We start from the raw sequence: 115,343 nt of genomic DNA, 5'->3' as shown, positions 1-115,343 counted from the left end.
GGTTTCGAGATGGATGCGCTCGTGCTCGATTCCCATCAGAACGATCCAGAACGGATCGTCCCAGCCGATGGGCAAAGTGATCGATTTTGACCGAATTATCCGGTCGACCGCAGCACGCACCTGTCGGCGATAAGCGCGCACGTCGGCAACGCTTGGCCAGTTGTAGCGTACGTCATTGAGGTCGTCCCAGCTCATTTCATCGACGCCGATGGCGAACATTGATTCAAAACCGGGATTGATGCGCGCCTCGATCAATCCGGCCAGCAGCAGCTTGTTGATGAAGAAGGTGGCGGTATGACCGAAGTAGAAAATCAGCGGATGACGCAGCGAAATCGGCTTGACGAAATACGCTTCATCACAGCTCAGTGTCTCGAAAAGCTGCTCGTAGCGATCGAAGGTAGCGTGGAAGTACTCGAGAATCTGCTGACGCTTTTGCTCGACGTCTTGGCCGGCCAACAAGGGCGTTCCGGGAAAATTGAGTGGTTTCATGCGGGCACCGCTGGGGAAAACTTCCCGATAAATGGGCTGAACTTCAATGATGGTCTTCCTGTGTTACCGCCGCAAGGCGAATTCAATGGGGCACGATAGCCTGCCAGTGTAATGGTGAATCGACCACGATTTCGTCGACTGATTCAACCGATTGCTCCCAGTCGCCAGCACGGGGCGCTTGATCAGTCGATCAACTGCGCGCAGACTGATTATTGTCCTTGGACAACAGAAGGAAGCCGATCATGAACAACGCGCAACTCAAGAACGCCATTGTTTCCCCTTTGCCGTTTTTCGGGGTCACCGAACAAGGCGACGTGCTGGCCCGCTATATCCCTTACGGCCCGGTGTTTCGCTGGAGCTGGAACCAGATGATTCCGATGCCGGTACAGGGCAGCGACCTCGTCTGGCTGCTGCACGCGGCCGATGAAGAAGCCCACTCCATTACCGACACCGAGAAAACCGGGCAGATCAAGGGAAAATAAGCAACGCGCTAGCCCGCCCGATCGACGATAGACCGCATACGCTGTACCAGCCAGCGGCCAATCGCCTGAACCTCTTCGAGACAAACCGAATGCGGCATCGGGTATTCATGCCAGTCGATGACATAGCCACGCTCGGCCAGCAGCTTTCTGGCCGCCAACCCGAGGGCGGGTGACACGACATCATCACCCGTGCCATGGGCGGCAAAAATCGGCGTGTCGCGATTGGCTGCAGCGCTCTCTTCAGTCAGCAGTGCCGGGCTGGGAATGTAGGTAGACAAGGCAATGACGCCCGCCAACTTTTCCGGATGGGTCAGCGCTGTCGTGTAGGCCACCGCCCCACCCTGCGAGAATCCGGCGATGAAGATGCGGTCAACCGGAATGCCGCGGCTTTTTTCAAATTCGATCAAGCCGCGGATGGCTTCCCGCGAAGCAATGATCCCCGCTTCGTCGATTCGACGGGCATTGCTGTCCAGCGAAATGATGTCGTACCACGCACGCATGACATAGCCGCCGTTGCAGGTGACCGGCATGTGCGGCGCATGGGGAAAGATGAAGCGCACGGCTGGCGCAGCGGGCAGACCCAGTTCAGGCACGACGGGGACGAAATCCGAGCCGTCGGCACCCAGGCCATGCAGCCAGATCACGGCAAATTCAGGATTCGCGGCAGTTTCGATTTCAATGGGTGGCAGATGGTCGTCCAAGGCAGTCTCCTCATGTCAGTTGGCCGGCAGTATGCGGAATCCAAGCGCCACTGACTACCCGACCCGAGGAATTTTTGCGACACCATCATTTTCCGCCGCCGCATCCGGACAGGCCCGGACTTCCGGAAACATGTTTTAATTTCCCCATGAACGCTGCCCCCCCTGCCTCCGCGACACAACAGGTCATCAAGATTCGCCGCGACTACAACACCTGGGTCGCCAACGAGACGCTGGAGGACTACGCACTGCGCTTCACACCACGCAGCTTTCGCAAGTGGTCGGAAATGCGCGTCGCCAACACCGCATTTGGCGCGGCCTCGTTTCTCGTGCTGGAGGCCGTGGGTGCCACCATGATGGTCGAAGCCGGTTTCCTGAACGCCTTCTGGGCGATTCTTGCCACCGGCCTGATCATCTTCCTGCTCGGCCTGCCGATCAGCGTCATGGCCGCCCGTCACGGCCTGGACATGGACCTGCTGACGCGGGGCGCCGGCTTTGGCTACATCGGCTCGACGATCACGTCGCTGATCTACGCCAGCTTCACCTTCATCTTCTTTGCCCTCGAAGCCGCGATCATGGCCTACGCACTGGAGCTGGCTTTCAAGATTCCGCCGGCCTGGGGCTATCTGATCTGCGCGCTGGTGGTCATCCCGCTGGTCACCCACGGCGTCACCGCAATCAGCAAGCTGCAGGCATGGACGCAACCACTGTGGATCTTTCTGCTCGTGCTGCCCTACGCCTTCCTGTTCATTGAAGATCCGCAGGCATTGGCCGGGCTGTGGCAGTACGGCGGTGAAATGGGGGGCGACGCCAATTTCAATCCGCATCTGTTCGGCGCCGCGCTGACCGTCGGCATCGCGCTGGTGACTCAGATGGCTGAACAAGCCGACTACCTGCGCTTCATGCCGGAAAAGACGCCGGCCACCGCCCGGCGCTGGTGGTTTGCCGTCATTGTCGGCGGTCCGGGCTGGATTGTTCCCGGCATCCTCAAGATGCTCGGTGGTGCCCTGCTCGCCTGGCTGGTCCTGCGCAATGGCATCCCAGCTGCCAAGGCAGTCGACCCCAACCAGATGTATCTGATCGGCTTTTCGCATGTCTTCGACAACACGACGCTGGCGATCGGCGCCACGGCACTGTTTGTCGTCATCTCCCAGCTCAAGATCAATGTCACCAACGCGTACGCCGGTTCGCTGGCCTGGTCGAATTTCTTTTCGCGCCTCACCCACAGCCATCCCGGACGCGTCGTCTGGGTGATTTTCAACACCCTGATCGCCTTGCTGCTGATGGAACTCAACGTGTTTCAGGCGCTCGGCCAGGTACTTGGCCTGTATTCGAACATCGCGATTTCGTGGATGGCCGCCGTCGTCGCCGATCTTGTCATCAACAAGCCGCTCGGCCTTTCGCCGGCAGGCATCGAGTTCAAGCGCAGCCATTTGTACGACATCAATCCGGTCGGGGTCGGTGCCATGGTCATGGCCTCCGCGCTGTCGATCGGCACCTTCGCCGGCCTGTTCGGCAATGCCCTGCAACCGTACGCGCCATTCGTTGCGCTGGTGGCCGCCTTTGCCATCTCGCCGCTGATCGCCTGGGCCACCGGCGGTCGTTACTATCTTGCGCGACCGGCTGAACCCGCTGCGAACAAGGCTGCGGGTGATCCCGCGGTCAACCGGAAAAAATGCTCGATTTGCGAACATCCGTACGAGGCCGAAGACATGGCCTACTGCCCGGCTTATCAAGGTCCGATCTGTTCGCTGTGCTGTTCGCTCGACGCCCGCTGTCATGACCTTTGCAAGCCCGATGCTCACCTCGGCGCGCAGTGGAATGCCGTGCTGCGGCGTATCCTGCCCAAGGCCGCGCTGCCTTACCTCGACACTGGCCTCGGCCACTATCTGCTGCTGATGACCGGCATCGTGCCGGTACTGGCCCTGATTCTCGGCGTGCTTTACACGCATGAACTGCTCGCCCTCAGCGCCGCAGAACCCACCGTGATCGCCCGCTTGCAGGACAGTTTCATCAAGACCTTTGCCGCCCTGCTCATGCTCTCAGGCGTCATCGCCTGGTGGATGGTGCTGACCCAGGAAAGCCGGCGCGTCGCGCAGGAAGAATCGAACCGCCAGACCCAGCTGCTGATGCAGGAAATCGAATCGCACCAGCGCACCGATGCCGCCCTGCAGCAGGCCAAGGTCGTCGCCGAACAAGCCAATCAGGCCAAGAGCCGCTACATCACGGCGATCAGCCACGAACTGCGCACGCCACTCAACAGCATTCTCGGCTATGCCCAGATTCTTGCCGCCGACGAAGATATCCCGCCCAATCGCAAGCAGGCGGTCAGTGTCATCCGCAAGTCGGGCGATCACCTGCTCTCGGTGATCGAAGGCACGCTCGACATTGCCCGCATCGAAGGCGGCAAGCTGACGCTGGATATCAAGGCAATGGACCTGCCGGAGTTGCTGCAGCAAATTGTCGGCATGTTTGAGCTGCAAGCACGCAACAAGGGGCTTTCCTTCAAATACCAGCCGGTGGGCGAGGTGCCGCCCGTTGTCCGCGCCGACGAAAAGCGCCTGCGCCAGATCCTGATCAACGTCATCGGCAATGCCGTCAAATTTACCGTGCGCGGCGGTGTCACTTTCAGCGTCGAATGCCGGCATGACATGGCCAGCTTCGACATCCGCGACAGCGGCCCCGGCATCCCGGCGGCCGACATGGAGCGCATCTTCGAACCCTTCACCCGTGGCAGCACGGTGCAGGCTGGCGGCAGCGGCGTCGGCCTGACTATTGCCCGCATGCTGACCGACCTGATGGGGGGCGAAATGCAGGTGTCCAGCACGCCCGGCGAAGGCACGCTGTTCCGTATCCGGCTCTTTCTGCCGTCGGTGCATTCCATTCAGGCGGCCCGGGAATTGCCTAAACTCAACCGTATCGGCTATGTCGGCGTCCGGCGGCGCATCCTGGTTGTCGATAACGAAAAAGTCGATCGCGACCTGCTGCAGAACGTCCTTGAACCGCTCGGCTTCATCGTCGAGCAGGCCGCCAGCGGTTACGAATGCCTTGCGTCGGTGCCGCACTTTGCCCCGCACTTGATCTTCATGGATCTGGGCATGCCCGGCATTGACGGCTGGGAAACCATCCGCCGCCTGCGTCAGCAGCAGCTGACCGAGGCGCCTATTGCGATCCTCTCGGCCAACGCCTACGACCGGGGCCTGGACAACGATGTCGGCATCGCGCCCGAGGATTTCATCGTCAAACCACTCAAGGTCAACGCCCTGCTCGACTGGCTGGGCAAAAAACTGGGGCTCGACTGGGTCACCTCCGAGGCTACCGCCACGCTGCCAGCGGAACCACCCGCCGAACCGCCAGCCCTGCAACCGCCTGGCGCCAGCGATCTGGCTACGCTCGACGAGCTGATCACACTGGGTTATCTGCGCGGCATTCTCAACAAGCTGGCCGAGATCGAGCGTATCGATGCCAGTCATGGCGAATTCGTCCGCGTGCTGCGCGAACTTGCGCGACAATTCCAGTTCGATGCCATGAAGGAAATTCTCAGGAAAATGCGCGATGCCGCCCGTTGACCGTAGCATCTCGGACATTGTCCTGATCGTGGACGATGTGCCGGAAAACCTCTCCCTGCTTCACGATGCTCTCGATGAAGCGGGCTATACCGTGCTCGTCGCCACGCATGGCGAAGCCGCGCTGCAACGCGCCCGGCAAAGCCTGCCCGATGTCATCCTGCTCGACGCACTGATGCCCGGCGTCGACGGCTTCGAAGTCGCCCGCCGCCTCAAGGCCGACTTTTCAACCCAGCACATTCCCATCCTGTTCATGACCGGGCTGACCGAGACCGAACACGTCGTCGCAGCCTTTGCAGCGGGTGGCTCCGACTATGTAACCAAGCCCATCCGTCCGGCCGAGGTACTGGCGCGCATTGCAGCCCACATGCAGAACGCGCGGCAAATGAAGCAGGCGCGCAGCGCGCTTGATGCTTTCGGTCAGGCCACCGTTGCCGTGCGTGCAGCCGACGGCCGCATTGTCTGGCAAACGCCTCTGGCGCGCGGCCTGCTCAACGCCTATTTCGCCAATCCGGAAACAGTCGCCCCCGACGAACTGCTCGCCTGGATCACCGCGGCCCACCACGCCCGTGCCGATGGCCGCGAGCCGGCGCCACTGCTCATCGCCGAAGGCAATAAACGCCTGCTGGCCTCCTTCCATGACCAGACCGGCGACGATGAATGGATGGTCGTCCTGCGGGAAGAAAACGACGCTTCCGCGGTCGAATCGCTGATCGCCGCCTTCCGCCTGACCCAGCGCGAAGCCGAAGTGCTCTACTGGGTGGTCCAGGGCAAGACCAGCAACGACATCGGCGAAATCCTCGGCAACAGCCCGCGAACCGTCAACAAGCATCTGGAGCACGTCTTTGAAAAGCTCGGCGTCGAAACCCGCACGGCGGCGGCCAATCTGGCGATGAGCAAGATGCGGGGCAGCTAAGTCAAACGCATGCCCGGCTTCGGGATGAGTTGATTTTCCAGGGTCGTTAGCACTGCACCGCAACATTAAGCAAATTGCCGCTCAGGTCATAGCTGCCTCGCGTTGGCCAACGCACCGCAATTACGCCTGAATAACGGCACTGCACTGGCAAGGTGCAGAAAATCCGGCGCAACCCTCAGTCGAAAAATCATTCATCCGTTAAATCAATAATTTATAAATTGCCGCACTGCGGCATGCGTCTTGCTACTTGTATTTCATTGATCAGCATATCGGGATATCGTAATTATGCGTGCCATTATTTCGAGCCATGATGATTTGCCCAAGGAAAGTACGCGTCGTTTATTCGGCCGTGCCGAACGCGTTTTTTATGGGGGGTATTGGGTAAAGACCTATGCCGTCCCAGCCGATTCTTTACAGGCCAAAAAACCCCTGATCGAGGCGCTGACCCGGCGACTCTTCAACCATACCGAACACGGACTGAACATCCCCGGCGCCCGCCTCAACGAAGCGCGGGCAGCCTATGACGCCGAAACCGACCCAGCCCGTCGACGCGTCAAGGGCGGCATGCTGGCCGGCGCCCTGTTCAACCGGGCGGCGGATATCTTTCGTCGACTGGTCGAACTGCAGGCTGAGGGAATCGAAGTTCTCGAAGATTTCCCCTTGGTTCAGGAATGCGGTCGCTGCCTGCTGGAAGCCATGGAGCTCGGCCGCACAGTCCTGCATCGCAGCGGCGAAGAAGGGCTGGATGAACTCTGGGGCGAGCCGTTTCGTGCCTTTTCGATTCCTCTCGAAGATTTCTACGAGAACCGCTACATCAAGATCAGCCAGTGCATGCGCGATATCGACCGAATTGCCGACTGCCTGAGCAAGAATTTCTCCCGCATCCCCGCCTTTGCCGGCGTTGAAAAAGCGGTGCTTGAATTCGCCACGGCCGCCCGCATCAAGACCGAGACCCTGCGCACCGATGCCGATATCTTCAGCGTCTGGACACGGTTCGTGACCGCCGGTGAACGACTGGCCGATTTTACGCCGACGACTCAGCTCAACGAGATCAACAGTCCGCACAAGGCCACGCGCCATGTGCTACCCGATGGCGTCGAATTGCTGCGTCGCGGCCGCAACCTCGTCTTCCACATCGCCCGCGCCCGCACGCCCATGCCAAAGAGCACTCAGGAATACATCGAGCGAGTGGAATGCTATGTCAACAACGGCTGCGCACCGACCCTGCCGCCAATGCTTCCTGGTTGATACGATAACCGGTGCATTCCGAACAGATGCAGCTTCACGGCTTCCCCCCCCGTCAGCGATGATCTTGCGCTCAACGCCAAGCAACACTATTCGGCCTTTTTCGCATGAGTTGAGCGCCCCTTCAAGCCTGATCGAGTGATTCCCGCGGTCAACCGGAAAAAAACGGCTAAAACAGAAGAAATCATGGCCCGAGCCTGACGGCCATGCGCGATCAAACTCATCGCGACAAGTACGTCTGGAAAACCGGAGATCACGCCAAGCCCCGAAAGCCACGCACAAAAATCTCAATAGCATTGTATTGAAATGACAATGCGCCGGCACAGGCTATTCCGCCTGCCGGAAAATGAAGATGATTGCTGGACAGCCCACACCGGCAGAGCGACACTAGCGATGTAGGGGGGGCTTCGTGATCAAAGATAACGACAATGTCGAGCAGGTGGGAATGGACCTTCGCGTATCCACAGCGGACGGAGACGCGTCGCTGATATTGATCGTCGACGACACACCACTCAATCTCACGATCCTGTCAGAAATGATTACCAGCGCAGGCGCCCGGGCACGGACCGCCGGGAGCGGGGCCACTGCGCTTGAATACGCCCGGCTAGAACCCCAACCCGACCTGATCCTGCTGGATATCATGATGCCGGAGATGGATGGCCATACCGTCCTTGCCAGACTGCGTGCCAACCCCGCAACGCGCGATATTCCGGTTATTTTCGTGACCTCGCTCAGCGAGGGCGACGACGAGGGCCGCGGACTCGAAGAAGGTGCGGCAGACTACGTCACCAAACCCATCAATTTCCAGGTGCTGTTCGCTCGAATGCGCGCGCAGCTGGAGCTGCGGCAAGCCAGAATGCTCCTCGCCAACCAAAAGCATTGGCTGGAACAAGAGCTCACCCGGCGAATGACCGAGACCATGCGGCTGGAGAGTCGGCTCAAATTAATGTTCGACAATACGGGCTTCGGGATTTGGGAACATGACCACGCCAACGACCGAAATCACTGGAACGATGGTTTGCGCCAACTACTCGGCTACCCGGAAGAGCCGCAACGAATATCCGGCTGTCTGGACCTCGTGCACCCTGAAGACCGACCCTCCGTTGAACGCCAACTAACGCGGCCGGGCGATGAGGCGGATCGCATGAGCGTCAAGGAATTTCGCGTTCGCCATGGTGATGGTCATTGGTGCTGGGTCGAGTCCCGTAGCCGAACCATTGAATTCGACGAACAAGGCAACCCGCGTCTGGTCATGGGCACCATGGTCGACATCACCTCGCGCAAGGATGCCGAGGCCGAACGTCAGCTCGCGAACACGGTATTTACCGGAATAACCGACGGCATCTGCATTACCGATGCAAAACGTAGCATCCTGCGTATCAACAAGGCCTTTACGCACATCACCGGCTATACCGAAGCCGATGTACTCGGCAACAATCCAAGCCTGCTGAAGTCCGGCGTGCATAGCGCCGCGTTTTACAACGACATTTGGGAAAAGGTGGATCGCCACGACAACTGGCAAGGTGAAATCACCAATCGACGCAAGGATGGGTCACTGACCAGCGAGTGGCTTTCCATCTCCGGGATCAAAAGCCCCAACGGCGCGATCAGCCATTATGTCGGGGTATTCAGCGACCTGTCGGAACGCAAGGCAGCAGCCGAACGCATTCAGTACCTGTCGAGCTACGACACGCTCACCGCATTACCCAATCGCAATCTTTTCGGCGACCGACTGGAACAGGCGCTGTTGACTGCCCGTCGTTTCGACCGTGGCACCGCGGTGATTCTGCTTGATCTCGACCGCTTCAGTTTCGTCAACGAGACGCTAGGCCCACCGGCAGGCGACGAAGTACTGCTCGAAGTTGCCCGCCGAATGAAACTGCAGGTCCGTGAAGGCGATACCGTCGGACGAAGAGCCGGCAATGAATTCGGCTTCGTGATGGCCAACCTCGGGCACGAACACGATGCGCTGGCACTGGCTCAACGCATGCTTGATGCCATTGCAGTCCCCTTCAACGTTGCGGGCCAGACATTGGTCATCACTGCCAGTATCGGCATCAGTGTCTCCCCTAAAAATGGCGATGCCGGCGAAGCGATGCTGAAATGCGCAGATACAGCCCTGCACCGCGCCAAGCAGGCGGGACGCAATATTTTCCGTTTCTATTCGCCGGAAATGGATGCCGACGCCTCACGCCGACTGGGCCTCGAAACGGCCTTGCGTGATGCGCTCAAAAATCAGGAATTGACGGTCAATTACCAGCCGCAGATCAGCCTCGACAGTGGCAACATGATCGGCATGGAAGCCCTGTTGCGCTGGAGGAATCCGCTATTCGGCCAGGTCTCGCCCCTCGAATTCATTCCGATTGCGGAAGAAACCGGGCTGATCATCGAGATAGGCGAATGGGTCCTGCGTACCGCCTGTGAGCAAACCCGGCGCTGGCTGGACCTTGGGCTGGTTCCTTTGCGGGTCGCGGTCAACCTGTCCACTCGACAGTTTCGCCAGGCCAACCTGCTCGATATCATTGCCGATACGCTAAGCAGTACTGGACTGCCGGCAGGTGCCTTGGAACTGGAAATCACCGAGAGCGCCTTTATCGACGACATCGATACTGCGGTGCTCCTTTGCCGCAAACTGAAGAATCTGGGCGTCAAGCTGTCTCTGGATGATTTCGGCACCGGCTATTCATCGCTTGCCTATATCTCGCGCTTTCCGTTCGACAAACTCAAGATTGACCAGAGCTTTGTTCGTGACATCATTGAAAACCCGGTCAATGCGGCCATTGCCACCGCGGCCATCGTCATGGCCCGCAGTCTCAATCTTTCCGTACTTGCCGAGGGGGTCGAAACCGAGGCACAAGCAAACTTCCTGCGTAGCCGCCGATGTGACGCAATGCAGGGCTATCTTTTCAGCCGCGCGCTCTCAGCGGAAAATTTTGCCCCCTTGCTGCTCGGCAACAAACAGTTGCCGCTCCCCGAAAGCCATGCAGAAAGCCCGAATACGCTACTGTTGGTGGATGACGAACCCAACATCCTTAAATCGCTGTCCCGTCTTTTGCGCCGCGAGGGCTACAACATACTGACCGCGACTTCACCCGCTGACGCTTTCGATCTGATGGCCAAGCACAGCGTTCAGGTAGTGATTTCCGACCAGCGTATGCCAGACATGTCGGGCACGGAATTCCTGTCGCGGGTACGGCAACTCTATCCCCATACGGTTCGTCTGGTGCTGACCGGCTACACGGATCTGGAATCGGTCACTGCAGCAATCAACCGCGGCGCGATATACAAGTTTCTGACCAAGCCCTGGGATGATGATCAGTTGCGCGAGCAGATTCGCGAGGCTTTCCGGATGGCAAAGCAGGCGCATGAAACCGGCAACACCTCATGACACCGGGCAATCACGCTTTTTTGCGTTATTTCGTCCCGATGGCATTGCTCATTGGGCTGGTCACAACATTCAGCAGAGTTCATTTTCCCGAACTTTTTTGGGGATGGCCCCTGGCATTTGCCACCAGCCTCCTTCTGCTGAGTGGTGCTTTCGCCAGCAGCCTTGCCCGGCGCGTCAAGAGCGCCAGCGACAACGACGCTCACTTCCGGCAAGCCTTGCTAGCCAGCGAGGAACGCCTTCGCTCGCTCGGTGACAATTTGCCAGGCGCCTATATCTACCAATGCACTAAAGGTGTCGGCGGCCAGTTGAAATTCGACTATATCAGCTCCGGCGTAGCCCAAATCCACGGCTACCGCCCTGAGGAAATCATCAAGGACCCTGGTCTCCTCTTCCAGCAGGTCGATCCGGCCCAATTGCCCGATTTGCTGGCAAGCATTGCCGAAAGCGAACGCACCCTGGGTGAATTTTCCATCGATCTGCGTATCAGCACATCGGACAATCAACATCACTGGTTGCAACTACGTTCCAGACCAAGACGAACGTCCGATGGGGGTGCTATCTGGGACGGCGTGGCCATCGACATCACGACACGGCGAGAAGCTGTGGCCATGCTGGATCTGCAAACCCGACGTTCCGAGGCGCTGCTCGAGTTTCCCGAGAAATGTGCCGGGCTGGATGAAGCGGGATTCATGCAATATGCCATTGCCCGCATCGAAGCGCTCACTGACAGCAGGATCGGCTTCATTCATTTCGTCAATGACGACGGCGAAAGCATTGAACTGGTCACCTGGTCGCCAAACACGCTGGCTCACTATTGTCATGCCGCCTTTGACCGGCATTACGCAATCGCCCAGGCCGGGTTATGGGCAGAGGCCGCCCGCCAGAAAGCGCCAGTTGTCATCAACGACTATGCGAATGCGGATCACAAACACGGTTTGCCAGAGGGGCACTCAACACTTATACGCCTGATCAGTGCGCCGGTTATCGACAATGATCGGGTACGCATGATGGCTGGCGTCGGCAATAAAGACACCCCCTACACCGAGACAGACGTTGAAACGGTATTGCTTCTTGCATCGGCAACCTGGCGCCTCGTTTGTCAGCGTCGTGCGGAGAAGGCATTGATGATCGCCATGCAGGTGGTCAATGCCAGCCCGGTCATTTGCTTCCGCTGGCGCGCCGCAGCGGGATGGCCAGTCGTTTTTGTATCCGAAAACGTGGCCACCTGGGGCTACAGCGTCGAAGATCTGATGGATGGCAAGCCCCCCTTTGCCGAGATGATTCATCCCGACGACTGTGCGCGCATCGTCGACGAAGTCGTGCGCTATACCGCCGAAGGACGTCGCGACTACGTTCAGGAATATCGCCTGCTCACCGCTGACCGTCAGGTTATATGGGTGTCTGATCGAACCAACGTAGTGCGCAATGAACAGGGTGAGGTTGAATTCTATGACGGGATTCTCACCGACATTACAGAGCGCCGCCAACGCGCACTCGAGCTTACCGAGACGCTGACCGCCCAAAGACAATTGAACAAGCGACTGGAAGAAGCCCACAATCAATTGCTGCAATCCGAAAAAATGGCGTCGATTGGCCAACTGGCGGCCGGTATTGCCCACGAACTGAACAACCCAATCGGCTTTGTTCATTCAAACCTAGGCACGCTTGAGGCTTATGTGCGGGACTTGATGGAAATCATTGACGCCTATGACGACGCGCAGTCATCTGCTGACGAGCCAGAGGTGCGTCAGACGCGAATCACCCAACTCAAGGAAACACGCGATTTCGCCTACATTCGTCAAGACATAGGGCAACTGCTGAATGAATCCCGTGACGGCCTATCCCGGGTGCGCAAGATCGTTCAGGACCTGAAGAATTTCTCGCATGTCAGCGGACATCAATGGGACTGGGCGGATCTGCATCAGGGCCTCGATTCGACGCTGAATATTGTCTGGAACGAGTTGAAATACAAGTGCCAGGTGGTCAAGGAGTTTGGTGACATTCCCAAGGTCTATTGCCTGATTTCCCAGCTAAACCAGGTGTTCATGAATCTTCTGGTCAACGCCGGCCATGCCATCGAAACCAAAGGCATCATCACCATTCGCACCATCCGCCTTGGTCGTGATGAAATCGCCATCGAGATTTCAGATACCGGCAAAGGCATTGCCCCGGAACATCTGACTCGAATTTTCGAGCCGTTCTTCACGACCAAGCCGGTTGGCAAAGGCACCGGGCTAGGTCTGTCACTTGCCTATGGCATCATCAACACCCACCACGGGCGCATCGATGTCAGTAGCCAACTTGGCATCGGCACCTCATTTCGCGTCATCATTCCCATCCAGCCATTGGCCGCAGAATCGGCCACCACTTTCCCGGAGACTTCGCAATGAGCGAAATGCCCGAACCCGCCACCCTGCTCTTCGTCGATGACGAGCCGGGCATTCTTTCTGCCCTGCGCCGCCTCTTCCGGCCGCATGGCTATCGCATTCTCGTCGCCGAAAGTGGTGCTGCCGGGCTGGCCCAGCTCGAACAGGAACCTGTCGATCTGATCATTTCCGACATGCGCATGCCTGAAATGGACGGCGCTGCCTTTCTCAAGAAGGTCTGCCAGCGCTGGCCATCGACCATGCGCATCCTGCTCACCGGCTACGCGGATGTCACCTCGACGGTCGCGGCCATCAATGAAGGTGAAATTTACCGTTACATCGCCAAACCCTGGGATGACCAGGAGATCATCAATACAGTCCGCGAAGCGCTGGACCGGCAGCGTCTGGAAGCTGAAAATCGCCGTCTCACAGCGCTGACTCAAGCCCAGAACGAAGAACTCAAAATTCTGAATACCGGCCTTGAGCGAAAGGTTGCCGAGCGAACTGCCGAGCTGCAGCAGGCGCTGACCTTTGTCGAGCAGACGCATGGCGAGCTGAAAAAATCTTTCCTGGCCACCGTTCAGGTCTTTGCCGGTCTGGTTGAATTGCGCAGCGGACCTGGCGGCAACCAGCTCGCCGGGCATGGTCGACGGGTCGCTGAACTGGCGAGAACAATAGCCCAACGCCTGGGCCTGAGCGATGGCGAAACACAAAACATCATGCTGGCCGGCCTGCTGCATGACATCGGCAAGCTTGGCCTGCCTGACGAATTGCTGACCAAACCATTCAATACCCTGCGTCCCGAGCAGCGGGCGCAAGTCATGAAACATCCACAGATTGGCCAGAATATCCTGATGGGCATTGCGCGATTCCGCGAGGCTGCCATTCTGGTGCGCCACCATCACGAGTATTTCGATGGCAGTGGCTATCCGGATCACCTTGCCGGCATCAGCATTCCGCAGGGGGCGCGCATCCTGGCAGTCGCCAATGACTACGATGCCTTGCAAATCGGCACGCTCGTCCAGCGTCCGCTGCATCAGGATGAGGCACTTGCCTTTCTGAACGACAACCGCGGCAAGCGTTACGACCCTGCTGCGGTCGACGCCATTTTCAGGCTGATTTCGGAAAGTCAGAAAAGCGTACCGGTCGAGCTGCCCTTGCGCACCATGCATTTAAAACCGGGGATGGTATTGAACCGCGACCTGATGCATCGCGATGGCTATCTGCTGCTGTCCACGGGCAGTACCTTGACCGCTGACATCATCGCCCAGTTGCTCCGGATGGAGCATGTGGAACAGCAGAGCCTGACGCTCTATATTCGCCAGGAGGAAAAATGAGCCGCGTCATGATCGTCGATGATGAGGAAGCCATCCTCAAAGCCTTGCAACGGGTTTTGCGCCTTGCCCCCTGTATCTGCGGGAACAAGACCTTCCCGCTGGAAGTGCACGCCTTCAGTTCGCCGCAAGCGGCACTCGATGCCGCCCGTCAAGACAGCTATGACCTGTTCATCAGCGACTACCGCATGCCGGTCATGGACGGTATCGAGTTTCTCAAGGCCGCCAAGTCCATGCAGCCGGATGCAGCTCGCCTGATTCTTTCCGGCTACGCCGATCTGAACGCACTGGTACGGGCCGTCAATGAAGTCGGCATCGACCGCTTCATCGGCAAACCGTGGAATGACTATGAATTGATGTCAGCCATCGGCCAGGCATTGGCCCACCGCGATTTGCTCATCGAAAATCGTCAGCTCGCCAACCTCGTTCGCATGGAAATGGGCGACACCACTCCCGAATCTATTGAGGCTGAACGGCTCGAATCCATCGAACCGGGCATCACCAATGTGAATTGGGGGCCGGATGGTTCAGTCATACTCGACCCCGAATTCCAGGCCAAGGACTAACGCCGGTATGGCTGAGCGCGAGAACAACAGCCTGACCTTCAAGCTGGTCTATTACGGGCCGGCGCAGAGCGGCAAGACGACCAATCTGCTGCGCCTGCACGACCTGCTCGCCCCCGAACTGAAGGGCGAGATCATGACCATGGAGACAAAGGACGATCGAACCCTGTTCTTCGATCTGCTGCCACTCGGCTTTCGTGCTCCCTCCGGCCTGTTGATCAAGTTCCGGCTGTTCACCGTACCCGGCCAGATCGCCCATGACGGCACCCGCAAAGCCGTACTCTCAAGGGCCGACGGGGTCGTATTCGTTGCCGATGCCGAGCGTACGCAGGAAACCAACAACGCCGAATCCTTCCAGAGCCTGACCGAAAACTGCGGACGCGTCGGACTCGATTTCGAAAACCTGCCGCTGGTGGTCCAGTTCAACAAATGCGATTTGCCAGGCGCGGTGCCGGAATCAGAAATTCGCGAACGCTGGTCCGCCGCACCCTGGCCACTGATCTTTTCGGTCGCCTTGACCGGGCAAGGGGTGGATGCCACGTTCGAGACACTGCTACGCAGCGTCTATCGCCTTCAAACTGAAGCACTGGAATTGTCCACGCAACATGCGCTGGACGAGAATGCCTTCGTCGCCGGCGCGTTGGGCCGGACATGAGCGATTTTTCGTTCGATCGAGAATGGTCACTCAACGAACTGCTTGATGACGCCATGCTCGCCCAGATCGGAGCGGCCCTCACCAAACAATTGGGCGGCGATGCCGCAATTCTCGGACCTGATGGCAAGGCACTGTGGGGGATTCCTGGCAACGCGACGCGACGCGAAGCACTGACTCTTGAGCTGGAACCACTGGGCTACATTACCAGTGCATCGTCAACGTTGGCTGCGCTGCAGGGTGCCGCAGGCCAGCTGGTCATCCTGTTGCGCGCCCAGCTCCGCTTCAAGATGGCGTCGACCTTGCACCTTGAAGCAGTGGCCGAGGATTTCGAGTCGCTCAAACGCGAACACGCCCGCCTGCTTGAGTCGGAAGCCCGCTACAAGGCACTCGCCGGCGAACTGGAAGCACGGGTCAAGTCGCAGGTAGCCCAGCTCGAAGAGCGGCAGCAAATGCTGTATGCCGCCGAAAAGCTGGCAGCGATCGGCCAACTGGCGGCCGGCATGGCACATGAAATCAACAACCCGCTGGGTTTCGTTCGCAGCAACCTTTCGACGTTCAGCGCCTATCTGCAGAAGTTCTCCAATCTCCGGTCGCGTTTCGCTGATGTTGAAGTCGCCTGGCGAGAACTGGATCTCGATTTTGTGCTGGAGGACAGCCTTGATCTCCTGGGTGACAGCGCGGTCGGTATCGACCGGATTGCCCGTATCGTCAGCGATCTGAAGAGCTTTTCGAATGTGGATCGCGCGACGGAGGAGTTTGCCAATCTCAACGACTCGCTCAAGCACGCCATCAGCATGGTCGAGCGCCAGCTCCCTGCCGACGTCACTCTTAAACTTGATCTCGGTAATCTGGATAGTTTTGTCTGCCTCCCCGGGCACCTGAACCAGTTGTTTTACAACCTCATACGTAATGCGATTCAAGCCATTCAGGACAGCGGACGGCCGGGTGAAGTCCGGATCAGCAGCCATCGGGCCGATCACGGTATTGATGTACAGATTGCCGACAACGGCGTCGGGATGAGCCCCGAACAGCGTGAACGCGCCTTCGAGCCCTTCTTCACGACCCGCCCGGTGGGCGGTGGTGCCGGGCTGGGCCTGTCGACTGCGCGCAACGTCGTCGTGGCCCATAGTGGCCACATGGAACTCGAAAGCGAAGCCGGTCGCGGCACGACCATTCATCTATTCTTCCCGACCACGACATGACCGACTATTCATCGTTATTCACCGGCAAGACCAGCACGCCGCAGGCCCCCGCCAGCCATCTGACGCCACCGAAATACCGGCTGTTACTGGTCGACGACGAAATTGGCATCGTCAAGGCGCTCGCCCGGGTATTTCGTCAGGAAAATTACGAGGTCGTCACCGCACCCAGTGGGGACGAAGCCTTGCAGCGCCTCGCCGAAGGTGGTTTTCAACTAGTCATCAGTGATTTCATGATGCCCGGCATGAACGGTGCACAATTCCTGCGCGAGGTGAAGGCGCGCTGGCCGGAAACCATCCGCATCATGCTGACCGGCCAGGCCAATACCGATGCCGTGATGGGTGCCATCAACGATGGCGCGGTATACAAGTTCATCCTCAAACCGTGGAACGACGACGATTTGCGCGTCACCGTCGCACTGGCGCTGGAACAGTTTGACCTGATCGCGCGCAACCGTGCCCTGCGCACTGAAAACGAGAAAAAGACCCGGGAAATTTCGGCCCTTAGCCGGCTGGCGGTAACGAATCGAAGCCGACTGGGCATCATGCTGAACAAGAAAAACCTGTTGTCGGCACCGCAATTGCAGGAACTCTCGATGCTGCAGGAACGACGCAAGGAGCCACTGATCAGCCTGCTGCTGGAAAAAGACTGGGTGGCCGAACGCAATATTCGGGAGCTGCTCAAGACCGACATGCTGATCGAGGAAGTTCAGCTTCCCGAATTCCGCATCGACCCGGTCATGGCCGAGCTGATTCCGCACAGTTTCTGCATGCGCCAACTGGTCGTGCCACTCAAGCTGGAGGGCAAGCGCCTGATGCTGGCCATGGCCGATCCGCTGGATGAAGGCTTGATCGACGAAATTCGCTTTACCGCCGGTCTTGACCTCAAGATTGTCAGCGCCAATATCGATGCCATCCGCAAGAAAATCGACGAGCTATACGGTAGCGACAACACGCTGGATTTCAAGGAACTGGAAACGCTGGTCGGTGGCGCCGACCCCTACGAAGGGATAGAGATCGTCATTGAGGAAGACGATTCTGCGTCGCTGGAGGACCTGCTGCGCGGGACCGAAGCGCCCCCGGCCATTCGCATGGCGAATGCAATCATTCTGGAAGCCATCCGCCTGGGTGCCTCGGACATTCATATCCAGCCGCGGACGAAGAACGTCATCGTCCGTTACCGCATCGATGGCGTGCTGCTGGACAAGATTCACATTCCGCACCAGATGCATCAGTCGCTGGTTTCCCGATTGAAAATCATGTCGGAACTTGACATCTCGGAGCGTCGGCGTCCACAGGATGGACGAATTACCGTCAAGACACCGATGCGCATGGTCGACCTGCGAATTTCAACGCTGCCGACCATCAATGGCGAAAAGATCGTGATGCGGATTCTCGATCGCAACTCAGCCGTCCACACACTGGATCGTCTCGGCTTTTCGCCGGTCGACCTGCCGCACGTCACCGACATGGTGGCCAAACCTCAAGGCATCATCCTGGCGACTGGCCCGACCGGCAGTGGCAAGACGACCACTCTCTATTCGCTGCTCCAACACGATGCAACGCCGGACAAAAATTACGTCACGATTGAAGACCCAGTCGAGTACTACCTCGACATGGCTGGCCAGGTGCTGGTTCGGGAGAAAATTGGCCTGACCTTCCCGACCATTCTGCGCGCCCTGCTTCGACAGGATCCGGACGTTATTCTGCTCGGCGAGATTCGTGATTTTGAGACAGCCGAGGTCGCCTTTCACGCAGCGCTGACCGGTCATCTGGTCTACTCAACGCTGCACACCAACTCGGCCATCGCCACCATCGCCCGCCTGTTCGATCTTGGCCTGAAACCCTACGTTGTGGCGACAGCCCTTGAGGGCATCATCGCGCAAAGGCTGATACGCCAAATCTGTCCGCTCTGTCGTGTGCCTGCAACGCCGTCCGCAGACCTTGTCTCCCGCCTCGGTAGCACCTTCAATGGCATTGGAGAAACCTACCGCGGCAAGGGCTGCCCGAGTTGCCACAACACCGGGTACAAAGGCCGTCTCGCCATGTACGAGGTATTGTCGTTCGACGACGATTTGCGGGACCGCATCGGCAGCGGCGCCACCATGCTGGAAATTCGCCGTGCGGTTCGTGAAAAAGGATTGCGCAGCATGGCCAAACACGCCCTGGAACGCGTTAAGGATGGATCGACCACCCTGGAAGAAATCATGCGCGTGCTCGGCCCGCGCGCTGGAGAGGACTGAAATGGATGCTTTTGTCTGGAATGAAAGCTATGTGACCGGCGAAACCGTAGTCGATGATGAACACCGCGAACTCGTCCGCATCATCAACTGGATCATTGAACACCAGAGCCTTTCGGATGAAGGCACGGAAGTGGACGATGTGCTGGCCAAGCTGGTGAACTATGCTGTCAATCACTTCGCCCACGAAGAGAAATTGATGATTCAAAGTGGCTGCGACCCACATTTTGTGAAGGTGCATGTCAATGTTCATCAGGATTTTGCCAGGCAGGTTGGCAAAATGCGCGAGTTTCCGGCGAACCAGACGAATATTGAATATCTGCTGCGTTTCCTTAGCAGCTGGCTGGCACATCACATCCTGGGCATTGATCAATCGATGGCCCGGCAGATTCGCAAGATTCGCACAGGTGTGCCTGCCGCCGAGGCCTACGAGGAAGAACGCCAACGGGTTCAAGACCCGGGAACGGCAAGCCTGCTCGATGCGATGAATGCGCTCTTTCGCCTGATCGCTGCCCGCAACGAGACCTTGGAAAAGCTGAATACCAGCCTGGAAGCCCAAGTCGAAGCACGCACCATGGCGTTGTCAAAAACCAATGGGCAACTACTGGTCGAGCAGGAACGTCTGCGCGATGCCATGGAGCAGGTCGAAGTCACGCAAAAGAAACTGCTCGAATCAGAGCACCGGCGTTCTGAAGCCACGCGCCGCAATATGGAAAAACTGCTCGCCCAGATTATCGAAGGCGACCCCGTTCCCACCCTGGTTATTAACGCACGCCACCAGATCACACACTGGAACCGGGCATGCGCCCTGATCAGCGGCCAGAATGCTCAGGACATGGTCGGTACAAATAATCACTGGCAGGCCTTTTACCCGGAAGCCCGGCCACTGATGGCCGACCTGATTGTGGACGGTAGCCCCGAGGCTGAATTTGAACGCTATTACAGCGGCCTGTACCGCCGGTCGAAAATCATTGATGACGCCTTCGAGGGTGAAGCTTACTTTCCGCACGTTGGCCAGGGACGCTGGCTGTTATTCACAGCCGCGCCGCTCCATGACGAAGCCGGGAAACTGATCGGTGCCATAGAAACCGTTCAGGACGTGACAGACCGCCATCTTGCAGAAGAGCTGTTGCTCCAGAACCAGAACCAGCTCGAACAACTGGTCAGCAAGCGCACCTCCCAGCTGGCCGAAGCCAACGCCACTCTGGAAAGCGACCGCTGGGAACTCGAGCAACTGCTGTCGAAAGTCGAAGAAGCCCAGCAGCAACTGTTGCAATCGGAGAAGATGGCCGCCATCGGCCAGTTGGCCGCGGGGGTAGCCCACGAAATCAACAACCCCGTTGGTTTCGTTAATTCAAATCTCGGGACGCTGAAGACCTACGTCAGTCGTCTGATGATGCTACTGAACGCCTACGAAGCAGTCGACGCCGGCGGCGACCGCAGCCAGCTGGAACAGGCTCGAAAGGCAGCTGATCTCGAGTTTCTGCGTGAAGACCTGCCGTCCTTGCTGGCCGAATCGCAGGAAGGCCTCGGGCGTGTCACCAAGATCGTCCACGATCTGAAGGATTTTTCCCGGGTGGACCAGGCCGAAACCCAGCGTGCGGACCTCAACGCCGCGCTGGAAAGCACATTGAACGTCGTGTGGAATGAGCTCAAGTACAAGGCCGACGTGGTCCGTGAACTGGGCGACATTCCCGAGGTAGTGTGCGTGCCGGCACAAATCAACCAGGTATTCATGAACCTGCTGGTCAACGCTGCGCAGGCGATCGACCAGCATGGGCGCATTACCGTCCGCTCGGGGCGGGAAAACGGACATGTCTGGTTCGAGATCGCCGACACCGGCCGAGGGATGCCGCCGGAAGTCCGCAACCGGGTCTTCGAGCCGTTCTACACCACCAAGCCGGTCGGCCAGGGAACCGGGCTGGGGCTGTCGATTTCCTACGACATCATTGTCAAGAAGCACGGCGGTCGCTTTGATCTCAGCAGCACACCGGGGCAAGGCACCACCTTCAAGCTCTGGTTGCCGATCAACCCGGGCAGCAACGCCTGACAGGCATTTGCGCACATAGCGGGTCGAGTGGTTCAGGGCAGCAACACCGATCATCGAGCATGCGGCGAAACAGTGGTGCGCCCATGCTTCCTGCCGCATTTCAATTTTCAGCCTATTTTGCCGTTGACCGCGGCAATCGCCACCAGATGGCCGCGCACCCTGTTGTCGCCCCCATCGACTACGCATAAGTAGACGCACCCTACGCAATCTAACGTATTTCTCCTGAACAACCCCGGTCGTAATCTGGCATTGCACTGCAACAACGCAGTTTGAACAGATCAATCAACGTCCGAGGAGCTTCCATGAGCAATCGTCGTCACTTCATCAAGGCCACTGTCCTGGCCGCTGCACTGTCTTCCTTCGGCATGGCCGTCCATGCCGCCGACACCATCAAGGTCGGCGTCCTGCACTCCCTGTCCGGCACCATGGCCATTTCCGAGACGGCGCTCAAGGAAACCGTGCTGATGACCATCGACGAAATCAACAAGGCTGGCGGCGTGATGGGCAAGAAGCTCGAGCCGGTCGTCGTCGATCCGGCTTCCAACTGGCCGCTGTTCGCCGAAAAGGCCCGCCAGCTGCTGACCAAGGACAAGGTTGCCGTGACCTTCGGTTGCTGGACGTCGGTTTCCCGCAAGTCCGTGCTGCCGGTTTACAAGGAATTGAATGGCCTGCTCTTCTACCCGGTGCAGTACGAAGGTGAAGAACTCGAGAAGAACGTGTTCTACACCGGTGCCGCCCCCAACCAGCAAGCCATCCCGGCCGTCGAATACCTGATGTCCAAGGACGGCGGCGAAGCCAAGCGCTTCGTGCTGCTCGGCACCGACTACGTCTATCCGCGCACGACCAACAAGATCCTGCGCGCCTTCCTGAAGTCCAAGGGTGTTGCCGAAGCCGACATCATGGAAGAGTACACCCCATTCGGTCATAGCGATTACCAGACCATCATCGCCAAGATCAAGAAATTCGCCTCCGAAGGCAAGAAGACCGCCGTGGTGTCCACCATCAATGGCGACTCCAACGTGCCGTTCTACAAGGAACTCGGCAATGCCGGCCTGAAGGCCACCGACGTCCCGGTCGTTGCCTTCTCGGTCGGCGAAGAAGAGTTGCGTGGTGTCGATACCAAGCCGCTGCTTGGCCACCTGGCAGCCTGGAACTACTTCGAGTCGCTGAAGAACCCGGAGAACGCCAAGTTCATCAAGATGTACAAGGACTGGGCGGTCAAGAACAAGCTGCCGAATGCCAAGACAGTCGTCACCAACGACCCGATGGAAGCCACCTACGTCGGTATCCACATGTGGGCGCAGGCCGTCGAGAAGGCCAAGTCGACCGATACCGACAAGGTGATCGCCGCCATGGCCGGTCAGACCTTCAAGGCACCGGATGGCTTCGTGATCAAGATGGACGAAAAGAACCACCACCTGCACAAGCCGGTGTTCATCGGCGAAATCAAGGCCGATGGCCAGTTCAATGTCGTCTGGAAGACGCCCGGCCCGATCAAGGCCCAGCCGTGGAGCCCGTACATCACCGGCAACGACAAGAAGAAGGACGAGCCGGAGATGAAGTAATCCGCCGGACCTGTCAGTCGCAAACACGGGGGCTTCGGCCCCCGTTTTTCTAACGCTTTACAAGGACAACACCATGAACCGCGAAGAAGTCACCGATCTGATCGTTACCCAAAAAGTGAAGAAAAAACTGACCTGGGCCAAGCTGGCCGAACTCATCGGCCATAGCAAGGAATGGAGTACCGCCGCCCTGCTCGGCCAGATGACACTGACCGAAGCCCAGGCCAAGGCCGTCGGCGCCGCCCTCGACCTGCCGGAAGAAGCGATCACCCAGCTTCAGGTCGCACCCTACAAGGGCTCGCTGCCCACCGCTGTGCCCACCGACCCGCTGATCTACCGTTTCTACGAGCTGATCAACGTCTATGGCACCACCTTCAAGTCCCTGATCCACGAAGAGTTCGGCGACGGCATCATGAGCGCCATCGATTTCAACATGGACCTGACCCGCGAGCCGGACCCCAAAGGTGATCGCGTCAGGATCGTCATGAGCGGCAAATTCCTGCCCTACAAGACTTACTGATCGCCATAAAAACTTTCAAATTTGGCCCGATTTTCCGGTTGACCGTGGGAATCGGGCCTTTGCTTTGCGGATGGCTCTTGCGCCCCCATGGCGAACCACGAGCACGATCGCGTTGGCTACCAACAACCCGTATCTTTCGCCGATCCGATTACTCACCCCCCAGCGTGGTGCGTGTTTTTGCGTCTTGCCCCGAATGAATGCACTTTTTATGAAAAATTGCGGTAAAAACGGCGCAAACCCATAGGACCAAGTCTTGCTTCATTTAGTGATTGCTTAAAATTCTTGGTGCAGCGAATGGGGTCTTACAAAGGTATCGAGGTCGAAGACGGACTACTCAATTTGTTGCCGCACATGCAACTCGTCGAGGAATATCGTGAGTCCTTGCAAAACCTTCAGGCCGTCTGGGACAACCTGAACCTGCTGGGGCATCTCTCGGCAACGACCACCGACATGGGTAGCACCCGGGCAGCCTTCTCGGCATTGACCAGCAGCCTGCTCAACAACCTGGCCAACCGGACGCTGGCCCGACGCGTTCAGGACATCTCGGCCAAAGCGCAGGTCACCATCGACATCCTTGTACGCAATCTGTTTGAACGGACCGCCGACATCGGATTTCTCGCCACCGACGAACGCATCCGGAAATTTGCCATGCAAGGCGAGTCAGCCGAGTACGGCGCAGCCACCGCGCTGAACGGCAGATTCAAGGCGTACATCGAGAAATATTCAGTCTATTTCGATGTCGTCCTTCTCTCACCGCAGGGCGACATCCTTGAGCGCACGCTGCCGGTTGAAGGCATTCAGCAGTGCACCGACCGCTTTGTTCATGAAGCCTTGACGACATCGGCCCCTTACGTCGAGTCCTACGACCAAAGCTCCCTTTTCACACACCGCTCGCCGACGCTGATCTATTCGTATCGGGTCAATGACACGAGCGGACGGGCTGTCGCCGTCCTTTGCCTGTGCTTCGATCTGCCGGACGAAATGCAGCGGATTTTCAACGGTCTTGAGCGTGGCGACGACTGGAGCATGATCGCCCTGCTCGACGACAAAAATACGGTCATCGCCTGCAGCGAACCCTACCTGATCCCCCTGGGCGCACGCCTGAATGCGGCCTATGCCGATGGCGCCCTGATGCGCTTTGCCGGACGTAATTTCCTCATCAGCCGGCGCACCACGCATGGCTATCAGGGTTACATGGGGCCGGGCTGGAGCGCCCTTGTCCTGGTGCCGATCGAGTATGCCTTTGGTGGCAGCGCGGCGCAAAATCACGCCCTGGATAACCTCGATCCATCGCTGTACATGGCCATCCTGAACAGCGACAGCATCTTCTCGCCGGCCCTCAAATCAATTCCGCGGCAGGCAGAATCGATCCAGCGCGAGCTTGAACGCTCGGTGTGGAACGGCAATATCCGTCAGAGCTCGGCCAATAAAGCCAACAGCAACCCGTCATTTTCAAAAATTCTGCTGTCTGAAATCAGCGCTACCGGGCTGCGCATGAAAGACGTATTTGCGCAGTCCATCGGCAGGCTCCAGCAGACGGTCATCGCCTCGACCCTCGACGATTGCCGTTTTCTCGCCCAGTTGGCCATCGACATCATGGACCGCAATCTCTATGAGCGTGCCAACGATTGCCGCTGGTGGGCGCTTGACCCGCTCTTTGGTCAGGCATTGGCCAAGGCGGATGGGGCTGATCGCTGCGAAGCCGTTTCCCGGCGCCTGTGCGAAATAAACGATCTCTACACGGTCTACGAAAATCTTCTGGTTTTCGACAACGAGCAATGCGTTGTCGGCGTCTCGCGGACACAATACGAAGGCTTGGTCGGCACAAACCTGAATGCCGAATGGGCGCGCAACACCCTGATGCTGACCACGCCGGACCGCTATGTCGTTTCGGACTTTTCCCCAACCGCGCTTTACGGCGGGCGGCCAAGCTATATCTACGGCGCCGCACTGCTTGACGGCCCCGGCAAGGTGGTTGGCGGCATCGGTATCGTCTTTGACAGCAAGGCGCAATTCGCAACCATGCTGCAAGACGCCCTGCCGCCCGAGTTGCCGGAAGCATTCGGACTCTTCATCGATGCGCAGTGCCTCGTCATCGCATCAACCGACGAGCGCTTCCCGGTCGGCGCCAGGTTTGAACTCCCGGCCGATCTACTGACCGCGGCCAAGCAGCCGCATGGCGAGTCGCGCCTCATCGTGCTGGGCAATCAGATACTTGCCGTCGGCGCCCGCCAGTCGTCCGGCTACCGAGAATACAAAGGAAGTACCGATCCCTATCGCAACGATGTCATTGCCCTCGTCATCGTGCCCATGGGTGAAGTCTCCGCAGTCGAATCACCGGTCATGCGTTTTGAAAAATCGCCCGGCAAGGCAATGGCCGCCGATTTTCAGAGAGGTGCCAACCAGCACGTGAACGGCATCGAGATCGCCACCTTCCATGTCGGCGATCACTGGCTCGGGCTGCATGTCGGCGATATCGTCGAGGCGATTGAACTGAAGGGCGCCGTGCGGATTCCCAATGCGCCGTCACAGATCCACGGCAGCATGATTTACCAGTCGGCGGCCATCCCGCTTTACAACTTGCGCACGGCGCTGGGGATCAAGGGTGCGGATTGCCCGGTCGAGATGCAAGTCATCGTCATCAAAAGCGACACCGGCAAGCGCTTTGGCCTGCTCGTAGACAGCCTAGGGGATATTCCGGAAGTTGCGCTCGAATCGATCGAGCCCGCAGGCAATATCTTTGTCGGGGTAACGCCGCTACTTGCCTCAATCGTCAAATCGGCCTCCGGCAAAGGAAAAATGCTGACCCTGCTTTCCGTCGCCAGCATCGCCAGCCTGCTCGACAAATTCTAGGCGCCGGCATGGCGTAAGACAGATGCTTCAGGCTTGTCATGGGCAGAACGCCCCTGCCCGGCAAGCCTGACGATGCGCCGGAAAAAATTTCAAATTTGGCTAAATTTTCCGGTTGACCGTGGAAATGCCCAGCGCTCCCGCGGCTGCCTGGCACGCACACGCTCCTATATCCCGAGACGCATAATTTGCCACCCCCTGAACCATGATTTAGCCTCGACATCAGCGTCTGGGCAATGAGCGTACGCCTGACACCGATTCCTGAAGCCATAAGCTTGCCAAAACCAAAGTGCCGACACATATTCTTGCCAGATGCTTATCAATGACAGATAACCACTAAATCAGCTGTCATCAGGCATGGATCGGCCACAAGCTGCCGGTCGACATGCGATATGATTGGCGAATTTATTTCCAAAATAAAGGCATGGTTGCCATGTCTCACTCTCGATTGACTGCCCTGAAATTTCTCTCTTTCCTTAGCTTGATATTGGCAAGTTCCATTGCGAATGCTGGGCTATTCGGATTTGGTGGTAGCACGATGAGTTGGAAAGAGGAAGTGTTGTTGCATGATGGTCAGGTCATTGTCTCTGAGAGGTTCTATAACCTCGGTGGCTATCCAACTCTCGAAAGCACTGAACGTGAGGTACAGGACGAAACCGTCACATTTATTCTGCCCAGCACTGGCCAAAAAATTATCTGGAAAACGAATTTTAGTGATCTCGTATCTGAACCGAATAGTCTGAACCTAATTCTTTTTGATGTGGTGAAAGGTGTGCCTTTTATCGCCACTTACCCCGCTGGCTGTATTGCCTACAACAAATGGATGCGCCCCAATCCTCCGCAAATACTCTTCAAGTACGAGAATAATCAGTGGAAACGCATTGCCTTGGCGGAATTCCCAATTGCGCTGAAAAAATCCAACGTCATTATCGGTAGACCTGCGAGTAGGTCGCTGAAACCCTTCTACAGCGTGGCACAGGTTAAAGAACAGAACCGTTATGTGGGGCAGAAATATGACGTTATTTTGCGGGAAGAAATTCAAAACACCTATCCCGGTTGCCCAGTATTGCATCGGATTGATGGAGGATGGGCGTCACCAGAAGGTGCAAAATCTCCCATTCCCATCTCACCGAGGGCATCCCCGCAGTAGTTAAGACCACGAAATCTTCAATCAGGCGAACGTCGCCTTTGGGCACCGAGTTGCCGTTCGACTCGCCCGGTCTACTTAATGATTTAGCTTGGCCAACCCCGATGAGTTCCGGCGGGCAACACTGCACGATTCCGCATTAAAAAAGCCGAAGGTGCGTTCGCGGTCTCGTTTTTCTCAATTGCCTGGAACCATATCCGTGCCCTGCTCAATTGGGAGCATGTGCTTGCCGGACCGGCTCCCGCGACATCCCGCCCCGCTGCCCGTAAATGGCGGCGTGCCGGGCATTGGGCGCCTACGCAATTCATCGTATTCCTGATCCACGGTCCGCCCCGTAACCTGTCGCTGCACTGCACCAATTGCGGACGGATACTTCATGAAAAAAACTTTGATTGCTTTATTGATCTGCCTCGGCAGCCTGTCGGCGCAGGCGGCGCTGGACCCGGGGCGGGTTCGCCAACTGGCGGCTGAGGACTCCAGCGACAAGGTGACTGCCATCCAGCAGATCACCCAGAATGCCGACCCGGACGCCGTCCGCGTGCTGACGGCCATGTCTGAGGACAGCCTGTTTCTCGCCGGCGACAAGGTGGTGATCATCGCCGACGACAAGGCATTCGATGCAGCCACCGGGCAAGCGATCAAGATGCCGGCCAATCCGGAGAGCATCACGGTTAACAACCGCATTCGCGGCGAATTGGCCAGCGCGCTGGCCGCCCTCAAGCTGTTCGATGCTGACCGCGAAGTGCGACTGGCCTCAGCCGGCGAATTGCAAAGCAAGGTCAGCCCGAGCATGGCGCCGCTACTCAAGCTGGCGCTGGAGAAGGAAACCGATGGCGAGATCAAGTCACTGCTGACCCTGGCCTACGCCCAGGCCAATCTCGGCAATGCCGACCCGGCTGCCCGGCTGGCTGCGGTCAAGGCGCTGGCCGAAACGTCGTCGCCGACCATCAAAAGTGTTCTGCTGCCGCTGACCGACAAGGCGAATGAAGCAGATGACAAGGTCCGCTACGAGGCGATTGCGGCGGTCAAGGCCATCGACAGCCGACTGGCCATTGCCGAAAACGTCGGCCGCGCCTTCTCTGGCCTGTCGCTCGGCAGCATCCTGCTGCTCGGCGCGCTTGGTCTGGCCATCACCTACGGCGTCATGGGCATCATCAACATGGCCCACGGCGAATTGCTGATGGTTGGCGCCTACGCCACCTACGGCATGCAGACGCTGTTCCGGGCCTTCATGCCCGACTACATCGACTGGTATCTGCCAGCTGCCATCCCGGTCGCGTTCTTTACCGCCGCCATGGTCGGCGTGATCATGGAACGCACGGTGATCCGCTGGCTCTACGGTCGCACACTGGAGACTCTGCTTGCCACCTGGGGTATTTCGCTGGTCCTGATTCAGACCGCCCGCGTGTTGTTCGGCGCCCAGAACGTCGAGGTGTCCAACCCGACCTGGATGTCCGGCGGCATCGAAGTCATGCCCAACCTGATGTTGCCGTGGAACCGCATCATCATCATCGGCTTCGCCATGTTCGTGCTCTTCCTGGTCTGGGTGCTGATGAACAAGACGCGTCTGGGCATGTTCGTCCGCGCCGTGACGCAGAACCGCCCGATGGCCGGCTGCGTCGGCGTACCGACCTCGCGCATCGACACCATGGCTTTCGCCCTCGGTGCCGGCATCGCTGGTCTTGGCGGCGTGGCGCTGTCGCAGATTTCCAACGTCGGGCCGGACATGGGCCAGGGCTACATCGTTGATTCATTCATGGTGGTTGTCGTCGGCGGCGTCGGGCAGCTTGCCGGCGCGGTCTGGGCGGCACTTGGCCTGGGCATTTTCAGCAAGCTGCTCGAAGGCTGGGCCGGGGCGGTCATCGCCAAGATCAGCATCCTCGTCTGCATCATCATCTTCATCCAGAAACGTCCGCAGGGCATCTTTGCTCTCAAGGGCCGTTTCGTCGAGTAAGGCTGAACCGACATGCGCAAACCTCTTACCCTTCGAATTTTGTCCTCGCTGGACAAGAAAAGCTGGCTGGCGCTGGGCATCTTCCTTGCCCTCGCACTGGTCGTTGTTCCGGTGCTCCACCTCAACTTTCCCGAAAGCAGCGCCCTGCACGTCTCCACATACGCCATCACGCTGATCGGCAAGATCATGTGTTACGCGCTGGTTGCCGTCGCCATGGACCTGATCTGGGGCTACGGCGGCATCCTGTCGCTCGGCCACGGACTGTTTTTCGCGCTTGGCGGCTACGCCTTCGGCATGTATCTGATGCGCGAGATCGGCCGCGATGGCAGCTATGGCTCCGACCTGCCCGACTTCATGGTCTTCCTCGACTGGAAGGAACTGCCGTGGTTCTGGGTCGGCAGCGACCACTTCGGCTGGGCGGCCTTCCTGGTCATGGCGGTGCCGGCGCTGGTTGCCTTCGTCTTCGGCTACTTCGCTTTCCGCTCACGCATCAAGGGCGTCTATTTTTCGATCATCACCCAGGCGCTGACTTACGCCGCGATGCTGCTTTTTTTCCGCAACGAAACCGGCTTTGGCGGCAACAACGGCTTCACCGATTTCAAGCGCGTGCTGGGCTACGACGTCACGTCGGATAGCACCCGGCTGGTGTTGTTCGGCCTGACCGCGATTGCGCTGGCTTTGACCATCATCTTTGCAGCCTGGCTGGTCAAATCCAAGTTTGGCCGCGTGCTGACGGCGATTCGCGACGCAGAAAACCGCGTCATGTTCATCGGCTACAATCCGCTCTGGTACAAGCTGACCATCTGGGTGATCTCCGCCGTCATCTGCGGGATAGCCGGCGCCTTGTACGTCCCGCAGGTTGGCATCATCAACCCGTCCGAAATGTCACCCGGCAACTCCATCGAAATCGCCATCTGGGTTGCCGTCGGCGGGCGCGGCACGCTGATTGGGCCGATCATTGGCGCCTTCGTGGTCAATCTGGCCAAGAGCTGGTTCACCGTCAGCTTCCCCGAATACTGGCTGTTCTTCCTCGGCCTGCTCTTCATCGTCGTGACGCTGATGCTGCCGCAAGGCCTGGTCGGCCTGTGGAAGAAACTGATGGAACAACGTGCAAGCCGGAAAGGAGCCGAGGCATGAACACAGTCGATCTATTTGAGGACGAACGCCCGGAAGGCAGCGACGGCATTGACCAGATGGGCCACTTCGTCACCGGCGAGCTCGACTTATCGCACGGCGTCGCCCTCTACCTCGAAGACATCACGGTCAGCTTCGACGGCTTCAAGGCACTCAACAACCTGAACCTGGCAATCAACGCTGGCGAGTTGCGCTGCATCATCGGCCCGAACGGCGCCGGCAAGACAACGATGATGGACGTCATCACCGGCAAGACCCGGCCCGATTCCGGCAAGGCCTTCTTCGGCCAGACCATCGACCTGACCCGCCTGACCGAACCGGAAATCGCCCACGTCGGCATCGGCCGCAAGTTTCAGAAGCCGACCATCTTCGAGCAGCACACGGTGTTCGAAAACCTCGAACTGGCCATGAAGACCGACAAGCGCGTCTGGAAAAGCCTGATGGCCTGGCTGGCCGGCGACGAGCGGGACCGCATTGCAGAAACCCTGCGCATGATCCGCCTCGACAAGGAAGCCGACCGGCAGGCCGGGCTGCTCTCGCACGGACAGAAACAATGGCTGGAAATCGGCATGCTGCTGATGCAGGAACCGAAGCTTTTGCTGCTGGACGAGCCGGTGGCTGGCATGACCGACGACGAAACGATGCGGACGGCTGACCTTTTCGTTTCGCTGGCCGGCAAGCATTCACTGGTCGTGGTTGAGCATGACATGGCGTTTGTTGAGAAGCTGGGTGGTCTCGTCACCGTGCTGCACGAGGGATCGGTGCTGGCGGAGGGGGATCTGGCGACGGTGCAGAATGATCAACGGGTGATTGAGGTTTATCTTGGGCGCTGAGTGGGTGAACTTTCCCTTTCCCTTTCCCGTTCTCGAGCTTGGGTTTCCGCCCTGTTGGCGGGCGTACTTTCTTTTGCTTCGCCAAAAGAAAGTAGCCAAAGAAAAGGCGACCCCCGGGTCGGCGCCGGCTGCGCCGGTCCCTTGCGCTACTCGGAACGCCGGGCGGCTGGCTAAACTCGCCTGCGGCTCAGACAACGCCAGCCGACTGCCCCCGGCATTCCTGCGTTGCTCAGCGCCTTCCACGGGGACCCGAAAGGCGTCCGGGTTCAACCGTGTTGCCGAAAAAATCGATTCCTACGGTCAACCCGAAAAAAAGCCCAAAAATGAAATCTGCCGGTCGGGCGCGGACGCCTTACCGGGCCCCTTGGAAGGTGCCGAGCAACGCAGGGGCTGGCGGAAAAGGGGTGAGGACTGTCTGAGGGCGCAGCCCGAGTTCCGCAGCCCCCGCCAGTCCCGAGTAGCGCAGGGAACCGGCGCAGCCGGCACCGACCCAGGGTCGCCTTCTTTTTGCTTACTTTTTCTTGGCGAAGCAAGAAAAAGTAAGACGCCCCGCAAGGGCGGAATCCCAACGCAAAACAAGCCCCCCTGCAAGGAGCAGCGAGTATGCTAAAAGTCGACACCCTCAATCAAGCCTACGGCGGCAGCCACATCCTCCGTGGCCTCAGCTTCGAGGTCAAAACCGGCGAAGTCACCACCCTGCTCGGCCGCAACGGCGTCGGTAAAACGACGCTGCTCAAATCCCTGATGGGCCTGGTCAAAACAAAGTCGGGCAGCATCACTTTTGACGGCAAGGACATCACCCACTTGCCGCCGCACGAACGTGTCAGGGCCGGCATCGGCTTCGTACCGCAAGGCCGCGAGATATTCCCGCGCCTCACCGTCGAGGAAAACCTGCTGATGGGCCTGGCCACCAAGCCCGGCAGCACGCCGATTCCGCAGCGCATTTTCGATATGTTCCCGGTCCTGAAGCAGATGATGCACCGCCGTGGCGGCGACCTCTCCGGTGGCCAGCAACAGCAACTGGCCATCGGCCGGGCGCTGGCCATGGGACCGAAGCTGCTGATCCTCGACGAACCCACCGAAGGCATCCAGCCGTCTATCATCAAGGACATCGAACGCGCCATCCGCATGCTGGCCGAAACCGGCGAAATGGCGATTTTGCTCGTCGAGCAGTACTACGACTTCGCCGAATCGCTGGCCGATCAGTACCTGCTGATGGAACGCGGAGAGTTCATCATGCGCGGTCGCGGTGAAACCATGCCGCAGGACGGAGTTCGGGAAGCGCTGGCGGTTTGAGCGGCAGGCATCATTTCTGAAACAGACTGGCTCAGCCAAGCGCTAGAAGCGCCGAAGCGCAGCGCCACACTCAGCCTCGCGCCAGTCGTATCCTGGCCAGTTCGGCAACCTGCGCTTCCAGATTCCTATCCTTGGCAAGAAGCCGGGCAAAATCACTGCCCGTCATCACCAGTAGTTCACAAAAACCCATCGCCGTCACGTCCGCGGTCCGGGGCACCTGACTCAACAAGGCCAATTCACCGAAAAAATCCCCGGAGCCCAGTCGTTGGACCTGGCCGGGGAGCGCCACTTCCAGCGCACCGGAAGCGATGAAGAACATTTCCTGCCCGCGATCACCCTTGTTGATGATCTTTTCACCCGGCAACACGAAACGCGGCTTCAATGTTGCGGCAATCGACTCCAGCAATGACGGCGCCAGGGTTTGAAAGAGCGGCACTCGAATCAGCATGGCTTGAGGACTTAGCCGAAGGTCCAGCGGCGGACGTCGATTGGCGCTTCGCCAGCGCCCGCCAAGATCACCGAGCAGCTCGCGCAGAACCTCCTTGCTGACCACGGCTTCATTGAACAAACGCAGGTATTCAGCGTGCTCTATGCGCAATGCCGCGCGCTCCAGATAACAGATCTGCATTTTCTCGGCAAATTCGCCATATTGCAGACGCAAGGCGGCAAGCGCGTCTTCGATTGCCAGGAGGCGTTGCTGCAGCACGGCGATCAATGACTCGGCCGCTTGCGAACCGAGCATTTCGGGAATACGGTCCTCGGCAAAACCCAGCAGGCCATGCATCGTCGCCCGCCCGACCAACAAGGTTTCAAGTCGATCAGCCAGACCGCTCGCCAGCCAGCCCTGCCAGCCGAGCCTGCGCTGAACTTCAACCGATGCGCGGAAAAGCAGCGGAAACGCCAACTCGCGCTTGGCTGCGAGCTCATAGCCGCTTTGCCCCTCGGATCTGGCACCGTCTTCCAGGTGATAAGCATGGGCCACCAGATTACGAACAATCCGGCCTGATACGATGCGTTCCCGATAATGCTGCAAATGCAACGCCTGCTCACGCCGGGCTGCTGCCACCAATGCAGCCTGCAAACATTCATCCTCAGACAGGTGATTGTCCGATTCGAACAAGACCTCCGATTCCGCCAGGCGTTGGGTATAGCGTTCACCCAGGCTTTGCTGTGCAGCCGAATCGATACGGTATTGCTTGCCAGCCGCCGAGAGTCGCTGCTTGACCGTGCCTAAACCATGTGCAATCGCCCGGCTGCGCAGGAATCGATCAACCGGCGGCAATCGGTCGATTCCAAGGCGACGAATCAATGGCCGAAGCGTGAGTCCGTTCACAAACAGCGTGAAAAGCACGAAGGCTGTAACCAGCGTCGATACCAGTCGCTTGACCTCCGGCGGCACGGCCGGATGTTCGAGGACCGCGAGGGCCAGGGCCAGTGAAACAGCACCTCGCAAACCACCCCACAAGATCACCAGGCGCAGCCCCAATTCCACCTTTTGCGCCATGCCCAGCGCGCTCATCAGCGGCATGAAGCCAAAGACCACAAGACCCCGGGCGACCAGTGCGCTCAGCACCAGCCCGCCGAGCATGACGAGGTCCGGCATTCTGGCTTCGGAGAGCATGTCAGGAATACGCAGGGCGGCCAGCAGAAAAAGCAGCGAGCTGGCCCAATAGCCCAGTTGTTTCCATATCCGCGCGAGAAACGACCATGTTTCTGGCGATACGCGGGTACGCCCGTCATAGGAAAAGACCAGTGCCGCGCATACCACCGCCACCACGCCCGAGACACGAAAGACCAGTTCGCCGATCACGAAGGCAAGGTAGGCAACCGTTACCGTGACGGTCACTTCCGCCATTCGCTGGCCTGGCAGCAAGGTCAGCAAGTGGGTCGACAACGCCGCAAGCACCAGTCCGACGAGCATGCCGCCCGAAAATCCGCGTAAAAATGATTCGGCCGCATTGGGCCAATCGCCGGTACCTTGCGTCAGCATTGCCATCAGTACCGAGAATAATGCGATGGCGGCCGCATCATTGAACAGGCTCTCCCCCTCTACCAGCAGGGTCAAGCGATGGGGAACGCTAAGGTTCTTGAACAGTGCGACGACCGCCACCGGGTCGGTCGTCGACACGATGGCTGCCAGCAGAAGGCAGGCCACCAGATCGTAGTCCGACATGGCCGCCAGTGAAAACCCGACGACCACGGTGCAGGCCAGTACCGCCGCCACGGCGAGAAGCAGGATCGGCCCGATATCCGCCAACAAGCGCCGAACATCAATGTCGATCGCCGTCTCGAATAGCAGAATGGGGAGAAACAGGTAGAGAAAAGCATCGCTGGAAATTGTCAGCGATGCGTTCAGCGCCAGGTGTTCGCCTTTCATGGCAAAGCCAAGCGCCGTGCCGACGATCACCAACACGATGGACAACGGCAAGCCGACGCGACGCGCTATCGGCTCGGTGCCCGCAACCAGCGCCAGCAGCAAGGCGAAGCCGAGTACGGAAACCGGTAGCGAAGCCATTTCACTTCTCCGCCATCAATATCAGATTTCCGTATTCACCTCGCTCCAGTCTACGGTGATACAGATTCACTAGTGGGTCCAGCGGATAACGACTGGCCAACACCGAAAACAATGCCCTTGCCAGATCATCCTCCCCCGGAACCGACAACTGATCGTAGGCCATCAGATACTCCGTCCGCGACGCATAGCGTTTCTCGCGCTCGGCAACCAGCGGTTCGAACACCTCGATCGCCTCCGTCTTGCCTTTCAACATCAGGTGCCCTATCGGTCGGACCAGCGCATCCGGACAACCGGACAGCGTGGCTGCAGAGATGCAGATGTTGGTACCGATCTGCTTGTTGGCGCTTTCCAGACGCGAGGCGGTATTGACCGGATCGCCCAGCGCCCGGTAGTCGAACATGCTTGATCCACCAAAATTCCCGACAATCACCTGACCGGAGTGAATACCGATACGCGTGACACCAAAATCGACCCCTTCGGCATTCAGTTTTCCGGCATAGCCAGTGGCAAATTCATCCATCGCGAGCGCGCAGGCGAGCGCTCGCGAGCGATGATCCGGTTGCTCAACCGGGGCAGAAAACATGATCACCACAGCATCGCCAACAATCCGGTCCAGCGTCCCTTCGTAATGAAAGGCGATGGCCACCATCTCGTCGAGATAGGTATTCAGCAAGGACACCGCATCCGCTGGGTCAATGCTTTCCATCAGTCTCGTAAAATTCGCCAGATCGGTGAATACGAAACTGCATTCCTGACGCTTTCCGCCCAGGCCCAAGGCCTCCGGGTGATGGACCAGATACTCGACCCGATTTGGCGATACATAGCGGGAAAACACCGCCTTGATCCACCGCTGCTCGCGCTCGCTGATGAAATGATGGATCAGGCTACCGAGCACGAATGCCAACGCAAAAATCAACGAAGGCGTGACGGTGTTGATCAACAGCGCATGTTCGCGGAATGCGTACCAGCCGCCGGCCAATGCCATCGATAGAAAGGCAATGGTGGCGATTGCTGCAGCCATGGCTCGGGCACGAATGGCCAGGAAAGAAATGGCGACCCCACCAATAATGATGGCAACGACTTCGGCGCCCTTCGCCCAGTCCGGGCGCGCGAGAGTTTGTCCGGAAAGAATCTGTTCAACGGCCTGGGCATGGGCCTCCACCCCGGGCATCGCTCCGCCGAGCGGACTGAAACGGAGATCCATCAAGCCCTGGGCGGAACTACCCACAAACACAATACTGCCGGCCAGCAAGCTATCCGGCACCTCGCCGGCAAGAAGTTTCCACGCCGGTAAATATCGATTGGCGACTGGTCGCGAATAATGCACCCAGACTTCGCCCTGTGCGGTCGTCGGAATACTGAAGCTGCCGATGCGAATCTCCGACATGCCATGCCCGTACTGAGCCGCCTTGAGAAAATAGTTCTGCTCACCTTGTGCGACGCGTAGAACTTCGGCCGCGATACTGGGCACCGGCTGGCTGCTCAGGCTCAACACCAGTGGCACACGACGGACAATGCCATCGCTGTCGGCAAGAAAATTCAAGGCGCCGTTGCCCCGCGCTTCAGCTTCCAGTTCCGGCCTGGCCGGAATCACTGAATTGAAGGCGTGCAACTGCCCGGTTGGATCGTCACCGGCGTTGATATAGCGGAATGGGCTGTGCGCCAGAACCGACGCATCAACACCGGTGATTCCGTCGTCTTTTTGCTCACCCGCCAGTCCATGCTGCAGCACAAACCCGAGGATTACTTCTGCCCCCTGCATGCTTTTGGCGAGCACCTGATCATGATCCGGCAAAGCATTCAGATTCTTTAGGGTCGCCCCGCTCAGTTGCCAGAGTTTCGCCATGGCGTTTGGCGAGGTTCGATCCGCCTCAGCCAGCAATACGTCGAAGCCGACAGCCGCGACTCCCGCATCGCTTAGACGTTCGACCAGCTCAGCCAGACGCGTTCTTGGCCACGGCCATTGACCGAGGCGGGCCAGCGTCTCTTCATCGATATCCACGATGCGTACTGGAACGTCGACATAAGGACGGGGATACCAGCGCTGATACTGGTCAAACACGTTGTTACGCAGCGTCTGCATTGGTAGCGGGTCCAGGATCAGCAGTCCCAGTCCCAGCGCCACCGAAAATATGGGCAACAAGACACCCAGGCGCTGCAGCACCGTATTCTTCAGAAACCCCGTCGAGACTTGAGCTGTCGACAATGAATCCCCTGCCGGAACGCTGCGCACCCTGAAAATAATGTGCGACATTTATGACTGAACATGGCGCTTGAGCCTGGCGGACGATCCGCCCAAATCAAGCCTCAGCGAATAGACACTTCGACACGCCGGTTTTTGGGCTCCCAGGTATTGTCCGGGGTCTGCACCAGAAGATTCTTTTTGCCATGAGACTCAATGGTCATGGAATTGGCTTTCAGCCCTTTTTCCGTGAGCAACTCGGATACTTTGGTGGCGCGCCTCAAAGCGAGCTGGTTATTGTAGTCATCGGTATAAAGCGTATCCGTGTGGCCGATGACCGATATATCGACAGCCGGTCTGGTTTTGGCGTCGGCAATTATTTTCGGAATCAACGATTGCGACTCGGCGGTCAGCGTTATTCCGGTCGAGAAATACAGCAAGAAACGCACGGGTATCCTGGGCAAGGCCGCAATGGTGTCGCCGAAGTCTTCCTTGACCTGCCGCTCATCAACTCGCAACGGACTGCCGTCAAGCAACCCGGCCTGGCCAGCCTTGTTCAGAACCTGTTCGCCTTTTGAACCCTTGACGACGACTTCACCTACCGAGCCATCCGGGCTGGGAATCAGTACGACATAGGATTTCGAAGCGCATCCGCCGAGCAGCATCACGGCCAGAATCAATACCCAACGGGCAAGCCAGGACCTGGAACCCATGCGCGCAAGGGTACTCATTCTTCCACTTTCAGCAGGAACTGCGTACCGCGCACGCCGATGATGCCGGTAGGCGTGCCGACGGTGACCGCGTCGGGCTTCAGTTTTTCGATGACGCCGGATACATAGTTCAGGCTACCCTTGGTCATTTTGCTGCTGAATTTGAGCTTGCCCTGAGCTGGCGCGTACACATATTCATCGACTGTGAAGCGCGTGTCGGCGCCAAACGACATGACAGTCTCGTCCTTGAAAATGACGCCCATGCTGCTCTTCTTGCCGGTTTGCAGCACACTGCCCTGATGAATCTGGGAGCCGACCTCGGCCTTGAGCACTTTTTCGCCGGTGGTAATCGAAGCATCGCCAATGACGCTTTTGACATGTCCGATTGCCGGTTCGTCGGCCATGACATTGCCGGCCAGCAACATACCAACGATAGCGATAACTCTCAGCATGTTGCTCTCCAACAAAATGTTCGACAGAAAAGAAGGGTACTACTTTCAGCCACGAAAAAAAGCCCCTAAATAGCAGTCAGGCCAGCGCCGAGATCCACTGCGTTGCACGCCGCAGTTTGTCTGCCATGTCACGGGAAATATTTTCAAGCAGGGCAATTCGCAACATCGGCGCATCGTGCGCCAGGTGATCCAGATCGCCAGCATCCAATACCCGGCAACTGACATCGGAATCGGCCACCACGGTAGCGCTGCGTGTCGTCTGGCCGAGCAGCACCATTTCACCGAAATTTGTGCCGGGTCCGAGCGTGGAAATGCGTTGATGGGCCCCATTCTCCAAGGGCACCAGAATACTGACGCATCCTTTCTCGATAAAAAAGACGCGTCCATCCGCTGCCTCGCCAGCGGTCAGTATCGCTTCACCATGCGAAAACTGCCTGGGCATCGCAACCTGCTCGACCAAAGCCAGCAATTCTGGCGCCAAGCCCTTGAGCATTGCGCAATCGGCCAGTTCAACCTGGCGGGCCAAATCCTCCACGGAGTCACCCAGCAAATGGTTCTCGCACCATTCGACCGCGAGATCATTGTCTTCAAAACTCAGGTAGCCACGATCAGTCTTCGGTGCGGTCGTGCTCAGGAAATGCTGGATCGCATGGCGACCGTGGATTCTGGAGAAGACTACAGCGACATTGTCCTTGGCAAATCGCAGGCGCACGTCGTTGAGCAAGCGGGCACCACTTTCCGAGATGCCATCGACCTGATGCATGTCGAGAATGAAACAGGCGCTATCTGCCACCATGGCTATCATCCTGCGAATGACGTATTCGATGCCATCGACCGCCAGATAGCCGTGCAGGCACAGATACTTGATCCGGTGTGCATGCTCGTTCAGGTAGTCACGCATCTCTGGCGCCGGCAGCCGCTTCGACGGCGCCTGCGCTGCCGTGTAGACCCGACCCAGCGCCATGCTGGGCTCTCCGGCCCGATTGAACACATGCAGCCCGAAATCACGCGAGAGATGCCGGCAGACTTCGATGCCACGCACGCTATTGCCTTTCGGATCAAGCAGCGGCGAAAAAATGCCGATCCCGAACCTTCCGGGAAGCACCGCGATAATGCCGCCACCGACACCGCTCTTGGCCGGCATCCCCACCTCGTACAACCAACTGCCGGCAAAATCGTACATGCCGCAGGTTGCCATGACGCTCAATACCCGCTCAACGTGCTCCGACGGCAAGGCGCGCTGACCGGTCACCGGGTGTATGCCGCCATTGGCCAGAGTGGCGGCCATGAAGGCAAGATCACGACAGTCAACCAACAGCGAGCACTGGCGAAAATAGTTCTCCAGCGACGCCATGGGTTCGCCATCGATGATCCCGAAATTCTTCAGCATCCATGCAATCGCCCGGTTGCGAAAACCCGTATCGCTCTCCGAGCGATAAACATCCTCATCGAGGGATAAATCCCGGCCAACGAAAGCGCTCATGGAGGTTTGAATCCTCTCCCACTGCGCTTCCGGCGTTGCCCCGGAAACCAGACTGGCTGTTGCGATTGCACCAGCATTGATCATGGGATTCAGCGGCGCACCAGTTTTGGGATTCAGGCTGATCGAATTGAACGCGTCTCCGCTCGGCTCAACGCCCACCTTGCTGGTCACCAATTCGACCCCGCGATCGGCCAGCGCCGTGGCGAAGACAAAGGGTTTGGAGATCGACTGAATCGTGAATTTCTGGTCCGAATCCCCCGTCGAATAGACCACGCCGTCCATGGTGACCAGCGAAATGCTGAACCACGACGGGTCAGCCTTGCTCAGTTCGGGAATGTAATTCGCCAGCGCGCCATCCTGATTTGAAGCAAGTCGCGCATGGAGACTGTCGAGATAAGCCTGTATCGGCGATTGCATGCCATATCCTTGCAGTGGGCAACCGGAATTAAATAGCATGTACCGTACCAACAATCGGCTAATTCATGACATGAGTCCATTGGCATGGGCATAGCCGAATCCGGCGCGGCTTTGCGACGATCTCGATTCGTCAGTTTTAGAAAATATCTGCGATCTCAGCGACAGGCACAGAGGCTGACGACCCACAGCAAAGCCTGTCGTGGCCGCCATGAATATTTCAATTTCCGGCATTTTTTCCGGTTGACCGCAGCAACCGGATTACGCTGACGCGCAGCGACCACTTTCCGTTAGCGGGGGTTAAACGATGCCGCAGGATGGCGTCAGAGAAACGCTGGCCGTTTAGCCAAAATGGACAGCTCTCGTCACGTCAAAAAATCGATAATTTTTCTTGCCTGCAACCTTTGCCGCGTACATGGCAGTATCGGCGTTCTTGATCAGGTCAGCGGGTGTTTCTCCGTCAGCGGGGAACATGGCAATTCCGATTGACGTACCCACCTGCGCGGTCTTGCCTCGAAGGCTCATGGGTTCATTGACGGTGGCAAGGATACGGCTGGCGATATGGGCGACCTCGTCCCGATTCATGGGGTTGTCGAGGATTATTACAAACTCATCGCCGCCCAGACGGGCTACCGTGTCTGTTTGCCGTACTACGGTCAAGAGCCTTTGTGCCACCACCTTCAATACATCGTCGCCGACTTCGTGGCCCAGCGTGTCGTTGACGGGTTTGAATCCATCAAGATCAAGAAACATGACAGCCAGTTCGCGGTGCTCACGCGTGGACATCGCTATCTGACGGTCAAGCCGCTCCAGCAGCAAGGTACGATTTGGCAGGTCGGTCAATGCATCATGAAAGGCCAGGTGCCTTACATGCTCGTCTTTTCGCCAAAGGGCAGTAATGTCATTGAACACAGCCACATAGCGATGAGCTGCGCCCGCGGCGTCAAAAATGGCGGTGATAACCATTCGCTCAGGATAAACGTCCCCGTTCTTGCGCCGATTCCACAACTCTCCCTCCCAACGACCTTTAGCGTTTATGTCTTGCCACATGGCAGCATAGAAAGCCTTGTCGTGCCGATTCGACTTGAGAAGGCGGGGGTTCTCCCCGAGGACTTCCTCCGCGGAGTAGCCGGTGATCCTGGTAAATGCAGGATTGACCGAGAGGATTGTTCCATGAGCATCGGTCACCGTAATGCCGTCGTCGGTGCTTCTGTAGACGCTGGCGGCCAGTTCCAGCGCCGCTTCTGCTTCCTTGAGCGGCGTCACGTCAGTGACCAGGACGAAAAACCCGACGACCACCCCAGCGCTATCAAGGTCAGGAACATAGGCTGCCCAAGTGTGACCAACCGTTCCATCCGGCTTGGTCATGATGCGAGCGAACTGTTGATTGACACCAGCCAAGGCCCCTTGAATATGGGGTTCGTTCAGCGCAAACAGTTTCTCGCCTAGCAACTCCCGGAGTGTCACGACGTCAATGAGCTCCTCTGGCAATTTGCCGAACCACTCAAGGTAGCGATTGTTGGCAAAACGGCAGCGCAAGGTGGCGTCCCAATAGGCAACCATGCCGGGGATGGCATTGGTAATACCGCGGATAAATCGCTCCCGCTCAGCAATCAGCTGCGCCGACGCCTCGGCATTGGCGCGTGCGGCTTCTTGTTCGGAAATATCACGAACAAGACCGACAAAGAATTTGCCTTCTGGCGAGGCAGCCTCGGTAACACCGAGGTGCATCGGGAAGGTTCCACCATTTTTTCGCAGGCCGGTGACGATGCGTCCGATGCCGATAACCTTTGCCTGGCGAGTCGCCGAGTAGTGGGCGAGATAGTCATCGTGCTCGGCCTTATACGGCGGCGGCATCAGCATGTTGACGTTCTTGCCCAGCACTTCGTCCTCGGTATAACCAAAGATGGATTCCGCTGCTTTGTTGAAACGACCAATTTTTCCAGCGTCGTTAATCTGGATGATGCCTTCGATGACATTGTCGATAACCGCCGTGGAGGAACGCTGAATCGCAGCAATCCGCATCATCGCCCGGATGCGAATGTCCAGGATCAGCGGCTTGATCGGCTTTACCATGTAATCATCGGCACCGGCCAAGAACCCGCCAAGGATATCTTCCTCTGCATCCAGGCCGGTGATAACGATGATCGGAACCCAGATTGCGCTTGGAATGGCCTTGATCCGTTTCACGGCCTCCAAGCCACCGATGCCTGGCATGACGACGTCCATCAATACGAGATCGAATTGCTGGCGCTTGTAGGCGATGATTGCTTCTTCGCCTGACTCTACGTAAGTGACATGGTGTCCGGCATCACGCAAGTATTCGGAGACAAATTGCCCCACGGATTTTGTGTCATCGGCCAGCAGGATGTTTAGCGGTTTCATTCAGGGGAACGAGTACGAAAAGTGTGGTGGATGAGTCTACTATAATGACAGGTCGCTATTCTGAAGCATTCACCAGAATGGCTGATCTTTGAAATTCCGACCATGCAACGCTTGTCTTCTTGCCAGCTTAACGCCCTCTGCGCATTCCTGCGTATTCCCCGCCACCTCTGCTTTCCCGGATAATCCTGGCATGACCTCGCGCCTTCCCGTATCGCTGCCGGAGCATTCGCCCAGCTGGCACGCCGAGTTGCATCTTGGCTTTGCCCTTGCCGGCGAGCGGTCAGTGCTGCGTGAAAACCGTCATCGCGGCCCGCTGCGCGTGCAAAAAGCGCTGTACCCGGAGGGCGATGCGGTGTGTCAGGCCATTGTGCTGCACCCGCCATCCGGCATTGCCGGCGGCGATCATCTGGCGATTACGGCTGATATTGGCGCTGGCGCTCATGCCCAGCTAACAACGCCGGGCGCCGGCAAGTGGTATCGCAGCGGCGGTGCCGAGGCTTCGCAGTGCATCGCTTTCACGGTAGCCGAAGGCGCGACCCTCGAATGGCTGCCGCAAGAAACCATTATTTTCGACGGCGCCCGGGCACGTATGGAAACCCGCGTTTCTCTGGCGGCAGACAGTCGCTATATTGGCTGGGACATCCTCTGCCTTGGTCGCTCCGCTGCTGGCGAACGTTTTGGAAATGGTCGTTTTGACCTGTTTTTTCGGGTTGACCGTGGCAATGCGCCAATTTGGCTCGAACGTGGTGGTTTCGACGGCAACGACGCCATGCTGGCCAGCCCGGCCGGCTGGGCTGGCGCCACAGTGTGCGGCACCTTGCTGTGCACTTTTCCCGAATTGCCGCAGCAGGCGGCGAGCTTGCTCGAAGCATGTCGTCAGATAGCCCCAGCCGATGCTGCAAATCATGGACTGAGCGCCTTGCCCGGCATCCTTGTCGCCCGCTATCTTGGCCACAGCAGCGAGGCTGCCCGCTTGTGGTTCTCCAACCTTTGGGCGATCCTGCGTCCGGTTTGCTGTCCCCTAAAGGGACTTCCGCCGGGGCGCGGTCGTCCGGCCGTTATCCCCCGAATCTGGAATACCTGAGGAGTCTTCATGGAACTGACACCCCGCGAAAAAGACAAGCTGCTCATTTTCACCGCCGGCCTGCTCGCCGAGCGGCGCAAGGCCAAGGGCCTGAAGCTGAACTACCCGGAAGCCGTGGCACTGATCACCTGCGCCATCATGGAAGGCGCCCGCGAAGGCAAGACGGTTGCCGATCTGATGCACGAAGGCACGCAGGTGCTGAACCGCGCTGACGTCATGGACGGCATCGCCGAGCTGATCCCGGAAATCCAGGTTGAAGCCACCTTCCCGGACGGCACCAAGCTGGTCACTGTACATAACCCGATTGTTTAATCGCGCATGATTACCCTAAACCCCCCCAGCCCCCCTTGTCAGGGGGCAGTGACCGTCGAGCGACGGGAGCTGCAGTGCTCCTCCCCTGAAAAGGGGAGGCCGGGAGGGGTTTCCTGCGGCACGGTCATCGCGAGCTGCAAACATTTCAACACCCTCTATCTGGAGCGCCCATGATCCCCGGAGAACTCCTCGCCGAACCCGGCGAACTCGAACTTAACGCCGGCCGCCCGACGATCACGCTGGTCGTCGCCAACACCGGTGACCGGCCGATCCAGGTCGGCTCGCACTATCACTTTTACGAAACCAATGCCGGGCTGAACTTTGATCGCGAAGCGGCGCGCGGCTTCCGTCTCGACATCGCCGCCGGCACTGCCGTGCGCTTCGAGCCGGGCCAGACGCGGACCGTGCAATTGGTAGCCTTGGCCGGTGACAAGAAGGTCTACGGTTTCCGCGGCCTCGTTCAGGGAGCACTGTGATGAGCACAAAAATCACCCGTCAGGCTTATGCCGAAATGTTCGGCCCGACCACCGGCGACCGCCTGCGGCTGGCCGATACCGAGCTGATCATCGAAGTCGAGAAGGACTACACGATCTACGGCGAGGAAGTTAAATTCGGCGGCGGCAAGGTCATCCGCGACGGCATGGGCCAGGGCCAGCGCGTCTCGGCCGAGACCGTTGACACCGTGATCACCAACGCCCTGATCGTCGACGCCGTAACCGGCATCATCAAGGCCGACATTGGCCTCAAGGACGGCCGTATTGCCGCCATCGGCAAGGCGGGCAACCCGGACATCCAGCCCGGCGTCACCATCGTCATCGGCCCCGGCACCGAGGTTATTGCCGGCGAAGGCATGATCGTCACGGCCGGCGGCATCGACAGCCATATTCATTTCATCTGCCCGCAGCAGATCGACGAGGCACTGTATTCCGGCGTCACTACCATGCTCGGCGGCGGTACTGGCCCGGCCACCGGCACCTACGCCACGACCTGTACGCCGGGGCCCTGGCACATTCACCGCATGCTTGAAGCGGCCGAGGCTTTCCCAATGAACCTCGGCTTTCTCGGCAAGGGCAACGCCAGCCTGCCGGAAGCCCTGCGCGAGCAGGTCGAGGCCGGCGCCATGGGCCTCAAGCTACACGAAGACTGGGGCACGACGCCAGCCGCCATCGACTGCTGCCTGACGGTGGCCGACGAGATGGACGTGCAGGTCGCCATCCACACCGACACCCTCAACGAATCCGGCTTTGTCGAAGCAACGCTGGGCGCCTTCAAGGGCCGCACCATCCACACCTTCCACACCGAAGGTGCCGGCGGCGGCCACGCGCCGGACATCATCAAGGCGACCAGTCTGGCCAATGTACTGCCCAGTTCGACCAATCCGACCATGCCCTACACGGTGAACACCATCGACGAGCATCTCGACATGCTGATGGTTTGCCATCACCTCGATGCCAGCATCGCCGAGGACGTCGCCTTCGCCGAAAGCCGCATCCGTCGCGAGACGATTGCTGCCGAGGACATCCTGCACGACATGGGTGTCTTCTCGATGATGAGTTCCGACTCGCAGGCCATGGGCCGCGTCGGCGAGGTGATCATCCGCACCTGGCAGGCGGCGCACAAGATGAAGCTGCAGCGCGGTGCGCTGCCCGAAGATACGGCAAGAAACGACAACTTCCGCGTCAAACGTTACATCGCCAAATACACCATCAACCCGGCGTTGACCCACGGTATTGCCCACACCGTCGGCTCCATCGAAGTTGGCAAGCTGGCCGACCTGGTGCTGTGGAAACCGGCCTTCTTCGGCGTCAAGCCGTCGTTGATTCTCAAAGGTGGCATGATCGCCGCCGCTGCGATGGGCGATCCCAACGCGTCGATTCCGACGCCGCAGCCGGTGCATTACCGACCGATGTTCGGCAGCTTCGGCAAGGCTTTGAAGACCTCGGTGACCTTTGTTTCGCAGGCGGCGCTGAAGAATCCTGCGGTCCACGCGCTAAATCTGCAAAAACCGCTGATCGCCGTCTCCGGCACGCGTACGGTCAAGAAGTCCGACATGGTGCACAACGGTGCGACGCCGGAAATCACCGTTGATCCCGAAACCTATGTCGTCAAGGCCGATGGCGTGCATCTGGTCTGCGAACCGGCGACCGAATTGCCACTGGCCCAGCGTTATTTCCTGTTCTGATTAACGTGGCATTCATGGGCTTTTCTCCAGAGGTTGCTGCCGTTCTCGGTTCTTATGTCTACGTGTATATCGATCCCCGAACCAACACACCGTTTTATATCGGGAAAGGCGTTGGCAATCGTGCCTTTGCTCATCTCGAAGAAAGTACCGAGACAGAAAAGGTACAGAAAATTCGCGAGCTGAGAAATGCTGGTATAGAACCCAAGATTGATATTTTGCGCTACGGTTTGACAGATGCTGAAGCAGCCTTGGTTGAAGCGTCTTCAATTGACCTAATCGGAAAACAACAACTGACCAACCGAGTTTCCGGCCTACATAGTCGTTCGTTTGGTCGAATCGATTCAAAGGAAATCATTGCGATGCTGACAGCCAAGCCTGTTGAGGTTGTACATAAAGCTGTGTTGTTTACTATCAACAAACTTTTCCGGAGCGACATGTCCTCTCAAGAGTTGTACGAAGCGACGCGCGGCGTATGGAAAATTGGCACCAAGCGGGACGAAGTCGAGTTTGCCTTTGCTGTGTATCAGGGAGTGGTACGAGAGGTATATCAGGTTGAGGCCTGGTTCCCCGCTGGAACCATGCCTTACTCCACAAGAGAGGCGCCCACGGTCAATGTATTTGGCCGCTGGGAGTTCAAAGGACAAGTGGCACCAGAGTCAATCAGGAATATGTATATCGGCTTCTCGGTCGGGCCTAGCGGTCAAAATCCGTTTCGATACGCCAATATCTGACCATGCTGATCCTCAATCAACGCATTATCGCCCCCGCCACCGACTCGGTGGCGCTCGCCTACGACGAACGCAAGCGCAGCCGCCTCAAGGTCACGCTGGCCTCCGGACTTGAGGCTGGCATCTTCCTCGAACGCGGCGATCATCTGCAAGGTGGCGACAAGCTGGCAGCCGAAGACGGGTCGGCCGTCGTCGAAATTCTCGCCGCGCCGGAAAAACTCATCGAGGCCGTCGCCGAAGGCCCACTGCTTTTCGCCCGCGCTGCCTACCACCTCGGCAACCGGCATGTGCCGGTGCAGATTCTGCCAACTCAAAACGGCGGCAAACTGCGTTTCCAGACCGACCACGTGCTAGCCGAGATGGTACGCGGGCTGGGTTGCACGGTCGGCGAAACCGAAGCCCCGTTCCAGCCGGAGTCCGGCGCTTATGGTGCGCACGGCGGCCATCATCATGGCGATGATGAGCCAGCCGACCTGCACAACCCCGGCCACGGCGCACATCGCTCGGTGCCGAAAATCCACCAGTTCAAGCCGCGCTGACGGTTCGCCATCAAGAAACAATGATAATGGAACTGGCCCGACTGAGCCTGTTGTTCGCGCTGACCGCGCTGGCCGAAATCATCGGCTGCTACTTGCCCTGGCTGACGCTGAAACAAGGCCACAGCGCCTGGCTGCTGCTTCCGGCCGCCTTCTCACTGGCGATTTTCGCCTGGCTGCTGACGCTACACCCGACGGCCGCCGGTCGAACCTATGCGGCTTACGGCGGTATGTATATCGCCGTGGCCCTGCTCTGGCTGCGCGTCGTCGATGGCGTCACGCTGACCCGCTGGGATTTGGTCGGCGCAGCCATCGCCCTGTGCGGCATGGCGGTCATTGCCCTGCAGCCGTCCGCCACCTGATCAGCCTATGCCCTCACATCCGCCGCTGATGAACACGCTTCCGCCAAGCCTGCAACTTGCCCGCCTGCTGCAACTGGCCAGCCCGGCGCTACCGGTCGGCGCCTACACTTATTCGCAGGGTCTGGAATGGGCAGTGGAATCCGGCGTCATTCGCGACGAAGCGACCGCCGGCTGCTGGATCGCCGACCTGATGCAGCACGGCATCGGTTGCTATGAGGCGCCTTTGGTTGGCGCTTTGATGGCGGCATGGTTGGCGGACAACACGCCGGAAATCGACTGCCTCAACGCCGAATTCCTGGCCAGCCGCGAATCGGCCGAACTGCGCGCCGAAACAGTACAGATGGGTTTTTCCATGCGTCGCCTGCTGCGCGATCTGCGCGATGACGATCTCGCCCCGGTGGCGACGACCGTTGAAGCGCTGCCAGAAGTCGCCTTTCCCACCGTCTGGTCCGGCATCGCCGCCTGCTGGGCGATCGAACCGGAAGCGGCCGTCACCGCCTATTTGTGGTCGTGGGCCGAAAACCAGGTGATGGCCGCCCTGAAAGCCGTGCCGCTCGGCCAGGCCTCCGGCCAGCGCCTGCTGGCCGAACTGGGCCGCCAGATTCCCGATGCTGCGGTCAACGCCAAAAACTTGCCGAAAACCGAATGGTCGAATTTCACACCGGCGTTTGCCATCGCCAGTGCCCGCCACGAAACCCAATACTCACGTCTTTTCAGATCGTAAAATCATGAACAAACAAGCCCTCAGAGTAGGCATCGGCGGCCCTGTCGGTTCCGGCAAGACCGCCCTCACCCTCGCCCTTTGCCAGGCGCTGCGCGAGCAGATCGACATGGCCGTAGTCACCAATGACATCTACACCGCCGAGGATGCCAAGTTTCTGGTTAATCACTCGGCACTGGCCGCGGATCGCATCATCGGCGTGGAGACCGGCGGCTGCCCGCACACGGCCATTCGCGAGGATGCCTCGATCAATCTCGAAGCAATCGACCGCCTGCAACGCGCCTTTCCCAACGTTGAGCTGATCCTCGTCGAATCCGGCGGCGACAACCTCGCTGCCACGTTTTCGCCCGAGCTTTCCGACCTGACGCTCTATGTGATCGACGTCGCCGCTGGCGAGAAGATCCCGCGCAAGGGTGGCCCGGGCATCACCAAATCGGACCTGCTGATCATCAACAAGATCGACCTCGCCCCCATGGTCGGCGCTTCGCTGGAAGTCATGGCGCACGATGCCAAGGCGCAGCGCGGCGAGCGTCCGTTCATCTTTACCAACCTGAAGACCGGGCAAGGGCTGGATGGGATCATCGAATTCATCCGCGAAAAAGGCATGCTGTAGTGCTCTGGGCAACACGAAACTGGCCGCGCAATGCCATGAAACAATCTTTCAAATTTCGCCTAAATTTCCGGTTGACCGCAGGATTGCCATCGCACTGAAGTAAACTCCGCCCTCACACTTTTGGCAGGATGCCCGATGCAACAAGAACACTTTATTCCGGGCAAAGATGCCTCGCTCGAACACTCCATTGCCTCGATGCAGGCCAAACTGCTGGCCCGCGGCTTCGACATCGAGGAATGCTCGTGGCTGAATCCGGTCGATAACGTCTGGTCCGTGCATGTGCGCAATCGCGCCTGCCACCTGATGTTCACCAACGGCAAGGGCGCGACCAAACTGGCCGCCCACGCCAGCGCGCTCGGCGAGTATTTCGAGCGCCTGTCGTGCAATTATTTCTGGAACCACTACTACCTTGGCGATGCTGTTTCCAACCGCGAATTCGCCCACTACCCACGCGAACGCTGGTTTGCGCTGCCGGAAAATGGCACCGACTGGCCGGCCGACCTGCTGACGCCGGAGCTGCAAGCCTTCTACAACCCGGATGGCAACATCCCGGCTGAGGCGCTGATCGATGTCAACACCGGCAACTTCGACCGTGGCATTTGCGCCATTCCCTACGTGCGCCAGAGTGACGGCGCCGAGGTCTTCGTGCCGGTCAACATCATCAGCAACCTCTACGTCAGCAACGGCATGTCGGCCGGCAACACGCAGGCCGAGGCCCGCGCCCAGGCGCTGTCGGAAATCCTCGAACGCCACGTCAAATTCAAGGTCATCGCCGAAGGCCTTTGCCTGCCCGACGTACCGGAAGAAGTCATTGCCCGCTACCCGACCATCGCCGCCGGCATCAAGGGCCTGCGCGACGCCGGCTTCGGCATACTGGTCAAGGATGCCTCGCTCGGCGGTAAGTACCCGGTCATGTGCGTGACCATGCTCAACCCGAAGGACCAGGGCGTTTTCGCCAGCTTCGGCGCCCACCCGCGCTTTGAAATCGCCCTCGAACGCGCCCTGACCGAACTGCTGCAGGGCCGCGCCCTCGAAGCCCTCGACGGCTTCCCGCCCCCCGGCTTCGATCTCGATGAAGTGGCCAGCGCGCCGAACATCGAAATTCATTTTGTCGACTCCAGCGGCATCGTGCACTGGAATTTCTTCGGCGAAACGCCGGACTTCGAATTCGCCGACTGGAATTTCAACGACCTGGAAAACGGCAAGACCGCCGACGACTACACCTGGCTGGCCAAGCGTATCCAGGACGACGGCCACGACATCTACGTCGCCGACTTCGACCATCTCGGCGTCTACGCCTGCCGCATCCTGGTCCCCGGCATGTCCGAGATCTACCCGATCGACGACCTCGAATGGGAAAACAACAGCAACGGCGCCGCCGTCCGCCCGGCCATCCTCAATCTGGCCGAACTGGACGAAGAGCAGTGCGGACAACTGCTCGACCTGCTGAACGAACTGAACATCGCCGAGGAACGCCCGGTAGCCGCACTGATCGGTCTGGCGCCGGATGCCGGCTCGATCTGGGCTGACCTCCGTATCGGCGAACTGAAGGCCATGCTGGCCCTGGCCGTTGGCGACACCGATGCGACGATTGAAGGTTGCGAATGGGTGCGGCAGTTCGAGCAACTGGATGCCGGCCGCCGCCGCATTTACCAGTGCATCGCCACGCTGCTCGAAATGGAAGACCCGAATATTTTCGAAGAGGCGCTGGTCAGCTTGTACGGCGAAGAAACGCTGGACATGGCGACCGACCTGATCGATGGCGAAGTCCGCTTCTTCGGCCTGGCCTCACCGGGCCTGGCGCTCGAAGGCTGCGACTTGCATCAGCGCTTGCTCCAGGAATACGAAAAAGCGAGTGCGACCAAATAAGCATTCATACCACCCCAAGCGTGCTGATGAAGCCCCTGCACAGCAAGACGGCCAGCAAAGCTGGCGCGTCGCTGTGGATTCCTTCGGGGCGCGGTCAACCGGAAAAAACAGCCAAAATCCAAATATTGTTTTGGCCCTGACAAGGGCGCGATGGCGGGCAAGCTTGCCGCCCGCCCTGGAGTTCATTCATGAAAATCATCATCAGAACCTTCTTCAAAATTCTACGCATTATCCTCGGCCCCTTCATGCTGCTCAGCGAATTCCTGCGCCGCCCGAAGGGCGTGATTCGCCCGCCAGCCGCGCAGGCAGAGATTGATCGCCAGACCGCCAGTCTCGCGCTTTATCAGTACCAAACCTGCCCGTTCTGCATCAAGGTCCGCCAGGAGATGCGTCGCCTTTCGTTGAACGTCGAAAAGCGCGATGCGCAACACGCAGGGGCAAATCGTGACGAACTGGTTGGCAGTGGCGGCAAGGCCAAGGTGCCCTGCCTGAAAATCACCGATCAGGCCGGCCAGACCCAATGGCTGTATGAGTCAGGCGAAATCATCAACTACCTGCAAGGGCGCTTCGGCCAGCAAGCCGCCTAGCCTTGGCGGGCCTGTCAGCGGCGCGCGTCAATGCGCCGCTTTCGCCAGCCACTTGAGCAACGTCGCGTACAAATGGGCCGGATCGACCGGCTTGGCGATAAAATCGTTCATGCCGACCTCGAAGCAACGTGTCCTGTCCTCTGAAAAGGCGTTCGCCGTCATGGCCAGGATCGGGATGCTACTGCCATTGGGCAACGCCCGAACCATCCGCGTCGCTGTCAGGCCATCCATTTTTGGCATCTGCATGTCCATCAGGATCAGGTCGTACCCATTGCTCTCAAGCTTTTCAAGCGCTGCAACGCCGTCGACGGCCACGTCGCCGACCAGCCCGACGTCCGTCAGCATTTCCAGCGCGATTTCCTGATTGATCGGCTCGTCTTCAACGAGCAGGATCCGGCGTCCCGGATAGTCGCGGCGCAAGATGTCGCCGGCGAGTGCCTCGTTGGCCATCGCATCGGATTGATCGATCTCCGGCCCCTTCTTCAGGCGCATCGTCAGCCAGAAAGTGCTCCCCTCCCCATACTGGCTCTCGGCACCGGCATCGCCCCCCATCAAGTTGGCCAGCTTGCGGTTAATCGCCAGGCCCAGCCCGGTACCACCGTACTTGCGTGTGATGGAGTTGTCTGCCTGTTCAAATGCGTTAAAGAGCCGCGGCAATTCGTCCTCGGCTATGCCAATCCCGGTGTCTGTCACCTCGAAGCGCAGCAGCACGCTGCCGAAGTCCTCTTCAAGCATTTTCACCCGCAAGGTCACGCTGCCGGCATCGGTAAACTTGATGGCATTGCCGGCGTAGTTGAGCAGCGCTTGTTGTATTCGAGTCGCATCGCCCAGCACGGAAGGTAACAGTGGGTCACACTCGACAATGAGCGCCAGATTTTTGGTGCGGGCGCGGTCATGCAGCATCGAAGCAACGTTGCCGAGAACGGAGTCGACCTTGACCGGCGCTTCTTCAAACGTGAATTTTCCGGCCTCGATCTTGGACAGATCGAGAATGGCATTGATGATTTCCAACAAATGCTCGCTCGCCCCTTCCAGGCGATCGAGTCGCTCCATTTGATCAGGTGCCAAGCCATGTCGCCGGATCAAATGCGCCATGCCGGTGATCGCATTGAGCGGTGTACGAATCTCGTGCGACATGTTGGCCAGAAAATCGCTCTTGGCCACGCTGGCTGATTCAGCTGCTTCTTTGGCGATGGCCAGCTCGGCGGTACGTTCGATGACCAGTTGCTCAAGTCGCTGTCGATGTTGCTGGAGCTCCTGTTGATCCAGAATTCGCTCCGTGATATCGCGGCTGATGCCAAAAATTCCGACGACTTTTCGCTGCTCATCAAACAAGGGCCATTTATTGGTCTGGACATAACCGGTCTGGCCATCCCGGTCGTAATATGGCTCTACCTTATTGATCAGCGGCCTCCCTTCGCTGACGACGGGATACTCCTCGGCCTCGTAGAGCTGCGCAGTATCCGGCGGGAAAACCTCCCGGTCGTGCTTGCCGATCATGTCACGCCAGCTGGCATGGCCGGTAATGTCGGCCAGCGTCTGGCTGCAAAAGCGAAAACGGCTATTAATATCCTTGAAATAGACGAAATCAGTGGTCTGATTGAGGAAACCCTCGAAATCCCGGTTGAACTCACCCAGTTTCCGCTCTGCCTGCTTGCGATCAGTGATATCAACGTCCATGCAGACCATAATCGGCGCCTGGGCATTTTCTCCTGGAATCAAAAATGCCGTCGACTCGACCCAACGCAATTCATCAGACCGGGTGCGGGTTGCATATTCGGTCGGCCCGTCCGCCTTGCCAGTGGCTAGCACCTCGACAAAGACACTGCTGCAACGTGCCGCTTCGTCTTGAGTAAAAATAAGCTCGTCCAACCGCTTGCCCATCGCTTCGTCTGCCGACCAGCCATAAAGTCGCTCAGAAGCCTTGTTCCAGAAAGTGACTCGCCCCTGCGGGTCGAACCACTGGACGGCGACATTCGGCGTGTTCTCAACCGTTGCAGAAAGTTGGCGACGGGATGATTCAACCCGCTCCCCCGCCTTTGCAGTCAGCCGCAGCGCCCTTCCCAGCGCCAGAAACGCGCCCAGCACAAGCAGCGCAATCAAGGCGATGCCCAAGCGCAGTGACCACAGATTGTCTGGATCAGGCGACCATCCACCGCGCGGAATCGCCGCAATCTGCCAAGCACCATAGGGTAGATGAATGTCGGCCAGCACCGGAGTGCTGGTAAATAATTCAGGACTACCGTAGAAGACGTCACCCGATGGGCCGCTGGCATCCTTGCCCCGGATGGCAATCTCGATGGGCAATTCCTTGTCGAACAGACTACTGCCTGCATACAGTTTGTCGGCGTCGATAACCGCGCTGATGATCCCCCAGAAATATTCCCGGCCATCGTCTTCGCTCAAATACACCGGCAGGCGCGCCACCAGACCAACACCGCCCTGAATTAAGTTCACGGGCCCGGCAACCACAATCTGACGCGTCACCCGCACTTGTTCGACGGCAGCGAACTGACCCGGCAGTTCACGGTAATCCACATCGATAACCTTTTCATTGCCTAGACGCGGGTAGACCTGACGAATAACCATGTTTGGCGCAACCGCCACGCTGCGAAGCAGCGTTGCGCCGGAAAACAAGGTGCGTGCCGCCAACTCGAAACGGCGTTGATCCAGATCGGGCGTCAGTGCGATCACGCCAACCATGCCTTTGACCAGCTGAATATTGCTGGTCAGATTGACTTCCAGCGCATCCCGAATCACGGTCAGGGTATGTTGAACCTCGGCGCGCTCGGCCGAAGCGAATCGCTCACGATTGATTTTCTCGGCAAAAACCACCGCCAGCGCCATCCCGCACACCAGCAAGGCGACGATGATGGAAAGTATCCTGCGACTCATTACACGGCCTCAAGGGCAACACAACAGGAAAACCAGTCGAATCTGACCAGAAAAATCAATGATCCACGGCTTCGGGGGAAAACGGTTACGACTCACGAGTGATTATTCCACCTGCGTTCATGCGAAGGAAGCGATAAATCGCTCAGCGCAAGGGTAAACGGATAATGAAGGCAGTTATGAGGCCTTCAGTTTCGGCAGTAATCGCGCCACGATGAGCCAGCACAATGGAACGCGTAATCGCCAGTCCCAGACCGCTCCCCTCGCCGTCTGTACCCAAGCGAACAAAGCGGTCAAAAATTCCCTCAAGTGCACTGACCGGGATAGGATTACCGACATTGCTGATGGTGATCACGGCCATCCCCGCCTCTTCGGCAATTCGCAGCGTGACCGAACCATCTTCAGGCGTGTGTTGTATGGCATTCACGACCAGGTTGCCGATCGCTCGCTGCAACATCAGCCGGTCACCTGGAACCTTCAAGTTTTCGCCTTCCAGCGCGAGCACCAGATGCTCGGCCAGTAGGCCGTAGTATTCCAGCAGTCCGGCGCACAGGGCTTTCAGTTCGACTTCATCACGATTCGGGATGACCAGCCCGTGATCGGCCTTGGCCAGAAAAAGCATGTCGGCAATGATCCGCGACAGGCGCTCATATTCTTCCAGATTCGACGCCAGCAATTCGCGGTATTCATCCACATTGCGCGCCTTGCCCAACGACACCTCGGTCTGCATGCGCAGGCTATGGATCGGTGTACGCAACTCGTGGGCGATGTCCGCCGAAAAATCGGACAGGCGCATGAATGATTCTTCCAGCCGGCCCAGCATGGCATTGAAGGCATGGACCAGTTCGGCCAGTTCCGGCGGTACCTTGTCTTCCGGAATACGTTCGGCCAGTTGCCCGGCCGAAATACGGCCGGCGGCACGGGCAATGTCGCGGACCGGGTGCATGCCACGGCGCACAATCAAGACGCCCACCACGGCAGTCAATAGCGCAGCGGCGAGAATGTCCATCCAGAAATCGTGCTGCAACTGATCCAGAAAATCCGTGTGATGACGAATATCGCGAGCGACCACCACATGCGCGGTTCCGGCCCAGGGGGTTTCCATGTCGGCGACGACGACCCGATATTCGGCACCGCCCAGCGCCAGCCGGACCGGCGTCCGACCAAGGGCCAGACCAGCCGCAGCCAGCGGCGCCGCCAGTTGGGCATCGGGCCATTTGAAAATTGGCCCTTTTTCCCCGTCGACCGTGACAATCACCCCATGCTCGCCAATCAGCGCATCGCCAAGGCGTGCCGCGAAGCTATCGGCCGATTGCTCCTGAGTGCCGACGTGGCCAATCAGCGCCAGCTTGCCGAAAAGATCATGGGCATCGAGCTCGGCCATGTGGGCATCGGCTGCGCGACTGAAATAGAGGCCGAGCGCCGCGAAAACCACCGTTGCCAGCAACGCGAATGCCACCGACAGGCGCAGCGTGATCGAACGCTTCCAGTCCTGCACGATCAGCGGATTTCCATCACGTACCCCATGCCGCGCAGGGTATGGATCAGTTTAGGCGTAAAGTCATCATCGACCTTGGCGCGCAGACGGCGGATGGCGACTTCGACGACATTGGTGTCGGAATCAAAATTCATGTCCCAGACCTGCGAGGCGATGAAGCTGCGGGCCAGCACTTCGCCCTGCCGACGCAGGAAAAGTTCAAGCAGCGCAAACTCCTTGGCCGTCAGGTCGATCCGCTGGCCAGCGCGAGTGGCCCGCCGCTTCAGCGCATCCAGCTCCAGATCGGCAATACTCAAGCTCTCGGCTTCCCTGACCCGCCCCCGGCGCAGCAGCGTGCGAACACGAGCCAGCAGCTCCGAGAAGGCAAAGGGTTTGACCAGATAATCATCGGCACCGAGTTCCAGTCCTTTCACCCGGTCCTCGACCTGGTCGCGCGCGGTCAGGAACAGTACCGGCAGATCGCGCCCGGCAGCGCGCAGTGCTTTCAGGACCTGCCAGCCGTCCAACCCCGGCAAATTGACATCGAGGATCAGCAGGTCGTAGTCGCCCGCCAGTCCTTCGTGCATGCCGTCCACGCCATTGCGCACCAAGTCGGCTACAAAGCCGGCCTCGCCCAGGCCCTGCCGGAGGTAGTCGCCTGTCTTTGCTTCGTCTTCGACGATCAGTATCTTCATGCCGGCATTTTGCCCGACAACCCGCCGCCTTGTCCGGCTGCCAAAAGCCAAGCTAAATGCAGGTCAGGCGACCACGGCGTCGGGACAGACGATAGACCGCCTTCCAGCGGCGCAGGGAATGAAACAGCAAACCACGCCGAACCCCTTGCAGGCTCTGGCGAAAAGCCGTCAGCACCGCTTTCGTTCGCTGGTAAATGGGGTGCCGGTGCAAGGTCTCAAAAACATGGTTCCTGAAACGAAGCACCGTATCAAAACTACGGGCGAACCAGGCGATTTCCATCAATTGCGGCCTGGTCAGCGCAAAAATCCGCGCCACCAGTGCCGTGCCGACCACCTTGGCCAGTAGAAAGGTACCGACACCGAGTGCAGCAGCGCCATGACCCAGAAAATACAGGCCGAGGAGCTTGAAGGGCAGCAGCACAGCGCCGGGAATAACGAAACAGGCGAGCGCCACATAGCGCGAAGAACGAGAAATCCAGGCATCCGCAAGGCGCAACACCGGCCAGTGGCCGATCTTTGCCATGACGCGTTCCAGCGGATCCCACAGCCATTCCCAAAACCACAACACCAGCGCCGCCACAATGATGAAGGGCGGCGTCAGCAAGCGTTTCAGTGTCGATTCCATATGCACTTTCAGGTAGATGCTTATGCAATATACCGGAACCCCGATACTTGGCCTTCGCCATAAGCGTGACAACGTGTCACGGGACGTTACCGGGAAGCCCCCTCCCCGGTAACAGTCCTCGCAGGGAAATGAAATTCGGCTTATCCAGGGACACTGTCCACGCGCCTTCAGCCTGCGACCAATTGTCACACCGTCCGAAAACCGTATGGATTTGATCTATAAACAGATTAAAGAGGCTGCTGATTCATTGATCAGAAAAGAAGCTTCAATGAGCCGGCATTTACGCCTTGCCACCATGTCGACAGCTGGCTTTGCTCGACAGGAATAAAGCCGGTAGTGGTTTTTCAGCATCATTTAAAACGCACCGAAGTGTCATCCTGTCCGGCGCTTCAAGGAGTCTTGTCATGACCAAACAAAAATTGCTTTTCCCGGCCCTCACTGCAGCGCTGTTTCTGTCGTCTGGACTGGCCGTGTCGGTTGAACCGACACCAATGAAAAACGCTACTCAAGCCCAGACGCAGGATCAGATTTACGGTAGTCAAATGATGACGCAGCAAGAACGGGCCGAGCATCGCACCAAAATGCGTGCTGCCAAAACAGCCGAAGAGCGGGAGCAAGTCCGCATGGAAAATCATGAACGAATGCAACTGCGCGCCAAGGAGCGAGGAGTAGCACTGCCTGATGAGATGCCAGCCAGAGGTGGCGGCATGGGCCCGGGACCGGGAGCCGGCATGGGTCCTGGTGGCGGCATGGGAGGTATGGGTTCTGGCGGTGGTATGGGTTCTGGCGGAGGCAGGGGTCGCTAGTCAGGCCGCATCACTGCGCCCGCAGATTCACTGATCGCGATGGATTTTGTCGAGTCAGACGCAAGGTGTTCTGACTCGACATTTTTGTGGGCGTGTAGGCGCATATACAAACTTTATTGCTCGGCGCGAATGAAGTCGGCGTCAGGCTTTATGACGGATCGTCGCCCGCAATGCTTGCAAAACCAGCAAATTGCATTGGCTTACCAATGACAATTCAGCCCCCCATACCCGCGACTGACCGGGCACCAGGCCGCACGCAAGCTACATGCTCCCCGTAAAACATTTACAATAAAAACCTCGCGGGTATTTTCAGAAGCGTTTTCGGCGATGCCTGATGCCGATCAATTCGATTGAATATCAATCTGTCAGCATGGGTTCGGGACACTCCGCATGGACAAGTTTCCGTTGCCTGTATAGCACTGACCAAGCTGTTGTATTTTCGATCCATCAATGACACTTAGCCAACTCAAGCCAAAACAGCATTCCCTTCCCAAGGCCTTTGCAGTGACCAGTAGATCTGTCGGATTTTTCTGCCTCCTGGCCCTCTCCGTATCTGGGTGCACCTCCTTGCAGGCACCTGCTTCATCGGCGCAACAAGCATCACCCGTCAATGAAAGTGGCGCCCTCAGCGCGAAATCCAGCGCCGCTGAAGCCCCACCAGTGTCAGAGGAGAAACCGGCGGCGACGGTCAGCGATGACAAGGTGATCTATTTTCCATTGCGCGTTGCCATCGTCGATGACGCCGGGAAACAAAAGCTGCGGCAACACGCCCAATATTTGAAGCAAAACCCGAAGTCGTTTGTGATGCTGCTCGGCTACATCGACGACGAGGGTAGCCGAAGCTATAACCTGGCAATCACTGAACAACGAATTTTGGCAGTCAGGAAACTGCTCCGCACCTATGGCGCGCCCATGAAGCAAATTCGTCGCAAAAGTGAAAAAACACAATCCAAATGCGCCTCTGCCGACTGCCGACAAAAAATGCGCAAGGTGGAGCTGATTTTCTCGCCCTGACGGGGCGCCATTCCCCGGCGAACGTTGATTCAGGGGTGATCCGGATTGTTTGAAGACTTGCCCTCGGCTATGCTGCGCCCCGCAGCCGATTAGCTGCTCTCGTCCATCCCACAATCCCGACTGTTCCCATGATCGTACGTCCCCACCTGCACTGGTTTCGGCTGCTTTTTGTCTGGCGCGGCTCGGTACTGCCCTACATTGTCACCCGTCTGCTGCTGGTACTCACCGTCTCCGTCCTCAGCGTCCTGAGCCGTGAATGGTGGATGAATCTGCATTCGGCATCCGCCCTGTCGATTCCACCATTCACCTTGATGGGCGTGGCACTGGCCATCTTTCTCGGCTTCCGTAACACGGTCAGCTACGACCGCTACTGGGAGGCCCGCAAACAATGGGGAGCACTGCTGATCGGTGCCCGCTCGCTCACCCGTGAAATAGCCAGCTTCGCCCCCGACGAAGTGGCATTGCAGCAACGCGTGGCCCGTACCCTGTCGGCTTTCGCTTATGCGCTGAAGCACCAACTGCGAGGTACCGACCCGCGGGATGACCTGGCCTGCCGCCTTGACGCGGCCACGCTTGAACAAGTCTGCGCCAACCGCTTCGTACCCCCCGCCCTGCTCCTCTGCCTGGCCCGGGACTTTGGCACCGCACAAAAAACCAGTATCGTCAGCGACCTGCAGCTACAGTCACTGGACCGAAATCTGAATCTCCTGACTGAAGCCTCGGGGGCATGCGAACGCATTGCCAACACGCCCATCCCCTACACCTACCGCGTACTCATGAACCGGACGGTGATGGTCTACTGCCTGTTGCTCCCCATCGGCCTGAGCACCTCGATTGGCTGGGTGACCGTACTGGTCGCCCCCTTTATCGCCTATACATTTTTGGCGCTGGACGTCATTGGCGAACAGATCGAGGAACCTTTCGGCAAGGAACCAAACGATCTTGCGCTGGCCTCGATGTGCCACGGGATTGAAGTATCCGTCTGCGAAATGGTCGGTGAAACGCCGCGTAGCACGCCGCCCGAGGTGGTCGATTACATCGTGATCTAGCGCAGGCAGGCGTACCCTCGACAGCGGCCTGGAGCGAAGATTACAAAATTGTAATTTAGCCGTCAGATACCCGTTGACCGCATCAGTGCAGAATGGGCACACCAATTTCCAAAGGAATCGCCATGCGCCTGCTGCTCGCCCTCATGCTCTCTATCAGCCTCCCCGCTTTCGCCCAGCACGACCAGCACGACCAGCACGCTGGCCACATGGCCGCGATGCAAGCGGCACCACTATCGGACGGCACCGTCAAGAAGATCGACAAGGTTGCTAACGAAGTGGTCATCCAGCACGGCCAGCTCGACAGCATCGGCATGCCGCCGATGACCATGAGCTTTGGCGTCGCCGACAAGAGCTGGATCAACAAACTGAAGGCCGGCGACAAGATCCGTTTCGCCGCTGAAATGAAGGGTGGCAGCCCAATCGTCAGCCGCTACGAAATGGCCAAGTAAGCCATGCCCCCCCGTCTCGGCACACTGCTGCTGGCGCTCGTCCTGAGCGGTTCGGCGTGGGCCGAGCCGCTACCCGGTGCCAGTGTAGAATCCCTGCTCGCCGTCGCCCGTGAAAGCAGTCCGGACATTCGCATGAGCCGCCTCGAAGCCGAAGCGGCGCGCGAACGCATAGGCCCGGCCGGCGCCCTGCCCGACCCGATGCTGCGCATTGAACTGGAAAACATCACGCGCAACGGCAAGCAGAACGCCACGCTCGACCCGACCCGCGTCGGCGACACCAAATACACGCTGCTCCAGCCGCTGCCCTTCTGGGGCAAGCGTGACCTGAAACGCGAAGTCGCCAGCGCCGAAGCAACGCAAGCCGAAGGCCGGGCCAGCGATACCTGGAACGAAGTCGCCAGCCGCATCAAGAGCCTCTACGCCCAATACTGGCTGACCAGCCAGACCCTGCAACTGACCCGTGAGAACCTTGAACTGACCCGCCAGCTGGAGCAGATCGCCCAAGTGCGCTACGCCAGCGGACTGGCCGCGCAGCAAGACGCGATTCGCGCCCAGGTTGAACGCAGCAACCTGGACACCGAACTGGTTGGCATGGAGAGCGAGTATCGCCAGATGGCCAGCTTCATCAACGCCATGCTCGCCCGTCCGGGCAACCCGTCGCTGGCCGAACCAACAACCCTGCGGCCGATTCCGCCACAAATCGATACCGCCAAATTGAACGAGCGCCTGCTTGCCGCCAATCCGCAACTGGCCATCGAGTCGGCCCGCATCGGTGGAGCCGAGAAAAGTCGCGACCTGGCCTATCGCAACCGATATCCGGATTTCACCGTCGGTGTGGCGCCCATGCAGGTGCAAAACCGTGTCGACGCCTGGAGCCTGATGTTGGAGATGAACCTGCCCTTGCAACAGGGCACCCGGCGCAGCCAGGAACGCGAAAGCGAGCGCATGCTGGAAGCGGCCAACGCTCGCAAGGAAGCGCTTGGCCACCGTCTGCACGGCGAACTATCCGGCGCCCTGGCCGGGCTGGACGCCGCCCGCAGCACCGAACAGATCACCCGCAACCGCCTGCTGCCGCAGGCCGACCTGACCTTCAAATCGGCATTGGCCGGCTACGAGAACGGCAAGGTGGATTTCGCCACCCTGCTCGACGCCCAGCGCCAGATCCGCAACGCCAAGGCCGCCCTGCTGCGCGCCCAGGCCAGCCAGCAGATACGCCTGGCCGACATTGAACGACTCATTGGAGAAGACCTGTGAAAACCGGCCCCCTATTCATCTTTATCGCCGTCGCCCTGACCATCGGCGGTTTTGCCGGCGGTTATCAGTTTGCCCAGCAAAAGACGGATGGCGCGGCAGCCGTTGCCACGGTCAACCCGGAAAAACAGCCAAAAAAGAAACTTTTGTATTACCGCAACCCGATGGGCCTGCCCGACACTTCGCCGACGCCGAAGAAAGACCAGATGGGCATGGACTACATCCCGGTCTATGAAGGCGAGGAGGATGGTGGCGGTGATAGTGGCCTGAAAATCAGCGCCGAGAAAATCCAGAAAATGGGTGTCAAGGTCGAACCAGCCAAGCTGCAAGTGCTCGACAAGTCGGTCCGCGCCAGTGGTCGCATCGAAGTCGACGAAAGCCGTCTGACAACGGTGACCGCCAAGTTCGAAGGCTATATCGAGCGGCTTTACGTCAACACCACCAACCAGCCGGTCGGTCGCGGCCAGCCGCTGTTCGAGGTATACAGCCCGGAACTGGTCTCGGCCCAGCGCGAATACGCCATCGCGGCGCAAGGCGTCGGCAAGCTGGACAACGCCGGCGGCGAAGCACAGGACGCCATGCGCCAACTGGCCGACGCCAGCCTGCAACGCCTGAAGAACTGGGACATCTCCGAAGCGCAGATCAAGGCTCTGGCCCAGTCCGGCAAAAGTCATCACACCCTGACCTTCCGCTCGCCAGCCAGCGGCATCGTCACCGAGAAAAAAGCCATCCAGGGCATGCGTTTCATGCCCGGCGAAGCGCTCTACCAGATCGCCGACCTCTCCAGCGTCTGGGTGCAGGCCGATGTTTTCGAGCAGGACATTGGCGCGGTGCACGTCGGTCAGAAAGCCAAAATCCGCATCAACGCCTACCCCGGCGAAGCCTTCGAAGGCCGCATCGCCTACGTTTATCCGACGCTGAACGCCGCCACCCGCACGGTGCCGGTGCGCATTGAACTGGCCAACCCGAAAGGCCGCCTCAAACCAGCGATGTTCGCCGAAGTCGACATCCCGGTTGCTGGCGCTACGCAAGTTGTCACGGTGCCGAACTCGGCGGTGATTGATAGCGGCAACAAGCAAGTCGTCATCGTCCAGCTCGGCGAAGGCCGCTTCGACCCTCGACCGGTCAAGCTCGGCCAGCGCGGCAGCGATTTCGTGCAAGTGCTCGAAGGCATAAAGGAAGGTGAATCTGTGGTTGTTTCCGCCAACTTCCTGATTGATGCGGAAAGTAATCTGAAGGCAGCGCTGGGCGGCATGCAGAAAGCCGAAGAGCCCAAGGCTGCGGCAGCCGGCCACCATGGCGAAGGCACGCTGAATGCCATCGATGCCGAGAGTGGCAGTGTGACGATCAGCCACCAGCCGATTGCCAGTCTGAAATGGCCGGCCATGAAGATGGATTTCATGTTGGCGAATCCTTCGCTGGTTTCTGGATTGAAACCGGGGGCAGCGATTTCGTTTGAGTTTGTTGAGCGGAGTCCGGGGGAATGGGTGATTACTTCTTTGGTGAAGAAGTAATGTCTCGCCTGACAGGCATGCAGCACTCTGGTTTTGGAGATGGGGTTCCGGTGAATGAGCGGGGGGTTCCGCCTTGCGGGCGGGCGTACTTTCTTTTGCTTCGCCAAAAGAAAGTAGCCAAAGAAAAGGCGACCCCGGGGGCGGCGCCGGCTGCGCCGGTTCCTTGCGCTACTCGGAACGCCGGGCGGCTGGCTAAACTCGCCTGCGGCTCAAACAACGCCAGCCGACTGCCCCCGGCCTTCCTGCGTTGCTCAGCGCCTTCCACGGGGACCCGAAAGGCGTCCACGCTCGACCGATTAGCAGAAAAAAAGCTCTGCTACGGTCAACCGGAAAAAATGGCCAAAAATGAAATCTGTAACTCAGGCACCCAAGCTAAACCACGGATCGTTTCTCCGGGCCCCTTGAGAGGTGCCGAGCAACGCAGAAATGCCGGGGGCTGTCGGCGAGGACTGTCTGAGGGGCGAAGCCCCGAGTTCCGCAGCCGCCCGGCGTTTCGAGTAGCGCAGGGAACCGGCGCAGCCGGCACCGACCCTGGGGTGGCCTTTTCTTTGGCTACTTTCTTTTGGCCACACAAAAGAAAGTACGCCCGCCCGCAAGGCGGAAACCCAAGCCAATTAGCCCCCCGCAGGCAACCACAGGGCAACGCCCAAGAAAAGCCCCGCCATGCTTAATGCCCTCATCAACTGGTCCGCCAGAAACCGCTTCCTGGTCCTCCTGGCAACCTTATTCATCGTCATCGCCGGCATCTGGTCGGTGATGAAAACCCCCCTCGATGCCATTCCTGACCTCTCCGACGTCCAGGTCATCCTGTACACCGAATTCCCCGGCCAGGCACCGCAGGTCGTCGAGGATCAGGTCACCTATCCGCTGACCACCGCTCTGCTCTCCGTCCCGAAATCCAAAGTTGTCCGCGGTTTCTCTTTCTTTGGCGCCTCCTTCGTTTACGTCATTTTCGAGGACAACACCGACATCTACTGGGCGCGTTCACGCGTGCTGGAGTACGTCAATTCGGTCTCCGGCAAGTTGCCGAAAGGTGTCAATCCGACCCTCGGCCCTGACGCCACCGGTGTCGGCTGGGTGTTTCAATACGCGGTCATGGCCAAGAACAAGACGCTGGCCGAATTGCGCACGCTGCAGGACTGGTACTTGCGCTACCAACTGGCCAAGGCGCCGGGCGTCGCCGAAGTGGCGAGCATTGGCGGTTTTGTCCAGCAGTACCAGGTCACGGTCGATCCGATCAAGCTAAAGACGTACGGCATTCCATTGATGCGCGTTTCGGAAGTCATCCGTAATTCGAATCGCGACGTTGGCGGCCGGACGCTGGAAATGGCCGAGACGGAATACATGGTGCGCGGCCGGGGTTATCTGCGCGGCAAGGATGACATTGCGAATCTCGTGCTCAAGTCCCAGAACGGCACGCCGGTGCGCGTCGCCGATATCGGGCGCGTCGAACTGGTTGCCGACGAGCGGCGCGGCATTACCGAATTGAACGGCGAAGGCGAAGTCGTTTCCGGCATCGTCATGTCCCGTTTCGGCCTCAATGCGCTGGACGTCATCCACAACGTCAAGACCAAGATCGCCGAGATCAGCGCTGGCTTGCCGGAAGGCGTCAGCATCGTGACGACTTATGACCGCTCGGAACTGATCGAGCGCGCCATCACCACGCTCAAGCACACGCTGGTCGAAGAAAGCATCATCGTTGCGCTGGTCTGCATCGTTTTCCTGCTCCATCTACGCTCGGCGCTGGTCGCCATCCTGATGCTGCCAGTCGGCATTCTCGCGGCCTTCATCGGCATGCGAGCGCTCGGCATCAACGCCAACATCATGAGTCTGGGTGGCGTGGCGATTGCCGTCGGGGCGATGATCGATGCGGCCATCGTGATGATCGAAAATGCCCACAAGCATCTGGAGCGCCTCAAGCCCGGCGAATCGCGCAGCGAAGCGATGATTGCCGCCTGCAAGGAAGTCGGCCCGGCGCTGTTCTTCAGCCTGCTCATCATTACCGTCTCCTTCCTGCCCGTGTTCACGCTGGAAGCCCAGGAAGGCCGGCTGTTCGCCCCGCTGGCCTGGACCAAGACCTTCTCGATGGCCGCTGCGGCGCTGCTCTCGGTAACGCTGGTGCCGGTGCTGATGCTGGTCTTCATTCGCGGCCACATCCGCCCTGAAGCCGAAAACCCGGTCAATCGCTTCCTGATCCGCATCTATCGGCCGATCATCGCCAGCGTCATGAACTGGAAGAAAACCACCATCGTGCTGGCGCTGGTCGCCATCGCGATCAGCATCATTCCGGCCAGCCGCTTGGGTTCGGAATTCATGCCGACGCTTAACGAAGGCACGCTGTTCTACATGCCGACCACCCTGCCCGGCCTGTCGGTGACCAAGGCGGCCGAGCTGTTGCAGACGCAGAACAAGATCATCAAGAGCTTCCCGGAAGTTGCTTCAGTTTTCGGCAAGGCTGGCCGCGCCCAGACGGCGACCGACCCGGCGCCGATGGAAATGTTCGAGACGGTGATCAATCTGAAGCCGGAATCCGAATGGCGGGCCGGCATGACCACCGACAAGCTCATCGCCGAACTCGACAAGGCTCTGCAATTCCCCGGCGTCGCCAACTCCTGGACGATGCCGATCAAGGCGCGTATCGACATGCTGTCGACTGGCATCCGCACGCCGATTGGCATCAAGGTCTTCGGCACCGATCTGGTTGAAATGGAACGCCTGGCGCGCCAGATTGAAACCGTCGTCAAGGCCGTGCCCGGCACCAGTAGCGCCTTTGCCGAACGCATTACCGGCGGCTACTACCTCGACATCATCCCCGACCGCAACGCGCTGGCTCGCTACGGCCTGAGCGTTGGCGAAGTGATGGATGTTGTTTCTGCCGCGCTCGGCGGCGAAATGGTCACCACCACGGTCGAAGGCCGCGAACGCTTCGGCGTCACCGTGCGCTACCCGCGCGACATGCGCAGCGACCCGCAAGCCATCGCCCGCGACATTCTCGTCCCAATACCGGCCGAAATGGGCGGTGCCGCCAGCATGATCCCGCTCGGCCAACTGGCCGAAGTCAAGATCACCACCGGCGCCCCGGCCATCCGCACGGAAAACGCCCTGCTCTCGGCCTACATCTACGTCGACATCCGCGACCGCGACATCGGTTCCTACGTGGCTGAAGCGCGGCAGGCGGTCAACGACAAGGTCAAGTTCACGCCCGGCACCTACGTCACCTGGAGCGGCCAGTTCGAGTACATGGAACGCGCCACCCAGAAGCTCAAGGTCGTCGTGCCGATTACCTTGCTGATCATCTTCCTGCTGCTCTACCTCAACTTCCGACGCATCACCGAAACGCTTATCGTCATGCTCTCGGTGCCCTTCGCGCTGGTCGGCGGGGTCTGGCTGATGTGGCTGCTCGGCTACAACCTGTCGGTCGCCGCTGCCATTGGCTTCATCGCGCTGGCTGGCGTCGCGGCCGAAACCGGCGTCGTCATGCTGATCTATCTCGATCAGGCCTGGCAGGAAGTGCAAGTAAAATGCCGTGATGAAGGCCGCCCGGCAAAGGCTGCCGACCTCTACGCGGCAGTGATGGAAGGCGCCGTCGAACGCGTCCGCCCCAAGATGATGACCGTCACCGCCATCATGGCCGGCCTGCTGCCCATTCTCTGGGGCACAGGAACCGGTTCGGAAGTCATGAGCCGCATCGCCGCGCCCATGGTCGGCGGGATGATTTCATCGACTGTGCTGACCTTGGCGGTGATCCCGGCGATCTACGCACTGGTCAAGCAACGTCAGTTGCAAAACCAAGGTGCCCAGTTGGCTGCGAGCGCTCGCTAACGGTCATTTGGCCAAGTTCGGTGTTTTAGCGCCTTCATGACGCAAATATCCAAGCGCCCATTGAAGATCCGTCGTGTAACAGGCTGATACAACATCACACGGCAGAATGGCGTATTTTGGTGCTACACCAACTGATCTAACCTGCTTTTGAGACGAATTCTGAAGTTTCTCAACCGTAGCCTTGGCCACAAAAAGCCTAGGAATGAAAACGTGGATCTATCTTTAACGGCAATTGGAGAAACTTGATATGCATAAAATGAAGATGCGCATTGGCTTAGTCGCTGGTCTGTTTCTCGCTCTGGCAACATTGGACGCTCAGGCCCATGGCGATGTAACGCCGCACCCGGTTGATACGTCGAGCTTGCAGCCGCTCGGTAAAGACTGGATCCTGCCCAACCCTTACCGCGGCAACGAGAAAGCAGTGGCCGTCGGCGCGATTGGGTATCTGCATAACTGTGCCGGATGTCACGGACTGAATGCCGAGTCTGGCGGCGTAGCGCCCGACCTGTTGCTGATTACCAAGGATTGTTTGGGCATGGCGTCGAACGAGCAACAATCCTCCTGCCTCAAGGACACAGATGATTACTACAAGGACATTGTCCTCCACGGCAAGAAGAATGGCGAAGGTAGATTCTTGATGCCCGCCTACGACAGTGTCTTCACGCAGGAAGCGGTATGGGCAATCAAGGCTTACACCGATGCACGCACCAAAGAAGAGATCGCCAAGTCCAAGTAGCTTAAGCAACTTTCAGGCATCCTCCCGCGTCAGGCGGGACTTGCCTTATAGACACAGCGGGGTGAAAAACCGGGTCAATAGCCCCGCGGCTTTACAGCGATAGCCAGTGCCCGCCGCCACACTGGCTGTCGATCCTTTCTGACAGCGTTGACGACCATACAAACAATGAATGGCCAGTCTTACGGTCAACCGGAAATAATGGCCAAGAACCAAATAAACAGCGTCGAGCCTCATGCAATGGAATGCAGACTGTGTCGCTCGCTGCAGCTTGAAATTCACCGCTATCCGCGGACCCGCTGGCGCGACAAGCCAGCTACAGGCAGTTGAAACCCTGTCCCGATGAGTAGGCAAGCTGGCCGCATTGGCGGCCTAGCGCCCCAGCATGCGGGCCAGACGGCCGGTGAGGTCATGGTAGGCCACGTTGCCATCGCGCATTTGGGCACGACGCAGCGGTGGCGTTGCGATAGCACGACCTTTGTACTTGATACCGCGCTGCACGGTCTTGGCCATCGGGGCCACCGGCGTCTCCAGCCTGGGCGTTGCCAGCGAGAGAAAATCGTTGAAGCTGTGTGACATCGCCACACGGTCGCTGAGGAATGGCGCACTGGGTCCGATGAAGCGCGCGAGGATGGTCTTGAGTATGGAGCAATGGTCCAGCACCACTGCTGGCCCCTTGCCCGGCGGCACCCAGGGCGACACTATAAAGGTTGGTACGCGCAAGCCATAAGGTGTAAGGCAGTCTTGCGTGATGGGGTCGCCCTGCACGGCGAGCGAGGGCAGCGCAGTCAACACCAGCGGCGACAGACCCAGCTTCATCCCGTCCAGCAGCCCGCTGTCAACCTGGGCGGGCGGGTTGGCTTCCACCTTGCTTGGCCCCCGGCTGACCACATCGCCCGGCGTGACGCCACCCGGCTTTACAACACCACCTGAAGTGCCGCCGCCCGGCTTGACCACCCCGCCCGAAGCACCACCGCCCGGCGTGACGCTACCGGGTTCCACACTGCCAAACTGCTGGAAATCGCGCAGATCGGCTACCGGCGGAATCACGTGGTCATAGAAACCGCCGTGTTCGTCGTAGGTGACGATCAGCAGCGTGTCGCGCCACAGCGCCGTGTTGCTGCGCAGCGTGTTGTAGACGTCCGCAACAAAGGCTTGGCCGTTACGCATGTCGGCCACGGGGTGATCGTCGTTTTGCGGAAAATGGTGCATGGCCGGCTCGATGACCGTCAGCGGCGGCAAGTTACCTGCGGCCACGTCCTGGGCCAATCGGCTGATGGGTACGATGTGCGTGCTGTCGGTGGCATAGCGCGCAAACATGCGCAACATGGTCACCGATGGAAAGCTTTCATAGACGCGCCAGTCGAGTCCCTTGCGATTGAACAGGTCGTAGATGGTGGTACTGCGGCTGAGATAAAAGTTGTCGCCATTGTTGCTGTCCACGATGGCTTCGCCGGCACGGTCGTACTGCACATCGCCGGTCAGCGAGAACATGCGGTTGGGCAAGGTGGGCCCGGCGTGCGAGCAGTAATACTGGTCGCTCCACGCAAAGTTGTCGGCCAGAAACTTGTACGCCGGCAGGTCGGCACCCTGGTAGTAGCCCAGCACGTCTTGCTGCTTGACACGGTCCTTGATGGCCTGTGTCTGCGTGTCGAGGCGCTTTTTGAAGTTGCTGACAAAGCCTTCCGGGCTATTGATGAAGCGGCCGTTGGGGCCGGCCACACGCTTGGCCAACTGCTCGGTGACATCGTCCAGCTCGTGACCAACTGCCACCGGGAACTGTGTCTTGACTGCCAGATTACTTTGGCCCAGCGCGGGCAGGTTGTAGCCCTCGGCGCTCAAGGCTTGAAGCAGTTCAGGTGTCAGCCCGTCATCGCCGGCCGCGCCTTGTGCGCGGTAACCGAGCACATGGTCGAACGAGCGGTTTTCCATCATCACCACAACGATGTGTTTCACCTTGGCCAGGTTGTCGGCAGCCCAAGTGTCACCAAGCATACGCGGTGTCATCTGCCAGACATCCGGACCCAGCTGGTTAACGCTGCGGCCGATGACGCCGCGGTACACTTGGGAAGGACGCGGGTCGTGCTCCTGCGGGGCGATATAACTCAGCGCCAGCTCGTTGCCTTCGAGCCGTGCACTGGTATAGGTAAAGTCGTCGCCCAACAGAATCGCCAGAATGAAAGGCATAGCCAGGCTGCCAGAATCAATGTTGTCAATCAGGTTGCTGCGCAGCGTGCGGTTTACATAGCCCTCTACCAGTTCCAGTACGCCCGCAGCGCCCAGCGTCAGCAGCCCGCCGGTCAGCAGGCCCAGCACCAGTGCGGCCTCCCAGTGCAGATCCAGATCCAGCAGACTGTCCGGAAGCCATGCCAAGGGCACCAGCCCGCCTTGGGCGTTGGGTTGCAGACCCAGTTCCAGCTCCATCTGGTTGTTGCGAGGTTTCAGGGTCACCAGAGCGAAGCCACCCACCCGTACTTGCAACTCGCCTTCGGTTTGCAGCGTCACGCGCAGCGCTGGCACGGCTGGCTGAATGCGCTGGCTGGCCCCCAGGTTGACCTGCAAGGCCTTGACCCGAAAGCCGCTTGATATGATGCGCAAGCCATGGCCCAGGCCTTCGTCGGTGCTGAACACCGAGTAGGCCACGTTGGCCTTGATGTCGGGCTGGTCGGTATCTATGCCTGCATCTTGCGGATTCTTGCGTACCGGGCCATCCAGCAGACCATACATGTCCAGGGTTTCGGCGCTGAGTTCGTCCAGTATTTTCAAGCGGCCTACCAGTTTCTTTCCACGGCTTCCCACAGTAAAGCGCAGCTTGTTGCCGTTGGGGCCGAGCAGTACGTTGATGCGGTCTTGCAGCACGTTGGTGTGCACCCGCGTCGTGGCGGTGACCTGTGCCATCACGCGGTGGATCCGGGTGCTGTTGCCTCGACCCACAGCCTCCAGTGTCCAGGGCAATTCGTGGCCCTGCGGATCGCGCGACTTGTCGATGGCTTGCGGCGTCACCTCATAGGAAAGGAACGAACCGGCCGCCGTGGCAACCACGTTGCCAACGGGGTCCAGCAGCCGCAACTGGCCCTGCCATTGCCGGAAGGGAAGCGTAAAGGTCGGCGCCACGCGTACTTCCAGCCGTCCCAGACGGAACAGATCAAAGCGAAAGCTTTGCACGCCTTCGCCCACCTGCCCGTTGACCAATGGCGGCGCACTTTTGGAGAGCACCGTTTCCGTCTGCACGATGCGCAGCTTGGCTGGCACCAAAACCACTTCCGCCTCGTCTTCGGCCACGGGCACGGGTGCCGACTGCCCGCTGACGCTGAAGGACCAATCGCCTTGAGTTACCCCGCGCAGATTGCGAAAGCGAGCCAGGTCGGCCAAAGTGACCTCGTTACGGGTGAATGGCAGACCGTCGGGGGTTCGTACGGTCATGGTCAACGGCAAGGTGCGGATCTGGCTGCGCCAGCGCCCCTTGATCGTGCCATCAGGATTGGTGCTGTTGGGCCCCACCTCCTCCACCCACACGCGAACCGTATAGGTGGCAACGGCATGCAACGCCAGCACCCCGGCATAACGCACGCGCAGGCGACCACTGTTAGTACACCGCACCGCCACCGTGCCGTTGCCGGCGTCATCCAGATGCAGTTGCAGCGGCTGATTGGCCAGCACATGGGTTAGGGCGTAGGGCATGGCGACTCCTTGTACTGGACGTTTGAAATCATTCAATTTTCATAAAATAAAAAGTAGTGGGTAATCCGCTAATTGTCAAATGCGAGGAAAATCGTGCGAGTTAGCCGAGCAAAAAATGTCTGACAAGCAAAAAAACTCCGGATTACTGGCATAACAAACGCGATATCCAACATCACAATCGGGAACATGCCGACTGATGCCAGTCCCACGGTCAACCGGAAAAATCGGCCTGAATTCAAATATCTGCAGTGAGCCGCAATAGCCCATCAATGCTGGGCACAGCGCGAAAATCATGTACTGAATTTCGGTAACGAAAAAACCTGCAACAATGTTTGAACTTTTCCCGTATAAAAACGTCCTGTCATAAAGGGCATGGACACACTGACCCAAATTAAGCAGACTTGGATTCATCAGCGTTGATCGGGGGGAGGACGTATGAAACGTAATCTGTTAGCAGTGTTGACGGTACTTGTTACCATCGCCACCAGTATTGGCATCATCCAGATGCGACACCCAGGCCTCGGCGAGGCCCATGCCGAGAATGCTCCGGCAATTGCCGCGCCACCGGCAACAGTGCAAAGCGCGCCCGAGACCACCATAGTTGATCAGGATGCCCCCTACATGGAGGCATGCGCCCGCGAAGGACTCAATCAGTCCGAATGTGTCGGCCGCCTGATCTGGTTCAAGGCCACTGCCGGCAACGACCGCTTCCACACCTACACCTTCCAGCAGCGCATCGGCGTGCTGGTCGACTGGTTCCGCGTCCTGCGCGCTGATCAGCGCGATGACCGCTTCTGGGCCTGGGGCATCATCAACGACCCGTCCTGCTGCAAACCGGGCGATCCTGACTGCCCTGCCAAGTCGGCCGATGAAACCTACGGTATGGACTGGTGCCCGGGCGATGATGTACTGCTCAAATATGTCGGCAAGCCCGGCTACGTCGACCCGGCCTGCGGCCTCAAGGACGCTGCCCTGGATGCCGACGACCCGCACACCCAGGGTGGCAAGCTTGATCAGCGCGCCTCGGCCTGCGATCTCAAGTTCGGCACCTCGACCGGAGCGCTGGGCATCCGCAAGTTCCCCAACCCGCGCTTCAACGCCGCCAAGTGGCAAGCCCTGAATGGCGGCAATGCCAACTGGTCCGGCTTCAACGCCAAAAAAGACGCAGCGACCGGTGTCGAATCCGACAGCCGGGTCAGCAAATTGGCTGACGCCTCAGTCGAACCACCCTTCCTGATCGGGACCGCCTGCGGCTCCTGCCACATTGCCTTTGACCCGACCAATCCCCCGGCTGACCCGGCGCATCCCAAATGGGAAAACATCAAGGGGCTGATCGGCAACCAGTACACCCGCATGTCCGAACTGCTCACCTCCGGCATGGCGAAGAGCAGCCTCGAATGGCAGATTTTCTCCCACGCCCGGCCGGGCGTCACCGACACCTCTGCCATCTCGCATGACCAGGTCAACAATCCCGGCACCATCAACGCGCTGATCAACGTGGCCCAGCGCCCCGTTTTCAAGGGTGAGATGGTTACCAAATGGCGCAAGGCCAACACCTGCGGCGCCGAAAAAAATGAAGACAAATGCTGGTGCGAGCCTGGCCGTGAAGGCAAGTGCTGGGTCAAGAGCACACGCGATGACGACACGACACCGGTCAATCTTGGCGGCCAAAAAGTCGTCCTGCCCGGCGTGCATCACATCCTGAAGGGCGGCGAGGACTCAATTGGTGCCCTTGAGGCAATCCAGCGCGTCTATTTCAACATCGGCTCCTGTTCCGAGCAGTGCTGGGTCAATCACCTGACCGACATTAGGCAGGTTGATCCGGAGCAGCGCGGCTTCGGCCAGACTGCCTTCGATATCGGTCAGTGCCGGCGCGACTGCCCGAACTTCCGGGCCGTCGAGGATCGCCTGCAGAACGTGCTCGACTTCTTTGCCTCAGCCGAGTCGGATGAAACCGACCTGTTCGCCGCACGCGCCAACCAGCGCAAGGCCATCAACCCGACCGCCACCTACATGCCGGCCGACCTCGTCGCCGACCTGGAGAAGGAATTCGGCAAGGGCGCCGTTGGACGCGGCCAGACAATCTTTGCCGATAACTGCGCACGCTGCCATTCGAGCATTCCGGAAAGCACTGGCGGACCGTTCAAGAACCGCGACTTCGCGGCGCCGAACGAAGCCCACCCGCGCAAAGTCCGCGCCGACTTCCTCGGCAATGACGAATCGACGCCAGTGACCGAAGTTGGCACCTTCCGCTGCCGTTCGCTGCATTCCAACCACAAGCCTGGGCACCTGTACATGGAATATGCCTCCGATACGCTGCACAAGCGCCCTATCGTCGCCGACATTCCTGAGCGGAATGAACTGAAGGATGGCGGCCGCGGCTACATGCGCAATGTCTCGCTGGTCAATGTCTGGGCCACTGCACCGTTCATGCACAACAATGCCATCGGCCCCGAGATCTGCGGCAAGCCGGCCAACAAGGACAACGACTTCCATCGTTCCCGCTACGTCGGCCCGGACGGCAAGCTGCTGCCAGAGCAACCGGAATGCGTGCGTTACGACCCCACGGTCGATGGCCGCTTCGATCTCTACAAGCTCTCGATGCATGAACTGCTGCACCCGAAGGAGCGCGGCAGCAAGCGTACGCTGACCAATACCGACCTGCTGATGGACGTCGGTATCCGCCCGCTCGACGGCAAGACAGAGAAGCCACTCGGCGGCTTCGGTCAGGTCAAGATTGTCGCTGGGGCCAGCGTCGGCTTCCTCAACGGTCTGGAACACAAGCAACTGGTCGGCGACCTCTTCCTCGCCAAGCGCCACCCCGAGCAACTTGAAAAAGCTGGTCGCAAAGCCTTGCAACCCACCTTGCTGGAGATTGCCGACGAGGTTCTGAAAAACCCGTCCCGCTTCGTCGATATCCTGCGTGAAAAGCGCGACTTCCTCAGCGCCAATTACGAAACCTGCACCCAGGAGATCGAAAACGAGGGTCACCGCTTCGGCGAAGACCTGTCCGAAGCCGACAAGAAGGCGCTGACCGCCTTCCTCGCCACCCTTTAAGGCACGGGAGATCAGATCATGGGACTGCACACTTTTACCCCACGCACCGGCCTGATTGCGCTGGCCACCATCACCCTGCTGGTGGCCTGCGCCAAGCAGGAACCGCCCACCATCAACTTCGCACCTTACAGCAAGGACTACCAGAGCAAGATGAGTCTGGCGCAGGTTGATTACAAATATCCGATTGCACCGGCTGAACTGGCCAAGATCACGCCGGATTACCTGGCCAAACTGGATCAGGAACAACTCGACCAGATCTACGCACGCCTACCGGCTGGCCCCATCCCGGATGGCGCCTTCGACGGTCGCATCCTGCTGCCACGCGGAGAAAGCGGCAAATTCCGGCTCTCCGAGATCGTCGGAGGCTTTACCGGCATGGGCCTGCACCTAAAAGGGCTGCTGATCGAGGATATTGGCGAAGCGCTGTGGCGCGGCAAGGTCTTCTTCCGTGATGAACGGGTGCTGCGCAATCGCATCGACGACCTCTCCATCCTGAAAAAAATCGGGCTGGTCGAGGGTGAGCCGAAGAAGATGACCTACGGTGGCAAGGAAACCTGGCTGCTCTTCCCGGCCAAGCTGTACTGCGGGCAAAGCCTGCTCGATGCCCGACGCGAGTCGATCATCATCGATTATTTCTTCACCGACGAAATCCCCGGCTACCAGGAGAATCCGGACTATCTCGCAGGTCGCCGCGGCCTCAAGGTTCGTGACGAAATCCGCATGATCCGTCCCGGCCTCTACCTCGGCCGAGCCTATCTCGACCGCGCCTTTGCGCTTAATTTTACGCTCTACGACAAGGCCACCGACGAGAAATCCACCGAGGCTTTTGTCAAAACCGGCACGGTACAGCAAGACTGCTGGCCCGGCACGCAAGTACGCCCCGTCGTCGCTTCAGCCACCAAACCCTGATCTGTGGTCTGGTCATGGACACCGGTCATGACATTGCGCAACACCACGCTCGCCGGCCTGCTTGCCTTGGCCTGCGGGCCGGGGGCAAGCATGCATGCGGCGGCTGAAACGCCTTCCGTCGCGCCAAGCTGGGTAGTCACGCCAAGCCTGGCCGGTGAAAACCTGCCGCCGAGCGGGCGCTCCCTGTTTGATCAACTCTTTGCCATCTCGCGCAATGGCCGGAGCAGCATCGAGTTGCCCTGGCCGTTTGAATCCCTCCTCACCCGCCTCGACAGCGAACTGGCCCGTGATTCGGCCAACCCGCTGCCACCCGCCAAACGCATCCTGATCCCGCTCGGCCGTTCGCTGCAGCGCACGGCGGCCGCCCCGGACTATTTCGCCTTCCCGCGGGTGGTTGTTGCGGTCGACTCGGAAAATAGCCCAAATTCGAAATTTTTCCTGAAGGACCGCCTGTACATCGGCTATCAGGAAAAATCGTCGGTACTGGAAGTCATCAGCTACAACGAAAGCGCCGGGCGTTTCGAATTCCAGTTGGTCAAGGATTACCGCGCCGGCGGCAAGCCACAGATTTATTACGCCAACCGTAATCTCTGTTTTGCCTGCCACCAGAACGGCTCGCCCATTTTTTCCCGCGCCCTGTGGGATGAAACCAATGCCAACCCAAAAATCGCCAGCCTGCTCTCGGCCAGCGGCCGCAGCTTCTACGGCATCCCGCCCGGACGCGGCGTCGACATCCCTTATGCCATCGACAACGCCACCGAACGCGCCAATGGCTTCGCGCTGACCCAGCGCCTGTGGCGTGAAGGCTGTGGCAATGCCGCTCTCTCGGCCCGCCGTTGTCGGGCCGGCCTGTTCGTCGCTGCCCTGCGCCATTCACTGTCCGGCGGCCAGACATGGGCGCCCGATAACGATTTTCGCCAAGCAGTCGTCGAGCCGCTGTTCAAGGAAGCCAGCCAGCGCTGGCCCGGTGGCTTGGCCATCGGCAATCCCGATTTACCCAACCGAAATCCATTGGATGGCATGGGCAGTTGGCCGGAGGAACGTGGCGCAAGGATCGCCTTTTCCCATGTTGCGGCGCGTTTCGACCCGCTACTGCCCCGCCAGCCGCGAGATACCTGGCAGCCGGCAGCACCGGGCGCCATGAACACGCTGATCTCTGGTCTGTCCGAATTCGTTTCTGCCGCGGACCGACAAAATCTCGAAACGGCCCTTGTCCGGCAAACAGGCGTCGCCACTACTCGTAAAGTTTCAACTTGCCGGATCGCAATCACCGCCTCCCGCTGGTCCGTACAATGCAATCCTTCATCTGGCCAATCAGGGCCGAGCCTTACCGCCACCCTGTCGGTGAAAGCCGGTCGCCCGATCAGTGGCCAGATCAGCCGGTTCAGGCTGCCGGGCGGTACCGCACTGAGCAACATCGAACTGATCAGTGCGACTGGTGATTCAAGCTTAACCCCCCGCCTGAATGGACAACTACCGCGCACAGCCGAAGGTCATGCCTTGGCTCGGCTGAGCTTTCGTGCCGCTTCCGGCAATGCCGGCAATGCCGGCAGCGGCGAGGTTGCGCTGGAAATTCGCGAAGATTTTGCCGCAATCGACAAGGCGGTTGCAAAGCTGCTCGAATCGCCGCAAGGCGAGAAGTTGTTTGGCGCAACGCCGATTCCCCGTACCGAACTATTCACGGCGCTGCTAAGTAGCCTCGGTGCGGCTCGTTCGCCAGCCTGCTGCCAGGCGGCCGACGCATTGCCGCCGCCTCGACTGGAAGTAGTCGCCGCCATCCCCGGAGACAGCACCAATGCGCCGATTGATGAGGGCATACAACGGTTTTATCCCTACTGCGCGACCTGTCACCGTTCGGCCGAGACCTTCCCACCCAATTTCCTGACCGGCAATGGTCCCCAGGTTGTGGCCCGCCTGCGCCATTGCGCGCCCCGCCTATATGTGCGCCTGGCCATGGCCGATCTGGTGCCGGAACACCGCGACAAGACGCCGATGCCACCGGAGAGCATGCTACCCGCCTTCGCCAGCGATATCGCCAGCTGGAAGAACAGCCCAACCCGCACCGCCCTGCTCGCCCAGGTCAGCGACTGGCTACGCGCCGAAAACGGGCGTCCACCGAACCTGAACGAATTGCTGGCCGGTGGCTATGAATCCCTGCGTCCTTGTCTGCCAACTCAATAAAATCAAAACCCAAAGGGGAGCTCCATGAACCAACAATTCGAACCAAGCCCCGGCGAACAGCCCGCCAGCCCCTGGAAGCGCCGCTTCCTGATTCTCTTTGTCGTCACCATCGTCATTCCAGGCTTCATCGGGTTGCTGTTGCTCAAGCGCTTCGGCGAAGACATCCCGGTCGACTACGCCAACCCGGCAGAGCATTTCAAATACGGTTCGACCGGCGGCGAGCACGAGATGGGCTTCCCGTACTGGATCTGGAAGGCGCTACCCGAAGTCTGCCCGCAATACCTGCCCGGCAAGGGTTACCAATCGCTGGGCATGGTCTATGAGAAAAATCCCGACGGCAGCGACCGCGATCTGCCGGTCGGTACCTCGCAACGCCGCTACCAGGGTATCGACCGCGTTTTCGTCAATTGCGCTGCCTGCCATGTCAGCACCGTGCGCACTGCCGCCGACAAACCGGCCACCGTCGTCCTCGGCATGCCGGCCGCCACGTTCAATATGAAGGGATTCGAGGAATTCTTCTTCCGCTGCGCTGCTGACCCGAAGTTTTCCAAGGAATACATCCTGCCGGAGATCGAGAAACAAGGCGCCAACCTCGACCTGCTCGACCGCTATCTGGTCTACCCCATCGCCATCGCCATCATGCGCGACCGGGTGCTGGCGCTGGCCGGGCGTTTCGACTGGGTGTTCAAGCAACACGAATGGGGGCCGGGCCGGGTCGACACCTTCAACTCGGCCAAGGTCATCTTCAATTTCCCGATGAGCCATCTGGACCCCAAGGAATTCGACGCGCCGGCCGACTTCCCGTCGATCTGGCGGCAGCGCCAGCGCAAGGAGCCGAAGGAAATGCAGCTGCACTGGGACGGTAACAACACCACGGTCGAGGAGCGCAACAAGAGCGCCGCCTTCGGCACCGGCACGACACCACCCACCATCGACATCCAGCGCATCAAGCGCGTCGAGGCGTGGATCATGGATGCCGTGCCCCCTGCTTTTACCGACTTTTTCCCGGTTGACCGCAAGCTTGCCGCGCAGGGCGCCCCGGTCTATCAGCAATACTGCGCGTCGTGCCACGGCGTTTCGGGCAGCGATTTCAGCGGCGAGTATGTTGGTACAGTCGAGCCGCTGGCCAAAATCGGCACCGACCGCCGCCGACTGGATTCCTACACCTACACGCTGGCCGTCAATCAAGCCACGCTCTACGCCAGCTACCCTTGGCGCTTCACGCATTTCCAGAAAACCCACGGCTACGCCAACATGCCGCTCGACGGCCTGTGGTTGAGGGCGCCCTACCTGCACAACGGCTCGGTGCCCAGCCTGCGCGACCTGCTCGAACCGGCCGCCAAACGTCCGAAAGCCTTCTACCGCGGCAACGACGTTTATGACCCGGTAAAAGTCGGCTTCGTGTCAAACATTGCCGAAGCCAGTGGCAAGAAATTCTTCCGCCTCGACACCGCCCTGCCCGGCAACGGCAACGGCGGTCACGAGGGCAAGGCCTACGGCACCGAACTGAGCAGCGCGGACAAAGCCGCGCTGGTCGAGTTCCTGAAGACATTCTGAGAGGCACGAAATCATGACTACATCCTGCTCCTGCAAGACCTGGTTCAAGTACATCGGCCTCGCCCTGCTCGTCGTCGCCGCCATCGGCGGCATGATCGGCTATGACCGCGGCTTCCGCCAGTATCCGCAGCCCGACTGGGTGACCGCGACACCGGAAATGCGCTTCAAGTACGGCTCCATTGGCGCCGAGAACGACGCCGGCGTGCCCTACTGGATCTTCTATGTCCTGCCCCGCATCTTCCCGGAAAAGCTGACCCAGGACGGCCTGGTCATCCCCGGCGGCTATGCCTCACTTGGCGTGCCGTGGGAACAAGGCCAGGAATTGCCGGTCGGCTTCACCAAGAAAAAAATTGGCTTCGACCGCGTTGCCAACAATTGCGCCGTCTGCCACACCACCAGCTACCGCGAGAAAATCGATTCCAACCCCGTCTTCGTGGTCGGCGGATCGGGACATACCACCAATGTCGAAGGCTTCTTCCGCTACCTGATCGACTGCGCCAAGGACCCGCGCTTCAACGCCGACATCCTGATGGCCGAAATCAACCGGGTGGCTGACCTCGACTTCATCGACAAACTGCTCTATCGCTTCTTCATCATCCCGATCACCAAGAAGCGCCTGCTCGAACGCGAAGCCCAATTTGCCTGGGTGTACCGCAAGGATTTCCCGGACTGGGGACGCGGCCGCGACGATGCGATGAACCTGACCAAGTACTTCATGATCAAGGCGCCAATGGACGACACCTTCGGGCCGACCGACATGCCCTCGATCTGGAACCTGAAGAAATACGTCTGGGAAAAAGGCCACCGGATGAACTACGCCGGCGACAGCAACGACGCTTACTCGGTGATCATGGATTCCGCCCTCGGCGTGCTCGGCGCCGCACCGGCCAACAAGGCCGATTTCGTCGGCCAAGTAAAATGGCTCAAGGACTACCTCTCCGAACTACCCGCGCCGAAATATCCGTTTGCCATCAACACAGCCAAGGCAACTGCCGGCAAGCCATTGTTTGACGCCAATTGCGCCGCCTGCCACGCCAGCGACAAAACCGGCACGCCCTTGCCACTCGCGGCTGTCGGCACTGACCGCGGCAGGCTCGATTCGTGGAACAAGGGTGCCGCCATCAAGGCCAACCAGGTCGTCAAGGACATGGGTTTGGAACGCAAAGGACTGGTCGAGGAAGACCTGATCGGTTACGTCGCCCCCTTCCTCGACGGCATCTGGCTGAAGGCGCCTTATCTGCACAACGGCTCCGTTGCTACTCTGCGCGATCTTCTCGAACCCGCCGCCAGCCGGCCCAAGGTTTTCTGGCGCGGCTACGACGTCTACGACCAGACCAAGCTAGGTTTTGTCACCGATTCACCGGAAGCCAAACGCGTCGGTACCCGGCTTGACACGGCAAGCAAGGGCGGCGGCAACCAAGGGCATGAATTCGGCACGCGCCTGTCAGCCACGGAAAAGGATGCGTTGATCGAATACCTGAAAACTCTGTAAAACGCCCCGGGCTGACTATTGACAATACTCAGCCCGGCCCCCCACCCATTCGGAAAGGAAGGTGTCGTATGAAAACAAGCCTCCTGATCGCCAGCTCCGTACTGACTTTTACCTGCACCACCGTACTCGGCGCACCGGAAAAGCTCTCGCCAGCTGACCAAGCTGCAGCCTTCAAGGCCGCCGGCTTCAAGCTCAAGGGCAAGCGCTGGCAAGCCTGCGATGACCCGACCCCGACCTACTCCCCGGGTGCCATCGAGGATGTCCGCGACATCAACGGCGATGGTCTCCCCGAAGCGGTCATTACTGAAGGCGGCACCTACTGCTACGGCAATACGGGCGCCGGCTACAGCCTGGTCAGCAAGCAGGCCAATGGCAGCTGGAAGCTGATCACCAACGGCACGGGCATGATCACCTTCCTGAGCGGCAAGGGGGTCGGTGGCTGGCCGGACATCGAAATCGGCGGACCTGGTTTCTGCTTCCCGGTTGAGCGATGGAACGGCCGGCAATATGCGCTGCACCGGCATGAATACGAAGGCAAGCCCTGCCGACGGAAATAAGTCATCCAAGTTGCCGCCTGAATTCGATTACTGCGGTCAACCGGGAATTTTGGCCGAAATTGAAATTTCCGGGGTGTTGAAAACCGCGATCTACAGCTGAGTCGATTTGGTAAAGCAGCCTTTTTCGGAAATACGACCAGGCTGAGACGGTTTCTGCTCGTTCTATTGCCCTTCATCCCCTTGCATCCCGCTTCGGGATCGTGCTATCAGTGCGCGATGACCCTAACCCTACAATCCCCTGCACTTTCCCGGTCTGTTCTTCGATGAGCAAACGTGACACCATCCGCCGGCGGGCAAATGATCTTGCCACCGCAGCTGCCGCCTATCAGACCGCTGCCGTTATCCCTCATTGCACCACGTGTTCGAAGCCGTGTTGCCGGCTCGACACTCTCGTCCTCGAACTGGAATGGAAGCAAGTCAAGTCATTCTGGCATCTCGAAGAGTCGCGCCATGCCTTCGATAAGCGCCTGGACCTCGGCAAAGGCCCGGAAGAAATCCGGGCGGGGAATGGCCTTTACTATATCCATAGCAAGCCCTGCCCCGCCTACGACGACGCAGGTTCATCCTGCCGGGTTTACGGTCAGGAAATCAAGCCAGCGGGTTGCAGCGACTTTCCTGTGTATGAAGATCAAGGCTGCGTTGTCGCAGACCTGCGCTGCGAAGCCGTAGACATCGGGGCGCTGGCTAAGAGCATTGCCGACACCGTCGGGCCTGAGTTCCGCATCGTCCAGACCGCCGACAAGGAGTTCCCCTTTCTGGTCACCTTGTCAGTGCGAAGGCGATCTGGCAACGGCAATGCAGATCGGTAAAACAGTGCGAGAGGTGTCTGAAAGTCAATGGCGGATGATTGTGCAACAACGACATCCCATTGACGCCTTTCGCCTGCTCTAATTGAACGGAATACTATCTGCGCGGTCGACCAGACGAGGTTAACCGGCATGCTGACATCAAAGGTACTACCCGCCGACTGAGCGGGCTGGCCAATCCACGGATTTTCTGGTTTTTCTGGCCTCAATGGGGTAGGGGATGACCGATATTTTCCTGAGCTATACCGAGCGGGACCGCGACACGGCGCGACGTATTGCCGAGGTGCTTGGTTCTGCCGGCTGGAGCGTCTGGTGGGACCGGCGGATTCCGGCCGGAGAAACTTGGCGGACCGTGCTTGACCATGCGCTGGAAGACATGCGTTGCATGGTGGTCTTGTGGTCAGCCAAATCAATCGAAAGCGAGTGGGTTTACGAAGAGGCCAGCGAGGGGCGCCGCCAGCACAAGCTAGTGCCGGTAATGATAGAAAATGTGCGCCCGCCAGCCGGCTTTCGCGAAATCCAGGCGGCCGATCTGACTGGCTGGGATGGCTCGCCCGATTTCGATGGCCTGCGTATGTTGCTGACAGACCTTGAGAACCTGCTAGGCAAGCCGGCATCTCATGCTGCGGACAAAACTGGGTCTGATGGCCCGCGCCCAACCGGCCAAGGCAATACAAAAACTGATGGTGATTTGCCCTACGGCAAGACTGAACTACCCGGCTATTCGCCACCGGCCGCGTCCAGTAGTAAACCTCGCTGGCAACTTTGGGCGCTGGCAGGCAGCCTGCTTTTGGCAGCGGTAGTTGTGACCATCGGACTATCGTCGCGCCAGCATACCGTGCCGGCAACACCTGCTCCGGCACCTGTCAGCCAGCAACCGGAGATCAGCATGCCGCCAACTTCCCCGGCCACTACCCCCCCGCCCACCGCAAGCGTTCAGCGTAAGAATATAGATGAGGCGTTCAACAAATTGGAGGCATCGCGCACGGCAATGGAGGCATCGACGTTGACGCGCTCCGGCAGCAAGACGCTGCCTGATACGAAGGCCTCCACGAAACGTGGCGAAGCATTCCGACCATACGACCATTGCTCCGAATGGCTGGCAAAAATCCAGCTTGGCGAGACGCTGAATAGTGTTGAGCAAACCATTTTTGACGGAAAGTGCAAAAGATGAATTTCGCATACAAACACCTATTTCCTTCAGCCTTGTTCAGTACAGCTTTTGCCGCCCTGCTACTGGTCACCGGCTGCGACAGCCTCAAGGAATTCACCGGTTCGTCGACACCGGCATCAGCCCTACCCACTGCAAGCAGTTCGTCATCCCCGGCGGCTGCACCCAATACCCCACCACCCGCCCAGCCCTACGACCAGGCGGTCTTGAGCGCTGCAACGGCCTTGTTTTCCAATGCCAAACTACCGCCGGCCGGCAGCCCGGCCCAGCCGAAATACGCGCTGGTGATCGACCCGCTGGTCGACGGCATGACCGGCGCCCAATCGGTCGCCACGCGCTCGATGGGTAAGCGGCTGAGCGATTTGATGCACCAGCACTATCCGCAGTTCGACGTGCAGGCGTTTTCAGCGGCCAATGTGGCCAAGAGCCCGCTGGTGCTGATTGGCACGTTCACCGGGGTCAATGCCGAGCGCAAGACCGCTGGCCTACGTGAAACCTATCGCATCTGCTTTGCACTGGCCGATTTGCGTAGCGGCAAACTGGTCAGCAAAGGTTTGGCATTCGCGCTGCCCGAGGGCGTCGACCCGACCCCGCTGGCCTTTTTCCGCGATGCCCCGGCGTGGTCCGATGATCCGGCGACCGAGGGCTACATCAAGACTTGCCAGGGCACCAAGGCGGGCGACCCGATCAACCCGCTTTACCTGGATCGCATCATCGCCGCTTCGCTGGTTTCCGAAGCGATTGATGCCTATGATGCCGGGCGTTATCAGGATTCGCTTGAGCTTTACCAAAATGCGCTGGCAACGCCGGCCGGCAACCAGTTCCGCGTACACAACGGCATCTACTTGGCCAACTGGAAGCTGGGCCGTCAGCAACAGGCGGAAGCTGCCTTCGCCAGGATTGTCGACTTCGGGCTTGAACATAAGCGCCTGGCGGTCAAATTCCTGTTCCGCCCCGGATCAACCGCCTTCGTGCAGGACAAGAAGCTGAGCGGCCCCTACCCTGTCTGGCTGAAAACCATCGCACGGCAAACCTCGGGGGTCAGCAGCTGCCTGGAAGTGACCGGCCATACCAGCCCGACCGGTCCCGAGCCCTTGAATGAACGGCTGTCACTGTTGCGTGCGGAGTATGTGAAGGGACGACTGGCCAGCGCCTCCCCTCTGCTTGCCAAGCGAATGATTGCCAATGGCGTGGGATCGCGACAAACGATGGTGGGCACCGGCCGTGATGATGCCAGCGATGCACTGGATCGTCGTGTCGAGTTCAAGGTCATCGGGTGCTGATTTAGCGCTGAGAAATTTCCGTTAAAGAAAGGCCTGCAACCGAACCAATCGCCATCCTTCGACTCCAACCTTCATGCCTTGGATAGTTAAAGCTATTGGCTGAGACTCTTCGCCGGGGCAGCAAAGGACGGCGAGATGAAACGTCTTGAGAAGGATTCGTTCGGCACCATCGAAGTGGCAGCTGAACGTCTTTGGGGGGCACAAACCCAGCGCTCGCTGGAGCACTTTGCGATTTCGACCGAGCGCATGCCCGATGAACTGATCCACGCGCTGGCCATGACCAAAGCAGCCGGCGCCAGCATCAATCGGGCCTTGGGCCTGCTCGACCCCGACATTGCCGCGGCGATCATTCTTGCCGCCGATGAGGTCAGCGATGGTCGGCTGGCTGAAGAATTCCCGCTGTCGGTCTGGCAGACCGGCTCCGGTACGCAAACCAACATGAATTTGAACGAGGTGCTGGCCAACCGCGCCTCAGAGCTGCTTGGCGGCCAACGCGGCAACACCCGCCTCGTTCATCCCAACGACCAGGTCAATCTCGGTCAGTCTTCCAATGACATTTTCCCGACCGCCATGCATGTCGCTTCGGCCATCGGTGTCGAGCGGAAGCTGCTGCCGGCACTCCGGCTTCTGACTGCCACGCTGGCCCAAAAGTCGACCGAGTTTACCGAGATCATCAAGATTGGCCGAACCCATTTGCAGGACGCGACGCCGCTATCGCTCGGCCAGGAGTTTTCCGGTTACGTCGCGCAATTGCAGCACGTGGAATCGCGGATCGCCAGCAGCATGTCGTCGCTCTACCCGCTGGCGGTGGGCGGTACCGCCGTTGGAACCGGGCTGAACACGCATCCGGAATTCGGCCAGCGCGTGTCGGCAGAACTGGCCGAACGAAGCGGCCTGCCCTTCACCAGCGCGAGCAACAAATTCGCGGCACTGGCTGCCCACGACGGCATGGTGGCCGCGCACGGGGCGCTGAAGACGCTCGCGGTGGCCTTGATGAAAATCGCCAACGACATACGCTGGCTGGCCTCCGGCCCGCGTTCGGGGCTGGGTGAAATCGGCATTCCGGAAAACGAGCCGGGCAGCTCGATCATGCCCGGCAAGGTCAATCCGACCCAGTGCGAGGCGCTAACCATGCTTTGCTGTCAAGTCATGGGCAACGATGTGACCATCGGCATCGCAGGCGCTGCCGGCAATTTCGAACTCAATGTGTTCAAGCCGGTGATCGCCCACAACTTCCTTCAAAGTGTGCGGTTGCTGACAGACGGCATGTCGAGCTTCGAACGTCACTGCGCAAGCGGCATTACCGCCCATCGCCAACGCATTTGCGAGCAGATGGAACGTTCACTGATGCTGGTCACTGCGCTTACACCGCATATCGGCTACGACAAGGCGGCCGAAATTGCCAAGTTGGCGAACAAGGAAGGGACAACCCTGAAGCAAGCCGCGTTGAAACTGGGCTACGTCTCGGCGGAAGACTACGATCGCTGGGTGGTGCCGGCCGACATGATTCACCCGACGCGCTGAGCAGCGTTTTTCCAATTTGCGGCATGTTGTGACCAGCGCTACGGTCAACCGGAAAAAACGGCGTTATTTCAAATATTGAAAAGCACCTGCAGTCCGCCACGGCACGGAGCGCAGGTGCTGGCCTCAACCCATCCAATCAGGGCGCAGGATTGCCCAGGGCGGTGATTTTGCGCTGCCAGCTGAACGGCCCGAAGCTGTTCGCTTTGGAACGGCCTTCGCTATCACCCGGCTTGACGCTGAGCTTCAGCCATTCCATCGGCGCAACGCTGCCATGGACCACGATGCGGTGGAAGTTCGGCACGTGGTAACCGTTGGCATGCGACTCGTAGGCGTCGTTGCTGCAGGCCACTTCGCTGGCGCCGGATTCCGTCAGGCAGGGCGCGCCCTTGACCAGCGGATTGTCCGAACGGTAGCCGTGCGAGTCACCGTTCATCAGCAGTACCGGCTTGCCGAAGTTCGTGGCGTTGAGCGCGATGCTGTCGATGAACTGACGGTAGTTGGCGATGTGCAGGTCTTGCGGACTGGTGCCGTCCAGATCCCACATGTCGGCCTGCAACTGGATCAGCACGGCGCGGGCATGACTGGTCTTGGCCAGCGCGAAGGCCTTGTCCAGCCAGCGCAGGTCGGCGCTCGTGCGCTTGAGGACTTCGGCAGTCTGTTCCGGCGTCCGGGCGGCACCGTACCAGTTATCTTCATCGTTGTTCGAGCCGCCCGGTACATTCAGGGTGACGAAGACAACACCTGATTGCTCCCACATCACGTTCTCGACAAACTCGACATCGCTCGGGAAATTGGCATCAAACGACTGAGCCTGGGACAGCAAGGGCTTGTCGACAGCAATCGCGTTACCGGCGACCGGGAAGAAGATGTCACGCACATAGCCGAGGTTGGTCAAGGGATCGAGACCACCCTCCTTCGGCTTGTGGCAGTCGGTCCACTCGTTGTCACCCGGCGTATAAATCATGGGTGACTTGAAGCCCGGTGCGCTGGTCCACATGTCGTAAATCGACTGGTTATAGGCATAGGAACAGGTCTGCTTACCAGAATGGATGTCACCAAGGTGAAGGACGAGCGAGACATCGGTATCGGCATTGATGGCATTGATGAAGGCCGGGGTCGCCTTGAACTGGATAGTATCGCTGTCTTTCAGGCCATACGGCGTATCGCCGATGACGGCGATATTCAGGGCGCCGTCGCGGCGATGAGACTCGTCGGCTTGGGCTGTCGTCGCAGCAGCAAGCACGCTGGCCCCCAGCAACATGGGGAGGATAAATTTTTGCACGGGTGAATTCTCCAGGGATTAGGGAAGAACGGCGCCCATCTTCCTGAATGGAGAAGCACGGAAGAGCGCCGAAACGACAATCGAAATTGCCAACCCGAAGAATTCGCTTTTTAGATGACCGGGTGATGACAGTGAAGCACCGTCAAAAACTATTCCGAGACACTGCTAACCGACTCGCAAATTGAAAAGAGCCGCTCTCCAGAAAATCTGAAGAACAACTCTCAATTCCATCCAATCACTGCCTGCCACGGTCAACCGGAAAAAACGGCCAAAAATGAAATATTGGCCTGATCAGGTTTTCAATGGGCTGCTATGACGCCACAAGCCACGCGCTTGCCGGAATTGCCGGCCGGCTGCGACTTGTAGTCATCCGGATCGGCATGAATTACCACACTGCGACCCACCACGCCGGTTGGTCCGCTCAGGGTCAGGCCACTGACTTCCGCGCTGTATTTGGCCGTACCGCTGGCGTCTGCCACCAGATTGGGCATATCGCCACCATGGTGCTCTGCGCTGTCGTGATGGCCGTGGGCTTTGGCGGTCGGATTGAAATGGCCTTTGGCGCTGGTCGCATCCGGTGCGCTGCAGTCACCCACATCATGCACGTGGAAACCATGCTCACCGGGTGTCAGCCCGCTGACCATCGCCTCAACCCGCAACTTGCCATGGGCTTCGCTGAAATTCACCTTCCCGGACACCATGCTTCCCGACTTGGCAGCGAGATCGGCACTCGCCGAAGGGCCGCCTATTGATGTTGCACAAGCACTCAGCAAGATGGCAGAAAATGCACCTACAGCAATACCCAGACGTGGAATCATGAAGTTCTCCGACAAAAGCGTTAAGGGACAGGAATACACACTGTTACAAAGCCAGACCAATGTACCGGATGAACGTTCAACATGGCACCGGATTGTTTTATAACAATTTGAAATAACAAGATGCGCACTTGTTCTTAAAAGAATATTAGGGACTTGCTACAATGCCGCCCATTCGACAATCCCCGTGGATTACCCAGCATGACCCAACGCAACACACTTTCTCACCTCGACTGGCTCGAAGCCGAAGCCATCCACATCATGCGCGAAGTGGCCGGCCAGTGTTCCAACCCGGTGCTGCTGTTTTCCGGCGGAAAGGACTCGATCTGCATGCTGCGCCTGGCCGAGAAGGCCTTCCGCCCGGGCAAGTTCCCTTTCCCGCTGATGCACATCGACACCGGCCACAATTACAAGGAAGTCGTCGCCTTCCGCGACAAGCGCGCCGCCGAATTGGGCGAGCGCCTGATCGTGCGTTCAGTCGAAGACTCCATGAAGCGCGGCACCGTTGTACTGAAGCACGAAGGCGAATCGCGCAACAAGCACCAGTCAGTAACGCTGCTCGAAGCCATCGAGGAATTCGGTTTCGACGCCTGCATCGGCGGCGCCCGCCGCGATGAAGAAAAGGCCCGCGCCAAGGAACGCATCTTCAGCTTCCGCGACGAATTCGGTCAGTGGGATCCGAAGAATCAGCGCCCGGAACTGTGGAGCCTATACAACGCCCGCAGCCACAAGGGCGAAAACATCCGCGCCTTCCCGATCTCGAACTGGACGGAAATGGACGTCTGGCAATACATCGAGCGCGAAGGTCTCGAACTGCCGAACATCTACTTCGCCCACAAGCGTCCGGTCGTCATGCGCCAAGGCGCCATCGTGCCAGTCAACGTCCCCCTGGTTTCCGGCGAAGTCGCCAACCCGTCACGTGCCGGTGAAGAAATCATCGACCTGCTGGTGCGCTTCCGTACCGTTGGGGACATTTCCTGCACGGCGCCGGTAGAGTCCGATGCCGACACCGTCGAGAAAATCGTTCTCGAAACCGCCACCACCACCATCACCGAGCGCGGCGCTACCCGTCTGGATGACCAGACCAGCGACGCCTCCATGGAACAACGCAAAAAAGAGGGTTACTTCTGATGACCGCCCAAGTTGAAGATCACGGCCTGCTGCGCTTTTTGACCTGCGGCAGCGTTGATGACGGCAAGAGCACGCTGATCGGCCGCCTGCTGTTCGACACCAAGACCATTCTGGCCGATACGCTGTCCGCGATCACCAAGACATCTGAAAAGCGCGGCATGGGCGCGGTCGACCTGTCGTTGCTTACCGATGGCCTGCAAGCCGAGCGCGAACAGGGCATCACTATCGACGTCGCCTACCGCTATTTCAGCACCGGCACGCGCAAGTACATCATCGCCGACGCGCCGGGCCACGAGCAGTACACCCGCAACATGGTCACCGCCGCCTCGACCGCCAACCTCGCCATCATCCTAATCGATGCGCGCAAGGGCGTTCTGACCCAGACCCGCCGCCACTCCAAATTGGCGTCGCTGGTCGGCATTCCGCACCTGATCGTCGCCATCAACAAGATGGACCTCGCCGATTACTCGCAAGAAACCTACGAGCGCATCAAGGGTGAATACCTCGAATTCGCCGCCAAGGTCGGCATCGAAGACATCCGCTTCATCCCGCTCTCGGCGCTCAATGGCGACATGATCGTGGACCGTGGCGACAAGCTGAACTGGTACGAAGGCCCGACCCTGCTCGAAATGCTGGAAGTTGCCCCGGCCGCCCATACCGAACACACCGAGAAGTTCCGTTTCCCTGTCCAGTACGTCTGCCGCCCGCAGGATTCGGCCAATCCGGAACTGCATGACTACCGTGGCTTCATGGGCCGCGTCGAAGCCGGCTCAATCAAGGTCGGCGATGCCGTCACCGTCTTGCCTTCTGGCCGCGAGTCGACCGTCAAGGCCGTACAAATCGGCGGCGTCGATATCGGCGAAGCCTTCTGCGAACAATCCATCACCCTGCTGCTGGCCGATGAAATCGACACCTCGCGTGGCGACATGATCGTCAAATCGAGCGAAGTCCCGGCGGCGGTAAAGCAGATCGAAGCCACCGTCTGCTGGATGGCCGAAGCGCCGATGGACCGCGCCCGCACCTATCTGATACGCCACACAACGCGCGACTCGAAAGCCAAACTGGCCGCCATCGACCATCGCCTCGACGTCAACACCCTGGAAAAAGTCCCGGCCGAAAAGCTTGCGATGAACGACATCGCGCAAGTCACCTTCAAGCTGGCCCAACCGCTGTTCGCCGACCCCTACCTGGAAAACCGCGGCACGGGCGCTTTCATCATCATCGACGAAAGCAACAACAACACCGTTGGTGCAGGGATGATCCTGTAGCTCACTGAGCTGATCCACCAGACAAGACGGAACCTGCGGGTTCCGTTTTTTTGTCTGCAAAAACCGAATATCAAATCGTCCACTCGTCGGTGTTGGCATTCGACTGGAAAAATATTTTCAATTCTCTGCATCCGGATTTTTCAAGCCTGCGTAATGCATGACAGGAGCTGACATTTTGCTCCCCCAACCCATCCATCACGGACAAGGAGAAAGTCATGCAAGCACTGCGCACTGCAGTTTCAGTTTCCATCCTGGCAACCGCCTCCGCAGCATTTGCCAATGTCGACAACATGTCCCTGCCCGAGCAGGTCCGCGTTCCCGATGCTCATGTCCAGAAAGCCTGGACGGTGGGGATCGGCGAGGTCACCTACGCCTGCCGCGAAAAGGCTGATCAGCCTGGCAGTTATGCCTGGACCTTCGTGGTTCCCGCCGCAACCCTCTATGACGCCGGCAAGAAAGAAGTCGGCAAGTATTACGGTGGCCCGACCTGGGAGAGCAAGGACGGCTCCAAGGTCACCGGCAAACAGGTCGCAGTGGCGCCCAACTCGGCAGGCAACCTGCCGTTGCAACTGGTCAAGGCCAATCCGGCCACCGGCGACGGTGCCATGACCGGCGTGAGCTATATCCAGCGCCTTAATACGGTCGGTGGTGCTGCCCCGTCCAAGGTCTGCGACACCGCCAGCGCCGGCCAGGAAATGAAGGTCGCCTACCAGGCCGACTACGTTTTCTACACCGCTCGTTGATTTCCCGTTTTTCCCAAACCTACACACCCAAGATAAGGAATGATAATGAATCTGAAGACCCTGGCCGCCCTGGCCGTAACCATCGTCGCCACCACCACCGTCGTAGCCGGTGAGGCCAACAAGTCCTGCGGTGCCAACAGTAAATGCGCCAAGAAGGAACAGATGAGCGCGGCCGATGCCAAATGCTCGAAAAAAGATGCTTCGTGCTCGAAGAAGGAGGCCAGTTGTTCCAAGAAAGAGGCATCTTGCTCTAAGAAAGAAGCCAGTTGCTCGAAAAAAGACGCCAGCTGCAGCAAGAAGTAAGGCACTGCAAGTCATGAGGAATACGGGGGTGGCCACGAGGATTGGTCTGGGGTTCCGCAGCGAAATGCTGGACTGGGAACCTGCAGCCATCAAGGCCGACTTTTTCGAGGTCGCCCCCGAAAACTGGATCCGGCGGGATCGGGCACCGCTCTACCGCTTGCTCGAAATCGGCCGGCCCATCCAGTTGCATGGCGTGTCTCTTAATCTGGGCGGGCACGGAGAAATTGGTCAGGATTTTCTACGATCGGTTCGAGAGCTGATTGATGACCTCGGGACTAGCTACTATTCTGATCATCTCGCCGCCAGTGGCGACGCGCACCAATTGTATGACCTGTTCCCCATTCCCTTCACCGAGGCGGAGGTCATACGCGTCAGCGACCGGATTCGCAGCGTACAGGATGTTCTGGGACGCCGGATCGGTGTCGAGAACACAACTTACTACACCAATGTCGGCGACCTGTCCGAGGCGGAGTTTCTCGCCCGCGTCGCCGAGCGTGCTGATTGCGACATCCTTCTCGACGTCAACAATATTCGTGTCAATGACAAGAACCACGGCAAAGCGACGATAGATCAATTCCTGTCGCAAATCGATTGCCAGCGGGCCAGCTATCTGCATGTAGCCGGCCACGAGTTCGACGACCGCTTCGGCCTTTACATGGACACCCACAGCCAACCGGTCGAAGCCGATACAGCCACTGCCACCCGCATGCTGGCTCAAAAATACAACAAGGCGATCCTTCTCGAATGGGACAACGATGTGCCCGACCTAACCACCATCAACAGGGAGCTGGCATGCCTGAGGAATTCTTCGATTATGTAAGGGGTGCCTCTGATGTAATCCCTGAAGGCTATGCCGAGGCCGGTCTGCGGGCCTATCGCCATCTGGTATTTTTGGGCGTATCGCAGTTGCTGGCGGCACACTACCCGGCCTTGCGTGAACAACTGTCGAATGAGCAATGGCAATTCCTGCTCGCCAACTTCATCCGAAACTCTGCCTGGACATCCAATTTTTATGGCGATCTGGTGCCGGCCTTCATGAGTTATATCGATCATGAAAGCGGTCAATAGAGCACGAAGTGGTAGCCTCATGGAAAAACGTTTGACGCTAGTCGGCTAATCGCCGGTATCGGCGCAGGTGGCAGAAAACAATGTCTCGGAACGCGCCGTCTGACCCCCACGCTCCCCATTGCGCCATTTCGCGGTTAACATGGCGGTAGCAATCTACTCTGCCCCAATAACCCCAAAACCGGCATCCACTAAGCCGATGAAAGATTTTGATGCGCATCCTGATCGTTGATGACAATGCCTCGATGCGAACCTTGCTCAGCGCCTTGTTATGCAGCCAAGGCTATGAGGTCGTGGGCGCGCTCGAAGACGGCAATACCGTCATGGCAGCCATCGGTAAAGTGCTTCCGGATATCGTCTGTCTCGACTACCAGCTACCCGGCCGTGACGGACTCGACATCCTGCAAGAGATCAACGCGAGGCATCCGGAAATCGATGTGTTGTTCATGACGGCCTCGGAAAGCGCCGGGATTGAGGAACGGGCCGCAGATGCCGGTTCGGCGGGCTTTTTGCGCAAGCCATTCGGGCAGAAACAGGTGATCGACGAACTGAAGCAGGTAACCGAGACTCGCAAGCATGCCTCACGACCCGACCTGCCTCCTGCTGCCACCAACTCGCCTTCACTTCCGCCAGTTGAAGCCGCCCCCCGCAAAAGCAGCGCCAAACAGCGAACCGTCGTGATTGCCGACGACAACAGCTCGATTCGCATGCTGCTCAAAGGCGTGCTCATTGAATTGGGCATGAACATCGTCGCCCAGGCGAGTAATGGCGAAGAAGCGATCCGTGCCGCGCAAACCCACCAGCCCGCGGTGCTCTTTCTTGATGTCAACATGCCCATCCTCTCAGGCCTGGAGGCATTGCCCAGAATTATCGAGGTCAGTCCTAAAACTGCCGTGGTCATGGTGACGGGTGATACATCGCGCAACATCGTCCAGCAGGCAGCCGGGCTGGGTGCGCGTGGCTACATTCTCAAACCCGTACGCCCCGCCTACGTCGAAAATTTCCTGAAAACGCTCTTCAGCGCGTAACTGGATCCGGAAAGGATTTGCCATGACCCTGATGATCGACTTTCCGTTCCCGGGCGCCAACGCATGGGTCGAGCATTTCACGGAAATCGAGCTGCCGGTGTTGCGTCATACGGTGCAGCAGCTCAACGAGCTGCGCGACACGGCAGAGACAATCAATACCCGCAAACTTGCGGCGATCATCGAGCACGACCCGCTGATGACGTTGCGGGTATTCAGAACCATGCAGCAGCGCCGATCCAAAAGCCAGTCCGCCGATATCACGACCATCGAACGCTCGCTGGTCATGATGGGTACCCAGGGTTTTTACGATAGCCTCGAGGATCTGCCGATCATCGAGCAGCAACTGAAAGGCTATCCGAAGGCCATGCTCGGTTTGCTCAAGGTCATTGCCCGCTCCCGCCATGCCGCAGCCTGGGCCCGCGACTGGGCGCTGCTGCGCCAGAACGCCAGCTTCGAAGAGGTCACCATGGCAGCGTTGCTCCATGACTTTGTCGAAATCCTGATGTGGTGCTTCGCACCCTCGCTGGCCAGCCAGGCCAAGGAACGCCTGGCCAACGACAGCGTCAAGCGCTCAGGCAGCATTCAGCAAGAAATTTTCGGCGCCCCGCTGGATGAGATCATGATCGAGTTGGTCGCTCATTGGGGATTGCCCCCCCTGTTGCGCACGCTGATGAACCCTGGCAATGCCGATGCTGCCAATGTCCGGAACGTCAAGCTGGCCGTCGATCTTGCCCGGCACACCGGAAACAGCTGGACCGATGCTGCCTTGCCAGATGATTATCAGGCCATCGAAGCGCTACTCCATATCGGCCATAGCCATCTGCTCGAACGCATCGGCGCTCCAGATGAGCAGATTCAGGCCGCACGACTGGCCGAAGCCGAACGCGACTAGTTATCGTCCGGATTCCGGATGCGCTTCCGGGCACCTCAAAGATCGTAATTGAGCTGAACCCAATAAGTTCGGCCATCCATGCGCAGCGAGTCCTGGGCAACGCCGCTATCAGGGCGCCAGTCAAAGGGGGACACCACTTCGTATTCACGGTCGAACAAATTGCGGATGCTTAACGATGCCGAAATGCCATGCCACTTTTGTTCGCTGGAGAAGGTCAGATTGGCGAGTGCGACACCTGACAGTTTTCTCTTCTCAAGGGTCAGGCGCGAGCCGATGTACTGCCCTTCCAGACCAGTACGTAGGGTATTGGCCAACATCGGAAAAGTAAGATTGAACTTGACCAGGAAATTTGGCGAATTCACCAGCCCGGCACCATCGACATCAATGGCGTGCTGCCAGGCCATACTGCCACGAGTTCGAATGCCGTTGTCCCACATGCTTTCCAGTTCAATTTCCAGACCATGAGAGCGACTGGCGCCGGTGGCTGCATAGTCGCCAATGGCATCGCTATAGACCATCTGGTTGGTTCGAAGATAGCGATACCAGGACCCGGTAAAACGGGTATGGCGAGAAAACTCGTGCTGCAACACCAACTCGGTCGCCGAGACATATTCGGGCGCGGCGACCGAACCAAACCATGAGCGCTCATTGGCATTCGGCATCCGGAATGCCTCGCTGTACGAAGCCTTCCAGGTCGTTTGCAAACCCGGCTTGTAAATCAATGCCAGCCGCGGGCTCCAGTTGCCATCGAGGTCACTTGCATCGTCATAGCGCACCCCGAGATTGAGCCACCAACGCTCATTGATCCGGTATTCATCCGTGATGTAGAAACTGGTGGTTTGCCGCGCGTAAGACTCGTTGATTTGCCGCACCACGGCGCGCTCAGGTGAGAGATAGCGCCAATCAAATTTCTGGCGCTGATCGTTCCGGTATTCAAGCCCGAAAACCAGGGTGTGATCGCGAAACCAGTTGCTCACAAACTTCTGGTCGAAACCCCACCACTGTCCCTGAAAATCACGATGCCCGTATTTTTCGCCATCGCTGAAGTCGGTATACTCGCGCATTGAATCGTAGTCATAGTGACCAAGATAAAAGCGCGACACCGAGCGGAGCATCGCCCCAAGATCGGCCTGGTAACTGGCATTCAAGTAGGCATTTTCGTCCTGAACGACAAACGGCGAATTGAAGGCGGTCGAGCTGCTGGGGTTGCTTGGCACCGATTTTTTGCGGTCAACAAAGCCCCCTTCGATGGTCAGCCCCTCGAAGGAAAACTTGCCGAAGATCCGCTTGTTGCTCTCGCCATCCTGCCTTTCGGCAATTCCATTATTGGTCGCCGGCGAGTCATAGGCCGGGAAGTACAAATTGCGACCATTGACATCCAGCACCGACACCGAAAACAAGACATCAGCGCCGTTTTCAAAGCGCTTGCCATAGCTCGCCCGCTGCTTCTGGCCACCGTGGCTGGACATTTCCACAGACAACTGGGCGGCATTGAAGTCACGCCCCTTGCGGGTAACAACGTTGATGATCCCCAGCATGGCGTTGTTGCCATAAGTTACCGAGCCGGTTCCCGGGACGTATTCGACACGCTCGACCAGTTCAAGATCGAGGAGGCCGGAATCGTCAATGTAGGCCTGATTGAAGAGATTGTCCTGAGTGGCGTAGCCGTCGATCAGGAGCATGATGCGCCCGGCGTAGTCGCCCGGCACACCAAAGCTGCGCCCCCCCAGATACTGGTAGCGACGATCGTAGGTCGTATAGAGTCCGCGCATGCTGTTGATCACATCGGCCAGCGTGCGATAGCCGTAGGCCCGAATATCAGCCGCCGTGACTATGGTGACCGCCGACGGTGAGTCGCTCACTTGCTGCGCCAGCTGGATGACCGGTACGGCCTCCCGATGCATCAGCTGGTCAAACGGGATTTCAGTCAGCTCGTCAGCGGCGCCAGCCGTAGCAGCGCCGCCCAGAAACAGCAGGCACAGGGCACCACACCAAAATGACCACCTACACCCACCCATTTTGCCAACCAAATACCCTACTCAACCTGACCTCCGGCTTGATTTAAGCATGCGTACCGCATAGAAGATTCGTATTTTATGCTGATTTTGTTACCCTTGAAGAACAACGCTAGAAATAGACGATCAATGTCAAAACAACAGCCGCCAGATTCAGTCGTCAAATGACTTAAGCGAACGAATTTCGGGCTTGAAAAGTTCCGGGAAAGATGCGAATCAGCCATTTTTGGGGAATAATTACCCAATGCACAGACTGTTCATTGCACTTCTCCTTCTACCGTCAGTTCCGCTCACAGCCAGTGCGGAGATCTACAAATGTCGCCTGCCGAACGGCAAGATGGAGATCGCCAACACGCCCTGCACATCGGGTAGCGGCACGGTCACCGTACGGCCGGACGACCACGTTTCCGAAGCATCAAGATTGCAGGCCGAACGAGACGTTGAGCGCATGCGTCATTACGTTGAAAGACGTGAGGCCATTCAGCAGGCCGAAGAAGCGGCTGAACGGCAGGAGCGCAACCGGCAGCAGCAGGCAGTCGCCGCCAGTCGCCCGTCCCGCCAATACAACAGCGCCGAAGAATGCCGGCGTGACCTTGACCAGATGGCGCTGGAAGCGACCCAACGCGCCCGGATGGAAGCGGAGTGCCAAGGTATTGCCCGACCGCAGACGGTTTACGTACCGGTTGCCGTCCCCACTTACCCCTATCCAAGGCACGTTCATACCGAACGTCCGCCCGCCCCGAAGGCAGCTGCCCCCAGCGCCGGCCGTATTTCTGCCACGCAACTAAAGAACTAGCCGGCGGTGCTGACTGATCCGGCTTTACCACGCATCAAGTAACAGTCAGCGTTCAGCCAGCCCGTCCGTCCGGACGCGCTAGAATGCCCGCTTTTGAGCGACTGATCAGCCGCTCATGCCATGCAAGGCCTCGCCATGACCCCGACTCTCATGCCTTATCCCGATGCTGCCAGCGAAGAGGCGATCATTGCCGCGACGAAAACCTGGGTGGAGCGCGCCGTGATCGGGCTGAATCTCTGCCCATTCGCTAAAAGCGTCTTCGTCAAGAAACAGGTTCGTTACGCCTTGACCGCCGCCACGACTGCCGACGAATTACTCGCCGAACTGGAACAGGAATTGACCCGGCTGGCCGAGACAGCGCCGGAAGAAATGGACACCACGCTGCTGATTCATCCGCTGGTGATGACGGATTTTCTCGATTTTCATTTTTTTCTGGCGGAAGCCGATGCACTGATTCGCAACCTGGGTTTCGAAGGCGTTTTCCAGATTGCCAGCCTGCATCCGCGCTATGAATTTGCCGGCAGCGAAGCGGACGACATTGCCAACTTCACCAACCGCTCGCCCTACCCGACGTTGCATATCCTCCGCGAGAGTAGCATTGACCGGGCAGTGGCGGCCTTCCCCGACGCCGAGTCCATTTTCGAACGCAATATCGAGACAATGGAACGTCTGGGCCACGAGGGCTGGAAAAAGCTCTGGCTGAGCTGAATTTCCGGATTTTTCCGGTCAACCGGGCTTGCTGCGGTCAACCGGAAAAAACGGCCAAAATTGAAATAGTCGAATCAGGCCGTTTCGTGCCCGGCGCCGTCCTTGTTCTGGCGGCCCAGCGTCAATTCGGAATTTTCACTGAGTGCGAAAAAGAAGGCATCGACTGCCTTCGGCTCGCCGGAGGCGGCGAAGGTCGTCTGACCGCATTCGCACTGGCCGACCCAGATGGCATCGATACCGCGCAGGCCACGGGTGCTGACCGGATTGATGCTGGTCACGTCGGCGCCGCAGCCGTTGCAAACCAGTTTTTCCGGACGACTTTCCTCGATTTTGGCCTGAGCTTGCGCGATACGCTGTTCGACCGTACCGCGTTGTTTGGCTTGTCCCATGTTCGCTCCTGCAAGATTTTCAGAGGCAGGCAGGATACAGGAGTTTGATCTCCATTGCCGGCCAGGTACCCGATCAGCACTCCACAAATTGGTAACAGCCCTTGCCGGCTGCCTTGGCCCGGTACATCGCCAGATCGGCACAATGAATGATCGCCTCGGGCGTCGCTGTAATCCCGAGCTGCGGGAAAAGGCAGATGCCAATGCTCGCACTGAGCATCATATCTGCGGGCAGGCCGGGAATCGGTTCTTCAATCAACTTGATCATTTTTTCGGCCAAATGCGCCGCACTGTCGCAGGAGCCGATGTCCTGAACGAGCAGGAAGAACTCGTCACCACCCAAACGCGAAATGGTATCGGTTTCGCGCATGGCCTCTGTCAGTCGCCGGGCAATTTCACGCAAGGCAATATCGCCGCTGTCGTGCCCGAGCTGATCATTCAAATTCTTGAAACCATCAAGATCGACAAAAAATCCCGCATGGCGTGCTAAATCACGACGCGCCAGCGCCAGTGCCTGGGTAATCCGGTCATCCAGCAGATCGCGGTTGGGCAGACCGGTCAGCCGATCATGCAAGGAACGTTCAAGATGCAGTTGTCGCTCCAGGTCCAGCTGTTGTTCACGCAGAAAAAGCTGACGGCGCTGGTATTCGGAGAGGTAGCCAGCGGCACCGCCGATCAGGTTGGCCGAAATCATGAAAAAATTCTGGCTGAGCAAGATCGGATCAGGAAAGGCCCGCACATAGCCGAACAATAGGTTGTAGAGCGCCAGCACGAGGATATTGATGCCAAGCGCGTCAATGAATCGCGCGCCAAGCAAATTGTAGGTATAGAAATATGCCAGCACCAGACCCGGGTAATAGTAGGCACTACTTTCGACTGGCAAATGCCAGAGCATGGCAATCAGGCCCAGCGAGGCGGCCAGACCGACCAGGGCAAGGGGAAACTGGTTGGCTTCTTCGAACCATGGCGAAAACGTCAGTGCCAGTACCGCAATCGGCACCGTCAACGCCGCCATACGGATCGACCAGACCAGCCCAAGTTGATGCGGCGGGACGTACAGATGATCGAGCGCACCATAAACGAAATAGACAAAAATGCCGACAAGGATAGCCGCCCGCCCTTGCAGACGAAGCCGTGGCAGCAAATGGCGGACGAACGCATGCTCAGTTTCCGAGTCATGGAAACTCAGTGAGAGCAAATGCATTCTGGTCATCGACAATGTGCCACGAAGATGCCTTTTGTCATAAAACAGGGAAATCGCCCACGGCGCCTTGACTACGCCTTTCAGGATAGAGCAGCCCCGTTCCTTCGACAACACCGGGTTTCCCGGATGTTGCAAGCGTCCGAGCTATGGCAAGATGCTCGAATGCACGCTTTGCCTCGCCTTGCTACGCTCGACTGGATTTCTCTGGCCATCTTTTTTGCCAGCTGGGCGGGCTATGCCTGGTTTTCGGAACATAGCCGCAGCGGCGCTGGCGGATTGATCGGCACCAGTCAGAAATACCGCCTGCAATGGGCTTACCGGATGCTGGAGCGCGACATTCGCGTCATGGATTCGACCTTGATCGGCAATCTGATGACGAGCGTTTCGTTCTACGCCAACACCACCATCTACATCATCGCCGGCCTGGTTGCTGCGCTCGGCGCCTCGGACAAGCTGCTCAGCTTCACCGCCGACCTGCCCTTTGGTGGCGCCGGCAATCGCGAATTGCTTGAAATCAAGCTGATGCTGCTGCTCGCTTCCTTCGTCTTCGCCTATTTCAAATTCACCTGGTCGCTGCGCCAGTTCAACCTGCTCTCCATCCTCGTCGGTGCCGCACCGCTCGGCAAGGCCGGCGAGCCCGGCATCGACAGCTATGCGCAGCGCGTCGCCGGGACCAACAATCTGGCCGGCGACGATTTCAATCGTGGCATCCGCGCCTACTACTTTGGCCTGGCAGCCTCCGGCTGGCTGCTCAACCCGCTGCTGCTCGGCGGCCTGGCCATTCTTGTGCTGATCGTGCTGTTCCGGCGCGACTACCGCTCGCCGGCGCTGCACAATCTGCGCGACCAACCTTGATCCGATGGCCGCGAACCGACCACTGGCCGGCATCGCCTTCGGCCTGATCGCCTACGGCATCTGGGGTTTCTTTCCGCTCTACTTTCACCAGTTGTCCGGTATTTCGCCGATGGATATCCTGTCCAATCGGGCCGTCTGGGCTTTCGTTTTTGTCGGCATCCTGCTCACCCTGCGCCAGCGCTGGGGCACGGCACTGGCCGTTTTCAGGACGCCGCGCTACATCATCATGCTGGCCCTGGCCGCGCTGCTCGTCGGCAGCAACTGGTTGATGTTTCTGTGGGCCGTCGCCCATCAGCAAGTAGTTGCTTCCAGCTTCGGCTATTTCCTGACGCCATTGGTCAACGTCCTGCTCGGCCTCGTCGTGCTCAAGGAGCGCTTGAATCGGCTGGAATGGATCTCTGTCGCCCTGGCCGTCGCCGCCATCGTTAATGAAGTCATCACCCTTGGCAGCCTGCCTTGGATCTCGCTATTTCTGGCCGCAACCTTCGGCACTTACGGACTGGTCCGTAAGCAGGTTCCGGTCGATGCCATCTCTGGTCTGTGGCTGGAAACACTGGTCATGCTGCCAATCTGCGGCATTTACGCGCTATGGCAGGCGCAAAGTGGACATTTTGTTTTTGGCGATTTTTTCCGGTTGACCGCGGGGCCTGCCAATAACGGCATGGTTGCCGCATTATTGGTCGGCTCGGGTATTCTCACCGCACTACCGCTGATGGCTTTTGCGGCAGCGACGCAACGCCTGGATCTGGCGACCGTCGGCATGCTGATGTACATCAACCCGACGCTGCAATTTCTGACCGCCGTATTCATCTTCAACGAACCGATGCAGACCGGCCGCTTGATCAGCTTCGCGCTGATCTGGCTGGGCCTCTTTGTCTTCAGCGCCAGCCTGTGGCGAAAATATCGGCAACCAAGCTGATCGCTGCCATCGCTGGCAACAATCAGGCGGCGGCGATTTTAAACGTCGCCCCCGGTCGCCGGCAGCAACTCAATTTTCTGCATCGGCAACTCGGCTACCCTGAGTCTGAGCACCCCGTTGCCATGCCAGAACAGAACGATCCAGATCAGCGAGCCCAAAGGGATGACGACGCCGATACCGAACAAAAAAATCTTGATTGAACGCCCGGCCGATGAACGGGCTGCAAACATGGCTTCCGTGGCTTTGGGCAAGCTGCGAATCAGGCTGGTATAAGCACGCAGCAAGGTAACGGCGTTTTTTATTATCATGGCCGGCGATTCCTCGTCTAATGTGGATGGAATTATCGGCGCCGAGTATTTCCGGCAGATGACCGTCGCCAAACTTCCAGGCGGCCTGACTGGTTGAGCATTAAATGCTTAGCCCCGGCGCCGCAGCGCCATGTGGGTCGTAATCATGGCCGGAATCTGCTTGTCAATATCCGAGCCCTTCTGGCAGCCCAGCATCAGATGCAGCAGGCCGCTGGTGAAAGCCCAAGTGTCACGGGCCGTGGCCAGCGGGTCCAGCCCCTGGCGCAGCATGCCTTTATCGGCTGCCTTGCGATAGACACGTTCAATTTTTTCAAGAAACTCATAGGCCGGACGACCCACCTCATCCTGCACGCTGGCAAACTCATCGACGTATTCACAGCGGGAAATCATGATCTCGAAGACTTCGCGGACGACCGAGCAATCGTCAAGCACGCGGAAGAACTCCTTCAGCGATGCTTCGATGGCATCCAGTGGATTGTCGTAGGATTCTGATAGCAAGAACGAATCCGTGCGCTCCACCATGGGAGCGAAGACATCGGCGCGCATGGCGAAAAACAGCTCCGCCTTGTCCTTGAAATGCCAGTACACCGCGCCACGCGTGACGCCGGCTTCCTTGGCAATTTTCTCCAGCGTTGAACGGCTGACACCACATTCGTGAAAAACGGCGCGCGCCGATTCAATAATCTCCTTGCGGGTTTTTTCTGCTTCTTCCTTGGTTTTTCTAACCATATTGATCTCTCCGGGCCTGGCAATTTTCTGGCTTGGCCGCTGTCCATGTTAAGCCATCACAACCTTCACCTGAAATATTTTACATACATCCTTGTTTGTATATAATAGCTCAAACATTTCAAATTTGGAGCAATTCCCATGACTTCCGGAAATCTGCCGCGGCGTAAAACCATTTCGATCATCCTTGGCGCGACCGTACTCGGTACCGCCCTGCTCGCCGGCTGCTCGGACAGCAAACCGGCCGGCGCACCGCCAATGGGGCCGATGCCGGTCACTGTGCTCGACGTTCAGCCACAGAATGTACCCAGTTCCGTCGAGGTCATGGCGCAAACCGAAGGTGCCCGTGAAACCGAAGTGCGCGCCCGCGTTGCCGGCATTCTGGTCAAACGACTCTACCAGGAAGGCGAAACGGTCAAGGCCGGCCAGCCGCTGTTCCAGATCGACCGCTCGACCTACGAAATCGCGCTGGCCGAGGCCAAGGCCAAGGCCGAGCAGACAAGCCGCGAAATGAATCGCCTGAAAGGCCTGATCGTGGCCAAGGCGATCAGCCAGAAGGAATACGACGACGCAGCCTCGGCCAATGCCATCGCCCAGGCCGCGCTACACCAGGCCCAGCTCAACCTGTCGTGGACGACCGTTACCGCGCCGGTGTCCGGCACCACCGGCCGCGCTGCGAAATCCGAAGGCAACCTGATCACTGCCGGTGCCGACAGCCTGCTCACCTCAATCTACCAGAGCAACCCGATCTGGGTTCGCTTCAGCCTCGGTGACAGCGATCTGGCCAAGCTGGCCGGCGGCCGCGCCACCAGAAGCAACATTACCGGGGTCGAGCTGATCCTGGCGGACGGCACTGTTTATCCGAAGACCGGCAAACTCAATTTCCTGGCCGGCAACATCGACACCACGCTCGGCACCCAAGCCCTGCGTGCCGAGTTCGACAACCATGACAACCAGTTGCTGCCTGGCCAGTTCGTCCGTATCCGCCTGATTACCGGTGAGCGCGACGGTGTTTTCCTGGTGCCGCAATCGGCCGTCATTCAGTCCGAGCAAGGTACTGTTCTCATGCTTGCCGGTGAAGGTGACAAGGTTGCACCGCGCCCGGTGCAGGTCGGCGAATGGCGCGGCAAGGACTGGGTCATTCTCGGTGGTCTGAAGGCTGGCGACAAGGTGATCATCGACAACCTGATCAAGCTGCGCCCAGGCGCCCCGGTTGCCCCACACGGCCCGGGTGAAAAGCCGGGCGCTCCAGCCCCGGCCAAAGAAGGTGCCGCCGCTCCCGCCAAGGACACTGCAGCCGCACCGGCCAAGCAGGGTTAAGGAGCAGCCATGTCAAAATTCTTCATCAACCGGCCGATCTTTGCGTCGGTCATCTCGATCATCATCGTCATCGCGGGTCTGGTCGCCTCGCGGGTGCTGCCTATCGCGCAGTATCCGGAAATCGCGCCGCCAACCGTGCTGATCTCCGCCACCTATCCGGGTGCTTCGGCCGAAACCCTGGCCAAGACAGTCGCCGCGCCGATCGAGGAGCAGTTGAACGGCGTCGAGAACATGCTGTACTTCAATTCTTCGGCCACTGCCAACGGTACCGTGACGATCACCGCGACTTTCGAGGTCGGCACAAATGCCGACCTTGCCGCGGTCAACGTCAACAACCGGGTCAAAGCGGCCGAGCCGCGCCTGCCTGCCGCCGTGCGGACCAACGGGGTGATCGTCCAGAAGCGTTCGAATGACATTCTGAACGTCGTTGCGCTGAAGTCCGAGGGCGGCAAGTACAGCACGCTGTTCCTGTCCAACTACGCCAGCCTGAACATTGCCGATGAACTGAAGCGGATCAAGGGCGTCGGCGACGTCACCATTTTTGGTGCCCAGGATTACTCGATGCGTATCTGGCTGAAGCCGGACCGCATGGCACAACTCGGTGTGACGGCCAGCGAGGTGTCCAGTGCCATCTCCGCCCAGAACGCCCAGAACGCTGCCGGCAAGATCGGTCAGGATCCCTCCCCGGCAGACCAGCAGCTAGTTTATACGGTGACGGCTAAAGGAAGGCTGCTGAGCGAAGAGGAGTTCGGCAACATTGTCATTCGCGCCAGCGGCCCCGGCGGCATCTTGCGCCTCAGGGACATTGCCCGCATCGAACTCGGCGCCTACAACTATGACCAGCGCGTCACGCTGGATGGCCAGCCGACCATCGCCATGGGCGTCTTCCTGCAGACGGGCGCCAACGCGCTGGAAACCGCCGCCGCCATCCGCAGCAAGATGGACGAATTGAAACTTCGTTTCCCGGAGGGTATGGACTACGTTATCCCCTACGACACGACCTACTTTGTGTCAGCTTCAATCAAGGAAGTTGTCCACACCTTGGTCGAGGCCATGTTGCTGGTTCTTGCCGTCGTCTTCATCTTCCTGCAGAGCTGGCGCGCCACGCTGATCCCGATGATCGCCGTGCCGATCTCGCTGATCGGCACGTTCGCCGGCCTCTGGCTGTTCGGCTTCTCGATCAACATGCTGACACTTTTCGCCATGGTGCTGGCAATCGGCATCGTCGTCGACGACGCCATCGTCGTGCTGGAAAACGTCGAGCGCCTGATGGCCGAGGAAAAACTGCCACCCAAAGAGGCGGCGATCAAGGCGATGCAGCAGGTAACCGGTGCGCTGATCGCCATCGTGCTGGTACTCTGCGCGGTGTTCGTCCCGGTCGCCTTCCTCGGCGGCATTGCCGGCCAGCTCTACAAGCAGTTTGCCGTTACTGTCGCGGTTGCCGTCGTACTTTCCGGCGTTGTCGCGCTAACTCTGACACCGGCGCTGTGCGCGCTGCTGCTCAAGGCGCAGCATACCGAGAACAAATGGTTCGCGCCGTTCAACCGGATGTTCGAGCGCCTGACCGGCAACTACACCCGTGCTGTCGGTTTCACGCTCAAGCACGGCATCATCGGCGCCTTGATTTTTGCCCTGATGATCGGCGGAACCTTAGCCTTCTTCCGCATCATCCCCGGCGGCTTCGTACCGGCCGAAGACCAGGGATACCTCGTCTCGGCGTTGATCCTGCCTGACGGCGCAACACTGAAGCGCACCGAGAAAACCGGTGAAAACATGCGCCAGATGTTTGCCAAGGATGAAGCGGTGGCCCACACCTTCATCGTTTCCGGCTTCGACCTGATCGGCGGTGGCAACAAGCCCAATGCCGGCACCATTTTCATCCCGCTCAAGGACTGGTCGGAACGTCAGGGCAAGGCACAAGACCTGGCCGGCAAGTTCATGGGCTTCGGCATGATGCAGCCGGACGGCATCGGCCTGGTCTTCAATCCGCCGCCGATCCGTGGCCTCGGCACCGCCGGCGGCTTCGAAGTCTATGTCCAGAACCGCGTGGATGGCGATGCCCGCAAGCTCAACGAGGTTACCCAGGGCTTCATCGCCGAATTGCAGAAGCACCCGGAATTCACCCGTATCTCGACCTTCTTCCGGCCAACCGTGCCGCAACTGTTTGTCGAGGTTAACGAGCAGAAGGCCTTGGCACTCGGCATCCCGATCGGCGATATCTACTCGACGCTGCAAAGCACGATGGGCGCGCTCTACGTCAATGACTTCAACAAGGCCGGCCGCGTCTATCGCGTCCAGCTGCAGGCCGAGGCGGACTACCGCATGAAGCCGGAAGACATCGGCAAGGTCTACGTCAAGAGCACGACCACCGGCGCAATGATTCCGCTGTCCGCGGTCACTGTCGTCAAAAACATCGTCGGCCCGGAGCAGATCGAACGCTTCAATGGCTTCATCGCCGCCAAGGTAATGGGCGACAGCAAGCCGGGCATCAGTTCGGGTGACGCCATCAAGATCGTCGAGGATGTCGCCGCTGCAACCCTGCCCGACGGTTACGGTGTCGCATGGACAGGCCAGGCTTTCCAGGAAAAGCGCAGTTCCGGCTCTTCGCTGCAGGCTTTCGGCTTCGCCGTGGTGATGGTCTTCCTGATCCTTGCCGCCCAGTACGAGAAATGGTCGCTGCCGGTCGCCGTCGTGATGGCCGTGCCCTTCGCGCTGATGGGCGCGCTGACGGCGATCTGGGTACGTGGTATGCCGAACGACATCTACTTCCAGATCGGCCTCGTTGTGCTGATCGGGCTGGCGTCGAAAAACGCCATCCTGATCGTCGAATTTGCCGCCCAGAAATACGATGAAGGGATGAGTGCCACCCAGGCGGCGATCGAAGCGGCACGCCTGCGCCTGCGGCCGATCATCATGACCTCGCTCGCCTTCGTGCTCGGCGTCTTCCCTCTGGTCAAAGCCACCGGCGCCGGTGCTGGCGCCCGCCAGTCGATGGGTACCGGCGTCTTTGGCGGCATGCTGGCCGCCACCTTCATCGCCACGCTGTTCATCCCGCTCTTCTTCAAATGGCTGGAGCGCGGCAAGCAGCAGACGCCGACCGCTCCGACGGAGGAAAACTAAGATGTATTCCCTGCCCACAAATATTTCCAAAATTCGCCTGATTTTGGCGTTGACCGCAGCATTCGCCCTCGCCGGCTGTGCCGTCGGCCCTGACTACATCCGTCCGGCATCCACCTTGCCGGAATCGGCACAGGATGTTGCGACGGCTGAAGCGCCAGTCAATCCGACGTGGTGGACGCTGTTTGGCGATGCCGATCTCAACGCACTGGTCGAGCAAACGTTAGCTGCCAACCAGGACCTGCAGGCTGCCATCGCCCGCCTTGAAGCGGCCGAAGCGGCGGCCCGCGAAGCCGGGGCCGACTACTTGCCACGCATCGGCCTGGAAGCCAGCACCGGTCGCAACAAGAGCAGCGGCGAAACGTTCAACGGCAAAAAAATCGGGGGTGCCACCTATAACAGCAACCGCGTAGCCGCAACGCTGAGCTACGAAGTCGACCTCTGGGGGCGCATCCGGCGCAACAACGAAGCCGTTCGCGCCGACACTCTGTCCAGCCGCTTCGGTCGCGACAGCCTGCGCCTGACCCTGGTCAGCGAGGTCGCCAATGAATACCTCAATCTGCGCAGTCTGGATGCCCAGATCGACGTCACGACACAAACCCTGGAATCGCGCAAGCAAGCACTCAAGATCGTGCAGGCCCGCGTGAACGGTGGCACCGCCTCGGGACTGGAACAGGCTCAGGCCGAAAGCGCGTTGAATAGTGCGCAGGCGCAGTGGAGCGAGCTGAAACGCCAGCGGGCGCTTTCCGAAAGCCAGATTGCGCTGATCAGCGGCCAACCCGGTATGAAGATCAATGCCACCGGTCTCGACCAGCTGCCACTGCCGCCAACGCCGCCAGCCGGCCTGCCCTCTGCGCTACTTGAAGTGCGCCCGGATATTCGTCAGGCCGAAGAAAAATTGGTCGCTGCCAACGCCCGCATCGGCGTCGCCAAAGCTGCCTACTATCCAACGATCAGCCTGACCGGCGCCCTGGGCAGCGAAAGCATGGCGCTCTCCAACCTGTTCTCGGGCGGTGCCGGCATCTGGTCTACCGCCCTCGGTCTCGCCATGCCGATCTTCGACGCCGGTCGCACTGGCGCGCGGGTCGACCAGGCCACCGCTGCGCAGAAGGAAACCTTGGCCAACTACCGGAAAACGGTGCAAACCGCCTTCAAGGAAGTCAATGATGCGATTGTCGGCCTGCACGCCTATAGCGACGAAGAAGCTGCCTACTCGGCGCAAGTTGGCGCTTCGCAAAAGGCACTTGATCTGGCCCAGAAACGCTACGAAGCTGGCTACAGTGGCTATATGGATCTGCTGGACGCCCAACGCACGCTGAACAGCGCTCAATTGCAGTATCTGGCCAGCCGCAAGAGTCGGCTGGGCGCGGCAGTTGATCTGTTCAAGGCAATGGGCGGCGGCTGGGTGGCGGGTTAATTCAGGTCAGCGCCCCGCCGGGATTTCCAGCAGGGTGCTACGGTCAACCGGAAAAATCAGCCGAAAATGAAATATGGGCGGGCCATGCGGTCCGCCCTTTATCTTTGCATCAGCCCAAACGGCGACGCGCCTCAAACAGGCAAACGCCCGCCGCCACCGAGACGTTGAGACTTTCGACAGATCCGTACATCGGAATCTTGACCAACTGGTCGCAATTTTCGCGCGTCAAGCGACGCATGCCCTCGCCTTCGGCACCCAGCACCCAGGCCGTCGCTTTCGGCCATTCGGCTGCGTAGAGATCGCTTTCTGCCTCACTCGCCGTGCCAACCACCCAGATCTCGCGTTCCTGCAGCTCCCGCAGCGTCCGTGCCAGGTTGGTCACCATCACGTAAGGTACCGTTTCGGCGGCGCCGCAGGCTGTCTTGGCCGCCACATCGGTCAGCCCGACCGCCCTGTCCTTGGGCGCGATGACGGCATGCACACCGGCCGCATCGGCAACGCGCAGACAGGCACCGAGGTTGCGCGGGTCCGTAATGCCGTCCAGCACCAGCAAAAACGCCGGCTCTTCCAGCGTATCCAGCACATCATCAAGGTGGGCCAGTTTGCGATCACCCTCAATGCGGGCCAGAACCCCCTGATGTTTCGCGCCGGGTGCCATGCCGTCGAGCCGACTGCCGTCAGCGCCAATCACCTTGACGCCCTGCAACTCGGCGTGGGCCAGCAAATCGCGGGCTCGCGCGTCATGGCGTGTCGCATCGATGACGATTTCCTTGACCGACTCCGGGTCATGACGAAGTTTGGCGGTTACGGCGTGAAAACCGTAGATCAGACGGGAAGACATAGCTGCTTTCTTGATTCAGGAGCGCGAATTTTACCGCGCCACTGGCATCGGCCGGTAACGGCCTCAACACACCAAGGCATAAGCGACCTGTCAGAGCCCCTTGAGCAAAGAATCTTCGCGGGAAATCCAGCGCGACAGCAAAAGATCATGTAGCGCTATGTGGTTGGTCACCCAGCGGGTCAACAACTGATCGAGTTCGCGAATTCGGGACACCACGTGATGCGAATCAAGCGCGGAAACGATCTCCTGGACCGACATCGAAATCGCCGCATGGTCTTCCATGTGGGCTTCACAGACATCACGGTCGACCATCAGCAACAAGGAGTCGCGCATGACCGTTTCTTCGGTCTTGAAATGATCGAGAATAAACGCGAACACATCGCCAAGCATCCCGACCAAATCTGCTTCGCAACGCTGTTGCACGGCAGAGCCACAACCGAGACAATCTTTCAAACCATATTGATCAATACATATCTTGCGCAAATTGGCTATGGCGCCAATCAGGAAACGATGCTCGAAATCGATGAGTTTGTGTCCAGTCACCAACTCCGGCGGCAGTTCGCCGGTCGCCATCCAGTGAGCAGTAATATCAGTCAAAGCACTGGCAGAAGTCCCATCCTGGAAAGGGTTAGAAACCACCAACTGCTTCGTCATCTCCACTCCACAAAATTCAGGGTATAGTATTTTACCGATGTAAATTGGCTGCGATTGCGTAACAATTGTGAAGTTTCGTAATACCCGCCACCCCCAACAAGTCATGCCAATCAAGGATTCGTTTGCTTTCGGACAACCAGAAGCGCTGGGGCGTAGACCAGTGGGCGGCCTATCTGAGCAGCCGGGAGTTGCCATGCATGCCACGTTCGAAATTGATGTTGCAGCAGTTGGAGTCGACGCTGGGAGAACAACTTTCGGCTCGAGAACTTGCCGACATTGCGGGGGGGGACCCCTTTCTTTGTCTTCGACTGTTACGCGAGTCAGAAAGCCACAGAGTCCGGCGACTTGAACATGAAACGACGACGCCACTGGGCGCCGTCATGCAACTCGGTACCGACACTTTCCGCAGACTCCTGCTTGACAGTCCGGAAACAGATGAAACAGTTATGGGGCTGGCCGGCTGTGAAGCGCGTGCCTTTCTGGCAAGACATCTGGCATTACGCTGGGGAACTGCTCGGGCAGATGTCTCACCCGATGAAATCGCCATGGCTGCCCTGCTCTCCGAAATCGGCGAACTGTTGCTCTGGATGTTTGCTCCGGATTTACCGGAAGCGGCTGATTCAGCGCTGCATTCCGGCCGGTCAGCCCGCTCGCTGCAGGCACAGGTGGACGCGTGCGGATTCCGCTTCAAGGATTTGACCCTCAAGTGCGCATTGATCTGGCACCTTCCACCCTTGCTGACACAATTGATACGCGGCGTCGACAATCCCCGAGCCAACCTGTCGCGTGTCTGCGTGGACGCAGCCCGCCACCTGATCACGGGGGGCCCGGATGACCCAGCGCTGCCTTCGGATATCGCCGAAGCCAAACACATCATCCCCAGCGCAACGCTTGAATGGCTCGCCGAGCAACTTCCCGGCCTCAATGAGGCACAAGTCGCTGGTATCGCACTCAAGGCGGCCGATCTGATCGACCCGCGCCACCATTGAGGGCGATTGCTACGGTCAACGCTTTTTTGTCACCGTTTTGCGAGCCGGCTTGGCAGCCCCTGTCTTGCTCTGCGAGGCTGGCGACTTCTTGGCAGCAGGCTTCGCAGAAACCTTGACCGACTTCTTGGCCGAAGGTTTGGCAGACTTGGTAGCCACCTTGCTTCCAGCTTTCTTGGTGGCTGGCACTTTGACTGCTACCGCCTTGGTTGCCATCACTTGAGCAACCGGGCGCTTGCCTGCCGATGATTTCACTGCCCCCTTGGGTAGTGTCTTGCTTCCCGCGTAAGCCTTCTCGCTACCAGCCAGGACAAAATCTATGCGGTTCGATTCCAGATCCGCCCGTACCAGTTTGACGCGCACCCGGTCACCCAGACGGAAACGCTGGCCCGTCCGTTCGCCCAGCATCTGGTGCTTGATATTGTCGAACTGGAAGTAATCGGCGCCCAGATCGGAGACATGAACCAGACCTTCGATATAAACCGTGTCCAGCGCGACAAATATCCCGAAGGCGGTCACCGCCGAAATCGTCCCTTCGAACTCTTCGCCAATGCGTTCCTTCATGAAGAAAGTCTTCAGCCAGTTTTCGACGTCACGCGTAGCCTCGTCGGCTCGACGCTCGGTACTGGAACACTGTAGGCCAATGTCATCCCAGGGTCGATCCGGCGTATAGATTTCCCCGGCCAGCACGGCCTTGATGGCGCGATGGACAAGCAGGTCGGGATAGCGGCGGATTGGCGACGTAAAGTGCGTGTAGTGCTCATAAGCCAAGCCGAAATGGCCGACATTGTCGGGGCTGTACATCGCCTGACGCAGCGAACGCAGCATCACCGTCTGCAGTAACTGGAAGTCCGGACGCTGCTTCACCTTTTCGAGAAGAATGGCGTAATCCTTAGCCCGAGGATCATCGCCACCGCCCAGGGCAAGACCAAACTCTCCGAGGAAGGTGCGCAGGTTCACCAGTTTCTCTTCCGATGGCGCAGCATGAATGCGGTAAAGGCAAGTCTGCTTGTTCTCAGCCAGGAAATCAGAGGCGCAAACGTTGGCGGCCAGCATGCACTCCTCGATGATCCGGTGCGCATCGTTGCGTACCACCGGCACGATATTTTCGATCTTGCCCTGTTCGTTGAACAGCATCTGCGTTTCGGTCGTCTCGAAATCGATCGCTCCACGCTGGCCTCGTGCCTTGTGCAAGGCGGCAAACAGTTTGTAGAGATTCTGGACGTGCGGCAAAACGCTGCGGTGGACATCGGTCTCCGGCTCTTTTTCACCGGACAGCCAGGACCAGACAAGGTTGTAGGTCAAACGGGCATGCGATTTAAACACCGCTGGATAGAATTTGTATTTACCGATCTTGCCAGTCGAACTGATCTCCATGTCGCAGACCATGGCCATCCGTTCAACATCCGGATTCAACGAACAAATGCCGTTGGACAGCTTTTCAGGCAACATCGGAATCACACGGCGTGGGAAATAGACCGAGTTGCCACGTTCCACCGCCTCGCGATCAAGCGCCATCCCCGGCTTGACGTAGTGCGACACGTCCGCGATTGCCACCACAAGGCGCCAACCACGACCTTTCTTTTCGCAATACACAGCATCATCAAAATCACGCGCAGTCTCGCCATCAATGGTCACCAGCGCCATGTCGCGTAAATCCTCGCGACCTTTCAGGTCCGCCTTGGTGACCTTGTCAGGCAAGGCCTTGTTTTCATCCAGCGCAGATTTCGAGAATTCGAAGGGCAGATCATGCTTGCGCAAGGCAATTTCGATCTCCATCCCCGGATCAGCATAATTGCCCAGCACCTCAATGATCTTGCCAATAGGCTGTGAAAATTTGCTGGGCTGCTCAATGAGCTGAACCATCACTACCTGACCGGATTGCGGCTTGTTCTTTGCCTTGGGCTCGGGCGGCACCAGAATATCCTGCGATATTCGCTTGTTTTCTGGCGCGACAACCACTACCCCATGTTCGACAAACACCCGCCCTACAATCCGTGTATTGACTCGCTCGGTAACCTCGACAATGCCACCCTCCGGGCGCCCCTTGCGGTCGATGCCGGTAACCCGCACCAGCGCTCGATCACCATGAAGCACTTTTTTCATCTGATGCTGATCAAGGAAAATATCGGCACTACCATCATCAGGAATCAGGAAGCCATAACCGTCCGGATGACCCTGAATTCGGCCGGCCGTCAAACTCGCCCGCTCCGGCAGCATATAGGCCCCTTTGCGATTTCGCATCAGTTGACCTTCACGCTCCATCGCCCCCAAGCGACGCTGAAACATTTCGCGCTCGCTCTCGGCAATATCGAGCAACGCCATCAACTCACCGAATTCAACCGGACGTGCTTCATCAGTCAAAATCTGGGAAACATATTCGCGGGACGGCAAAGGAAACTCATACCTAGCCAACTCCCGCTCAAAAAATGGATCAGCGCGGCGAATTTTTGATAACTTTTTTCTTGACATCAATTCTTCTTTCTCTATAATGGCGGCTCTTCGCACCTGTGCCCAGGTGGCGGAATTGGTAGACGCACTAGTTTCAGGTACTAGCGGGTAACTCCGTGGGGGTTCGAGTCCCTTCCTGGGCACCAACGATTAAGCTAAAGCTCTGATTATTCAGGGCTTTTTGCTTTTCTGAGCATGAAAAATCCAAAATATGGTCATCTGGTGAGACAGATGGTCGGACAGCACACCTACTGCGGTCTTGGGGTTTCATCAAAATGCGAGTTCCATCCTATGTTAGTCGCTCACGACACGGCATTTACTATTTTCGCCTATATGTTCCAGAACACCTACGGTCTATAACAGGCAACCGTACCAATATTCGAAAATCCTTGCGTACAGGGAATGCTCAAGAAGCTATACGACTAGCCAGAGGCCTTGTAGCTCAATACCATAGTGCTTTTGCATCTGATCAGCCCAACACTATGGCAATCAAACCCAGTCCGGACGATACACACCTCATAGCCGAAATTGACTTATCAAAAGGTGTGTTCAAGCTCGATTACGACCAGAACAATCCGGACGAAGTCACCAACGCTGAACGCATTCTGAAAATCCTTGAGGCTCGCCACAATGCCCCTGTGAGCCATCAAAACACTCTGGTAGCACCTACCTCACACGAAGCGCCCAAAAACAGCGCTGGCGTCAATTTCTCGGATGCCGTTGAAGCATTTATCAAGAGTGCTACAGAAATCAAACCTGGACAACGTACGTCCAAAAAAGGTTGGAACACTAAGGCGTCAGCAGGAGAGCGGGTAGCCAATCTGAATGCATGGGTGTATCACATTGGTGATATTGACGTAGCTCACATCACACACGAAATGATTATTGAAGCACGAACCAACATCGCGCTTACTCCACCTAACTTTACAAAACGGCAAACCACTACATACAAAGGTCAAACCCTAGAAAGCGTACTTGCAAAGCAAAAGACCAGATGGCACAAGTACCGTGAAGATGTTGAAGAAGCTCGAAAAAATGACATGCAAGTGATTAATATTGCATTAGAAGACTATGTTGTCGGCGCGCGTTTAATTTTGACCACCTGTGCTCGTTGAATTTTGACCAGGTGTGATAGCCACCTGACATAGGTTGGCTTGTGGATAAGTGTAGCTCAGAACAACCGATTTCCGAGCCACGATGAATGCGTTGGGAAAGCCGTGGAGGACGAAGTCCGGAACGGATTTCCCAACGCGGCCCTGATCAGAATGCGTCCTCCTCGGGTGGATTTCCCCGCTTGCTCTGCTCCCTTGCCTTGATCCTCGACTTGGCGGTCGCCGTGCTGTGCCGGAAGCGAAATGACTCATTCCCCGTTTCTACGATGTGGCAGTGATGCGTCAGCCGGTCGAGCAGCGCCGTCGTCATCTTGGCATCGCCGAAGACGCTCGGCCATTCGGCAAAGGTCAGGTTGGTCGTGATCATCACGCTGGTGTGCTCGTAGAGCTTCGACAGCAAGTGAAACAGCAAGGCACCACCAGCCTGGCTGAACGGCAGATAGCCCAGCTCATCGAGAATCACCAGATCCATGCGCAGCAGTCCCAAGGCAATCCGGCCAGCTTTGCCGGCCGCCTTCTCTTGTTCCAGGGCATTGGCCAGATCCACCGTCGAGAAGAACCGAACCCGCTTGTTATGGTGCCCAATCCCCGGAAACACCCAGTGCCGTGGCCAGGTGCGTCTTGCCGGTTCCCGTGCCACCGATGAACACCACGTTCTGCGCTTCCTCGGTAAAGGACAGGTCGGCCAGTTGCCGAATCAGTTTCTGATCTACCTTCGATTGATCGAAGTCGAATCCCGCTAGATCCCGATGTACAGGGAAGCGGGCCGCATGCATCTGGTAGCCAATCGAGCGCATGACCCGGTCAGTATGTTCGGCCTGCAGCAGATGCTCG

Annotated in this window: 89 protein-coding genes, 1 tRNA gene and 1 pseudogene (2 of these 91 cut by a window edge); 67 read left to right on the top strand and 24 right to left on the bottom strand. The window is 58.7% G+C overall.

The window, feature by feature from the left end; genetic code table 11:
• A protein-coding gene (gene ovoA / locus IPJ12_18560; protein MBK7649097.1) for a 5-histidylcysteine sulfoxide synthase crosses the window boundary here: on the bottom strand, window positions 1–489 show its 5' end (the start). The gene continues 1,614 nt to the left of window position 1, outside the view; the window shows 489 of its 2,103 coding nt (coding positions 1–489); its start codon is at window positions 487–489; its stop codon lies beyond the left edge, outside the window.
• Between the two features lie 242 nt (window positions 490–731).
• On the opposite strand from ovoA, the gene IPJ12_18555 reads away from it, so the two are divergent.
• The gene (locus IPJ12_18555; protein MBK7649096.1) at window positions 732–971 is read left to right on the top strand and encodes a hypothetical protein; all 240 of its coding nucleotides are present in this window, start codon (window positions 732–734) and stop codon (window positions 969–971) included.
• 8 nt (window positions 972–979) lie between these two features.
• Here the strand turns inward: IPJ12_18555 and IPJ12_18550 are convergent, their stop codons facing one another.
• Window positions 980–1,672, bottom strand: coding sequence for a carboxylesterase (locus IPJ12_18550; GenBank protein MBK7649095.1), 693 nt, complete (start codon window positions 1,670–1,672; stop codon window positions 980–982).
• Between the two features lie 146 nt (window positions 1,673–1,818).
• Between IPJ12_18550 and IPJ12_18545 the strand changes: the two genes are divergently transcribed.
• The 19 genes from IPJ12_18545 (at window position 1,819) to urtE (ending at window position 32,487) form a co-directional block, all read left to right on the top strand.
• The gene (locus IPJ12_18545) at window positions 1,819–5,238 is read left to right on the top strand and encodes a response regulator (GenBank protein ID MBK7649094.1); all 3,420 of its coding nucleotides are present in this window, start codon (window positions 1,819–1,821) and stop codon (window positions 5,236–5,238) included.
• On the top strand, window positions 5,225–6,151 hold the full coding sequence (locus IPJ12_18540; protein ID MBK7649093.1) for a response regulator transcription factor: 927 nt from the start codon (window positions 5,225–5,227) through the stop codon (window positions 6,149–6,151). The genes IPJ12_18545 and IPJ12_18540 overlap by 14 nt, the downstream gene beginning before the upstream one ends.
• Before the next feature lie 285 nt (window positions 6,152–6,436).
• Entirely contained in the window at window positions 6,437–7,399 is a 963-nt protein-coding gene (locus tag IPJ12_18535) for a hypothetical protein (GenBank protein MBK7649092.1), read from the top strand.
• 406 nt (window positions 7,400–7,805) lie between these two features.
• Entirely contained in the window at window positions 7,806–10,784 is a 2,979-nt protein-coding gene (locus IPJ12_18530; protein ID MBK7649091.1) for an EAL domain-containing protein, read from the top strand.
• Window positions 10,781–13,174: a PAS domain-containing protein gene (locus IPJ12_18525; protein MBK7649090.1), complete on the top strand. Its 2,394-nt coding sequence runs from the start codon at window positions 10,781–10,783 to the stop codon at window positions 13,172–13,174. Before IPJ12_18530 ends, IPJ12_18525 begins: the two co-directional genes overlap by 4 nt.
• Window positions 13,171–14,487 (top strand): response regulator, encoded by a 1,317-nt coding sequence (locus IPJ12_18520; protein ID MBK7649089.1) that lies wholly within the window; start codon window positions 13,171–13,173, stop codon window positions 14,485–14,487. Before IPJ12_18525 ends, IPJ12_18520 begins: the two co-directional genes overlap by 4 nt.
• Window positions 14,484–15,050, top strand: a complete 567-nt coding sequence (locus tag IPJ12_18515) for a response regulator (protein ID MBK7649088.1) — start codon at window positions 14,484–14,486, stop codon at window positions 15,048–15,050. The genes IPJ12_18520 and IPJ12_18515 overlap by 4 nt, the downstream gene beginning before the upstream one ends.
• 7 nt (window positions 15,051–15,057) lie before the next feature.
• Complete coding sequence (locus IPJ12_18510; GenBank protein MBK7649087.1) at window positions 15,058–15,702, top strand: GTPase domain-containing protein; 645 nt, start codon at window positions 15,058–15,060, stop codon at window positions 15,700–15,702.
• A complete protein-coding gene (locus tag IPJ12_18505) occupies window positions 15,699–16,904 on the top strand; it encodes a two-component sensor histidine kinase (GenBank protein ID MBK7649086.1) in 1,206 nt (401 codons plus the stop codon). The genes IPJ12_18510 and IPJ12_18505 overlap by 4 nt, the downstream gene beginning before the upstream one ends.
• Window positions 16,901–19,144, top strand: coding sequence for a Flp pilus assembly complex ATPase component TadA (gene tadA / locus IPJ12_18500; GenBank protein MBK7649085.1), 2,244 nt, complete (start codon window positions 16,901–16,903; stop codon window positions 19,142–19,144). The genes IPJ12_18505 and tadA overlap by 4 nt, the downstream gene beginning before the upstream one ends.
• A gap of 1 nt (window position 19,145) precedes the next feature.
• Entirely contained in the window at window positions 19,146–21,191 is a 2,046-nt protein-coding gene (locus tag IPJ12_18495) for a hemerythrin domain-containing protein (protein ID MBK7649084.1), read from the top strand.
• Between the two features lie 302 nt (window positions 21,192–21,493).
• Window positions 21,494–22,756: an urea ABC transporter substrate-binding protein gene (gene urtA, locus IPJ12_18490; GenBank protein MBK7649083.1), complete on the top strand. Its 1,263-nt coding sequence runs from the start codon at window positions 21,494–21,496 to the stop codon at window positions 22,754–22,756.
• A 73-nt stretch (window positions 22,757–22,829) separates the two neighbouring features.
• The gene (gene cynS / locus IPJ12_18485; GenBank protein ID MBK7649082.1) at window positions 22,830–23,273 is read left to right on the top strand and encodes a cyanase; all 444 of its coding nucleotides are present in this window, start codon (window positions 22,830–22,832) and stop codon (window positions 23,271–23,273) included.
• Between the two features lie 294 nt (window positions 23,274–23,567).
• On the top strand, window positions 23,568–26,126 hold the full coding sequence (locus tag IPJ12_18480) for a chemotaxis protein CheW (protein ID MBK7649081.1): 2,559 nt from the start codon (window positions 23,568–23,570) through the stop codon (window positions 26,124–26,126).
• A 382-nt stretch (window positions 26,127–26,508) separates the two neighbouring features.
• The gene (locus tag IPJ12_18475) at window positions 26,509–27,273 is read left to right on the top strand and encodes a hypothetical protein (GenBank protein ID MBK7649080.1); all 765 of its coding nucleotides are present in this window, start codon (window positions 26,509–26,511) and stop codon (window positions 27,271–27,273) included.
• Between the two features lie 373 nt (window positions 27,274–27,646).
• Window positions 27,647–29,224: an urea ABC transporter permease subunit UrtB gene (gene urtB / locus IPJ12_18470; protein MBK7649079.1), complete on the top strand. Its 1,578-nt coding sequence runs from the start codon at window positions 27,647–27,649 to the stop codon at window positions 29,222–29,224.
• A 12-nt stretch (window positions 29,225–29,236) separates the two neighbouring features.
• Window positions 29,237–30,361, top strand: a complete 1,125-nt coding sequence (gene urtC / locus IPJ12_18465) for an urea ABC transporter permease subunit UrtC (GenBank protein ID MBK7649078.1) — start codon at window positions 29,237–29,239, stop codon at window positions 30,359–30,361.
• Window positions 30,358–31,191, top strand: coding sequence for an urea ABC transporter ATP-binding protein UrtD (gene urtD / locus IPJ12_18460; GenBank protein ID MBK7649077.1), 834 nt, complete (start codon window positions 30,358–30,360; stop codon window positions 31,189–31,191). Before urtC ends, urtD begins: the two co-directional genes overlap by 4 nt.
• 603 nt (window positions 31,192–31,794) lie before the next feature.
• Window positions 31,795–32,487, top strand: a complete 693-nt coding sequence (gene urtE / locus IPJ12_18455) for an urea ABC transporter ATP-binding subunit UrtE (GenBank protein MBK7649076.1) — start codon at window positions 31,795–31,797, stop codon at window positions 32,485–32,487.
• 70 nt (window positions 32,488–32,557) lie between these two features.
• Here urtE and IPJ12_18450 read toward each other — a convergent pair whose 3' ends face one another.
• The 6 genes from IPJ12_18450 to IPJ12_18425 all read right to left on the bottom strand — a co-directional run bounded on the left by IPJ12_18450 (window position 32,558) and on the right by IPJ12_18425 (window position 42,628).
• A complete protein-coding gene (locus tag IPJ12_18450) occupies window positions 32,558–35,002 on the bottom strand; it encodes a cation:proton antiporter (protein MBK7649075.1) in 2,445 nt (814 codons plus the stop codon).
• Window position 35,003: 1 nt separating this feature from the next.
• Window positions 35,004–37,256: an adenylate/guanylate cyclase domain-containing protein gene (locus tag IPJ12_18445; protein ID MBK7649074.1), complete on the bottom strand. Its 2,253-nt coding sequence runs from the start codon at window positions 37,254–37,256 to the stop codon at window positions 35,004–35,006.
• 53 nt (window positions 37,257–37,309) lie between these two features.
• Window positions 37,310–37,915, bottom strand: a complete 606-nt coding sequence (locus IPJ12_18440) for an OmpA family protein (GenBank protein ID MBK7649073.1) — start codon at window positions 37,913–37,915, stop codon at window positions 37,310–37,312.
• On the bottom strand, window positions 37,912–38,346 hold the full coding sequence (locus IPJ12_18435) for a FecR domain-containing protein (GenBank protein ID MBK7649072.1): 435 nt from the start codon (window positions 38,344–38,346) through the stop codon (window positions 37,912–37,914). Before IPJ12_18435 ends, IPJ12_18440 begins: the two co-directional genes overlap by 4 nt.
• 76 nt (window positions 38,347–38,422) lie before the next feature.
• Window positions 38,423–40,246, bottom strand: a complete 1,824-nt coding sequence (gene glsA, locus IPJ12_18430; protein ID MBK7649071.1) for a glutaminase A — start codon at window positions 40,244–40,246, stop codon at window positions 38,423–38,425.
• Between the two features lie 339 nt (window positions 40,247–40,585).
• Window positions 40,586–42,628 carry a diguanylate cyclase gene (locus tag IPJ12_18425; GenBank protein ID MBK7649070.1) on the bottom strand — a complete coding sequence of 681 codons (2,043 nt, stop codon included), beginning with the start codon at window positions 42,626–42,628 and terminating at the stop codon, window positions 40,586–40,588.
• 190 nt (window positions 42,629–42,818) lie between these two features.
• On the opposite strand from IPJ12_18425, the gene IPJ12_18420 reads away from it, so the two are divergent.
• From IPJ12_18420 to IPJ12_18370, 11 genes are all read left to right on the top strand, one after another.
• Window positions 42,819–43,712 carry an urease accessory protein UreD gene (locus tag IPJ12_18420; GenBank protein ID MBK7649069.1) on the top strand — a complete coding sequence of 298 codons (894 nt, stop codon included), beginning with the start codon at window positions 42,819–42,821 and terminating at the stop codon, window positions 43,710–43,712.
• 9 nt (window positions 43,713–43,721) lie between these two features.
• Window positions 43,722–44,024, top strand: coding sequence for an urease subunit gamma (gene ureA, locus IPJ12_18415; GenBank protein MBK7649068.1), 303 nt, complete (start codon window positions 43,722–43,724; stop codon window positions 44,022–44,024).
• A gap of 170 nt (window positions 44,025–44,194) precedes the next feature.
• Window positions 44,195–44,500 carry an urease subunit beta gene (locus tag IPJ12_18410; GenBank protein ID MBK7649067.1) on the top strand — a complete coding sequence of 102 codons (306 nt, stop codon included), beginning with the start codon at window positions 44,195–44,197 and terminating at the stop codon, window positions 44,498–44,500.
• Window positions 44,500–46,206, top strand: coding sequence for an urease subunit alpha (gene ureC / locus IPJ12_18405; GenBank protein MBK7649066.1), 1,707 nt, complete (start codon window positions 44,500–44,502; stop codon window positions 46,204–46,206). Before IPJ12_18410 ends, ureC begins: the two co-directional genes overlap by 1 nt.
• Before the next feature lie 5 nt (window positions 46,207–46,211).
• The gene (locus IPJ12_18400) at window positions 46,212–46,937 is read left to right on the top strand and encodes a hypothetical protein (protein MBK7649065.1); all 726 of its coding nucleotides are present in this window, start codon (window positions 46,212–46,214) and stop codon (window positions 46,935–46,937) included.
• 2 nt (window positions 46,938–46,939) lie between these two features.
• A complete protein-coding gene (gene ureE, locus IPJ12_18395; GenBank protein MBK7649064.1) occupies window positions 46,940–47,473 on the top strand; it encodes an urease accessory protein UreE in 534 nt (177 codons plus the stop codon).
• A gap of 26 nt (window positions 47,474–47,499) precedes the next feature.
• Complete coding sequence (locus IPJ12_18390) at window positions 47,500–47,832, top strand: YnfA family protein (GenBank protein ID MBK7649063.1); 333 nt, start codon at window positions 47,500–47,502, stop codon at window positions 47,830–47,832.
• Window positions 47,833–47,860: 28 nt separating this feature from the next.
• Complete coding sequence (locus IPJ12_18385; GenBank protein MBK7649062.1) at window positions 47,861–48,556, top strand: urease accessory protein UreF; 696 nt, start codon at window positions 47,861–47,863, stop codon at window positions 48,554–48,556.
• 4 nt (window positions 48,557–48,560) lie between these two features.
• Window positions 48,561–49,166: an urease accessory protein UreG gene (ureG, locus tag IPJ12_18380; protein MBK7649061.1), complete on the top strand. Its 606-nt coding sequence runs from the start codon at window positions 48,561–48,563 to the stop codon at window positions 49,164–49,166.
• Between the two features lie 135 nt (window positions 49,167–49,301).
• Complete coding sequence (locus IPJ12_18375; protein ID MBK7649060.1) at window positions 49,302–51,035, top strand: YcaO-like family protein; 1,734 nt, start codon at window positions 49,302–49,304, stop codon at window positions 51,033–51,035.
• 188 nt (window positions 51,036–51,223) lie between these two features.
• Complete coding sequence (locus IPJ12_18370) at window positions 51,224–51,622, top strand: glutathione S-transferase N-terminal domain-containing protein (GenBank protein MBK7649059.1); 399 nt, start codon at window positions 51,224–51,226, stop codon at window positions 51,620–51,622.
• A gap of 27 nt (window positions 51,623–51,649) precedes the next feature.
• Here IPJ12_18370 and IPJ12_18365 read toward each other — a convergent pair whose 3' ends face one another.
• From IPJ12_18365 to IPJ12_18350, 4 genes are all read right to left on the bottom strand, one after another.
• On the bottom strand, window positions 51,650–54,517 hold the full coding sequence (locus IPJ12_18365) for a PAS domain S-box protein (GenBank protein ID MBK7649058.1): 2,868 nt from the start codon (window positions 54,515–54,517) through the stop codon (window positions 51,650–51,652).
• A gap of 142 nt (window positions 54,518–54,659) precedes the next feature.
• The gene (locus tag IPJ12_18360; GenBank protein ID MBK7649057.1) at window positions 54,660–56,012 is read right to left on the bottom strand and encodes a heavy metal sensor histidine kinase; all 1,353 of its coding nucleotides are present in this window, start codon (window positions 56,010–56,012) and stop codon (window positions 54,660–54,662) included.
• Between the two features lie 2 nt (window positions 56,013–56,014).
• Window positions 56,015–56,686 carry a heavy metal response regulator transcription factor gene (locus IPJ12_18355; GenBank protein ID MBK7649056.1) on the bottom strand — a complete coding sequence of 224 codons (672 nt, stop codon included), beginning with the start codon at window positions 56,684–56,686 and terminating at the stop codon, window positions 56,015–56,017.
• A 52-nt stretch (window positions 56,687–56,738) separates the two neighbouring features.
• Complete coding sequence (locus tag IPJ12_18350; GenBank protein MBK7649055.1) at window positions 56,739–57,311, bottom strand: hypothetical protein; 573 nt, start codon at window positions 57,309–57,311, stop codon at window positions 56,739–56,741.
• Window positions 57,312–57,715: 404 nt separating this feature from the next.
• Here IPJ12_18350 and IPJ12_18345 point away from each other — a divergent pair, with 404 nt between their 5' ends.
• From IPJ12_18345 to pedF, 8 genes are all read left to right on the top strand, one after another.
• Window positions 57,716–58,117: a hypothetical protein gene (locus tag IPJ12_18345; protein ID MBK7649054.1), complete on the top strand. Its 402-nt coding sequence runs from the start codon at window positions 57,716–57,718 to the stop codon at window positions 58,115–58,117.
• Between the two features lie 660 nt (window positions 58,118–58,777).
• The gene (locus IPJ12_18340) at window positions 58,778–59,131 is read left to right on the top strand and encodes an OmpA family protein (protein MBK7649053.1); all 354 of its coding nucleotides are present in this window, start codon (window positions 58,778–58,780) and stop codon (window positions 59,129–59,131) included.
• Between the two features lie 128 nt (window positions 59,132–59,259).
• Window positions 59,260–60,180 (top strand): hypothetical protein, encoded by a 921-nt coding sequence (locus tag IPJ12_18335; GenBank protein MBK7649052.1) that lies wholly within the window; start codon window positions 59,260–59,262, stop codon window positions 60,178–60,180.
• A 92-nt stretch (window positions 60,181–60,272) separates the two neighbouring features.
• Window positions 60,273–60,629, top strand: a complete 357-nt coding sequence (locus IPJ12_18330) for a copper-binding protein (GenBank protein MBK7649051.1) — start codon at window positions 60,273–60,275, stop codon at window positions 60,627–60,629.
• 3 nt (window positions 60,630–60,632) lie between these two features.
• On the top strand, window positions 60,633–61,883 hold the full coding sequence (locus IPJ12_18325) for a TolC family protein (protein ID MBK7649050.1): 1,251 nt from the start codon (window positions 60,633–60,635) through the stop codon (window positions 61,881–61,883).
• Complete coding sequence (locus tag IPJ12_18320; GenBank protein ID MBK7649049.1) at window positions 61,880–63,394, top strand: efflux RND transporter periplasmic adaptor subunit; 1,515 nt, start codon at window positions 61,880–61,882, stop codon at window positions 63,392–63,394. Before IPJ12_18325 ends, IPJ12_18320 begins: the two co-directional genes overlap by 4 nt.
• 663 nt (window positions 63,395–64,057) lie before the next feature.
• Window positions 64,058–67,216: an efflux RND transporter permease subunit gene (locus tag IPJ12_18315; protein ID MBK7649048.1), complete on the top strand. Its 3,159-nt coding sequence runs from the start codon at window positions 64,058–64,060 to the stop codon at window positions 67,214–67,216.
• Between the two features lie 256 nt (window positions 67,217–67,472).
• Window positions 67,473–67,952: a cytochrome c-550 PedF gene (gene pedF, locus IPJ12_18310; protein ID MBK7649047.1), complete on the top strand. Its 480-nt coding sequence runs from the start codon at window positions 67,473–67,475 to the stop codon at window positions 67,950–67,952.
• A 369-nt stretch (window positions 67,953–68,321) separates the two neighbouring features.
• On the opposite strand, the gene IPJ12_18305 is transcribed toward pedF, so the two are convergent.
• The gene (locus tag IPJ12_18305; GenBank protein ID MBK7649046.1) at window positions 68,322–71,630 is read right to left on the bottom strand and encodes a hypothetical protein; all 3,309 of its coding nucleotides are present in this window, start codon (window positions 71,628–71,630) and stop codon (window positions 68,322–68,324) included.
• A gap of 435 nt (window positions 71,631–72,065) precedes the next feature.
• Between IPJ12_18305 and IPJ12_18300 the strand changes: the two genes are divergently transcribed.
• From IPJ12_18300 to fumC, 10 genes are all read left to right on the top strand, one after another.
• On the top strand, window positions 72,066–74,687 hold the full coding sequence (locus tag IPJ12_18300) for a cytochrome c (GenBank protein MBK7649045.1): 2,622 nt from the start codon (window positions 72,066–72,068) through the stop codon (window positions 74,685–74,687).
• Window positions 74,688–74,705: 18 nt separating this feature from the next.
• Window positions 74,706–75,596: a hypothetical protein gene (locus IPJ12_18295; GenBank protein MBK7649044.1), complete on the top strand. Its 891-nt coding sequence runs from the start codon at window positions 74,706–74,708 to the stop codon at window positions 75,594–75,596.
• Between the two features lie 27 nt (window positions 75,597–75,623).
• On the top strand, window positions 75,624–77,777 hold the full coding sequence (locus tag IPJ12_18290; protein MBK7649043.1) for a hypothetical protein: 2,154 nt from the start codon (window positions 75,624–75,626) through the stop codon (window positions 77,775–77,777).
• Between the two features lie 24 nt (window positions 77,778–77,801).
• Entirely contained in the window at window positions 77,802–79,334 is a 1,533-nt protein-coding gene (locus IPJ12_18285; protein MBK7649042.1) for a c-type cytochrome, read from the top strand.
• Between the two features lie 13 nt (window positions 79,335–79,347).
• Entirely contained in the window at window positions 79,348–80,826 is a 1,479-nt protein-coding gene (locus IPJ12_18280; GenBank protein ID MBK7649041.1) for a c-type cytochrome, read from the top strand.
• Window positions 80,827–80,894: 68 nt separating this feature from the next.
• A complete protein-coding gene (locus tag IPJ12_18275) occupies window positions 80,895–81,383 on the top strand; it encodes a hypothetical protein (GenBank protein ID MBK7649040.1) in 489 nt (162 codons plus the stop codon).
• 263 nt (window positions 81,384–81,646) lie between these two features.
• The gene (locus tag IPJ12_18270) at window positions 81,647–82,192 is read left to right on the top strand and encodes a YkgJ family cysteine cluster protein (GenBank protein MBK7649039.1); all 546 of its coding nucleotides are present in this window, start codon (window positions 81,647–81,649) and stop codon (window positions 82,190–82,192) included.
• A 217-nt stretch (window positions 82,193–82,409) separates the two neighbouring features.
• The gene (locus IPJ12_18265) at window positions 82,410–83,363 is read left to right on the top strand and encodes a toll/interleukin-1 receptor domain-containing protein (GenBank protein MBK7649038.1); all 954 of its coding nucleotides are present in this window, start codon (window positions 82,410–82,412) and stop codon (window positions 83,361–83,363) included.
• Window positions 83,360–84,643: an OmpA family protein gene (locus IPJ12_18260; protein ID MBK7649037.1), complete on the top strand. Its 1,284-nt coding sequence runs from the start codon at window positions 83,360–83,362 to the stop codon at window positions 84,641–84,643. Before IPJ12_18265 ends, IPJ12_18260 begins: the two co-directional genes overlap by 4 nt.
• A gap of 135 nt (window positions 84,644–84,778) precedes the next feature.
• The gene (gene fumC, locus IPJ12_18255; GenBank protein MBK7649036.1) at window positions 84,779–86,167 is read left to right on the top strand and encodes a class II fumarate hydratase; all 1,389 of its coding nucleotides are present in this window, start codon (window positions 84,779–84,781) and stop codon (window positions 86,165–86,167) included.
• A gap of 136 nt (window positions 86,168–86,303) precedes the next feature.
• Here fumC and IPJ12_18250 read toward each other — a convergent pair whose 3' ends face one another.
• On the bottom strand, window positions 86,304–87,425 hold the full coding sequence (locus tag IPJ12_18250) for a metallophosphoesterase (protein ID MBK7649035.1): 1,122 nt from the start codon (window positions 87,423–87,425) through the stop codon (window positions 86,304–86,306).
• Between the two features lie 323 nt (window positions 87,426–87,748).
• Window positions 87,749–88,267 (bottom strand): superoxide dismutase family protein, encoded by a 519-nt coding sequence (locus IPJ12_18245; GenBank protein ID MBK7649034.1) that lies wholly within the window; start codon window positions 88,265–88,267, stop codon window positions 87,749–87,751.
• A 198-nt stretch (window positions 88,268–88,465) separates the two neighbouring features.
• On the opposite strand from IPJ12_18245, the gene cysD reads away from it, so the two are divergent.
• From cysD to IPJ12_18205, 8 genes are all read left to right on the top strand, one after another.
• Window positions 88,466–89,395 carry a sulfate adenylyltransferase subunit CysD gene (gene cysD / locus IPJ12_18240; protein MBK7649033.1) on the top strand — a complete coding sequence of 310 codons (930 nt, stop codon included), beginning with the start codon at window positions 88,466–88,468 and terminating at the stop codon, window positions 89,393–89,395.
• Entirely contained in the window at window positions 89,395–90,663 is a 1,269-nt protein-coding gene (locus IPJ12_18235) for a sulfate adenylyltransferase (protein ID MBK7649032.1), read from the top strand. Before cysD ends, IPJ12_18235 begins: the two co-directional genes overlap by 1 nt.
• A gap of 215 nt (window positions 90,664–90,878) precedes the next feature.
• Entirely contained in the window at window positions 90,879–91,406 is a 528-nt protein-coding gene (locus IPJ12_18230; GenBank protein ID MBK7649031.1) for a DUF3455 domain-containing protein, read from the top strand.
• Between the two features lie 45 nt (window positions 91,407–91,451).
• Entirely contained in the window at window positions 91,452–91,709 is a 258-nt protein-coding gene (locus IPJ12_18225) for a hypothetical protein (protein ID MBK7649030.1), read from the top strand.
• 13 nt (window positions 91,710–91,722) lie between these two features.
• On the top strand, window positions 91,723–92,529 hold the full coding sequence (locus IPJ12_18220) for a DUF692 domain-containing protein (GenBank protein MBK7649029.1): 807 nt from the start codon (window positions 91,723–91,725) through the stop codon (window positions 92,527–92,529).
• Entirely contained in the window at window positions 92,502–92,777 is a 276-nt protein-coding gene (locus IPJ12_18215) for a putative DNA-binding domain-containing protein (protein MBK7649028.1), read from the top strand. Before IPJ12_18220 ends, IPJ12_18215 begins: the two co-directional genes overlap by 28 nt.
• A 209-nt stretch (window positions 92,778–92,986) precedes the next feature.
• Entirely contained in the window at window positions 92,987–93,802 is an 816-nt protein-coding gene (locus IPJ12_18210) for a response regulator (GenBank protein ID MBK7649027.1), read from the top strand.
• A 22-nt stretch (window positions 93,803–93,824) separates the two neighbouring features.
• The gene (locus tag IPJ12_18205) at window positions 93,825–94,694 is read left to right on the top strand and encodes an HDOD domain-containing protein (protein ID MBK7649026.1); all 870 of its coding nucleotides are present in this window, start codon (window positions 93,825–93,827) and stop codon (window positions 94,692–94,694) included.
• Window positions 94,695–94,729: 35 nt separating this feature from the next.
• Here the strand turns inward: IPJ12_18205 and IPJ12_18200 are convergent, their stop codons facing one another.
• Window positions 94,730–96,712 carry a TonB-dependent receptor gene (locus IPJ12_18200; protein MBK7649025.1) on the bottom strand — a complete coding sequence of 661 codons (1,983 nt, stop codon included), beginning with the start codon at window positions 96,710–96,712 and terminating at the stop codon, window positions 94,730–94,732.
• Between the two features lie 241 nt (window positions 96,713–96,953).
• Between IPJ12_18200 and IPJ12_18195 the strand changes: the two genes are divergently transcribed.
• Entirely contained in the window at window positions 96,954–97,505 is a 552-nt protein-coding gene (locus IPJ12_18195) for a DUF4124 domain-containing protein (GenBank protein ID MBK7649024.1), read from the top strand.
• Window positions 97,506–97,640: 135 nt separating this feature from the next.
• Window positions 97,641–98,213, top strand: a complete 573-nt coding sequence (locus IPJ12_18190) for a DUF1415 domain-containing protein (protein MBK7649023.1) — start codon at window positions 97,641–97,643, stop codon at window positions 98,211–98,213.
• 74 nt (window positions 98,214–98,287) lie between these two features.
• On the opposite strand, the gene IPJ12_18185 is transcribed toward IPJ12_18190, so the two are convergent.
• Both IPJ12_18185 and IPJ12_18180 read right to left on the bottom strand, forming a co-directional pair.
• Window positions 98,288–98,602, bottom strand: a complete 315-nt coding sequence (locus IPJ12_18185; protein MBK7649022.1) for a hypothetical protein — start codon at window positions 98,600–98,602, stop codon at window positions 98,288–98,290.
• A gap of 73 nt (window positions 98,603–98,675) precedes the next feature.
• A complete protein-coding gene (locus tag IPJ12_18180; protein ID MBK7649021.1) occupies window positions 98,676–99,812 on the bottom strand; it encodes a GGDEF domain-containing protein in 1,137 nt (378 codons plus the stop codon).
• A gap of 153 nt (window positions 99,813–99,965) precedes the next feature.
• On the opposite strand from IPJ12_18180, the gene IPJ12_18175 reads away from it, so the two are divergent.
• The gene (locus IPJ12_18175) at window positions 99,966–100,658 is read left to right on the top strand and encodes a DUF599 domain-containing protein (protein MBK7649020.1); all 693 of its coding nucleotides are present in this window, start codon (window positions 99,966–99,968) and stop codon (window positions 100,656–100,658) included.
• 4 nt (window positions 100,659–100,662) lie between these two features.
• Window positions 100,663–101,577 carry an EamA family transporter RarD gene (gene rarD, locus IPJ12_18170; protein ID MBK7649019.1) on the top strand — a complete coding sequence of 305 codons (915 nt, stop codon included), beginning with the start codon at window positions 100,663–100,665 and terminating at the stop codon, window positions 101,575–101,577.
• 38 nt (window positions 101,578–101,615) lie between these two features.
• On the opposite strand, the gene IPJ12_18165 is transcribed toward rarD, so the two are convergent.
• Both IPJ12_18165 and IPJ12_18160 read right to left on the bottom strand, forming a co-directional pair.
• Window positions 101,616–101,885, bottom strand: a complete 270-nt coding sequence (locus IPJ12_18165) for a hypothetical protein (GenBank protein MBK7649018.1) — start codon at window positions 101,883–101,885, stop codon at window positions 101,616–101,618.
• A gap of 108 nt (window positions 101,886–101,993) precedes the next feature.
• Window positions 101,994–102,614 carry a TetR family transcriptional regulator gene (locus tag IPJ12_18160; GenBank protein MBK7649017.1) on the bottom strand — a complete coding sequence of 207 codons (621 nt, stop codon included), beginning with the start codon at window positions 102,612–102,614 and terminating at the stop codon, window positions 101,994–101,996.
• A 138-nt stretch (window positions 102,615–102,752) separates the two neighbouring features.
• On the opposite strand from IPJ12_18160, the gene IPJ12_18155 reads away from it, so the two are divergent.
• From IPJ12_18155 to IPJ12_18145, 3 genes are read left to right on the top strand one after another with little or no spacing between them, the layout of a single operon-like run.
• Entirely contained in the window at window positions 102,753–103,931 is a 1,179-nt protein-coding gene (locus IPJ12_18155; GenBank protein ID MBK7649016.1) for an efflux RND transporter periplasmic adaptor subunit, read from the top strand.
• Window positions 103,932–103,940: 9 nt separating this feature from the next.
• Complete coding sequence (locus IPJ12_18150) at window positions 103,941–107,051, top strand: multidrug efflux RND transporter permease subunit (GenBank protein ID MBK7649015.1); 3,111 nt, start codon at window positions 103,941–103,943, stop codon at window positions 107,049–107,051.
• 1 nt (window position 107,052) lies between these two features.
• A complete protein-coding gene (locus tag IPJ12_18145; protein MBK7649014.1) occupies window positions 107,053–108,465 on the top strand; it encodes an efflux transporter outer membrane subunit in 1,413 nt (470 codons plus the stop codon).
• 109 nt (window positions 108,466–108,574) lie between these two features.
• Here the strand turns inward: IPJ12_18145 and rlmB are convergent, their stop codons facing one another.
• Window positions 108,575–109,306, bottom strand: a complete 732-nt coding sequence (rlmB, locus tag IPJ12_18140) for a 23S rRNA (guanosine(2251)-2'-O)-methyltransferase RlmB (GenBank protein MBK7649013.1) — start codon at window positions 109,304–109,306, stop codon at window positions 108,575–108,577.
• Between the two features lie 90 nt (window positions 109,307–109,396).
• On the bottom strand, window positions 109,397–110,074 hold the full coding sequence (locus IPJ12_18135; GenBank protein ID MBK7649012.1) for a hypothetical protein: 678 nt from the start codon (window positions 110,072–110,074) through the stop codon (window positions 109,397–109,399).
• 83 nt (window positions 110,075–110,157) lie between these two features.
• On the opposite strand from IPJ12_18135, the gene IPJ12_18130 reads away from it, so the two are divergent.
• Window positions 110,158–110,949, top strand: a complete 792-nt coding sequence (locus IPJ12_18130; GenBank protein ID MBK7649011.1) for an HDOD domain-containing protein — start codon at window positions 110,158–110,160, stop codon at window positions 110,947–110,949.
• Between the two features lie 15 nt (window positions 110,950–110,964).
• On the opposite strand, the gene rnr is transcribed toward IPJ12_18130, so the two are convergent.
• Window positions 110,965–113,418, bottom strand: coding sequence for a ribonuclease R (gene rnr, locus IPJ12_18125; GenBank protein ID MBK7649010.1), 2,454 nt, complete (start codon window positions 113,416–113,418; stop codon window positions 110,965–110,967).
• 40 nt (window positions 113,419–113,458) lie between these two features.
• Here rnr and IPJ12_18120 point away from each other — a divergent pair.
• Both IPJ12_18120 and IPJ12_18115 read left to right on the top strand, forming a co-directional pair.
• Window positions 113,459–113,543: transfer RNA gene (locus IPJ12_18120), tRNA-Leu, on the top strand.
• 336 nt (window positions 113,544–113,879) lie between these two features.
• Window positions 113,880–114,512 carry a hypothetical protein gene (locus tag IPJ12_18115; protein MBK7649009.1) on the top strand — a complete coding sequence of 211 codons (633 nt, stop codon included), beginning with the start codon at window positions 113,880–113,882 and terminating at the stop codon, window positions 114,510–114,512.
• Between the two features lie 145 nt (window positions 114,513–114,657).
• Here the strand turns inward: IPJ12_18115 and IPJ12_18110 are convergent.
• Window positions 114,658–115,343, bottom strand: a pseudogene (locus IPJ12_18110) (ATP-binding protein); it runs 113 nt beyond the window's last position.

The organism is Betaproteobacteria bacterium (assembly GCA_016709965.1).
GTDB classification, from domain to species: domain Bacteria; phylum Pseudomonadota; class Gammaproteobacteria; order Burkholderiales; family Rhodocyclaceae; genus Azonexus; species Azonexus amarohabitans.
Note: the sequence above shows the minus strand (reverse complement) of the source record. Positions and strands in the feature narration are given on the sequence as shown.

What these genes read in the sequence shown, in the direction of transcription:
- IPJ12_18555 (MBK7649096.1), top strand. Translation starts at nt 732, where the DNA reads ATGAACAACGCGCAACTCAAGAACGCCATTGTTTCCCCTTTGCCGTTT.
- IPJ12_18545 (MBK7649094.1), top strand. Translation starts at nt 1,819, where the DNA reads ATGAACGCTGCCCCCCCTGCCTCCGCGACACAACAGGTCATCAAGATT.
- IPJ12_18540 (MBK7649093.1), top strand. Translation starts at nt 5,225, where the DNA reads ATGCCGCCCGTTGACCGTAGCATCTCGGACATTGTCCTGATCGTGGAC.
- IPJ12_18535 (MBK7649092.1), top strand. Translation starts at nt 6,437, where the DNA reads ATGCGTGCCATTATTTCGAGCCATGATGATTTGCCCAAGGAAAGTACG.
- IPJ12_18525 (MBK7649090.1), top strand. Translation starts at nt 10,781, where the DNA reads ATGACACCGGGCAATCACGCTTTTTTGCGTTATTTCGTCCCGATGGCA.
- IPJ12_18520 (MBK7649089.1), top strand. Translation starts at nt 13,171, where the DNA reads ATGAGCGAAATGCCCGAACCCGCCACCCTGCTCTTCGTCGATGACGAG.
- IPJ12_18515 (MBK7649088.1), top strand. Translation starts at nt 14,484, where the DNA reads ATGAGCCGCGTCATGATCGTCGATGATGAGGAAGCCATCCTCAAAGCC.
- IPJ12_18510 (MBK7649087.1), top strand. Translation starts at nt 15,058, where the DNA reads ATGGCTGAGCGCGAGAACAACAGCCTGACCTTCAAGCTGGTCTATTAC.
- IPJ12_18505 (MBK7649086.1), top strand. Translation starts at nt 15,699, where the DNA reads ATGAGCGATTTTTCGTTCGATCGAGAATGGTCACTCAACGAACTGCTT.
- tadA (MBK7649085.1), top strand. Translation starts at nt 16,901, where the DNA reads ATGACCGACTATTCATCGTTATTCACCGGCAAGACCAGCACGCCGCAG.
- IPJ12_18495 (MBK7649084.1), top strand. Translation starts at nt 19,146, where the DNA reads ATGGATGCTTTTGTCTGGAATGAAAGCTATGTGACCGGCGAAACCGTA.
- urtA (MBK7649083.1), top strand. Translation starts at nt 21,494, where the DNA reads ATGAGCAATCGTCGTCACTTCATCAAGGCCACTGTCCTGGCCGCTGCA.
- cynS (MBK7649082.1), top strand. Translation starts at nt 22,830, where the DNA reads ATGAACCGCGAAGAAGTCACCGATCTGATCGTTACCCAAAAAGTGAAG.
- IPJ12_18480 (MBK7649081.1), top strand. Translation starts at nt 23,568, where the DNA reads ATGGGGTCTTACAAAGGTATCGAGGTCGAAGACGGACTACTCAATTTG.
- IPJ12_18475 (MBK7649080.1), top strand. Translation starts at nt 26,509, where the DNA reads ATGCGATATGATTGGCGAATTTATTTCCAAAATAAAGGCATGGTTGCC.
- urtB (MBK7649079.1), top strand. Translation starts at nt 27,647, where the DNA reads ATGAAAAAAACTTTGATTGCTTTATTGATCTGCCTCGGCAGCCTGTCG.
- urtC (MBK7649078.1), top strand. Translation starts at nt 29,237, where the DNA reads ATGCGCAAACCTCTTACCCTTCGAATTTTGTCCTCGCTGGACAAGAAA.
- urtD (MBK7649077.1), top strand. Translation starts at nt 30,358, where the DNA reads ATGAACACAGTCGATCTATTTGAGGACGAACGCCCGGAAGGCAGCGAC.
- urtE (MBK7649076.1), top strand. Translation starts at nt 31,795, where the DNA reads ATGCTAAAAGTCGACACCCTCAATCAAGCCTACGGCGGCAGCCACATC.
- IPJ12_18450 (MBK7649075.1), bottom strand. Translation starts at nt 35,002, where the DNA reads ATGGCTTCGCTACCGGTTTCCGTACTCGGCTTCGCCTTGCTGCTGGCG.
- IPJ12_18445 (MBK7649074.1), bottom strand. Translation starts at nt 37,256, where the DNA reads ATGTCGCACATTATTTTCAGGGTGCGCAGCGTTCCGGCAGGGGATTCA.
- IPJ12_18440 (MBK7649073.1), bottom strand. Translation starts at nt 37,915, where the DNA reads ATGAGTACCCTTGCGCGCATGGGTTCCAGGTCCTGGCTTGCCCGTTGG.
- IPJ12_18435 (MBK7649072.1), bottom strand. Translation starts at nt 38,346, where the DNA reads ATGCTGAGAGTTATCGCTATCGTTGGTATGTTGCTGGCCGGCAATGTC.
- glsA (MBK7649071.1), bottom strand. Translation starts at nt 40,246, where the DNA reads ATGCAATCGCCGATACAGGCTTATCTCGACAGTCTCCATGCGCGACTT.
- IPJ12_18425 (MBK7649070.1), bottom strand. Translation starts at nt 42,628, where the DNA reads ATGAAACCGCTAAACATCCTGCTGGCCGATGACACAAAATCCGTGGGG.
- IPJ12_18420 (MBK7649069.1), top strand. Translation starts at nt 42,819, where the DNA reads ATGACCTCGCGCCTTCCCGTATCGCTGCCGGAGCATTCGCCCAGCTGG.
- ureA (MBK7649068.1), top strand. Translation starts at nt 43,722, where the DNA reads ATGGAACTGACACCCCGCGAAAAAGACAAGCTGCTCATTTTCACCGCC.
- IPJ12_18410 (MBK7649067.1), top strand. Translation starts at nt 44,195, where the DNA reads ATGATCCCCGGAGAACTCCTCGCCGAACCCGGCGAACTCGAACTTAAC.
- ureC (MBK7649066.1), top strand. Translation starts at nt 44,500, where the DNA reads ATGAGCACAAAAATCACCCGTCAGGCTTATGCCGAAATGTTCGGCCCG.
- ureE (MBK7649064.1), top strand. Translation starts at nt 46,940, where the DNA reads ATGCTGATCCTCAATCAACGCATTATCGCCCCCGCCACCGACTCGGTG.
- IPJ12_18390 (MBK7649063.1), top strand. Translation starts at nt 47,500, where the DNA reads ATGGAACTGGCCCGACTGAGCCTGTTGTTCGCGCTGACCGCGCTGGCC.
- IPJ12_18385 (MBK7649062.1), top strand. Translation starts at nt 47,861, where the DNA reads ATGAACACGCTTCCGCCAAGCCTGCAACTTGCCCGCCTGCTGCAACTG.
- ureG (MBK7649061.1), top strand. Translation starts at nt 48,561, where the DNA reads ATGAACAAACAAGCCCTCAGAGTAGGCATCGGCGGCCCTGTCGGTTCC.
- IPJ12_18375 (MBK7649060.1), top strand. Translation starts at nt 49,302, where the DNA reads ATGCAACAAGAACACTTTATTCCGGGCAAAGATGCCTCGCTCGAACAC.
- IPJ12_18370 (MBK7649059.1), top strand. Translation starts at nt 51,224, where the DNA reads ATGAAAATCATCATCAGAACCTTCTTCAAAATTCTACGCATTATCCTC.
- IPJ12_18365 (MBK7649058.1), bottom strand. Translation starts at nt 54,517, where the DNA reads ATGAGTCGCAGGATACTTTCCATCATCGTCGCCTTGCTGGTGTGCGGG.
- IPJ12_18355 (MBK7649056.1), bottom strand. Translation starts at nt 56,686, where the DNA reads ATGAAGATACTGATCGTCGAAGACGAAGCAAAGACAGGCGACTACCTC.
- IPJ12_18350 (MBK7649055.1), bottom strand. Translation starts at nt 57,311, where the DNA reads ATGGAATCGACACTGAAACGCTTGCTGACGCCGCCCTTCATCATTGTG.
- IPJ12_18345 (MBK7649054.1), top strand. Translation starts at nt 57,716, where the DNA reads ATGACCAAACAAAAATTGCTTTTCCCGGCCCTCACTGCAGCGCTGTTT.
- IPJ12_18335 (MBK7649052.1), top strand. Translation starts at nt 59,260, where the DNA reads ATGATCGTACGTCCCCACCTGCACTGGTTTCGGCTGCTTTTTGTCTGG.
- IPJ12_18330 (MBK7649051.1), top strand. Translation starts at nt 60,273, where the DNA reads ATGGGCACACCAATTTCCAAAGGAATCGCCATGCGCCTGCTGCTCGCC.
- IPJ12_18325 (MBK7649050.1), top strand. Translation starts at nt 60,633, where the DNA reads ATGCCCCCCCGTCTCGGCACACTGCTGCTGGCGCTCGTCCTGAGCGGT.
- IPJ12_18315 (MBK7649048.1), top strand. Translation starts at nt 64,058, where the DNA reads ATGCTTAATGCCCTCATCAACTGGTCCGCCAGAAACCGCTTCCTGGTC.
- pedF (MBK7649047.1), top strand. Translation starts at nt 67,473, where the DNA reads ATGAAGATGCGCATTGGCTTAGTCGCTGGTCTGTTTCTCGCTCTGGCA.
- IPJ12_18305 (MBK7649046.1), bottom strand. Translation starts at nt 71,630, where the DNA reads ATGCCCTACGCCCTAACCCATGTGCTGGCCAATCAGCCGCTGCAACTG.
- IPJ12_18300 (MBK7649045.1), top strand. Translation starts at nt 72,066, where the DNA reads ATGAAACGTAATCTGTTAGCAGTGTTGACGGTACTTGTTACCATCGCC.
- IPJ12_18295 (MBK7649044.1), top strand. Translation starts at nt 74,706, where the DNA reads ATGGGACTGCACACTTTTACCCCACGCACCGGCCTGATTGCGCTGGCC.
- IPJ12_18290 (MBK7649043.1), top strand. Translation starts at nt 75,624, where the DNA reads ATGACATTGCGCAACACCACGCTCGCCGGCCTGCTTGCCTTGGCCTGC.
- IPJ12_18285 (MBK7649042.1), top strand. Translation starts at nt 77,802, where the DNA reads ATGAACCAACAATTCGAACCAAGCCCCGGCGAACAGCCCGCCAGCCCC.
- IPJ12_18280 (MBK7649041.1), top strand. Translation starts at nt 79,348, where the DNA reads ATGACTACATCCTGCTCCTGCAAGACCTGGTTCAAGTACATCGGCCTC.
- IPJ12_18275 (MBK7649040.1), top strand. Translation starts at nt 80,895, where the DNA reads ATGAAAACAAGCCTCCTGATCGCCAGCTCCGTACTGACTTTTACCTGC.
- IPJ12_18270 (MBK7649039.1), top strand. Translation starts at nt 81,647, where the DNA reads ATGAGCAAACGTGACACCATCCGCCGGCGGGCAAATGATCTTGCCACC.
- IPJ12_18265 (MBK7649038.1), top strand. Translation starts at nt 82,410, where the DNA reads ATGACCGATATTTTCCTGAGCTATACCGAGCGGGACCGCGACACGGCG.
- IPJ12_18260 (MBK7649037.1), top strand. Translation starts at nt 83,360, where the DNA reads ATGAATTTCGCATACAAACACCTATTTCCTTCAGCCTTGTTCAGTACA.
- fumC (MBK7649036.1), top strand. Translation starts at nt 84,779, where the DNA reads ATGAAACGTCTTGAGAAGGATTCGTTCGGCACCATCGAAGTGGCAGCT.
- IPJ12_18245 (MBK7649034.1), bottom strand. Translation starts at nt 88,267, where the DNA reads ATGATTCCACGTCTGGGTATTGCTGTAGGTGCATTTTCTGCCATCTTG.
- cysD (MBK7649033.1), top strand. Translation starts at nt 88,466, where the DNA reads ATGACCCAACGCAACACACTTTCTCACCTCGACTGGCTCGAAGCCGAA.
- IPJ12_18235 (MBK7649032.1), top strand. Translation starts at nt 89,395, where the DNA reads ATGACCGCCCAAGTTGAAGATCACGGCCTGCTGCGCTTTTTGACCTGC.
- IPJ12_18230 (MBK7649031.1), top strand. Translation starts at nt 90,879, where the DNA reads ATGCAAGCACTGCGCACTGCAGTTTCAGTTTCCATCCTGGCAACCGCC.
- IPJ12_18225 (MBK7649030.1), top strand. Translation starts at nt 91,452, where the DNA reads ATGAATCTGAAGACCCTGGCCGCCCTGGCCGTAACCATCGTCGCCACC.
- IPJ12_18220 (MBK7649029.1), top strand. Translation starts at nt 91,723, where the DNA reads ATGAGGAATACGGGGGTGGCCACGAGGATTGGTCTGGGGTTCCGCAGC.
- IPJ12_18215 (MBK7649028.1), top strand. Translation starts at nt 92,502, where the DNA reads ATGCCTGAGGAATTCTTCGATTATGTAAGGGGTGCCTCTGATGTAATC.
- IPJ12_18210 (MBK7649027.1), top strand. Translation starts at nt 92,987, where the DNA reads ATGCGCATCCTGATCGTTGATGACAATGCCTCGATGCGAACCTTGCTC.
- IPJ12_18205 (MBK7649026.1), top strand. Translation starts at nt 93,825, where the DNA reads ATGACCCTGATGATCGACTTTCCGTTCCCGGGCGCCAACGCATGGGTC.
- IPJ12_18200 (MBK7649025.1), bottom strand. Translation starts at nt 96,712, where the DNA reads ATGGGTGGGTGTAGGTGGTCATTTTGGTGTGGTGCCCTGTGCCTGCTG.
- IPJ12_18195 (MBK7649024.1), top strand. Translation starts at nt 96,954, where the DNA reads ATGCACAGACTGTTCATTGCACTTCTCCTTCTACCGTCAGTTCCGCTC.
- IPJ12_18190 (MBK7649023.1), top strand. Translation starts at nt 97,641, where the DNA reads ATGACCCCGACTCTCATGCCTTATCCCGATGCTGCCAGCGAAGAGGCG.
- IPJ12_18185 (MBK7649022.1), bottom strand. Translation starts at nt 98,602, where the DNA reads ATGGGACAAGCCAAACAACGCGGTACGGTCGAACAGCGTATCGCGCAA.
- IPJ12_18180 (MBK7649021.1), bottom strand. Translation starts at nt 99,812, where the DNA reads ATGACCAGAATGCATTTGCTCTCACTGAGTTTCCATGACTCGGAAACT.
- IPJ12_18175 (MBK7649020.1), top strand. Translation starts at nt 99,966, where the DNA reads ATGCACGCTTTGCCTCGCCTTGCTACGCTCGACTGGATTTCTCTGGCC.
- rarD (MBK7649019.1), top strand. Translation starts at nt 100,663, where the DNA reads ATGGCCGCGAACCGACCACTGGCCGGCATCGCCTTCGGCCTGATCGCC.
- IPJ12_18165 (MBK7649018.1), bottom strand. Translation starts at nt 101,885, where the DNA reads ATGATAATAAAAAACGCCGTTACCTTGCTGCGTGCTTATACCAGCCTG.
- IPJ12_18160 (MBK7649017.1), bottom strand. Translation starts at nt 102,614, where the DNA reads ATGGTTAGAAAAACCAAGGAAGAAGCAGAAAAAACCCGCAAGGAGATT.
- IPJ12_18155 (MBK7649016.1), top strand. Translation starts at nt 102,753, where the DNA reads ATGACTTCCGGAAATCTGCCGCGGCGTAAAACCATTTCGATCATCCTT.
- IPJ12_18150 (MBK7649015.1), top strand. Translation starts at nt 103,941, where the DNA reads ATGTCAAAATTCTTCATCAACCGGCCGATCTTTGCGTCGGTCATCTCG.
- IPJ12_18145 (MBK7649014.1), top strand. Translation starts at nt 107,053, where the DNA reads ATGTATTCCCTGCCCACAAATATTTCCAAAATTCGCCTGATTTTGGCG.
- rlmB (MBK7649013.1), bottom strand. Translation starts at nt 109,306, where the DNA reads ATGTCTTCCCGTCTGATCTACGGTTTTCACGCCGTAACCGCCAAACTT.
- IPJ12_18130 (MBK7649011.1), top strand. Translation starts at nt 110,158, where the DNA reads ATGCCACGTTCGAAATTGATGTTGCAGCAGTTGGAGTCGACGCTGGGA.
- rnr (MBK7649010.1), bottom strand. Translation starts at nt 113,418, where the DNA reads ATGTCAAGAAAAAAGTTATCAAAAATTCGCCGCGCTGATCCATTTTTT.
- IPJ12_18115 (MBK7649009.1), top strand. Translation starts at nt 113,880, where the DNA reads ATGGCAATCAAACCCAGTCCGGACGATACACACCTCATAGCCGAAATT.